Annotated in this window: 108 protein-coding genes, 1 other RNA gene and 1 pseudogene (2 of these 110 only partly in view); 43 read left to right on the top strand and 67 right to left on the bottom strand. The window is 62.5% G+C overall.

The features are described from left to right. Positions 1-594, bottom strand: the 5' portion of a protein-coding gene (gene ribF / locus GV002_RS17190; RefSeq protein ID WP_160019538.1) for a bifunctional riboflavin kinase/FAD synthetase. It extends 357 nt beyond the left edge of the window; 594 of the gene's 951 nt are visible here — the first part of the coding sequence; it begins with the start codon at positions 592-594; its stop codon lies beyond the left edge, outside the window. A 144-nt stretch (positions 595-738) separates the two neighbouring features. Continuing rightward, on the bottom strand, positions 739-2,280 hold the full coding sequence (gene murJ, locus GV002_RS17185; RefSeq protein WP_160019537.1) for a murein biosynthesis integral membrane protein MurJ: 1,542 nt from the start codon (positions 2,278-2,280) through the stop codon (positions 739-741). A 191-nt stretch (positions 2,281-2,471) separates the two neighbouring features. Between murJ and rpsT the strand changes: the two genes are divergently transcribed. Further along, a complete protein-coding gene (gene rpsT / locus GV002_RS17180) occupies positions 2,472-2,750 on the top strand; it encodes a 30S ribosomal protein S20 (protein ID WP_003243036.1) in 279 nt (92 codons plus the stop codon). Between the two features lie 193 nt (positions 2,751-2,943). On the opposite strand, the gene GV002_RS17175 is transcribed toward rpsT, so the two are convergent. Continuing rightward, positions 2,944-3,231, bottom strand: a complete 288-nt coding sequence (locus GV002_RS17175; RefSeq protein ID WP_160019536.1) for a PA4642 family protein — start codon at positions 3,229-3,231, stop codon at positions 2,944-2,946. 172 nt (positions 3,232-3,403) lie between these two features. On the opposite strand from GV002_RS17175, the gene dauA reads away from it, so the two are divergent. Next, positions 3,404-5,143, top strand: coding sequence for a C4-dicarboxylic acid transporter DauA (dauA, locus tag GV002_RS17170; RefSeq protein ID WP_160019535.1), 1,740 nt, complete (start codon positions 3,404-3,406; stop codon positions 5,141-5,143). Between the two features lie 292 nt (positions 5,144-5,435). On the opposite strand, the gene GV002_RS17165 is transcribed toward dauA, so the two are convergent. Then, a complete protein-coding gene (locus GV002_RS17165) occupies positions 5,436-5,993 on the bottom strand; it encodes a hypoxanthine-guanine phosphoribosyltransferase (protein WP_160019534.1) in 558 nt (185 codons plus the stop codon). 239 nt (positions 5,994-6,232) lie between these two features. Here GV002_RS17165 and upp point away from each other — a divergent pair, with 239 nt between their 5' ends. Together upp and GV002_RS17155 are read left to right on the top strand one after the other, a co-directional pair. Beyond that, positions 6,233-6,871, top strand: coding sequence for a uracil phosphoribosyltransferase (upp, locus tag GV002_RS17160; RefSeq protein ID WP_160019533.1), 639 nt, complete (start codon positions 6,233-6,235; stop codon positions 6,869-6,871). A 1-nt stretch (position 6,872) separates the two neighbouring features. Then, positions 6,873-8,135: a uracil-xanthine permease family protein gene (locus tag GV002_RS17155; protein WP_160019532.1), complete on the top strand. Its 1,263-nt coding sequence runs from the start codon at positions 6,873-6,875 to the stop codon at positions 8,133-8,135. Positions 8,136-8,197: 62 nt separating this feature from the next. Here the strand turns inward: GV002_RS17155 and GV002_RS17150 are convergent, their stop codons facing one another. Together GV002_RS17150 and GV002_RS17145 are read right to left on the bottom strand one after the other, a co-directional pair. Further along, a complete protein-coding gene (locus GV002_RS17150) occupies positions 8,198-9,211 on the bottom strand; it encodes a DUF481 domain-containing protein (RefSeq protein ID WP_160019531.1) in 1,014 nt (337 codons plus the stop codon). 144 nt (positions 9,212-9,355) lie between these two features. Further along, a complete protein-coding gene (locus GV002_RS17145) occupies positions 9,356-10,348 on the bottom strand; it encodes a DUF481 domain-containing protein (RefSeq protein WP_160019530.1) in 993 nt (330 codons plus the stop codon). Between the two features lie 16 nt (positions 10,349-10,364). Here GV002_RS17145 and GV002_RS17140 point away from each other — a divergent pair, with 16 nt between their 5' ends. Both GV002_RS17140 and GV002_RS17135 read left to right on the top strand, forming a co-directional pair. After that, the gene (locus GV002_RS17140; RefSeq protein ID WP_160019529.1) at positions 10,365-10,739 is read left to right on the top strand and encodes an MGMT family protein; all 375 of its coding nucleotides are present in this window, start codon (positions 10,365-10,367) and stop codon (positions 10,737-10,739) included. 40 nt (positions 10,740-10,779) lie between these two features. Next, the gene (locus GV002_RS17135) at positions 10,780-12,576 is read left to right on the top strand and encodes an AmpG family muropeptide MFS transporter (RefSeq protein WP_160019528.1); all 1,797 of its coding nucleotides are present in this window, start codon (positions 10,780-10,782) and stop codon (positions 12,574-12,576) included. A gap of 51 nt (positions 12,577-12,627) precedes the next feature. Here the strand turns inward: GV002_RS17135 and GV002_RS17130 are convergent, their stop codons facing one another. Together GV002_RS17130 and GV002_RS17125 are read right to left on the bottom strand one after the other, a co-directional pair. After that, positions 12,628-13,455 (bottom strand): mechanosensitive ion channel family protein, encoded by an 828-nt coding sequence (locus GV002_RS17130; RefSeq protein ID WP_160019527.1) that lies wholly within the window; start codon positions 13,453-13,455, stop codon positions 12,628-12,630. 104 nt (positions 13,456-13,559) lie between these two features. Next, positions 13,560-14,039, bottom strand: a complete 480-nt coding sequence (locus tag GV002_RS17125) for a YajQ family cyclic di-GMP-binding protein (RefSeq protein WP_125836020.1) — start codon at positions 14,037-14,039, stop codon at positions 13,560-13,562. Between the two features lie 135 nt (positions 14,040-14,174). On the opposite strand from GV002_RS17125, the pseudogene GV002_RS17120 reads away from it, so the two are divergent. The 4 genes and pseudogenes from GV002_RS17120 to GV002_RS17105 all read left to right on the top strand — a co-directional run. Next, positions 14,175-15,140, top strand: a pseudogene (locus tag GV002_RS17120) (response regulator); the annotation flags it as partial. Beyond that, positions 15,137-16,048 carry a putative 2-dehydropantoate 2-reductase gene (locus GV002_RS17115; protein ID WP_160019525.1) on the top strand — a complete coding sequence of 304 codons (912 nt, stop codon included), beginning with the start codon at positions 15,137-15,139 and terminating at the stop codon, positions 16,046-16,048. The pseudogene GV002_RS17120 and the gene GV002_RS17115, both read left to right, overlap by 4 nt. 125 nt (positions 16,049-16,173) lie before the next feature. Further along, entirely contained in the window at positions 16,174-18,192 is a 2,019-nt protein-coding gene (locus GV002_RS17110; protein WP_160019524.1) for an ATP-binding protein, read from the top strand. A 3-nt stretch (positions 18,193-18,195) separates the two neighbouring features. Then, a complete protein-coding gene (locus GV002_RS17105; protein ID WP_160019523.1) occupies positions 18,196-18,771 on the top strand; it encodes a cob(I)yrinic acid a,c-diamide adenosyltransferase in 576 nt (191 codons plus the stop codon). A 94-nt stretch (positions 18,772-18,865) separates the two neighbouring features. Here GV002_RS17105 and GV002_RS17100 read toward each other — a convergent pair whose 3' ends face one another. The 5 genes from GV002_RS17100 to GV002_RS17080 form a co-directional block, all read right to left on the bottom strand. Continuing rightward, on the bottom strand, positions 18,866-19,804 hold the full coding sequence (locus GV002_RS17100; protein WP_160019522.1) for a Nudix family hydrolase: 939 nt from the start codon (positions 19,802-19,804) through the stop codon (positions 18,866-18,868). Continuing rightward, on the bottom strand, positions 19,801-20,433 hold the full coding sequence (locus tag GV002_RS17095; protein ID WP_160019521.1) for a glutathione S-transferase family protein: 633 nt from the start codon (positions 20,431-20,433) through the stop codon (positions 19,801-19,803). The genes GV002_RS17100 and GV002_RS17095 overlap by 4 nt, the downstream gene beginning before the upstream one ends. Positions 20,434-20,547: 114 nt before the next feature. Continuing rightward, the gene (gene argJ, locus GV002_RS17090) at positions 20,548-21,765 is read right to left on the bottom strand and encodes a bifunctional glutamate N-acetyltransferase/amino-acid acetyltransferase ArgJ (RefSeq protein ID WP_160019520.1); all 1,218 of its coding nucleotides are present in this window, start codon (positions 21,763-21,765) and stop codon (positions 20,548-20,550) included. A gap of 159 nt (positions 21,766-21,924) precedes the next feature. Next, positions 21,925-24,660, bottom strand: a complete 2,736-nt coding sequence (gene secA, locus GV002_RS17085) for a preprotein translocase subunit SecA (RefSeq protein WP_160019519.1) — start codon at positions 24,658-24,660, stop codon at positions 21,925-21,927. 237 nt (positions 24,661-24,897) lie between these two features. Then, positions 24,898-25,818, bottom strand: coding sequence for a M23 family metallopeptidase (locus GV002_RS17080; RefSeq protein ID WP_160019518.1), 921 nt, complete (start codon positions 25,816-25,818; stop codon positions 24,898-24,900). Between the two features lie 78 nt (positions 25,819-25,896). Here GV002_RS17080 and GV002_RS17075 point away from each other — a divergent pair, with 78 nt between their 5' ends. Further along, the gene (locus GV002_RS17075; protein WP_160019517.1) at positions 25,897-26,352 is read left to right on the top strand and encodes a DUF721 domain-containing protein; all 456 of its coding nucleotides are present in this window, start codon (positions 25,897-25,899) and stop codon (positions 26,350-26,352) included. 155 nt (positions 26,353-26,507) lie between these two features. Here the strand turns inward: GV002_RS17075 and lpxC are convergent, their stop codons facing one another. The 18 genes from lpxC to rsmI all read right to left on the bottom strand — a co-directional run bounded on the left by lpxC (position 26,508) and on the right by rsmI (position 45,835). Next, positions 26,508-27,419: a UDP-3-O-acyl-N-acetylglucosamine deacetylase gene (lpxC, locus tag GV002_RS17070; RefSeq protein ID WP_013714156.1), complete on the bottom strand. Its 912-nt coding sequence runs from the start codon at positions 27,417-27,419 to the stop codon at positions 26,508-26,510. A 111-nt stretch (positions 27,420-27,530) separates the two neighbouring features. Next, a complete protein-coding gene (gene ftsZ / locus GV002_RS17065; protein WP_160019516.1) occupies positions 27,531-28,724 on the bottom strand; it encodes a cell division protein FtsZ in 1,194 nt (397 codons plus the stop codon). Between the two features lie 42 nt (positions 28,725-28,766). Beyond that, positions 28,767-30,014: a cell division protein FtsA gene (gene ftsA / locus GV002_RS17060; protein WP_160019515.1), complete on the bottom strand. Its 1,248-nt coding sequence runs from the start codon at positions 30,012-30,014 to the stop codon at positions 28,767-28,769. Positions 30,015-30,030: 16 nt separating this feature from the next. After that, positions 30,031-30,897 carry a cell division protein FtsQ/DivIB gene (locus GV002_RS17055; RefSeq protein ID WP_160019514.1) on the bottom strand — a complete coding sequence of 289 codons (867 nt, stop codon included), beginning with the start codon at positions 30,895-30,897 and terminating at the stop codon, positions 30,031-30,033. Positions 30,898-30,900: 3 nt separating this feature from the next. Continuing rightward, complete coding sequence (locus tag GV002_RS17050) at positions 30,901-31,842, bottom strand: D-alanine--D-alanine ligase (RefSeq protein WP_160019513.1); 942 nt, start codon at positions 31,840-31,842, stop codon at positions 30,901-30,903. After that, a complete protein-coding gene (murC, locus tag GV002_RS17045; RefSeq protein ID WP_218580348.1) occupies positions 31,839-33,239 on the bottom strand; it encodes a UDP-N-acetylmuramate--L-alanine ligase in 1,401 nt (466 codons plus the stop codon). Before murC ends, GV002_RS17050 begins: the two co-directional genes overlap by 4 nt. Before the next feature lie 34 nt (positions 33,240-33,273). Further along, positions 33,274-34,344, bottom strand: a complete 1,071-nt coding sequence (gene murG, locus GV002_RS17040; RefSeq protein ID WP_160019511.1) for an undecaprenyldiphospho-muramoylpentapeptide beta-N-acetylglucosaminyltransferase — start codon at positions 34,342-34,344, stop codon at positions 33,274-33,276. Beyond that, a complete protein-coding gene (gene ftsW / locus GV002_RS17035; protein WP_160020191.1) occupies positions 34,334-35,542 on the bottom strand; it encodes a putative lipid II flippase FtsW in 1,209 nt (402 codons plus the stop codon). The genes murG and ftsW overlap by 11 nt, the downstream gene beginning before the upstream one ends. Then, positions 35,542-36,888 (bottom strand): UDP-N-acetylmuramoyl-L-alanine--D-glutamate ligase, encoded by a 1,347-nt coding sequence (gene murD, locus GV002_RS17030; protein ID WP_160019510.1) that lies wholly within the window; start codon positions 36,886-36,888, stop codon positions 35,542-35,544. Before murD ends, ftsW begins: the two co-directional genes overlap by 1 nt. A 6-nt stretch (positions 36,889-36,894) precedes the next feature. After that, on the bottom strand, positions 36,895-37,977 hold the full coding sequence (gene mraY, locus GV002_RS17025) for a phospho-N-acetylmuramoyl-pentapeptide-transferase (RefSeq protein ID WP_160019509.1): 1,083 nt from the start codon (positions 37,975-37,977) through the stop codon (positions 36,895-36,897). Beyond that, positions 37,978-39,348, bottom strand: a complete 1,371-nt coding sequence (gene murF / locus GV002_RS17020) for a UDP-N-acetylmuramoyl-tripeptide--D-alanyl-D-alanine ligase (protein WP_160019508.1) — start codon at positions 39,346-39,348, stop codon at positions 37,978-37,980. Next, positions 39,341-40,804, bottom strand: a complete 1,464-nt coding sequence (locus tag GV002_RS17015) for a UDP-N-acetylmuramoyl-L-alanyl-D-glutamate--2,6-diaminopimelate ligase (RefSeq protein ID WP_160019507.1) — start codon at positions 40,802-40,804, stop codon at positions 39,341-39,343. Before GV002_RS17015 ends, murF begins: the two co-directional genes overlap by 8 nt. After that, positions 40,804-42,531 (bottom strand): peptidoglycan D,D-transpeptidase FtsI family protein, encoded by a 1,728-nt coding sequence (locus tag GV002_RS17010; RefSeq protein WP_160019506.1) that lies wholly within the window; start codon positions 42,529-42,531, stop codon positions 40,804-40,806. The genes GV002_RS17015 and GV002_RS17010 overlap by 1 nt, the downstream gene beginning before the upstream one ends. After that, on the bottom strand, positions 42,528-42,821 hold the full coding sequence (gene ftsL / locus GV002_RS17005) for a cell division protein FtsL (protein ID WP_160019505.1): 294 nt from the start codon (positions 42,819-42,821) through the stop codon (positions 42,528-42,530). The genes GV002_RS17010 and ftsL overlap by 4 nt, the downstream gene beginning before the upstream one ends. After that, positions 42,818-43,762: a 16S rRNA (cytosine(1402)-N(4))-methyltransferase RsmH gene (rsmH, locus tag GV002_RS17000; protein ID WP_160019504.1), complete on the bottom strand. Its 945-nt coding sequence runs from the start codon at positions 43,760-43,762 to the stop codon at positions 42,818-42,820. Before rsmH ends, ftsL begins: the two co-directional genes overlap by 4 nt. Positions 43,763-43,764: 2 nt before the next feature. Continuing rightward, on the bottom strand, positions 43,765-44,220 hold the full coding sequence (gene mraZ / locus GV002_RS16995) for a division/cell wall cluster transcriptional repressor MraZ (RefSeq protein WP_003459315.1): 456 nt from the start codon (positions 44,218-44,220) through the stop codon (positions 43,765-43,767). 308 nt (positions 44,221-44,528) lie between these two features. Then, positions 44,529-44,876, bottom strand: an RNA gene (gene rnpB, locus GV002_RS16990) — RNase P RNA component class A. 59 nt (positions 44,877-44,935) lie between these two features. Next, a complete protein-coding gene (rsmI, locus tag GV002_RS16985) occupies positions 44,936-45,835 on the bottom strand; it encodes a 16S rRNA (cytidine(1402)-2'-O)-methyltransferase (RefSeq protein ID WP_160019503.1) in 900 nt (299 codons plus the stop codon). An 89-nt stretch (positions 45,836-45,924) separates the two neighbouring features. Here rsmI and GV002_RS16980 point away from each other — a divergent pair, with 89 nt between their 5' ends. Genes GV002_RS16980 through GV002_RS16965 form a run of 4 tightly spaced genes read left to right on the top strand, consistent with a single transcriptional unit; the run spans position 45,925 to position 49,238 of the window. Next, entirely contained in the window at positions 45,925-47,733 is a 1,809-nt protein-coding gene (locus GV002_RS16980) for a penicillin-binding protein activator (RefSeq protein ID WP_160019502.1), read from the top strand. Further along, positions 47,730-48,089, top strand: coding sequence for a YraN family protein (locus GV002_RS16975; protein WP_160019501.1), 360 nt, complete (start codon positions 47,730-47,732; stop codon positions 48,087-48,089). The genes GV002_RS16980 and GV002_RS16975 overlap by 4 nt, the downstream gene beginning before the upstream one ends. A 25-nt stretch (positions 48,090-48,114) precedes the next feature. Beyond that, positions 48,115-48,708 carry a phosphoheptose isomerase gene (locus GV002_RS16970; protein WP_160019500.1) on the top strand — a complete coding sequence of 198 codons (594 nt, stop codon included), beginning with the start codon at positions 48,115-48,117 and terminating at the stop codon, positions 48,706-48,708. After that, entirely contained in the window at positions 48,705-49,238 is a 534-nt protein-coding gene (locus GV002_RS16965; protein ID WP_160019499.1) for a BON domain-containing protein, read from the top strand. Before GV002_RS16970 ends, GV002_RS16965 begins: the two co-directional genes overlap by 4 nt. Positions 49,239-49,286: 48 nt before the next feature. Here the strand turns inward: GV002_RS16965 and GV002_RS16960 are convergent, their stop codons facing one another. From GV002_RS16960 to rplM, 7 genes are all read right to left on the bottom strand, one after another. Further along, complete coding sequence (locus tag GV002_RS16960; protein WP_017678955.1) at positions 49,287-49,700, bottom strand: ClpXP protease specificity-enhancing factor; 414 nt, start codon at positions 49,698-49,700, stop codon at positions 49,287-49,289. A gap of 13 nt (positions 49,701-49,713) precedes the next feature. Further along, a complete protein-coding gene (locus tag GV002_RS16955; RefSeq protein WP_160019498.1) occupies positions 49,714-50,331 on the bottom strand; it encodes a glutathione S-transferase N-terminal domain-containing protein in 618 nt (205 codons plus the stop codon). Positions 50,332-50,498: 167 nt separating this feature from the next. Beyond that, entirely contained in the window at positions 50,499-51,278 is a 780-nt protein-coding gene (locus tag GV002_RS16950; protein ID WP_160019497.1) for a cytochrome c1, read from the bottom strand. Continuing rightward, complete coding sequence (locus tag GV002_RS16945) at positions 51,278-52,489, bottom strand: cytochrome b (protein WP_160019496.1); 1,212 nt, start codon at positions 52,487-52,489, stop codon at positions 51,278-51,280. The genes GV002_RS16950 and GV002_RS16945 overlap by 1 nt, the downstream gene beginning before the upstream one ends. After that, positions 52,489-53,082, bottom strand: a complete 594-nt coding sequence (petA, locus tag GV002_RS16940) for a ubiquinol-cytochrome c reductase iron-sulfur subunit (RefSeq protein WP_160019495.1) — start codon at positions 53,080-53,082, stop codon at positions 52,489-52,491. Before petA ends, GV002_RS16945 begins: the two co-directional genes overlap by 1 nt. A 254-nt stretch (positions 53,083-53,336) precedes the next feature. After that, positions 53,337-53,729 carry a 30S ribosomal protein S9 gene (gene rpsI, locus GV002_RS16935; protein WP_106738907.1) on the bottom strand — a complete coding sequence of 131 codons (393 nt, stop codon included), beginning with the start codon at positions 53,727-53,729 and terminating at the stop codon, positions 53,337-53,339. Between the two features lie 14 nt (positions 53,730-53,743). Further along, positions 53,744-54,172 (bottom strand): 50S ribosomal protein L13, encoded by a 429-nt coding sequence (rplM, locus tag GV002_RS16930; protein ID WP_017678951.1) that lies wholly within the window; start codon positions 54,170-54,172, stop codon positions 53,744-53,746. A gap of 247 nt (positions 54,173-54,419) precedes the next feature. Here rplM and GV002_RS16925 point away from each other — a divergent pair, with 247 nt between their 5' ends. Next, positions 54,420-55,457: an NADP(H)-dependent aldo-keto reductase gene (locus GV002_RS16925; protein WP_160019494.1), complete on the top strand. Its 1,038-nt coding sequence runs from the start codon at positions 54,420-54,422 to the stop codon at positions 55,455-55,457. 74 nt (positions 55,458-55,531) lie between these two features. Here GV002_RS16925 and GV002_RS16920 read toward each other — a convergent pair whose 3' ends face one another. After that, on the bottom strand, positions 55,532-56,671 hold the full coding sequence (locus GV002_RS16920) for an acyl-CoA dehydrogenase family protein (protein WP_160019493.1): 1,140 nt from the start codon (positions 56,669-56,671) through the stop codon (positions 55,532-55,534). A gap of 247 nt (positions 56,672-56,918) precedes the next feature. Here GV002_RS16920 and GV002_RS16915 point away from each other — a divergent pair, with 247 nt between their 5' ends. The 4 genes from GV002_RS16915 (at position 56,919) to GV002_RS16900 (ending at position 62,349) form a co-directional block, all read left to right on the top strand. After that, on the top strand, positions 56,919-57,818 hold the full coding sequence (locus GV002_RS16915) for a GlxA family transcriptional regulator (protein ID WP_178094761.1): 900 nt from the start codon (positions 56,919-56,921) through the stop codon (positions 57,816-57,818). A 216-nt stretch (positions 57,819-58,034) separates the two neighbouring features. Further along, on the top strand, positions 58,035-59,066 hold the full coding sequence (locus GV002_RS16910; protein WP_160019491.1) for a hypothetical protein: 1,032 nt from the start codon (positions 58,035-58,037) through the stop codon (positions 59,064-59,066). 52 nt (positions 59,067-59,118) lie between these two features. Beyond that, positions 59,119-60,117: a putative solute-binding protein gene (locus GV002_RS16905; RefSeq protein ID WP_160019490.1), complete on the top strand. Its 999-nt coding sequence runs from the start codon at positions 59,119-59,121 to the stop codon at positions 60,115-60,117. 54 nt (positions 60,118-60,171) lie between these two features. Further along, positions 60,172-62,349, top strand: a complete 2,178-nt coding sequence (locus GV002_RS16900) for a TRAP transporter large permease subunit (protein WP_160019489.1) — start codon at positions 60,172-60,174, stop codon at positions 62,347-62,349. A 39-nt stretch (positions 62,350-62,388) separates the two neighbouring features. Here the strand turns inward: GV002_RS16900 and zapE are convergent, their stop codons facing one another. The 3 genes from zapE to GV002_RS16885 all read right to left on the bottom strand — a co-directional run bounded on the left by zapE (position 62,389) and on the right by GV002_RS16885 (position 65,730). After that, complete coding sequence (gene zapE, locus GV002_RS16895) at positions 62,389-63,483, bottom strand: cell division protein ZapE (RefSeq protein WP_160019488.1); 1,095 nt, start codon at positions 63,481-63,483, stop codon at positions 62,389-62,391. A 133-nt stretch (positions 63,484-63,616) separates the two neighbouring features. Then, a complete protein-coding gene (locus tag GV002_RS16890) occupies positions 63,617-64,963 on the bottom strand; it encodes a tryptophan--tRNA ligase (RefSeq protein ID WP_160019487.1) in 1,347 nt (448 codons plus the stop codon). A gap of 137 nt (positions 64,964-65,100) precedes the next feature. Further along, the gene (locus GV002_RS16885; protein ID WP_160019486.1) at positions 65,101-65,730 is read right to left on the bottom strand and encodes an alpha/beta hydrolase; all 630 of its coding nucleotides are present in this window, start codon (positions 65,728-65,730) and stop codon (positions 65,101-65,103) included. Positions 65,731-65,995: 265 nt separating this feature from the next. Here GV002_RS16885 and GV002_RS16880 point away from each other — a divergent pair, with 265 nt between their 5' ends. Further along, entirely contained in the window at positions 65,996-66,427 is a 432-nt protein-coding gene (locus tag GV002_RS16880) for a YhcB family protein (protein WP_160019485.1), read from the top strand. A 198-nt stretch (positions 66,428-66,625) separates the two neighbouring features. Here the strand turns inward: GV002_RS16880 and cysN are convergent, their stop codons facing one another. From cysN to GV002_RS16865, 3 genes are all read right to left on the bottom strand, one after another. Further along, on the bottom strand, positions 66,626-68,521 hold the full coding sequence (gene cysN / locus GV002_RS16875; protein WP_160019484.1) for a sulfate adenylyltransferase subunit CysN: 1,896 nt from the start codon (positions 68,519-68,521) through the stop codon (positions 66,626-66,628). Positions 68,522-68,533: 12 nt separating this feature from the next. Continuing rightward, entirely contained in the window at positions 68,534-69,451 is a 918-nt protein-coding gene (cysD, locus tag GV002_RS16870; RefSeq protein WP_160019483.1) for a sulfate adenylyltransferase subunit CysD, read from the bottom strand. Positions 69,452-69,583: 132 nt separating this feature from the next. After that, positions 69,584-70,342 carry a Nif3-like dinuclear metal center hexameric protein gene (locus tag GV002_RS16865; protein ID WP_160019482.1) on the bottom strand — a complete coding sequence of 253 codons (759 nt, stop codon included), beginning with the start codon at positions 70,340-70,342 and terminating at the stop codon, positions 69,584-69,586. Positions 70,343-70,452: 110 nt separating this feature from the next. On the opposite strand from GV002_RS16865, the gene algW reads away from it, so the two are divergent. The 3 genes from algW to GV002_RS16850 all read left to right on the top strand — a co-directional run bounded on the left by algW (position 70,453) and on the right by GV002_RS16850 (position 74,498). After that, on the top strand, positions 70,453-71,595 hold the full coding sequence (gene algW / locus GV002_RS16860) for a Do family serine endopeptidase AlgW (protein WP_160019481.1): 1,143 nt from the start codon (positions 70,453-70,455) through the stop codon (positions 71,593-71,595). Between the two features lie 88 nt (positions 71,596-71,683). Continuing rightward, positions 71,684-73,765, top strand: a complete 2,082-nt coding sequence (locus tag GV002_RS16855) for a TonB-dependent siderophore receptor (RefSeq protein ID WP_160019480.1) — start codon at positions 71,684-71,686, stop codon at positions 73,763-73,765. Between the two features lie 13 nt (positions 73,766-73,778). Continuing rightward, positions 73,779-74,498, top strand: coding sequence for a DUF4198 domain-containing protein (locus GV002_RS16850; protein WP_160019479.1), 720 nt, complete (start codon positions 73,779-73,781; stop codon positions 74,496-74,498). Positions 74,499-74,567: 69 nt separating this feature from the next. Here the strand turns inward: GV002_RS16850 and hisC are convergent, their stop codons facing one another. The 10 genes from hisC to GV002_RS16800 form a co-directional block, all read right to left on the bottom strand. Continuing rightward, entirely contained in the window at positions 74,568-75,620 is a 1,053-nt protein-coding gene (gene hisC / locus GV002_RS16845; protein WP_160019478.1) for a histidinol-phosphate transaminase, read from the bottom strand. 128 nt (positions 75,621-75,748) lie between these two features. Then, the gene (gene hisD, locus GV002_RS16840) at positions 75,749-77,056 is read right to left on the bottom strand and encodes a histidinol dehydrogenase (RefSeq protein ID WP_160019477.1); all 1,308 of its coding nucleotides are present in this window, start codon (positions 77,054-77,056) and stop codon (positions 75,749-75,751) included. Between the two features lie 125 nt (positions 77,057-77,181). Then, complete coding sequence (gene hisG / locus GV002_RS16835) at positions 77,182-77,817, bottom strand: ATP phosphoribosyltransferase (RefSeq protein WP_160019476.1); 636 nt, start codon at positions 77,815-77,817, stop codon at positions 77,182-77,184. Positions 77,818-77,886: 69 nt separating this feature from the next. After that, the gene (murA, locus tag GV002_RS16830; protein ID WP_160019475.1) at positions 77,887-79,152 is read right to left on the bottom strand and encodes a UDP-N-acetylglucosamine 1-carboxyvinyltransferase; all 1,266 of its coding nucleotides are present in this window, start codon (positions 79,150-79,152) and stop codon (positions 77,887-77,889) included. A gap of 23 nt (positions 79,153-79,175) precedes the next feature. Beyond that, positions 79,176-79,415, bottom strand: coding sequence for a BolA family protein (locus tag GV002_RS16825; protein WP_003459267.1), 240 nt, complete (start codon positions 79,413-79,415; stop codon positions 79,176-79,178). Between the two features lie 117 nt (positions 79,416-79,532). Continuing rightward, positions 79,533-79,841 (bottom strand): STAS domain-containing protein, encoded by a 309-nt coding sequence (locus tag GV002_RS16820; RefSeq protein ID WP_160019474.1) that lies wholly within the window; start codon positions 79,839-79,841, stop codon positions 79,533-79,535. Beyond that, positions 79,838-80,470 carry an MlaC/ttg2D family ABC transporter substrate-binding protein gene (locus tag GV002_RS16815; RefSeq protein WP_160019473.1) on the bottom strand — a complete coding sequence of 211 codons (633 nt, stop codon included), beginning with the start codon at positions 80,468-80,470 and terminating at the stop codon, positions 79,838-79,840. Before GV002_RS16815 ends, GV002_RS16820 begins: the two co-directional genes overlap by 4 nt. A 14-nt stretch (positions 80,471-80,484) precedes the next feature. Then, entirely contained in the window at positions 80,485-80,955 is a 471-nt protein-coding gene (gene mlaD, locus GV002_RS16810) for an outer membrane lipid asymmetry maintenance protein MlaD (RefSeq protein WP_017678927.1), read from the bottom strand. Next, entirely contained in the window at positions 80,955-81,752 is a 798-nt protein-coding gene (mlaE, locus tag GV002_RS16805) for a lipid asymmetry maintenance ABC transporter permease subunit MlaE (protein ID WP_160019472.1), read from the bottom strand. The genes mlaD and mlaE overlap by 1 nt, the downstream gene beginning before the upstream one ends. Beyond that, the gene (locus tag GV002_RS16800; protein ID WP_160019471.1) at positions 81,752-82,561 is read right to left on the bottom strand and encodes an ABC transporter ATP-binding protein; all 810 of its coding nucleotides are present in this window, start codon (positions 82,559-82,561) and stop codon (positions 81,752-81,754) included. The genes mlaE and GV002_RS16800 overlap by 1 nt, the downstream gene beginning before the upstream one ends. A gap of 245 nt (positions 82,562-82,806) precedes the next feature. Between GV002_RS16800 and GV002_RS16795 the strand changes: the two genes are divergently transcribed. The 10 genes from GV002_RS16795 to GV002_RS16750 all read left to right on the top strand — a co-directional run bounded on the left by GV002_RS16795 (position 82,807) and on the right by GV002_RS16750 (position 89,866). Beyond that, on the top strand, positions 82,807-83,781 hold the full coding sequence (locus tag GV002_RS16795) for a KpsF/GutQ family sugar-phosphate isomerase (RefSeq protein WP_160019470.1): 975 nt from the start codon (positions 82,807-82,809) through the stop codon (positions 83,779-83,781). Then, on the top strand, positions 83,781-84,302 hold the full coding sequence (locus tag GV002_RS16790) for a KdsC family phosphatase (RefSeq protein WP_160019469.1): 522 nt from the start codon (positions 83,781-83,783) through the stop codon (positions 84,300-84,302). The genes GV002_RS16795 and GV002_RS16790 overlap by 1 nt, the downstream gene beginning before the upstream one ends. Positions 84,303-84,310: 8 nt before the next feature. After that, positions 84,311-84,877: an LPS export ABC transporter periplasmic protein LptC gene (gene lptC, locus GV002_RS16785; protein ID WP_160019468.1), complete on the top strand. Its 567-nt coding sequence runs from the start codon at positions 84,311-84,313 to the stop codon at positions 84,875-84,877. After that, positions 84,864-85,403: a lipopolysaccharide transport periplasmic protein LptA gene (gene lptA, locus GV002_RS16780; RefSeq protein ID WP_013714101.1), complete on the top strand. Its 540-nt coding sequence runs from the start codon at positions 84,864-84,866 to the stop codon at positions 85,401-85,403. Before lptC ends, lptA begins: the two co-directional genes overlap by 14 nt. After that, positions 85,403-86,128 (top strand): LPS export ABC transporter ATP-binding protein, encoded by a 726-nt coding sequence (gene lptB, locus GV002_RS16775; protein ID WP_003459236.1) that lies wholly within the window; start codon positions 85,403-85,405, stop codon positions 86,126-86,128. The genes lptA and lptB overlap by 1 nt, the downstream gene beginning before the upstream one ends. Positions 86,129-86,340: 212 nt before the next feature. Next, positions 86,341-87,834: an RNA polymerase factor sigma-54 gene (locus GV002_RS16770; RefSeq protein ID WP_160019467.1), complete on the top strand. Its 1,494-nt coding sequence runs from the start codon at positions 86,341-86,343 to the stop codon at positions 87,832-87,834. Positions 87,835-87,933: 99 nt separating this feature from the next. Continuing rightward, on the top strand, positions 87,934-88,242 hold the full coding sequence (gene hpf / locus GV002_RS16765) for a ribosome hibernation-promoting factor, HPF/YfiA family (RefSeq protein WP_003459233.1): 309 nt from the start codon (positions 87,934-87,936) through the stop codon (positions 88,240-88,242). A gap of 12 nt (positions 88,243-88,254) precedes the next feature. Beyond that, entirely contained in the window at positions 88,255-88,719 is a 465-nt protein-coding gene (gene ptsN, locus GV002_RS16760; protein ID WP_160019466.1) for a PTS IIA-like nitrogen regulatory protein PtsN, read from the top strand. Positions 88,720-88,721: 2 nt separating this feature from the next. After that, positions 88,722-89,579 (top strand): RNase adapter RapZ, encoded by an 858-nt coding sequence (gene rapZ, locus GV002_RS16755; RefSeq protein ID WP_160019465.1) that lies wholly within the window; start codon positions 88,722-88,724, stop codon positions 89,577-89,579. Positions 89,580-89,593: 14 nt separating this feature from the next. Continuing rightward, complete coding sequence (locus tag GV002_RS16750; RefSeq protein WP_160019464.1) at positions 89,594-89,866, top strand: HPr family phosphocarrier protein; 273 nt, start codon at positions 89,594-89,596, stop codon at positions 89,864-89,866. A gap of 56 nt (positions 89,867-89,922) precedes the next feature. Here GV002_RS16750 and pmbA read toward each other — a convergent pair whose 3' ends face one another. Continuing rightward, positions 89,923-91,269, bottom strand: a complete 1,347-nt coding sequence (gene pmbA / locus GV002_RS16745; protein WP_160019463.1) for a metalloprotease PmbA — start codon at positions 91,267-91,269, stop codon at positions 89,923-89,925. A 128-nt stretch (positions 91,270-91,397) separates the two neighbouring features. Between pmbA and yjgA the strand changes: the two genes are divergently transcribed. Then, the gene (gene yjgA, locus GV002_RS16740) at positions 91,398-91,916 is read left to right on the top strand and encodes a ribosome biogenesis factor YjgA (RefSeq protein ID WP_256667118.1); all 519 of its coding nucleotides are present in this window, start codon (positions 91,398-91,400) and stop codon (positions 91,914-91,916) included. A 73-nt stretch (positions 91,917-91,989) separates the two neighbouring features. Here yjgA and tldD read toward each other — a convergent pair whose 3' ends face one another. The 8 genes from tldD to mreB all read right to left on the bottom strand — a co-directional run bounded on the left by tldD (position 91,990) and on the right by mreB (position 103,179). Beyond that, a complete protein-coding gene (tldD, locus tag GV002_RS16735) occupies positions 91,990-93,432 on the bottom strand; it encodes a metalloprotease TldD (RefSeq protein ID WP_160019462.1) in 1,443 nt (480 codons plus the stop codon). A 2-nt stretch (positions 93,433-93,434) separates the two neighbouring features. After that, positions 93,435-94,283 (bottom strand): carbon-nitrogen hydrolase family protein, encoded by an 849-nt coding sequence (locus tag GV002_RS16730; RefSeq protein WP_160019461.1) that lies wholly within the window; start codon positions 94,281-94,283, stop codon positions 93,435-93,437. A 206-nt stretch (positions 94,284-94,489) separates the two neighbouring features. Beyond that, positions 94,490-98,311, bottom strand: coding sequence for a YhdP family protein (locus GV002_RS16725; RefSeq protein ID WP_160019460.1), 3,822 nt, complete (start codon positions 98,309-98,311; stop codon positions 94,490-94,492). A gap of 17 nt (positions 98,312-98,328) precedes the next feature. Beyond that, the gene (rng, locus tag GV002_RS16720; RefSeq protein WP_021488057.1) at positions 98,329-99,786 is read right to left on the bottom strand and encodes a ribonuclease G; all 1,458 of its coding nucleotides are present in this window, start codon (positions 99,784-99,786) and stop codon (positions 98,329-98,331) included. Positions 99,787-99,889: 103 nt separating this feature from the next. Further along, entirely contained in the window at positions 99,890-100,492 is a 603-nt protein-coding gene (locus tag GV002_RS16715) for a Maf family protein (protein WP_160019459.1), read from the bottom strand. Between the two features lie 49 nt (positions 100,493-100,541). Next, positions 100,542-101,030: a rod shape-determining protein MreD gene (gene mreD / locus GV002_RS16710; protein ID WP_178094715.1), complete on the bottom strand. Its 489-nt coding sequence runs from the start codon at positions 101,028-101,030 to the stop codon at positions 100,542-100,544. Further along, positions 101,030-101,956 carry a rod shape-determining protein MreC gene (gene mreC, locus GV002_RS16705; protein ID WP_372241845.1) on the bottom strand — a complete coding sequence of 309 codons (927 nt, stop codon included), beginning with the start codon at positions 101,954-101,956 and terminating at the stop codon, positions 101,030-101,032. Before mreC ends, mreD begins: the two co-directional genes overlap by 1 nt. A gap of 185 nt (positions 101,957-102,141) precedes the next feature. Next, positions 102,142-103,179 carry a rod shape-determining protein MreB gene (mreB, locus tag GV002_RS16700; protein WP_013714086.1) on the bottom strand — a complete coding sequence of 346 codons (1,038 nt, stop codon included), beginning with the start codon at positions 103,177-103,179 and terminating at the stop codon, positions 102,142-102,144. A gap of 238 nt (positions 103,180-103,417) precedes the next feature. Here mreB and gatC point away from each other — a divergent pair, with 238 nt between their 5' ends. The 6 genes from gatC to GV002_RS16670 all read left to right on the top strand — a co-directional run bounded on the left by gatC (position 103,418) and on the right by GV002_RS16670 (position 108,833). Then, positions 103,418-103,705 (top strand): Asp-tRNA(Asn)/Glu-tRNA(Gln) amidotransferase subunit GatC, encoded by a 288-nt coding sequence (gatC, locus tag GV002_RS16695; RefSeq protein ID WP_160019457.1) that lies wholly within the window; start codon positions 103,418-103,420, stop codon positions 103,703-103,705. Positions 103,706-103,720: 15 nt separating this feature from the next. Further along, the gene (gene gatA / locus GV002_RS16690; protein ID WP_160019456.1) at positions 103,721-105,172 is read left to right on the top strand and encodes an Asp-tRNA(Asn)/Glu-tRNA(Gln) amidotransferase subunit GatA; all 1,452 of its coding nucleotides are present in this window, start codon (positions 103,721-103,723) and stop codon (positions 105,170-105,172) included. A 142-nt stretch (positions 105,173-105,314) separates the two neighbouring features. Then, positions 105,315-106,763, top strand: coding sequence for an Asp-tRNA(Asn)/Glu-tRNA(Gln) amidotransferase subunit GatB (gatB, locus tag GV002_RS16685; protein ID WP_160019455.1), 1,449 nt, complete (start codon positions 105,315-105,317; stop codon positions 106,761-106,763). A 72-nt stretch (positions 106,764-106,835) separates the two neighbouring features. Beyond that, a complete protein-coding gene (locus GV002_RS16680) occupies positions 106,836-107,258 on the top strand; it encodes a septal ring lytic transglycosylase RlpA family protein (protein WP_160019454.1) in 423 nt (140 codons plus the stop codon). A gap of 91 nt (positions 107,259-107,349) precedes the next feature. After that, positions 107,350-108,444, top strand: a complete 1,095-nt coding sequence (locus GV002_RS16675) for a calcium/sodium antiporter (protein WP_160019453.1) — start codon at positions 107,350-107,352, stop codon at positions 108,442-108,444. A gap of 2 nt (positions 108,445-108,446) precedes the next feature. Next, entirely contained in the window at positions 108,447-108,833 is a 387-nt protein-coding gene (locus GV002_RS16670; RefSeq protein WP_160019452.1) for a carboxymuconolactone decarboxylase family protein, read from the top strand. Positions 108,834-108,898: 65 nt separating this feature from the next. Here the strand turns inward: GV002_RS16670 and GV002_RS16665 are convergent, their stop codons facing one another. The 3 genes from GV002_RS16665 to GV002_RS16655 form a co-directional block, all read right to left on the bottom strand. Beyond that, positions 108,899-109,840 (bottom strand): AEC family transporter, encoded by a 942-nt coding sequence (locus GV002_RS16665; protein WP_160019451.1) that lies wholly within the window; start codon positions 109,838-109,840, stop codon positions 108,899-108,901. A 208-nt stretch (positions 109,841-110,048) separates the two neighbouring features. Beyond that, positions 110,049-110,609 (bottom strand): response regulator transcription factor, encoded by a 561-nt coding sequence (locus GV002_RS16660; protein ID WP_004424835.1) that lies wholly within the window; start codon positions 110,607-110,609, stop codon positions 110,049-110,051. Between the two features lie 15 nt (positions 110,610-110,624). Beyond that, a complete protein-coding gene (locus tag GV002_RS16655) occupies positions 110,625-111,878 on the bottom strand; it encodes an ATP-binding protein (RefSeq protein WP_074675904.1) in 1,254 nt (417 codons plus the stop codon). A 378-nt stretch (positions 111,879-112,256) separates the two neighbouring features. Between GV002_RS16655 and GV002_RS16650 the strand changes: the two genes are divergently transcribed. Together GV002_RS16650 and GV002_RS16645 are read left to right on the top strand one after the other, a co-directional pair. Beyond that, the gene (locus GV002_RS16650; RefSeq protein ID WP_160019450.1) at positions 112,257-112,970 is read left to right on the top strand and encodes an SIMPL domain-containing protein; all 714 of its coding nucleotides are present in this window, start codon (positions 112,257-112,259) and stop codon (positions 112,968-112,970) included. Between the two features lie 225 nt (positions 112,971-113,195). Continuing rightward, on the top strand, positions 113,196-114,646 hold the 5' portion of the coding sequence (locus GV002_RS16645) for an ABC transporter substrate-binding protein (RefSeq protein WP_160019449.1). Its footprint extends 148 nt past the window's final position; the window shows 1,451 of its 1,599 coding nt (coding positions 1-1,451); it begins with the start codon at positions 113,196-113,198; its stop codon lies beyond the right edge, outside the window.

Raw genomic sequence — 114,646 nt, 5'->3', positions numbered from 1 at the left:
CTGCCCGTGCAATACGCGCCCGGCGATGCGAAACGGCCGACCGAGCAGGGCTTCGGCCAACTCGAAATCGCCATCGGCAAGTGCCTGGCGCACACGCGTGCTGCTGACCCGGCCACCCAGCACTTCGACGGTGGTCGAAGCATCGACACTGAAACCGTGGCGCAGGCCTGCGGCCTTGAGAAATTCGAAATCCCCAGCGCGGTCACAGCCGAAACGGAAATCATCGCCGATCTCCAGATCTTTGACCTTGAGCCCGTCGACCAGTACGCGCTGGACGAACTCGGCAGCCGACAGTTCGCGCAGGCGGCGGTTGAAGGCCAGGCACAGCACCATGTCGACGCCTTCGGCAGCCAGCAGGGCGAGCTTGTCACGCAGGCGGGTCAGGCGTGCCGGCGCGGTATCCGGGCCGAAGAATTCGCGCGGCTGCGGCTCGAAGATCACCACGCAGCTGGGCACGGCCAATTCCGCGGCACGCTCGCGCAGACGCGCCAGGATGGCCTGGTGCCCACGATGAACGCCGTCGAAATTACCGATGGTGACCACACAGCCCCGCGCCTGGGGCTGCAGGTTATGAAGACCTCGAACCAGCTGCATAGCACGCTTCTTGTTCACAAAGTGGCCGATTATACGCACAGCAGGCCACGCACAACAGGCATCGCGACGCCTTGAATCGCAGGGTGCGCCATGCGCACCACTCCTGCGCCGACCCGACAGTGCGCACGGCGCACCCTGCAATGGCTACAGCGACCGCCGGGCGAAATCGCGCAGGCGAAAACCCAGTACCAGCAACATGCCGAAGTAGGCGATCAGACCAGCAAACACCAGCGCGCCCAAACGCAACAGGCGCACAAGCATCTCGCCTTCGGCCCAGGCTGGCATGAGCTGCAGCAGCCCCAGCAGCACTGCGACCATCACCGCCACCGCGACCACCAGTTTGAGCAGGAACAGGCCCCAGCCCGGCAGCGGCTGAAAGATATCTGCACGGCGCAGCTGCCAGTACAGCAGGCCGGCGTTCAGGCAGGCCGCCAGGCTGATCGCCAGCGCCAGGCCAACATGCGCCATATCCAGGCCGAACACGAACAGCGCGTTCATCGCCTGAGTCGCCAGCAGACTGACGATGGCAATGCGCACCGGTGTCTTGATGTTCTGCTGGGCGTAGAAGCCAGGCGCGAGGATCTTGATCAGAATCAGCGCAAGCAGGCCGACCGAATAAGCCACCAGCGCCCGCTGGGTCATCAGCGCGTCCTCTGCGCCGAACTTGCCGTACTGGAACAGCGAGACCACCAACGGCTCGGCGAGAATCGCCAGCGCCAGGGTGCAGGGCAGCACCAGCAGAAAACACAGACGCAGCCCCCAATCGAGCAGACGGCGGTATTCGTCGCGGTTCTTGCTCGCATAGGTCTTGGAGAGTGCAGGTAGCAGGATGGTCCCCAGCGCCACGCCCAGCACACCCGAGGGCAGCTCCATCAGGCGGTCGGCGTAGTACATCCAGGACACCGAGCCAGCCACTAGGAAGGAAGCGAAAATGGTGTTGATGATCAGCGAAATCTGGCTCACCGAAACGCCGAAGATCGCCGGCCCCATCTGTTTGAGCACGCGCCAGACACCGAGATCACCGAAACTCAGGCGCGGTAGCACCAGCATGCCGATCTTCTTCAGATGCGGCAGTTGCCAGAGCAGTTGCGCCAGCCCCCCGACCAGTACCGCCCAGCCCAGCGCCATGATCGGCGGGTCGAAATAGGGCGTCAGAAACAGCGAGAAGACGATCATGCTGACGTTGAGCAAGGTCGGCACGAACGCCGGTACCGAAAAACGGTTCCAGGTATTGAGCACGGCCCCGGCCAGCGATGACAGGGAGATCAGCAATATATAAGGAAAAGTCACCCGCAGCAGATCGACAGTCAGCTCGAAACGCTCGGCCTCATCGGCAAAACCCGGTGCCGTGGCCCAGACGATCCAGGGTGCAGCGAGCACGCCGATGGCCGTGACCAGCGCCAGCACCAGGGTCAGCAAACCAGAGACGTAGGCCACGAAGGTGCGCGTGGCCTCCTCGCCCTGCTGCATCTTGTATTCCGCCAGGATCGGCACGAAGGCCTGCGAGAACGCCCCTTCGGCAAAAATACGGCGCAGCAGATTGGGCAGCTTGAAGGCCACCACGAAGGCATCCGACGCCACCCCGGCACCAAAGGTGCGGGCGATGATGGTGTCGCGCACGAACCCCAGCACGCGCGAAACCATGGTCAGTGAACTGACGGCAGCCAGGGACTTGAGCAGATTCATGGGGTATTTCGGCTTCCATAAAGAGGTGCAGTAGCGGACAATCCGCCGCCCAACGAAGGCGTCGAGTGTAGCGAGCCACCACTGGTCAGGCCAGCACAGGAAAGCGTCATCAGACTTGACAGCAGGCAGATGGATCGGCATGATTCGCGGCCTTATTTGTCGTAACCCCCCAGTTTTCGAGGAGCTTGACGGTGGCCAACTCACCTTCTGCCAAAAAACGCGCCAAACAGGCTGAGAAGCGCCGTAGCCATAACGCCAGCCTGCGCTCGATGGTTCGTACCTACATCAAGAACGTAGTCAAGGCTATTGCTGCCAAAGATCTCGAGCTTGCCAAAACCGCTTACACCGCAGCCGTTCCGGTCATCGACCGCATGGCTGACAAAGGCATCATCCACAAGAACAAAGCCGCTCGTCACAAGAGCCGCCTGAACGCGCACATCAAGGCGCTGGGCGAAGCTGCTGCCGCCTAATCGCGACAGGTTCTTGAAAAACCGGCCCCAGGGCCGGTTTTTTATTGCCTGTCATTCCTGGTGGCCGCCCAACGAGCCATGACGCACAACGCTGAAAACGTATCCCGGCAACTTTTAGTTGCCCACAATCGCACTCATAAAACATGCCCGCCTTCTCAATGGAACGCGGGCATTTTTGTCCAGCGGACGAGAATCAGCCGCGAGCAGCCTTGATCACGTCGATATAGGGCTCGGCATTGCGCTGATCCTGAATCAGTGCGATGAAATCATTGCCCTGCGCATCAGTGGCCGAAAGGTCGTAGCCCTCGGCGACGAAGAAACCCACGAAACGCTCGAAGTCATCGATACGCAGGCCGCGATAAGCCTTGACCAGCTTGTGCAGCGAAGGCGGTGTGGCGTCCGCTGGTTCCACCGCAAGGAACAGCTTGATCGAGTCATCGCTGATTTCTTCGCCAATCACCTGCTTCTTGTCTTTACGCATCGCCCGCTCCCGCCAGCATTACAGAGGGCCGGCAGTGTACCGCCGAGCTGCGCGCGGCTCAACGCACAGCCAGGCAGGCTAACACGCGAACAATCGACACGACAGCCGACCTAGGTCATGCCGCGCCCAGCGAACTGGCTCCTATAATGCGCCAAGCCATTAGGAAGCCAGCATGTCACGCTCATCGTTACCGCTGTTCGCCGCCTGGCGCCAGACCCTGCGTGCAGGCTACTCGTGGAAGGCCCTGCGCGGAGACTTGGGCGCCGGCCTGACAGTGGGCATCATCGCCATTCCGCTGGCCATGGCGCTGGCCATCGCCGTGGGGGCGGCGCCGCAGCACGGCCTATACACCGTGTTGATCGCCGCACCACTGATCGCTCTATGCGGCGGCTCTCGCTTCAATATTTCCGGCCCCACCGCCGCCTTCGTGGTGATTTTGTTGCCGATCACCCAGCAGTACGGCCTCGGTGGTTTGCTGCTGTGCACGCTGATGGCTGGCGTGATTCTGATTACTCTGGGCCTGCTGCGCGCCGGACGCCTGATCGAGTTCGTACCCTATCCGGTGACACTGGGCTTTACCGCCGGCATCGGCATCGTCATCGCCGTTCTGCAGATCAAGGACCTGTTTGGCCTGCATCTGGCCGGAGCGCCTCAACATCTGCTGGAACAGATCACTCTGCTGGTCCGCGCCCTTCCCAGCCTGCAGCCCGGCGACAGCCTGGTAGGCGCCGCATGCCTGGCGACACTGCTGATCTGGCCGCGCCTGATGCCGAAAATTCCCGCACACCTGGTCGCCCTGGCGGTCGGCGCGCTGCTCGCACTCGTACTGGAACGCCTGGGGCTGCCGGTGGCGACATTGGGCGAGCGCTTCAGTTATCAACTCGATGGCATCGAATACCCCGGTATCCCGCCCTTCCTGCCGAGCCTGGCGCTTCCCTGGAACCTGCCGGGTGCTGACGGCCAGCCGCTGGCGCTGTCATTCGAACTGATTCGCCAACTGCTGGCACCTGCATTCGCCATCGCCATGCTCGGCGCCATTGAGTCATTGCTGTGTGCCGTGGTCGCCGACGGCATGACCGGCAGCAAGCATGACCCCAACGCCGAACTGATCGGCCAGGGCCTGGGTAATCTGGCCGCGCCGTTCTTTGGTGGCATCACCGCCACTGCCGCCATCGCCCGCACGGCAGCAAACGTGCGGGCAGGCGCCTTTTCGCCGATGGCGGCACTGGTACATGCAGGCGTGGTGCTGGCAGCGATTCTGCTGCTCGCGCCGCTGTTCGGTTATCTGCCCATGGCCGCTCTGGCGGCGCTGCTGCTGATGGTGGCGTGGAACATGAGCGAGCCACAGCATGTCGCCCATACCCTGCGCATCGCACCGCGCAGCGATGTACTGGTACTGCTGACCTGTCTGGTGCTGACGGTGCTGTTCGACATGGTACTGGCCGTTGGCGTCGGCCTGCTGCTGGCGGCAGGGCTGTTCATCAAGCGCATGAGCGAGCTGACCGATACGGCTGCGCTGAGCCGGCAGCAGCGTCAGGCCCTGCAGGATCTGCCCGAGCACGTGCTGGCTTACGCCATTCGCGGCCCGCTGTTTTTCGGCGCGGCGGAAAAAGCGCTGAGCGTGCTGCGCCGCTTTACCCCGGGCGTGCGCGTGGTGATCGTCGATATCAGCGCAGTGCCACTACTGGACATGACCGCCATCGCCGCGCTGGACAACGTGCTGCGCGACTATCGTCAGCAGCACGTGGCGCTGATTCTGAGCGGGCCGACTGCGCAGGTGCGCTTGCAGCTGCGCCGCGCCGGAGTGCATCGCCGTGAAGGCGAGTTGGCGTATGCGCGGGATCTGCCGCAAGCACGGGAAAAGGCGCTGCGCTGGCTGGATGGCACACCGGGGAAGGCGCCACCCGAGTAGGGTGCACCATACGCACCGGGGACAGCGACCGGAAAGGCGGTGCGCACGGCGCACCCTACCTGGCTGCGGCGCGCGAGAGTACATCGCCGTGAAGGCGAGTTGGCGTATGCGCGGGATCTGCCGCAAGCACGGGAAAAGGCACTGCGTTGGCTGGATGGCACACCGGGGAAGGCGCCACCCGAGTAGGGTGCGCCATGCGCACCGGGGACAGCGCCCGGAAAGGCGGTGCGCACGGCGCACCCTACCTGGCTATTGCCCGAGCGGTGCTAACGCTACGTATGGATAAAGGGACTTACAGCCCCTTGACCGCAAAAATGCCGGCAGCGTTGCGCCAGTAACCCTTGTAGTCCATGCCATAACCGAAGATGTAGCGGTCGATGCAATGCAGGCCCACATAGTTGGCCTTCAGGTCCGGGCGCGCCTTGCGCTCGTGTTCCTTGTCGATCAGCACCGCAGTGTGCACGGCGCGCGCACCGGCGTGGCGACAGAAATCGATGATCGCGCCCAGGGTGTGCCCCTCATCGAGAATGTCGTCGATGATCAGTACATCGCGGTCGATGAACGAAACTTCCGGCTTGGCCTTCCAGAACAGCTCGCCACCACTGGTTTCGTTGCGATAGCGCGTGGCATGCAGGTAGGACGCCTCCAGTGGGAAGTTCAGCTTGGTCAGCAGCTTGCCAGAGAAAATCAGCCCGCCGTTCATGACGCAGAACACCACAGGGTTGCGCTCGGCCAGCTCGGCGTTGATCTGACTGGCGACCTTGTCGATAGCCGCTTCTACCTCGGCTTCGGTGAACAGACAGTCGGCTTCCGCCATGACTTGGCGAATGTGCACGAGATCGGCGGACATGATGTGTTCTCTCTTGATCGGGCTGAAGAATGGCGGCGGACAGCCTGAAAGCTGATCGAACCGTCAAATAAAAGCGGGCAAAGGTACAGACCCCGGCAACGCTTGCCAAGTATCGACTGACCAGCGTAGCCGATGCGCGGCACGGGGCATCGTGACTCATCAGTCACCCACCACTTGGCACAAGCAATGCTTTAATCTAACGCGATTTTTCCCCAGAGCCCCGTTGGAGATCCCAGCCCATGCCCACTCGCGAGATCCGCCACCCGCTGATCCGTCACAAGATCGGCCTGATGCGCCGCGCCGATATCAGCACCAAGAATTTCCGTGAGCTGGCCCAGGAAGTGGGCGCCCTGCTGACTTATGAAGCCACCAACGATCTGCCGCTGGAAACCTACGAAATCGAAGGCTGGGCAGGCACCGTGCAAGTCGAGAAAATCGCCGGCAAGAAAATCACCGTAGTGCCCATCCTGCGCGCCGGCATCGGCATGCTCGATGGCGTGCTCAGCCTGATCCCCGGTGCCAAGGTCAGCGCCGTGGGCGTGGCGCGCAATGAGGAAACCCTGGAAGCGCACACCTACCTGGAAAAGCTCGCGCCGGAAATCGACGAGCGCCTGGCGCTGATCATCGACCCGATGCTGGCCACCGGCGGCTCGATGGTCGCCACCATCGACCTGCTGAAGAAGGCCGGCTGCAAGGACATTCGCGCCATGGTCCTGGTCGCTGCTCCCGAGGGCATCAAGGCCGTCGAGCAGGCTCACCCGGACGTGACCATCTTCACCGCCTCCATCGATCAGCGCCTGAACGAGCATGGCTACATCATCCCGGGCCTGGGCGATGCCGGTGACAAGATCTTCGGCACCAAGCAGAAGGACGCCTGACATGTCGCAGTCGGAATTCAACGATCCGCTGTGGCGCCAGGGCATTTCCGGCGCGCAGATGCTGTTCGTGGCCTTCGGCGCCCTGGTGCTGATGCCGCTGATCACCGGCATGGACCCCAACGTCGCGCTGTTCACCGCCGGTATCGGTACCCTGCTGTTCCAATTGGTGACCAAGCGCCAGGTTCCGGTTTTCCTGGCCTCCAGCTTCGCCTTCATCGCACCGATTCTGGCGGCCAAAGGCGAGTTCGGCCTGCCTGCGGTGATGGGCGGCGTGATCGCTGCCGGTGTGGTCTACATCCTGCTCTCGGCGCTGGTGAAACTGCGCGGCCCCAGCTTCATCGACCGCCTGCTGCCGCCGGTGGTGATCGCCCCCGTGATCATCTCCATCGGCCTGGCGCTGTCGCCGGTAGCGGTGAACATGGCCATGGGCAAGGCCGGTGATGGCAGCATCGAACTGGTGCCGTACAGCACGGCGATGATGATTTCGATGCCGGCTCTGATCACCACCCTGCTGGTGGCGGTGCTGGGCCGCGGCATCTTCCGCCTGGTGCCGATCCTCTCAGGTATCGCCGTTGGCTGCGCCATCGCTGCGGTGCTCGGCGTGATCGACACCAGCGCCGTCGATCAGGCAGCCTGGCTCGCCGTACCCAACTTCGTCACCCCGGAACTGCACTGGGGCGCCATTCTGTACATGGTGCCAGTGGCACTGGCGCCAGCCATCGAGCACATCGGCGGTGTGGTGGCGATCGGCAACGTCACCGGCAAGAACTTCGTCAAAAAGCCGGGCCTGCACCGCACCCTGCTCGGTGACGGCCTCGCCACCTCGGCAGCCGGCCTGTTCGGTGGCCCACCCAACACGACTTACGCTGAAGTCACCGGCGCTGTGATGCTGACCAAGAGCTACAACCCGAAGATCATGACCTGGGCTGCGGTCTTCGCCATCGCCCTGGCCTTCATCGGCAAGTTCGGCGTGGCCCTGCAGAGCATTCCGGTTCCGGTGATGGGCGGCATCCTGTGCCTGTTGTTCGGTTCGATCGCCGTGGTCGGCCTCAACACCCTGATTCGCCATCAAGTGGATCTTTCCGAAGCTCGCAACCTGATCATCGTTTCGGTGACCCTGGTGTTCGGCATCGGTGGCATGGTCATCGGTGGCAAGGAGTTCGCCCTGTCAGGGATATCCCTGTGCGCGATCACTGCCCTGCTCCTCAATCTGGTGCTGCCAGGTGGCGCCGGCTGGAAACAACGGGAACAGGAAGAAGCCTGATTCCGTCGCCCAATAAAAAGCCCGCGAGCAGATCGCGGGCTTTTCGTTTGCGATGCAGGAACTTACCAGCCGACACCGAAGCCAAGGGTATAACGGGTTTCGTCCAGATCACCCTCGGCACCACTGACCATATCCTTCTCGGCCTTCATGTTCAGCGACGCCCAGTCGGTGACCTTGTAGCGCAGCCCGACCTCGGCATCCAGGCTGTAATCCGCCGCGCCACTCAGCGGACGACCTAGCTCTCCGACACTGAACAGCTCGACAGTCTTGCCGATCAGATAGCGGTTGTAGTCCCACTTCACGCTCATGGCGTAGAAGCGATCCTGCTCACCGTTGCTGTAGCGGTAATCGCTACGGTTGGCGAGGGTAGCGATGGAGAACGCGCCCAGTTCGTCATCCCAGAACTGATAACCAGGACCTGTACCGAGAGTGCGCTGGCGCTCCACCTCCTCGATACGGTCGCGCTTGTACTCGAAGCGCCCCTGCCAGAACCATTTTTCCGTGAGGAAGCGGTCGAGCGCGTACTCGGCACTCCAGTTGTCGGTGCTGACGACGTCGTCTTTCAGCTCGCGGTTGTAGTCGGCGAGCGCATTGTGCCGCCAGCGACCGTGGCGGGCCTGGGTCTTGATGCCGACATCGTAGTCGTCGGAGTCGCGCTCACCGCGCTTGTAGTCCAGACCGAGGTCGATGTTGCCCTTCCAGGTGAAGTCTTCCACCAGGGGCTTGGGCTTCATGATCTGTTCGATCTGCGTCAGCTCGATGGTCTTCGGCGCCTCGCCATTGGCCAGCGTGACCTTGCCCGGCTCAGCGGCCAGCAGCGACTTGGCACGCTCGCCATCTACTGGCCCGAGCTTGACCAGCAGCTCGTGGTCACTTTCCAGGGTGGCGATTTTCTTCCAGTCCAGCGGGATGGAGCCGCCGTAGTCGGTTTCCAGCAGCAGTTTGCTACCGTCGAAGAAGCGGATGGTGCCGGAGAGACGATCACCGTTCTTCAACCAGACGGTATCGGCGAAGGTGGCGGAACTGCACAGAGCGATGCTCAGGCCAAGCAGGGACAGCGATATAGGGCGCGACATAAGTTGGGTAATGGCGTTGGTGGGCGAAAGCCGGGCATTATCCGCAACCCCGGCGCCAGAGCAACAGCAGACCGGGCCGAATACGCAGAGTTCAGCTTTTTCCGTCGGGCGGCGTTCCGTCGAGCCATACTCCGCCAGACGGCATTACCACCCGACGCCGACACCGATCAGATAATGCCGATCCGAAACCGTCTGCCCTGGGGCACGCAACTGATCCAACTCGTACAAGAGCGATAAGCGCGCCCACTGATTGAGGCGATAGCGCAGGCCGAATTCGCTATCGAGCACGTAGTCGATCTCGTCGATATGAGGGATCTGCAGTTGGGCGTTGGCATAGAATTCCAGGCGCGTGCCCCACAGCAGACGCTTGTAATCCAGTTCCAGTGACGTGGTGTTGAACGCAAGATTGGCAACGTCCGACTCCAGTCGCACGCGATTGAACTGACCAATCAGGTCGAAACGCCCCAGCTCGTCATCCCAGAAGCGATAACCGGGGCCGGTGCCAACGATGCGCTGACGGTCGACGGTTTCGAACTCATCCTCGGCCTGCTCCACACCGACTCGCCAGAACCAGTGTTCGGTGAAAAAGCGATCGAGGTCGTACTCCAGCTCCCAGTTGTCCTCGATCTTTCTGTCGTTCTTGGTTTCACGCTCGAGCTCGCCACTTAGCACATGCCGCCAGCGCCCGTGCTCGAAACGGGTATTGCCCTTGAGCTTCCATTCGTCGACATCGTTCTGGTTGCGCTTCATGTCCAGCTTGGCATCGAGGTTGCCTTCCCAGAGAAGATCCTCCAGCAGCGGCCGCGGCGGCACCAGGCGCTTGATCTGCGCCAGCGGCAGGGTGTATTCGCGTTCGCCTTGCACCCGTACCATGCCGCTACCGGCAGCCGACAACCTTTCGCTGCGTTCGCTGTCGAAGCCACTGCGGTGCACCAGCAGGGGCTTGTCCGAACTGAGGGTATCGATATCCTTCCAGTCGATCAGCACCTGGCCGGCATATTTGGTCTTGAGCGCCAGCTTGCCGCCGTCGAGCAGGATGATCTCACCGCTGAGGCGATCACCGTTGTCCAGCCAAACGGTATCGGCACAGAGCGGGGCTGCCAGGGTAAAAAGGAATAAGGCGATCAGTACGCGCATGATAAGGACGAACCCTATGGCCAAGACGAAACCGCCAGAGTCTGCATGGCAGGCACCACCACCGGCAAGCCTGGAGACGCGTCGCGAAGCGCTGTATCTGGTATTGGCACAGGTGCCGGAAGGCAAGGTCGTCAGCTATGGCGAACTGGCGCAATTAGCCGGTCTTGGCCGCGCCGCGCGCTGGGTCGGGCGTACGCTGAGCCAGTTGCCAGATGGCACCACGCTACCTTGGCACCGCGTCATCGCCGCTGGAGGCCGCCTCAGCCTGACCGCCGGCAGCGCTTCCGGCGCCGAACAGCGGGCGCGCTTGCGTGCAGAAGGCATCAGTATCCTGAATGAACGTGTGGATATGCGTCGTCACGGCTGGCGCCCGATGGAGCACAGCAGTTAGAGTGCGCGCTATTCATTTTTCCACCCCAGATTCGAGCCTGATGCCACGCAAATCCTGGCGAGAAGCCCTCGCGACCTACGCCAACCCCGCCACACTAGCTTTGTTACTTCTGGGCTTCGCCGCCGGCCTGCCCTACATGCTGGTGTTCTCGACCCTTTCGGTATGGCTGCGCGAAGCCGGTGTGGCACGCGAGACCATCGGTTTCGCCAGCCTCATTGGCCTGGCCTATGCCTTCAAATGGGTGTGGGCGCCAATGCTCGACCAGTGGCGCCTGCCATTGCTGGGCAAGCTTGGCCGGCGCCGCTCCTGGCTGGTGCTGTCGCAGGGCCTGGTCGCCATCGGTCTGATCGGCATGGCCAATTACGATCCGCAGACGCACCTGTCCTCGTTGATCGCCCTCGCCGTGCTGGTGGCCTTCGCCTCGGCCACTCAGGACATCGCCGTAGACGCCTACCGCCTGGAAATTCTCGGCGACGAGCATCAGGCCGCGCTGGCTGCTGCCTACATGACCGGCTACCGGGTTGCCGCGCTCCTGGCCACCGCTGGCGCGCTGTATTTCGCCGAAGGCTTCGGCTCGACCGCCAAGGACTACCAGTTCGGCGCCTGGACCGGTACCTACATGCTCTTTGCCCTGCTGATGCTGCCGGGCCTGCTCACCTCCATCTGGATGCGCGAGCCACCGGCACCGCCACACATCAATGTCGCACCACCCAAGCACGGTTTCTTCCACCAGTTGCTGGCGATCAGTGCGGTCATCATGCTGATCATCGCCGTGCCGACCATGTTCATCCAGTTCTACCAGAGCGATCTGGTGCCGATGCTGCTTGGCGACGTCAGCATGCAGGAACTGCTCTACAACGACCGCGCCTTCCTGCGTGCCATGCTCTACAGCACCCTGGCCTGCGTCTGCGCATCCGGGCTGTTCTGGGGCGGGCTGGCACCGGTACTGAAAACGGCTGCGGCGAGGTACGGGTTCTTCCACCAGCTACTTTCCGTGCTGCTGCTGATCATTCTGTTGATCGCAATCCCGGCCATGATCACCCAGTTCTACGAAAGTGACGTGATGCTGCTGTTCCAGGGCCAGATAAGCCTGCAGGAGTTGCTCTACTACGACCGCGCCTTCCTGCGTGCACTGCTCTATACCCTGCTCACCAGCCTGTCGATCTCCAGCCTGTTCTGGGGCGGCATGGCACCGGTGCTCACGCCGATCAACGATTTCATCGTGCGCTACCGCTGGCAGGCCCTGCTGCTGCTGAGCCTGATCGCCACCTATCGCCTGTCGGATACCGTCATGGGCGTGATGGCCAACGTTTTCTACATCGACCAGGGCTTCACAAAAGAACAGATCGCCAATGTCAGCAAGGTCTTCGGTCTGGTGATGACGTTGCTCGGCGCCGGAGTCGGTGGCCTGTTGATCGTGCGTTTCGGCATCATGCCGATTCTGCTGATCGGCGCTACCGCATCGGCGGCCACCAACCTGATGTTCATGCTGCTGGTGGGCATGGGCCCGCACCTGAACATGCTGATTGTCACCATCAGCTGCGACAACTTCAGCGCCGGCCTCGCCACCTCGGCATTCGTGGCCTACCTGTCGAGCCTGACCAACCTGAAATTCTCGGCCACCCAGTACGCCCTGCTCAGCTCCATCATGCTGTTGCTGCCGCGCCTGATCGGCGGCTATTCCGGCGTAATGGTGGAAAGCCTCGGCTACGCTCACTTCTTCCTTGCCACGGCGCTGATGGGTATACCGACACTGCTGCTCATCGTTATCCAGTGGCGTCGCGATAAACGCCAAGCGGTGCCTGAGACGACGCCACCTGCAGTCGAAAATGCCTGATCACAGGCACAAAAAAGCCCCGGATCGACCGGGGCTTTTTTGTGGTGAGTGTCAATCAGCCTTGGCCAGATGCACCACCCGTTGCGGGAACGGAATACCAATACCCGCCTCGGTCAGACGCTCCTTGGCCAGTTCGGTGAACTCGAAGGTCACCGGCCAGAAATCACCGGTCGCCACCCATACGCGCAGCGAGATGTTCACGGCGCTTTCACCCAGCCCGGTCACGAAAACCACGGGTGCAGGGTCAAGCTGTACTCGCGGGTCCTTGGCGATATCAAGCAGCACTTCACGGGCACGCTTGATATCGCTGGAGTAGTCGATGCCGATATTGATATCGGCACGCCGACGCGGCTCACGCGAGTAATTGGTGATATGACCGTTGGACAGCGCGCCATTCGGTACGATCACCACCTTGTTGTCCGCCGTTTTCAGCGTGGTGTGGAAGATCTGGATGCTGTCGACGCTACCGGAAACGCCCTGCCCCTCGATCCAGTCGCCCGCGCGGAACGGGCGAAACAGCATGATCAGCACGCCGCCCGCAAAGTTGGCCAGACTGCCCTGCAGCGCCAGGCCAATGGCCAGCCCCGCTGCACCGATCATGGCGATGAACGAAGTGGTCTCCACACCGATCATCGACGCCACGCTGATCAGCAGCAGAATGCGCAGCACGATGCTGACCAGGCTGCTGATAAAACTGCTCAGCGCCCGATCGACCTTGCGCGCCTCGAGCATGCGCCCGATGCTGGAGGTGAGCCTGCTGATCAGCCACCAACCGATCAGCAGCGTGATCAGTGCCAGGGTCAGCTTGCCGCTGTACTCAAGCACCACAGGCAGCCAGGCCTCGGACAGCTTGACCAGTTCGTCGACGTTCATCTCCATAGGGGTACTCCCGTTTTCCTGTGCATGAAACGAAACCGCCATGGCATGCCATGGCGGTCAAAATGCTATCAACCTAGCCTGCGACGCCTCAGCGCCACAAAGGTTCAATCGCGAAAGTTGTTGTACTGCAGCGGCATGCCGAATTCGTGACCACGCAGCAGCGCGATGGCTTCCTGCAGGTCGTCGCGCTTCTTGCCGGTGACGCGCACCTGCTCACCCTGGATCGCGGCCTGCACCTTGAGCTTGGCATCCTTGATATGGGCGACGATCTTCTTCGCCAGCTCCTTGTCGATCCCTTCACGGAAGGTGACTTCCTGCTTCATCACCTTGCCCGAGGCATAGGGCTCCTTGGTTTCCAGGCATTGGCAGTCGATCTTGCGCTTGACCAGGCTGCTGCGCACGATGTCGAGCATCTGCTCGAGCATGAACTCGGCTTCGGCGGTCAAGGTCAGCGCCTTGTCCTTGCTCTCGATGCTGCATTTACCACGCAGGTCGAAACGGCGGTCGAGCTCCTTGATGGCATTGTCGACCGCATTGGTCAGTTCGTGTTTGTCCAGTTCAGACACGATGTCGAACGAAGGCATGAGCGGGCTCCTGATGGACGGCGCGATCCTCTTCACGGAGTGAACGCGCCTGACTTGACGATAACTATGGCGGGCCCATTATATCCAGACTGATACACGCCGTTTGGCGTCCTTCCTCTCTGTCTGCGAGCCAGCCCCATGCCCAACCCCCATCTCAGCATCCTGGTGGTGGACGACGCCAAGTTCTCCAGTGCCATGATCGGTCGCGCACTGAGCCAGGCCGGCTATCAGGACGTGCGCTTCGCCAGCAGCGCCAGCGAGGCGCTGCAACTGCTCGAACAGCGCCCCGCCAGCGTGCTTCTGGCCGACTGGCTGATGCCCGAGATCGACGGCCTGGAGCTGACCGCACGGGTACGCCAGCTGGACGAGACCGCCGACCACTACACCTACATCATCCTGCTGACCGGCAAGGAAGGCGAAAACGTCCTGGGCGAAGCCTTCGACCGTGGCGTCGATGACTTCATCAGCAAGGCAGCCATGAACGAACAGTTGGTGCCACGCGTGTACGCCGCTGATCGCCTGTGCAACACCCTGCAGCGCCTGCTGCACGAAAACCGCATGCTGACGCAGAACATAGCCAGCCTGGAGCGACGCAATCTGGTCGATCCACTCACCGGCCTGGGTAACCCGCGCTATCTGCGCCAGAAGCTCACCGACAGCCTGCGCCAGATCGAATCTCGAGGCGGCGCCGTGTGCTACCTGCTGATCGGCCTGCAGGACGCCGGTCAGCTGCGCAACCAGTACGGTGACCGCTTCTTCAACGAACTGCTGCATGGCGTCGCACGACGCCTGCAGCAGCTTGTCAGGCCACTGGACGTGCTGACGCGCCTGGATGACAACCACTTCGGCCTTATCACCCTGCTCGAAGATCTGCACGAGTGCTCACCGAGCAGCTTCAAGCGCCTGCACGAAGGCCTCAACTTCAAAGCGTTCAAGACCAGCGAAGGTTTCATTACGCTGAAAGCCGGTATCAGCCTGGTCGGCCTGGACGCCAAGGTGCTGCCCACTGATCCCGAACAACTGATTCAGCATGCGCAAAATCTGCTGCCAGAGTCTTACGCCAGCGGCCGGGTCGCAGCCATGCGCCTACCTCTGCCGTGACCTGGCACATCCTCGGTGCCGGCAGCCTCGGCAGCCTCTGGGCTGCACGCCTGGCCCGTGCCGGCCTGCCAGTCAGGCTGATCCTGCGCAACCCGCAACGCCTCGAAGCCTATCGCCAGGCCGGCGGGGTAACGCTGGTCGAGGCAGGCCAGCCTCAGCAATACGCCATTGCCGCAGAGTTGCCGCAAGCGGATACGCCAATCCATCGCCTGCTGCTCGCCTGCAAGGCCTATGACGCACAAAGCGCGGTGGCGACCATCGCCGAACGCCTGGCCCCGGGTGCCGAGCTGCTGCTGTTGCAGAATGGCCTGGGCAGCCAGGATGAAGTCGCCCAACGCCTCCCCAGGCAGCGCTGCCTTTTCGTCTCCAGTACCGAAGGCGCTTTTCGCCCTAGCGACTTTCAGGTGGTGTTCGCCGGCCACGGTCACAACTGGCTGGGAGACCCGCGCGATCCCCGGCCGCCAGCCTGGCTGGGCGAACTGCAGCGTGCCGGCATCGCTCACCAGTGGAGTCCGGATATCCTCGCGCGCCTGTGGCGCAAGCTGGCGCTGAACTGCGCGATCAACCCGCTCACCGTTCTGCACGACTGTCGTAATGGCGGCCTGACCGAGCACCCTGCCGAAGTCGCCACCCTGTGCACCGAACTCGACGAGCTGCTGCAACGCTGCGGCCAGCCCGCAGCCGCAGAGAATCTGCATGAAGAGGTACAGCGCGTGATCAGCGCCACCGCAGCGAACTATTCGTCCATGCATCAGGACGTCACTCAGGGACGTCGCACCGAGATCAGCTATCTGCTTGGCTACGCCTGCGCCTCGGCGCAACGTCATCAACTGCATGTGCCGCACCTGCAGCATCTGCAGCAGCGCCTGCTGAGCCACCTGCGTGAACGAGGTTTGCCTCTCGATTGAGTACGCAGGCCGGGTGTAACCCATCGCTCGCAGCTTGGCGGGTTGCACCCGCCCCGCACAGGCAGTAGGCAATGGCCTGACAGCCGCGCTAACCTGCCGCCTTCACTCACCACAACGATAACCTCATGAGACTGCGTCAGCGCCTCGAAAATCTGCCAGTGGGCCGCAAACTGCTCGCCGCGCTGCTGGTGTTGCTCGCCGCTGTGATGCTGGTGGCCAATCTGGCTTTCATCAGCGCAGCCTACTGGATCACCCAGGAGAGCATGGCACCGCAGGCCCTGCACACCCTCGGTCGCCTGATCGCCAGCCCGACGCTGAGCAAGGAGGCCTTGCACTCGTCAGCATCGGCCGAGGCCGTACTCAAACGCCTGGATGACTATGCCCCCCTGCGCGCAGCGGTTATCTACGACAGCAATGGCAACAGCCTGGCACAACTGCAGCGAGGGGAAAAACTGCAGCTGCCGCAGCAACTGGGCCAGTTGCAGAACTGGCGCGAAACAGCCTTTCGCACCAACCTGCTGGTCGACCTGCCGCATCCCAGTGGTCGTCCCGGCGCCCTGCTGCTGGTGGCTTCCAGCGAATTGCCTGGCGCGTTCTATACAGGAACCCTGACCGCAAGCCTGGTCATTCTGGCGTTCAGCGTGCTGCTGTGGATGCTGGTGGCCAGGCAGATCAAACGCCTGGTGACCAAACCCATTCGCCGCCTGGAAGAATTGTCACGCCAGGTCACCCGCGAAGAGAACTATGCGCTGCGCGCCAATCGCGGCAATCAGGACGAGATCGGCAGCCTGGCCGATGCGTTCAACACCATGCTGATGCGCATGGAGGCCCGCGAGCAGCAGCTCAAGCGTGCCCGCGACGACGCCCAGCAGGCCTTCGATCAGGCGCAGAGCCTGGCCGAGGAAACCCGCCACTCCAACCGCAAGTTGGAGCTGGAAGTGCAGGTGCGCAGCAAGATCGAGAAGAAACTCACCGGTTTTCAGAACTACCTCAACAGCATCATCGACTCCATGCCTTCGGCGCTGATCGCTCTCGACGAACAGCTCTACGTGACGCAGTGGAATCAGGAAGCCAGCGCCCTGTCCGGTACGCGCCTGGAAGAAGCGCTGAACCAGCCGGTGTTTCTTGCCTTCCCGCCACTCAAACCCTTTCTCGCGCAGCTCAAACGCACCGCCGAGCAACATCGCGTAGAGAAGATCGAGCGCGTTACCTGGCACAAGGATGAAGAGCCCCACCACTACGCCCTGACCTTCTACCCACTTATGGGCAGTGCCGGCCGGGGCGTGGTGATCCGTATCGACGACATCACCCAGCGCCTGGCCCTGGAAGAAATGATGGTGCAGTCGGAGAAGATGCTTTCAGTCGGCGGCCTGGCGGCAGGCATGGCACATGAAATCAATAACCCACTCGGCGCCATCCTGCACAACGTGCAGAACATCCGCCGACGCCTGTCGCCGAGCCTGGAAAAGAACGTCGAACAGGCCGAGCAGGCCGGCGTCAGCCTGCCTGCCATTGAGCATTACATGGAGGCACGCGAGGTACCGCGCCTGCTCGACGGCATCCAGCAGGCCGGCCAGCGCGCCGCCAAGATCGTCAGCCACATGCTCAGTTTCAGCCGGCGTAGCGACCGCCAGCTATCGCCCTGCGATCTGCCGGCGCTGATCGACCAGGCCCTGGAGATCGCCGGCAATGACTTCGACCTGACCGACAGTTTCGACTTCAAGGCCCTGGAGATCGTGCGCCAGTTCGATCCGCTGCTGGGCCCGGTGGCCGGCACCGCCAACGAACTGGAGCAGGTGCTGCTCAACCTGCTGAAGAACGCTGCCCAGGCCATTCACCAACGCGACCAGGACACCGAGCCCGGCCGCATCATCCTGCGCACTCGGCAGGCCGGCAGTTGGGCGGAAGTCCAGGTGGAGGATAACGGCACCGGCATGAGCGAGACGGTGCGCAAACGCATCTTCGAACCCTTCTTCACCACCAAGGAGGTCGGCCAGGGCACCGGACTCGGCCTGGCGGTCTCCTACTTCATCATCACCAACAATCACAAAGGGCAAATGGAGGTCCACTCGATGCCAGGCCAGGGCACCTGTTTCACCCTGCGCCTGCCGCTGGCCTCCCTGCCCGAGCACACAGGACTCTGAGCCATGGGCTTTCGACTCTCCAAGATCTATACCCGTACCGGCGACAAGGGGGAGACCGGCCTGGCCGACGGCCGCCGGGTCGGCAAGGACCATCCACGTATCGAGGCCATCGGCGAGCTGGACACGCTCAACAGCCAGCTCGGCCTGCTACTGGCCGAACTCGACGAGGCCGCCACGACCTGGCCAGACCTGAAGGAAATCAGCGAGGTGCTGAGGCCCTGCCAGCATCGCCTGTTCGACCTGGGTGGCGAACTGGCGATGCCCGAATATCAGGCCCTGCAGCAGGTGGAGGTGGAACGACTCGAAGCCGCCATCGACAGCTGGAACGAAGAGGTAGGGCCGCTGGAAAACTTCATCCTGCCCGGCGGCTCCAGGCTGATTGCCCAGGCCCATGTCTGCCGCAGCTTCGCGCGCAGCAGTGAACGTCGCTGCCAGCACCTCAATGCCGTCGAGCCATTGCGCGGTGAAGGCCTGGCCTACGTCAACCGCCTCTCCGACCTGCTGTTCGTCGCTGCCCGCCTGATCGCCAAGCGCCAGGGCATCGCTGAAGTGCTGTGGAAGGCGGCCAACAAACCTTAGGGCCAGAAGCTTTGCGCATCCGCAATGCTGCGATTACTGCTCGGTGCGCACAGCGCACCCTACCCCGGCCAGCTCGGTGCCCGCGCCGCCCCTACTACGGCCAGAACGCGCGGATACCGGCCACACCTTGGGCGCCAACCTGCCAGGCGCGCTCGATATCCGTCGGGCCTACGCCGCCCAGCAGATAAGCCGGCAGGTTGAAATGGGTCAGCATCTCGCGCGCGGCGTCCCAGCCGAGCGGCTGCGCTTCAGGATGAGTCGCAGTCGCCTGCACTGGGGACAAGGTGGCGAAGTCCACGCCCATCTGCATGGCCAGCGCCAGCTCCTCGGCATTGTGGCAGGACGCAGCCAACCAGCGATCCTCAGGGAACGGGCGGCCACCAGCGGCGTACTTGCGCAGTTGCTCGGCGGTCAGGTGCCAGCCGGCCGCAGGAAAGTCTCCCAGCCACTCCAGCGGCCCTTTGAGCATCAGTTGTGCCTTGCCGGCACACAGGCCCTGCACATCGACAGCCAGGTCGCGGTATTGCGGGTCGAACATGTTCGGCGCACGCAGTTGAATCAGTCGCACGCCCTGCGCCAGGGCGCTGCGGATGCCGGCGAGTAGCTCACTCGGCTGCAGGCCATCCGGGGTGATCAGGTAGCGCTCGGGCAGGCGCGCGGCGGCGACTATGGGTTTGTTCGCGGCGGGAAACTCGTACTCCAGCAACTGTCGCTCGTTGACCCAGGCCAATGGCTGGCCTTCCGCGCCATGCGGCTCGCCACTGAAGGCCGAGACTTCCCAGACGTCCAGCAACACCTGCTTGTCCGGATAATCGTGGCGAATCTGGATCAGCGGGCGCGCAGCCTGCGGACGAATACCCAGTTCCTCCTCCAGCTCGCGATCGAGGGCGACGCGCACGGCCTCGCCCTCCTCCACCTTGCCGCCGGGAAATTCCCACAGACCGCCCTGGTGCTTGTCCTGCGGGCGCCTGGCGATCAGGATGCGTCCATCGGCACCCCGAATCACCGCTGCTGCGACATGAACGCGTTTCACCCCTTTACCTCCTGCAATGCCGCCTGATACCAGCGTTGGAATGCCGGCCAGCGATAGATGGTTTCGACATAGGCCGCTGCCGCTGTCGGCAGCACCACATGATAACTGCGCAGACGCGCGGCGACCGGTGCATAGAAGGCATCGGCGATGCTGGCCTGACCGAACAGATAGTTGCCGGTGCTGGCGAAGCGCTCGCGGCAGCCGGCCCAGATCGCGCAAATGCGGTCGATATCGGCCTGCGCCGCGTCCGGTAGCTCGAGCAACGCCTTGTCACGCGCCAGGTCCATCGGCAGGTGGCTACGCAGAGCGCTGAAGCCGCTGTGCATCTCCGCACAGACGCTACGCGCCAAGGCGCGGGCCTGACGATCCTGCGGCCACAGCTGCGCTTCGGGATAGCACTCGGCCAGATACTCGGCTATCGCCAGGGAATCCCACACCGGCCCTTGCTCAGTCAGCAGAACCGGCACCTTGCCGGTGGGCGAATGAAGCAGCAGTTGCGCACGACTATCGGGCTGATACAGACGCACCAGCACCTCGTCACACTCCACGCCAGCCAGCTCGACTGCCAGAGCGGCGCGCAACGACCAGGAGGAATAGTTCTTGTCGCCAATTACCAGTTTCAGGGCCATCTCGCGCGTCCTCGGGAATGAAGTCGCTCGACGTTAAAAGCCTGCACCCCGAATAGCAAATTCCCGCGCGTCATGGGGGCATGAGGCGCGGGAATACGGACGAGCAGGACTCGATCAGGTGCGATATTCGGCGTTGATCTTGACGTACTCGTGGGACAGGTCAGTGGTCCAGATGGTCTCGCTGCAGCTGCCGCGGCCAAGTTCGATACGGATGGTGATTTCCTCACGGGCCATCACCGCCGCGCCCTGTTCTTCGGTGTAGGTGGCCGCACGGCAGCCCTTGCTGGCGATGCAGACTTCGCCGAGAAACACGTCGATCTTGCTCACGTCCAGCTGCGGCACGCCTGCGTAGCCAACGGCAGCCAGGATACGCCCCCAGTTCGGATCGGAGGCGAACAGCGCGGTCTTGATCAGCGGTGAATGGGCCACGGCGTAGGCCACGTCCAGGCACTCCTGATGCGTGCCACCGCCGTTGACCTGTACGGTAACGAACTTGGTCGCACCCTCGCCGTCACGGACGATGGCCTGAGCCACTTCCATGAATACCTCGAACACAGCCTGCTTGAGCTTGGCGAACAACTCACCGGAGGCCTCGGTGATTTCCGCCAACGCAGCCTGGCCGGTAGCGATCAGCATGCAGCAGTCATTGGTGGAAGTGTCACCATCGATGGTGATGCGGTTGAACGACTTGTTCGCCGCGTCGCGCACCAGATCCTGCAGCACGCCCCGGGCCACCTTGGCGTCAGTGGCGATGTAGCCGAGCATGGTGGCCATGTTCGGGCGGATCATGCCGGCGCCCTTGGAGATACCGGTGACGGTGATGGTCACACCATCGTGCTGGAACTGCCGGCTGGCGCCCTTGGGCAGGGTGTCGGTGGTCATGATGCCGGTGGCCGCTGCTTCCCAGTTGTCGGCCTTGAGATCATCCAGCGCAGCCTGCAGCGCGGACTCGATCTTCTCGACCGGCAGCGGCTCTCCGATCACACCGGTGGAGAACGGCAGCACGGCGTTTTCGGTCACACCGGTCAGCTCGGCCAGCCGCGCACAGGCACGGCGCGCACGGGCCAGGCCATCGGCGCCGGTGCCGGCATTGGCATTGCCGGTGTTGGTCAGCAGGTAGCGCACTTCACCACCCAGACGCTCGCGAGTGACCAGCACAGGGGCCGCGCAGAAGGCGTTGGTGGTGGTCACACCGGCGATGCGCGAACCTTCTGCACAACGCATCACCACCACATCCTTGCGCCCGGGACGCTTGATACCGGCTGAGGCGATGCCCAACTCGAAACCAGGAACCGGGTGCAGGGTAGACAGCGGGCCAAGACCAACAGCCATAAGGTGAGCTCCTTGTGAGACGTTGCCGACCGCCAGGCGGTCTGAAAGATGGTAAAACGCCGCGAGCGGCAGAGCCGTCGCGGCGTCATCGAGGGCGGCGACAGCATAGCCGAAGCCCTCTCTACTGCAAGCGCCTTTAGCGGCGCGTAGCTGCCATGATCAGCCGATCTGACCGTGGCAGTGCTTGTACTTCTTGCCCGAACCGCAAGGGCACGGCTCGTTGCGGCCGACCTTCTGCTCGGCGCGTACCGGTGCTGTGGCCATGGCGACGTCGCCCTCTTCGCCATTGCTCTCTTCAGCTGCCAGGGCCGAAGCATCGGCGTGCTGGAACTGCATGCGCTCGGCCATGGCTTCGGCTTCGCGACGCAGTCGGGCTTCTTCTTCCGCCGGGTCTTCGCGACGCACCTGAACGTGACTGAGCACGCGGATGGCGTCGCGCTTGATCGACTCCAGCAGTTCCTGGAACAGGGCGAAGGACTCGCGCTTGTATTCCTGCTTCGGGTTCTTCTGTGCATAACCACGCAGGTGGATGCCGTGACGCAGGTGGTCCATGGTCGACAGGTGGTCTTTCCACAGGTCGTCCAGCACGCGCAGCAGAATCTGCTTCTCGAAGGTACGCAGGGCCTCGGCGCTGGCCTGGGTTTCCTTCTCGTTGTATGCGCTCAGCAGTTCGGCAAGGATGCGCTCACGCAGGGTTTCTTCGTACAGTTTGTCATCTTCATCCAGCCACTGCTGGATAGGCAGCTTGATGCCGAAGTCGCTTTGCAGCGTCGACTCCAGGCCCGACACGTCCCACTGTTCTGGCATCGACTGCGGCGGAATATGGTTGTTGACCGCTGCGGTCAGCACCTCCTCGCGGAACTCGGCGATGGTGTCGCCAACGCTCTCGGCAGCCAGCAGGCTGTTGCGCATGTGATAGATCACTTTGCGCTGCTCGTTGGCCACGTCGTCGAATTCGAGCAGTTGCTTACGCATGTCGAAGTTACGCCCTTCGACCTTGCGCTGAGCCTTCTCGATGGCGTTGGTGACCATACGGTGCTCGATGGCCTCGCCAGACTGCATGCCGAGGGCCTTCATGAAGTTCTTCACCCGATCCGAGGCGAAGATACGCATCAGGTTGTCTTCCAGCGACAGGTAGAAGCGGCTGGAACCCGGATCGCCCTGACGGCCGGCACGACCACGCAGCTGGTTGTCGATACGACGCGACTCGTGGCGCTCGGAGGCGATCACGTGCAGGCCACCCGCTTCGATCACCTGCTGGTGACGCTTCTGCCACTCGGTCTTGATCTGCGCGATCTGCTCGTCGGTGGGGTTTTCCAGCGCCGCGACTTCCACTTCCCAGTTGCCACCGAGGAGGATGTCGGTACCACGGCCCGCCATGTTGGTGGCGATGGTCAGCGCCCCCGGACGACCGGCCTGGGCGATGATCTCGGCTTCCTTGTCGTGGAACTTGGCGTTGAGCACCTTGTGCTCGATGCCTTCCTTGTCCAGCAACTGGCTGACGTACTCGGACGTTTCGATGGTGGCGGTACCGACCAGAATCGGACGGCCCTGGGCCTGGCAATCCTTGATGTCGGCGATGATCGCTTGGTACTTCTCTTCCTGGGTCAGATAGACCAGGTCGTTGAAGTCCTTGCGCGCGACCGGCTTGTTGGTCGGGATCACCATCACGTCCAGACCATAGATCTGACGGAATTCGAATGCCTCGGTATCGGCGGTACCGGTCATGCCGGACAGCTTGTTGTAGAGGCGGAAGTAGTTCTGGAAGGTAGTCGAGGCCAGAGTCTGGCTCTCGGCCTGGATATTCACTCCCTCCTTCGCCTCGATGGCCTGGTGCAGCCCCTCGGAAAGGCGACGACCCTGCATGGTACGGCCGGTGTGCTCGTCGATCAGGATCACCTGGCCGTTCTGCACGATGTACTCGACATTGCGGTTGAACAGCTTGTGCGCACGCAGGCCAGCATACACGTGGGTCAGCAGGCCGAGGTTGTGCGCGGAGTAGAGGCTTTCACCTTCGGCCAGCAGACCGGCAGTGGTGAGCATCTCCTCGACGTACTGGTGACCGGCCTCGTTGAGTTCGACCTGGCGCGATTTCTCGTCGACCTTGTAGTGACCTTCCTGAGTCACCACGCCTTCCTCTTCCTCGATGTGCTGCTTGAGGCGCGGGATCAGCTTGTTGATCTCGATGTACAGCTTGGAGCTGTCTTCGGCCTGACCGGAGATGATCAGCGGAGTACGGGCTTCGTCGATGAGGATGGAGTCGACTTCGTCGATCACGGCGAAATTCAGCTCACGCTGGAATTTGTCTTCCAGGCTGAAGGCCATGTTGTCACGCAGGTAGTCGAAACCGAATTCGTTGTTGGTGCCGTAGGTGATGTCGGCGGCATAGGCGGCGCGCTTCTCTTCCGGCGGCTGGAAGGGGGTGACGATACCCACGGTAAGGCCGAGGAATTCATACAGCGGACGCATCCAGTTGGCGTCGCGGCGAGCCAGGTATTCGTTGACCGTGACCACGTGCACGCCCTTGCCGGACAGTGCGTTGAGGTAGACCGCCAGGGTACCTACGAGCGTCTTGCCCTCACCAGTACGCATCTCGGCGATCTTGCCTTCGTGCAGAGTCATGCCGCCGATCAACTGCACATCGAAGTGGCGCATGCCCATCACCCGCTTGCCGGCCTCACGGGCCACAGCGAAGGCTTCGGGAAGCAGCTTGTCGAGGGTTTCGCCCTGAGCCAGACGGCCCTTGAACTCTTCGGTCTTGCCACGCAGTTGCTCGTCCGAGAGGGCGATCATCTGCTCTTCGAGGACGTTGACGGACTGCACCGCCTTGAGCAAGCGTTTGACTTCACGCTCATTCTTGCTTCCGAAAAGTTTTTTAAACAGAGGCGCAAACATATCGACAGGATCTTCCGGCGAATGGATGGAGGTCGGCGCAAATCGCGACCTGGCAGCCAGCATGGCTGCGGGCGAAGGGGGCATTCTACCCGGAAAACTCAGGGAGGAAAGTGACGTTGTCAGCCCGTTGCTGCCGTGTGATGGCGCAGGCCGCGCATCCCGGTTAGCCAGGGGCGCGACGTGAAACTTTATATGGGGATGAATGCTGGCAATTCAAGGCCAGCCAGCGCCCCAGAGTTACTCGACGCCGTTGGCGCGCGCGATATAAAGAGCGGGATTGACCTGTCGGCCATCCTTGCTGACTTCGAAATGCACGTGATAACCGGTGGAGCGACCACTGCGACCGACCTTGGCGATGACCTGGCCGCGCTGCACCAGATCACCGATCTGCACGGTGTTGCTCTGATTGTGAGCGTAGAGCGTAACGTAGCCATCCGCGTGACTGATTTCCACGGTATTGCCGTAACCGTTCTTCCTGCCGGAAAAGGTCACTACGCCAGCAGCGACCGAAACTACGTCACTGCCAGGCTTGGCTGCGAAATCGATGCCCTTGTGGACACTGGTGCGACCGGTCAGTGGATGCACGCGACGGCCGAAAGGTGACGACACATAACCGTGCAAAACCGGGCGACCGGACAGGGTTTCGGCTTCGTTCAGGCGGCGCTCGCCAAGCAGTTGCTCCAGCACTTCCAACTGTTGCTCACGACTCTCCACGCGCAGTGCCAGATCATCCAGCGTGTTCATGAAAGGTGGTGGCGCATAGGCCGAAGCACCTAGCGCATCTTCGGCACCGCCCTGACCGACACTGAGGGAGAAGTCGAACTCTCCAGCGTCAAGCTCAGCCAGTTCAGTGAGACGTTCACCGAGCGCATCGAGACGGGTGAGGCGCGCCTGCAAATCCGCCACGTGTACGGCGAATGCGTCGAGCTGACGTTGCGCGTCCTGACGCACTGCGCCGACCTGCTCACGCTGCTGGTCAAGCGCTTCGACCAGCGAGGTGTCGACCACCGGTTCGGCGGTCAACCACTTGGCGCCCATTGCAGCACCGGCTGCAAGGCTCAGGACCAGCAGCAGGACAACCGACAGCAGCAACCAGCGCAGGTCCAGATGGATCGTTCGCGCCGAACCGTGACGGCTATTTAGCAAGATGATATGCATGGCTTCCCCTTTTCGCAGAACACAGGCCGGCAGCACGCTCTGCTACCATGGCGACTCTGCAACTTAAGGCTTCCTGCCATGACGTTTCGTCCCTTGCCGGCCCAGGCACCCGCTAAGCTGTTACGCGAAGCCAAGCCCCTGAAAGCGCTGTTCGGTCAGGCGCAACGCCTGACTCACCTGCAGCGTCTTGTCGATAGCCAGCTGCAACCCGCCGCCCGGGAACACTGTCATGTAGCGTCCTGGCGCGACGGCTGTTTGCTATTGATAGTGACCGATGGCCACTGGGCAACACGCCTGCGTTATCAGCAAAGAAGACTGCAACGACAACTACAGGCACTCGAAGAATTCGCGACCTTAACGAAAATCATGTTCAAGGTGCAACCTCGAGGCGGCCAGAATCGTGGAACCGGTCGCACCTTGCACTTGTCAGATAGCGCCGCGCAAAGCATCCAGGCAACAGCCGAAGGCATCAGCGACCCCAGGCTGCGCGCGGCACTTGAGCGCCTGGCCAGTCATACGCAGAAAGGCGAATAACACCTTCCCCCCGTTCGTCGACGTGCTTCACTTCGCCGCACCCGTCAGACAAATGGCGCCATAAATTCTCCTGAACAGCGCCTTCACGCCAAACACCACAGCACAAAAAAGGCCACCCGAAGGTGGCCTCAATTGAAGCTGGAAAGAGAGTGCGTTTACACCGCCGCAACCGGGCGCATGTAAGAGATCGGTGCGAGCTTGGCGTCCTCGAAGGTCACCATTTCCCAGGCATCGGTCTGCTCGATCAACGTACGCAGCAAACGATTGTTCAGTGCGTGACCAGACTTGAAGCCCTTGAACTCGCCGATCAGGCTGTTACCCAGCAGGTACAGGTCACCGATGGCGTCGAGAATCTTGTGTTTGACGAATTCGTCCTCGTAACGCAGGCCGTCTTCGTTGAGCACGCGATATTCGTCGACCACGATAGCGTTTTCCACACTGCCACCGAGTGCCAGGTTCTGCGAACGCAGGAACTCGATGTCACGCATGAAGCCGAAGGTGCGGGCCCGGCTGACTTCCTTGACGAAAGACGTGCTGGAGAAATCCACACTGGCGCTCTGCGTGCGATTGCGGAACACGGGGTGATCGAAGTCGATCTCGAAGCTCACCTTGAAACCGTCGAAAGGCACGAAGGTGGCGCGCTTGTCGCCCTCCTCCACAGTCACCTCACGCAGGATGCGGATGAACTTCTTCGGCGCTTCCTGCTCCTGCAGGCCAGCGGATTGAATCAGGAATACAAAGGGACCAGCACTGCCATCCATGATCGGCACTTCGGACGCGGAGAGCTCGACGTAGGCGTTATCGATGCCCAGGCCTGCCATGGCCGAAAGCAGGTGCTCTACCGTATCCACCTTGACATCACCATTGATCAACGTAGTCGACATGGTGGTTTCACCGACATTCCCGGCCAGCGCGCGGATTTCCACGACTGGGTCGAGGTCGGTACGACGAAACACGATACCGGTATCCACCGGAGCCGGCTTCAGGGTCAGGTAAACCTTCTCCCCCGAATGCAGGCCAACGCCGGTGGCACGGATGATGTTCTTCAGGGTGCGTTGTCTGATCATGGCTTGGCCGCTATATCGCTAGTTGCGAACTGTTTTCAACAATGGTCGGGAATGATAGCAGAACCGACCTTTGCTGAACACCAATCACCCATATACTCCTGATAAATTCCATCAATCAGCCTGGCGACGCAGGAAAGCCGGAATATCCAGGTAATCGAGGTCATCCTGGGTATTGAGCTTGGCTGCAGTGGCCGCACCGCCATGGCTCTGGCGCTGCACGGTCGGACGCTCGTAGTCCTTGTAGTTGACCGACTGCTCGCTGCGCGGCTGCGCGGCAGGCTGCTGGGCAACAGGCTGGCTGACGGCGACCTGAACGGTGTTGTCGACCACCTTCACCGGCTTCTCCATGCGCGCGCCGAGACCGGTAGCGACCACAGTGACGTGCAGTTCGTCGCGCATGTCGGCGTCGATCACGGTGCCGACCTTGACGGTGGCGTGCTCGGAAGCGAACTGTTCGATGATGTTGCCGACGTCGGAGTACTCACCCAGCGACAGGTCAGGACCGGCAGTGATGTTCACCAGGATGCCGCGCGCGCCCTGCAGATTTACGTCTTCCAGCAGCGGGTTGCGGATCGCCGCCTCGGTCGCTTCACGCGCACGGTTCGGACCGCTGGCGCAGCCGGTGCCCATCATGGCCATGCCCATCTCGCTCATCACGGTCTTCACGTCGGCGAAGTCGACGTTGATCATGCCCGGACGCTTGATGATGTCGGAGATGCCGCGCACCGCACCAGCCAGCACGTCGTCAGCCTTGGCGAAGGCGGACAGCAGGCTGGCGTCCTTACCGAGGATGGTCAGCAGTTTTTCGTTAGGGATGGTGATCAGCGAGTCGACACTCTCGGACAGCGCGCGGATGCCTTCATCGGCGATGACCATGCGCTTCTTGCCCTCGAACGGGAACGGACGGGTCACCACGGCCACGGTGAGAATGCCCAGTTCCTTGGCCACCTCGGCGATCACCGGCGCAGCGCCGGTACCGGTACCACCACCCATGCCGGTAGTGATGAACACCATGTCGGTGCCGGCAAGCACTTCGGCGATGCGCTCGCGATCTTCCAGCGCGGCCTGACGACCGACTTCCGGATTGGCGCCAGCACCCAGGCCCTTGGTCACGCCCGGGCCAAGCTGCAGCACGGTACGTGCGCCGATGTTCTTCAGCGCCTGCGCATCGGTATTGGCGCAGATGAACTCGACACCCTCGATGTTGCTGATCGCCATGTGATTGACTGCGTTGCCGCCGCCACCACCGACACCGATTACTTTGATAACCGCGCTTTGCGGAATGTTATCTACTAGTTCGAACATGATCCCTCTCCTTCCTTTCTAGTTGTAACGCCTACTGCAAATTTAGAAATTGCCTTGTACCCAACGCTTGATGCGTTCGAGTACCGGGGTTTTGCTTTCGTCCTGGTAAGGACTGCCCACCGACATGGAAATGCCGTCGTTCTGCTTTTGCAGCCCGTACAACAGCAAACCCACACCGGTGGAATAAATCGGGTTGCGCACCACGTCGCCCATGCCCTTGACGCTGTGCGGTACGCCCAGTCGAACCGGCATGTGGAAAATTTCCTCGGCCAGCTCGACCGCACCTTCCATCTTCGCCGTGCCGCCGGTCATGACGATGCCGGCCGGGATCAGGTCTTCGTAACCGCTGCGACGCAGCTCGGCCTGAACCAGGGTGAACAGCTCGTCGTAACGCGGCTCGACCACTTCGGCCAGGGACTGACGCGAGAGGTCGCGCGGCGGACGGTCACCAACGCTGGGCACCTTGATGGTTTCGCCAGCACCGGCCAGTTTGGCCAGGGCGCAGGCGTAGCGAATCTTGATTTCCTCGGCGTACTGGGTAGGCGTACGCAGGGCCATAGCGATGTCGTTGGTGACCTGGTCACCGGCAATCGGGATCACCGCGGTGTGGCGAATGGCGCCTTCGGTGAAGATGGCGATATCGGTGGTGCCGCCGCCGATGTCCACCAGGCACACGCCCAGTTCCTTCTCGTCCTCGGTCAGCACCGAGTAAGCCGAAGCCAGCTGCTCGAGGATGATGTCGTCGACTTCCAGGCCGCAGCGGCGCACGCACTTCTCGATGTTCTGCGCAGCGTTCACGGCGCAGGTCACCACGTGCACCTTGGCCTCCAGGCGCACGCCGGACATGCCCAGCGGCTCGCGCACGCCCTCCTGGTTGTCGATCACATAGTCCTGCGCCAGGGTGTGCAGTACACGCTGGTCAGCCGGGATAGCGACAGCCTGCGCGGCATCGAGCACACGCTCGATGTCGGCCGGGCTCACTTCGCGATCACGAATGGCAACGATGCCGTGGCTGTTCAGGCTGCGGATGTGATTGCCGGCCACACCGACGAACGCCGAGTGAATGCGGCAGCCAGCCATCAGTTGCGCTTCTTCCACAGCACGCTGAATCGAGGCCACGGTGGATTCGATATTGACCACCACGCCCTTCTTCAGCCCGCGCGACGGATGAGTGCCGATACCGACGATTTCCAGCTGGCCGTCGGCCGTCACCTCACCCACCAGCGCCACCACCTTGGAGGTGCCGATGTCCAGGCCAACGATCATCTTGCCGCTCTGCGCGCTATTCATTTAGTCCTGCCTCTCCTCAATTCACTTTCTGCTCGGCCGTAGCCGGCTCCACCGGCTCACGCCAGGCCACGGCCAGGCCGTTGGCATAACGCAGGTCGATGCGCGCGATGTTCGCGCTTTGTTCTTTCAACTCCCGCTCATAGATGGCGGCGAAACGACGCATTTTTTCCACCACGTGATCACGTCCCAGCAGGATGTCGATGCGCTGGCCGCTGGCATTCTCGGTGGCAGAGAGGAACCAGCTGCCGCGCTCGCGCAACTGCAGCCCGACCACGGTGAAGCCCATCGGCCGCAGCAGCTGACTGAGCATCTGATACTGCTGCATCACCTTCGGCTGCGCCCGCTTCGGGCCGGACAGCTGCGGCAGATGCTGATAGTTGTCCAGCTCCTGTGGCGCGAACGCCTGCCCCTGGTTGTTGAGCAGTGCCTCGTCGCCCCAACGGGCGATGGGCAGCTGTTCTTCCAGGCGCACGTCGATCTGATCCGGCCAGACGCGACGCACTTCGGCGTGGGCGATCCAAGGCATGCGCTCGAGCTCTTCGCGCATGCCGCGCAGGTCAGCGCTGAAGAAGCTCGCCTCGATGTACGGTGCGATCCGCCGCTGCACCGCCTGCTGACTGACATAAGCCAGATCACCCTGCACGCTGATGCGCGCGATCGGGCGGTCGGCGTAAGGCAGCAGGCGCAGCGCCCCCTCGTACGCGCCAAAACCCAGACCGACCAGCACCAGCGGCCAGAGCAGCCGTCCCACCCAAGAGAAATCCGCCTTGGGCATGCGCAGACGCATCGGCTCCTTGGCCACCAGACGGCTGGCGCCACGCGGCGCGGGCTTGCCGCGTTGCGGAGCCCTCAGCGAGTCCTGATGACGCAGGGCGATGCTCATCGCTTAACCCCTCGCCTCGACGCTGTCAGCCAGGATCGCCAGCACCAGTTGCTGGAAATCCAGACCGGCAGCACGCGCGGCCATCGGTACCAGGCTGTGATCGGTCATGCCCGGTACGGTGTTCACTTCCAACAGCCAGAACTGGCCACTGGCATCCTGCATCACATCGGCACGCGCCCAACCCTGAGTGCCCACGGCCTCGCAGGCACGCGCAGTCAGCTCCTTGAGCTCGGCTTCCTTCTCGGCGGACAGGCCGCTGGGAATGCGGTACTGGGTGTCATCGGCCAGGTACTTGGCGTCGTAGTCGTAGAACGTGTGCGGCGTGCCGAGCCCGATGGGCGGCAGCACCTCGCCACGCAGCACGGCGATGGTGTATTCGGGGCCGGCGATCCACTGCTCGACCAGCACCTGGCTGTCGTAGCGCGCGGCGTCCTGCCAGGCAGCGATCAGCGCCTCGACGCTCTCGACCTTGGCCATGCCGATGCTGGAACCTTCATGCGCCGGTTTGACGATCAGCGGGAAGCCCAGCTCAGTGGCAGCAGCCTCGCAGTCAGCCCGCGAGGTCAGCACGGCATGGCGCGGCGTCGGCAGGCCGAGGCTGTGCCAAACCTGTTTGGTGCGCAGCTTGTCCATCGCCAGCGCAGAGGCCAGGATGCCGCTGCCGGTGTAGGGAATGCCGGCGCACTCGAGCAGGCCCTGCATGGAGCCATCTTCGCCACCACGGCCGTGCAGCACGATAAAGGCGCGGTCGATCTTCTCGCGATTCAGGCGCTGCAGGAAATCATCACCCACGTCGATGCCGAAGGCGTCCACACCACCGGCCTGCAGGGCGCTGAGCACGGCGTTGCCGGATTTCAGCGACACCTCGCGCTCGGCGCTCTTGCCGCCGAACAACACGGCGACGCGACCGAAGGCCTTGGGATCGAGGGTACTGTGCAAACTCATTTCGACTCCCCTACGAACAGCGGGTGTTTGATCAGTTGCGGTGCCACTGCGCCGATATCGCCCGCGCCCTGGCACAGCAGGATGTCGCCGGTACGCAGCAGCGGTTTGAGCAGCGGAGCCAGGTCGGCACCGCGCTCGACATAGATCGGATCGAGCTGGCCACGCTGACGGATGCTGTGGCACAGCTGGCGGCTGTCAGCGCCCGGGATCGGCTCTTCGCCAGCCGGATAGACTTCCACCAGCAGCAGCACGTTGGCTTCGCCGAGCACCTGCACGAAGTCGTCGTACAGATCACGGGTACGGCTGTAGCGGTGCGGCTGGTAGACCATCACCAGGCGACGCTCCGGCCAGCCGCCACGCACGGCCTTGATCACTGCAGCCACTTCACGCGGATGATGGCCGTAGTCGTCGACCAGCATCACGCTGCCACCGTCCACCGGCAGTTCGCCGTAGACCTGAAAGCGCCGGCCGACACCCTGGAAGCCCGACAGGCCGCTGACAATGGCGGCATCGTCGATGCCTTCGTCGGTGGCGATGGCGATGGTCGCCAGGGCGTTGAGTACGTTGTGGTTGCCCGGCATGTTCACCGACACGTCGAGCGGCTCGCAGTCCGGGCGCAGCACGGTGAAGTAGGTGCGCATGCCTTCCTGGCGCACGTTGATCGCACGCACGTCGGCGTCTTCAGCGAAGCCGTAGGTCATGGTCGGGCGGCCAACCTGCGGCAGCAGCTCGCGCACCACCGGGTCGTCCACGCAAAGCACGGCCAGACCATAGAACGGCAGGTTGTGCAGGAACTCGATGAAGGTCTTCTTCAGCCTGTTGAAGTCGCCGCCGTAGGTGCTCATGTGATCGGCGTCGATATTGGTGACCACCGAGACCATGGGCTGTAGATGCAGGAAGCTGGCATCGCTCTCATCGGCTTCGGCGATCAGGAAGCGGCTGGAGCCGAGCTGGGCATTGGTGCCGGCCGCATTCAGCCGCCCACCGATGACGAAGGTCGGGTCAAGACCACCGGCGGCGAACACCGACGCCAGCAGACTGGTGGTGGTGGTCTTGCCATGGGTGCCGGCCACGGCGATGCCGTGACGGTAGCGCATCAACTCGGCGAGCATCTCGGCACGCGGCACCACCGGGATACGCCGCTCCAGCGCGGTGGCGACTTCCGGGTTGCTGGTGTTGACGGCACTGGATACCACCAGTACATCGGCTTGCTCAGCATTCTCGGCAGCATGACCGATGAAGATCTGTGCGCCGAAACTCTTCAGGCGCTCAGTGACGGCCGAGGCCTTTAGGTCGGAGCCGGATACTTCGTATCCCAGGTTCAGCAGCACTTCGGCGATGCCGCACATGCCCACGCCGCCGATACCGACGAAATGGATGCGGCGGATACGGCGCATGCGCCGAACTTCGGCTTTGACCGCAGCGGGAGACTTAGCCACGCATCACCTCCTGGCAAATGTCGACCACCGTGCGGGTGGCATCGGGCTTGGCCAGGCGACGCGCGGTGGCGCCCATGACATTGAGTTTTTCCAGGTGCATCAGAACCTCGGTGAGCTGCGCGGCGAGCGTGTCCGCGTCAGTGGCATGTTGCGCAAGAAGGACAGCGGCGCCCTCCTTCGCCAGATATTCGGCATTGCGGCTCTGGTGGTCGTCGATGGCGTGCGGCAGTGGCACGAGAAACGACGGCAGACCGGCTGCGGCCAGTTCGCTGACAGTCAGCGCGCCGGCGCGGCAAACCACCAGATCGGCCCAGCCATAAGCACGAGCCATGTCCTTGATGAAAGGCGCGACCTCGGCTTCGACCGCGGCATCGCGATAACGCTCCGCAGTGATTTCGGCATGTTGCTTGCCGGCCTGATGGAACACCTGCGGACGCAGGTCAGCGGGGATTTTCCCCAGCGCGGCAGGCAGTAATTTGTTCAGCGGCTCGGCACCCAGGCTGCCGCCCAGCACCAGCAGTTTCGGCTTGCGACCGGCCAGCGGCTCGCGCGGCGTTTCCAGGAACAGCTCCTCACGCACCGGGTTGCCAGTGGTGCGGCGCTTGTCGGAAACCGCGAAAGTGTTCGGGAAAGCCTCGCAGATGCGCGTGGCGATGCGCGACAGCAGACGATTGGCAGTACCGGCCACGGCATTCTGTTCATGAATCACCAGCGGCACACCGGCCATGCGCGCGGCCAGACCGCCGGGACCGGTGACATAACCGCCCATACCGAGCACGCACACTGGCTGCAGTTCACGCACGATGCGACGAGCCTGCAGCAACGAACGCAGCAGCTGGAACGGCGCCTTGAGCAAGGACAGCCTGCCCTTGCCACGCAGGCCGCTGACGTTGATCAGGTGCAGCGGCAGGCCGGCCTGCGGGACCAGTTCGTTCTCGATACCACGCGGCGTGCCCAACCAGTGCACGGCGTAACCGCGCGCATGGAACTCGTGCGCGCAGGCCAGCGCCGGGAATACGTGACCACCGGTGCCGCCGGCCATGATCAGCACATTACCGCGCATGACTGACCTCCTCGGCAAAATCCGCTTCGGTGAAATCCACGTCCTCGTTACCCAGAATGTTGCGCCGCTCCCACTCGATACGCAGTAGCAGCGCCAGACTCACACAGCAGATCACCAGCGACGAGCCGCCGTAGCTGAGGAACGGCAGGGTCAGGCCCTTGGTCGGCAACAGACCGGTGTTCACGCCGATATTGATCAGGAACTGACCGATCCACAGGAACGCCAGACCGTAGGCGACATAGGCGGAGAAGAATTGCTTGGCCTTCTCGGCCCACAGACCGACGTACAGCGCACGCACGCTGACGAAGACGAACAGCCCCAGGGTGGCCAGCGCGCCAACCAGACCGAGCTCCTCGGCCAGCACCGAGAAGACGAAGTCGGTGTGGGCTTCCGGCAGGTAGAATTGCTTCTGAATACTGTTGCCCAGACCAACACCGAACCACTCGCCGCGGCCAAAGGCGATCAGTGCCTGGGTCAGCTGGTAGCCTGCGCCGTACTGGTCGGCCCAGGGGTCGGTGAAAGTGATCAGGCGCTGCAGACGGTATTCCTGGGTCTGCACCAGGACGAACACCGCGCCGACCGCCAGGGCCACCATCAGGCCGAAGCGCAGCAGGCCGACGCCGCCGAGGAACAGCATGGCCATGGCCGAGCCCATCATCACCACGGTGGCACCGAAGTCAGGCTCCAGCAGCAACAGGCCGGCCATTGGCAGCAGCACGACGAAAGGTTTGAAGAAGCCGGCCCAGCTCTCGCGCACCTCTTCCTGGCGGCGCACCAGGTAGCCGGCCAGGTAGACCACCACGAACACCTTGGCGATTTCCGACGGCTGCACGTTGAAGGCGCCGAAGCCGATCCAGCGCCGTGCGCCGTTGACCTCACGGCCGATTCCCGGCACCAGCACCAGCACCAGCAGGGCGAAAGCCGCCAGCAGCATGATCCAGCCGTAACGCTGCCAGATGCTCATCGGCACCATCAGCACCACGCCAGCGGCACCGAGACCGATCACCAGGTAAATCAGATGGCGAATCATGTGATAGAGCGGGCTGCCGGTCTGCGCCGCGGCCACTTCCGAAGACGCCGAAGCGATCATCACCAGGCCGAGGCCGAGCAGGCCCAGGCAACCGGCCAGCAGCGGGAAGTCCAGATCGAGGCCGCGGCCCAGCAGCGGCGAGGGACGAATCTGCAGGAAGGACAGCATCATTCGAGCCCCTCCACAGCCAGGGCGAACAGCCGCCCGCGCTCTTCGAAGTTCTTGAACATGTCCAGGCTGGCGCAGGCCGGCGACAGCAGCACGGCGTCGCCGGCCTCGGCCAGCTCGCTGCAACGCTGCACCGCTTCCTCCAGACTCGCTACCCGCACCTGCGGTACGGCGTCGCCCAGGGTGTCGGCCAGGCGCTGAGCATCACGCCCCAGGAGCACCACCGCACGACAGAAACGTGCGACCGGATTCTTCAGCGCGGTGAAATCTGCGCCCTTGCCATCGCCACCGGCGATCAACACCAGCTTGCCGGCGATATCCGCGCCCAGGCCTTCGATGGCTGCCAATGCCGCTCCGACGTTGGTGGCCTTGGAGTCATCGTAATAATTCACCCCGGCGCGCTCACCGACCCACTGGCAGCGATGCGGCAAACCGGCGAACTGACGCAGGGAGCTCAGCATGGCCTCCATCGGCAGGCCAACGGCATGACCGAGCGCCAGTGCTGCGAGGGCGTTGGACTGGTTGTGCGCGCCACGAATCTTCAGCTCGCTCACCGGCAGCAGCGCGTCGAAGCGAAACGCCAGGCACTTCTCGCCGTTGTCCTCGAGCAGGCCGAAGCGTTTGAAGTCCGGTTTGCCCAGGCCGAATTCCCAGCAGGTCACCTGGTCGGCGATCAGCGGGCGCGACAGCGCGTCGTCGCGATTGATCACCACCTGACGGGCACCACGGAAGATCCGGTGCTTGGCCAGGTGATAGGCCGGCAGACCGCTGTAACGGTCCATGTGGTCTTCGCTGATGTTCAGGCAGGTCGCCACTTCGGCATTGAGCTGATCGGTGGTCTCCAGTTGGAAACTGGACAGCTCCAGCACGTACAGCTCGACATCATCGGACAGCAGATCCAGCGCCGGCGTACCGAGGTTGCCGCCCACGGCGACGCGCTTGCCGGCAGCGGCCGCCATCTCGCCGACCAGGGTGGTGACGGTGCTCTTGGCGTTGGAGCCGGTGATGGCGACGATCGGTGCCTTGGCGTGGCGGGCGAACAGGTCGATATCGCCGGACAGCTTGACCCCGCGCGCAGCGGCCTCGGCCAGCGCTGGAGTCGCCACGGCCAGGCCGGGGCTTACGTACAGTTCCGAGGCGCGGCAGAGGAAGTCCACGTCCAGCTCGCCGCAACGTACTTCCACCTGCGGATAGTCACGCTTGAGCGTCTCCAGTTCCGGCGGGTTCGCGCGCGTGTCGGCCACGGCAAAGCGCACGCCCTGCTGCGCCAGGAAGCGCACCAGGGACATGCCGCTCTTGCCGAGGCCGACAACGATGCGGAACTGGTCGGAAGCGATCAATGACACGCTCTATTACCTCAGTTTCAGGGTGGCCAGGCCGATCAGCACGAGAATCACGGTGATGATCCAGAAACGGACAATCACGCGCGGCTCAGGCCAGCCCTTGAGTTCGAAATGGTGGTGAATCGGCGCCATGCGGAATACGCGCTTGCCGGTCAGCTTGAAGCTGGCGACCTGGATGATCACCGACAGGGTTTCCATGACGAACACCCCGCCCATGATGAACAGCACGACTTCCTGGCGAACGATCACGGCGATGGTGCCCAACGCGGCGCCGAGCGCCAGCGCGCCGACGTCACCCATGAACACCTGAGCCGGGTAGGTGTTGAACCACAGAAAGCCCAGGCCGGCGCCAACCAGCGCGGCGCAGAACACGATCAGCTCACCGGCGCCCGGCACGTAGGGAATCAGCAGGTACTCGGCGAAGTTCACGTTGCCCGACAGGTAGCAGAAAATCGCCAGAGCACCGGCCACCATAACGGTGGGCAGGATGGCCAGGCCGTCGAGGCCATCGGTGAGGTTCACCGCATTGCTGGTACCGACGATGACGAAGTAGGTCAGCACCACGAAGCCGGCGCCCAGGGGAATGGCGACATCCTTCAGCAGCGGCAGGATCAGGGTGGTTTCCACCGGGTTCTGCGCAGTCATATAAAGGAAGACGGCAGCAGCAAGGCCGAACACCGACTGCCAGAAATACTTCCAGCGGCTCGGCAGCCCCCGCGAGTTCTTCTCGATCACCTTGCGGTAGTCATCGACCCAACCGATGGCGCCGAACGCCAGGGTCACGGCCAGCACCACCCAGACGTAGCGGTTGGACAGGTCGGCCCAGAGCAAGGTGCTCACGGTGATGGCGCTGAGGATCAGCGCCCCGCCCATGGTCGGCGTGCCTTTTTTCGACAGGTGCGACTGCGGGCCATCGTGGCGCACCGCCTGGCCGATCTGACGTATCTGCAGGGTACGGATCATCCACGGGCCAAGCCACAGCGACAGCGCCAGGGCGGTGAGCACGCCGAGGATGCCGCGCAGGGTCAGGTACTGAAAGACCGCGAAGCCCTTGTGGAACTGTTGCAGGTACTCCGCCAGCAGCAGCAGCATTTAGTGAATCTCCCCAGATACGCCACACAGTGCCGCCACGACCTTGTCCATGGCAGCGCTGCGTGAACCCTTGATTAGTAGTGTGCTGCCGGCCTGTTCGGCACGCAGTGCTTCGATAAGCTCGGCCTGATCGACGAAGTGACGGCCTTTTGAGCCGAACTCCTCGACCGCATGGCGCATCAGCGGGCCAACGGCATACAGTGCATCGACCTTGCCGGACGCATGGCGGCCGACATCGCGATGACCCTGTTCGGCCCATTCGCCCAGCTCGCCCATGTCTCCCAGCACCAGAACGGTGCGACCGGAGAAGCCGGCGAGTATATCCACCGCCGCACACATGGACACCGGGTTGGCGTTGTAACTGTCATCGATGACTCGCACGCCATTCGGCGCCAGCTGCGCTACGGCGCGGCCCTTGACCGGTTGCAGACTTTCCAGCCCCTCGACCATGGCGACCAACGGCATGCCCAGGGCATGAGCGGCAGCACAGGCCGCCAGCGCATTGGCCACGCTGTGCTCGCCGAGTAGGTTGAGCTGGATGCGCGCGCTACCGACCGGGCTACGCAGGGTGAAACCCTGGCAGCCACGCTCGTCGCGGGCCAGATCGCTGCCGTGGAAGTCGGCGCGGGTGTCGCGCAAGGCAAAGCTCAGCACCTTGCGACCGGCAGCGCGGCGCTGCCAGGTGATGAAAGCCTTGTCATCCAGGTTGAGCACGGCAACGCCATCGTTAGGCAGGCCTTCGAGAATCTCGCCCTTGGCCTCGACGATCTTTTCCGGACCGCCGAACTCGCCGACATGGGCATTGCCGGCATTGGTGATGATCGCCACCTGCGGTCGGGTCAGGCTGACGGTATAGGCGATCTCACCAACATGGTTGGCGCCCAGTTCGATCATCCCGGCGCGATGCTCAGGCGCCAGTTCCAGCAGGGTCAGTGGCGCACCGAGGTCATTATTGAGATTGCCACGAGTGGCCAGGACCGCGCCGCCGAGACCGGCACGCAGAATGGACGCGAGCATTTCCTTGACGCTGGTCTTGCCACTGGAACCGGTCACTGCAGCCAGCGGGCCGGTGAAGGCCTGCCGATTCAGCGCACCCAGTTGACCGAGCGCCATGCGGGTATCGGCCACCAGCAATTGCGGCAACGGTGCATTCGCCACTTCACGCTCGACCAGCGCGGCGACCGCACCCTTGGCGGCAACCTCGGCCAGATAGTCATGGCCGTCGAAGCGCGGCCCAGTCAGCGCCACGAACAGTTGGCCAGCAGCGATGGTACGGCTGTCAGTGCCCACGGACGAGAAGGCGACATCGGCGCCCATCACGCGTGCGTTCAAGTTGGCGGCGATTTCGCTGAGCAGCCAAGGCTTAAGCATGCGCTGCCTCCCAGGCCGTCAGGGCCTTGTTCGCTTCGATCAGATCGGAGAACGGCTGACGCACGCCCATGATTTCCTGGTAATCCTCATGGCCCTTGCCAGCCAGCACCACTACATCGGCGGCTTCGGCCTGGGCGATCAGTCGGGCGATGGCATCGCCACGACCGTGAATGAACTGCACCTGCTCCGGCACCGCAAAACCTGCGCGGATATCGGCAACGATCTGCGCCGGCGCTTCCGTACGCGGGTTGTCATCGGTCACCCACACCGTATCGGCCAGGCGCTCGGCAACTGCTGCCATCAGCGGACGCTTGCCACGGTCACGATCGCCGCCGCAACCAAACAGGCAGACCAGACGCCCTTCGACATGCGGACGCATGGCTTCGAGAACCTTCTCCAACGCATCCGGGGTGTGCGCGTAATCGACCACCACCAGCGGCTTGTCGCCGCCACCGAGGCGTTGCATGCGACCTGCAGGCCCCTGCAGTTGCGGCAGGACCTTGAGAATCTCGTCGAGGGCGTAGTCCAGGCCCAACAGCGCACCGACCACCGCCAGCAGATTGCTGAGGTTGAAACGGCCGAGCAGATTGCTGCGCAGCATACCTTCGCCACGCGGCGTCACCAGACGAGCACGCACACCGTGATCATCGAAGTGCGCTTCGCTGCAATAAAGGAAGGCGCTGGCATCGTTCAGGCTGTAACCGATCAGACGCGACTCGTGCGCCTGCACAGCCAGCTCACGACCAAAGGCGTCATCCAGGTTGATCACCCGGCAACGCAGATTCGGCCAGGAGAACAGCTTGGCCTTGGCAGCACCATAGGCTTGCATGCTGCCGTGGTAATCGAGGTGATCACGCGACAGGTTGGTGAACACCGCCACGTCGAACTCCAGCGCGGAAACACGCCCCTGGTCCAGACCATGGGAAGATACCTCCATGGCCACAGCACGAGCACCGGCCTGCTTGAGCGAAGCCAGGGTGGCCTGCACGCCGACCGGATCGGGCGTGGTGTGCTTGCCCTGCTCCAGCGCGCCATGGAAGCCGGTACCCAGGGTACCGACGCTGCCACAGCGCTGACCAAGTAGATCCAGTGCCTGGGCCAACAACTGGCTGACGCTGGTCTTGCCGTTGGTACCTGTAACACCGATCAGGTGCAACGCGCGGCTCGGCTCACCGTAGAAGCGCCCGGCAATGGCCGAAAGCTGGCCAGCCAGCCCCTTGACCGGCACCAGCACAGCACTTTCAGCATGCATGGGTGCAGCACCTTCAGCCTCGAAGGCCACTGCTGCAGCGCCGCGCGCAATGGCATCGGCGATATGTACGCGGCCATCCTGCTGGGTACCCGGCACCGCCAGGAACAGATCCCCCGGACGCACCTTGCGGCTATCCAGGGTCAGTTCACGAATCAGCACGCTGCTCTCGGCAGCAGGCAACAATTGATTGAGCGACATGGGCATCAGTTGCGCCCCCCCTGACCAACGGCGGCCATCTTCTGCTCGGGCGGCGGCAGATTATCTGGCGCGATGTTCATCAAACGTAGCGAACCTGCCATCACCCGGCTGAACACCGGTGCAGAGATCAGGCCGCCGTAATAAGCGCCCTTGCCAGGTTCGTCGATCACCACGACCAGCGCGATGCGCGGGTCCTGTGCCGGAGCGAAGCCAGCGAACAGGGAACGGTAGGAATTGGTCTGGTAGCCCTTGGCGCCAGAGTTGGTCTTGCGCGCGGTGCCACTCTTGCCCGCGACGTGGTAACCCGGTACCTGGGCGCGGAACACGCCACGCGGTGCTTCGATGACCTGCTGCAGCATGCCTTGCACGGTTTTGGCCACGTCAGTCGGAACCACCTGCATCGCACTGGGTTTCTCATCTACGCGGATCATCGACAGCGGCGTCATCCCACCGCCATTGGCCAGCGCTGCATAAGCATGGGCCAGTTGCACAGCCGTGACTGACAGACCATAGCCGTAGGACAACGTGGCCGTTTCGGCCTCGCGCCACTTGCGATGATTGGGCAGGTTACCCACCCGCTCACCGGGGAAGCCCAGCCCGGTATCACGGCCGAAGCCGAGATTGCTGAATACATGATGCAACTGCTCGCCGCCGACATCGAAGGCAACCTTGCTCATGCCGACGTTACTGGAATTGATCAGAATGCCGGTCAGGTCCAGCGCCGGCCCCTGAGTGCGGGACACGTCACGAATGGTGTAACGACCGATCTGCAGCGTGCCGTTACCGACCTGAACGATGTCACTGGGCTTCCAGCGCCCCGTTTCCAGCGCGGCAGCCATCGACAGCGGCTTGATGGTCGAGCCGGGCTCGAATACGTCGATCATGGCGCGGTTGCGCATGGCGGCCGGGGTCAGGTTGCGGCGATTGTTCGGGTTGTAGGTGGGATGGTTGACCATCGCCAGCACTTCACCGGTCTTCACATCGACCATCACCAGGCTGCCAGCCTTGGCGTCGTTTTCCAGCAGCGCATTGCGCAGCTCGCGATGGGCCAGATACTGCAGGCGCAGATCAATGGACAACGCCAAGGCCTTGCCAGCCTTGGCGTTCTGCGCGACCTGCACGTCCTTGATCAACTTGCCACGCCGATCCTTGAGCACCTGACGCTTGCCCGGCACACCAGCCAGCCAGTCTTCGTAAGCCAGCTCCATGCCTTCACGCCCACGGTCGTCGATGTCGGTGAAGCCGACGACATGGGCAGCCACCTCACCCGCTGGGTAGAAGCGGCGGAACTCTTCGATGGCATAAACGCCCGGCACTTTCAGATCCAGCACACGCTGACCGTTCTCCGGGGTCAGGCCACGCACCAGATACATGAACTCGCGCTCCTTGTTCTGTTCAAGACGCGCGGCGAAGCTGACAGCATCCTGCCCGAGTGCGGCAGCCAGCGCCGGCCACTGTTCACGACCGGCCTGCAATTCCTTGCCATTGGCCCACAGCGTGGTGACAGGGGTACTGACGGCCAGTGGCTCGCCATTACGGTCAGTGATCAAACCACGGTGCGCAGGAATCGGGATGTGTCGCACGCTGCGGGCATCACCATGCGCCTTGAGGAAGTCATGGTCGAGCACCTGCAGGTCGAGCATGCGCCAGGCGATGGCGCAGACCATCAGCGCCAGCAGCACCAGCACCAGGCGGAAGCGCCAGGGATAGAGTGCGCCTTCGAGCCCGATCATGGACGCACCATGCGCACGGCGGCAGGGTCAGGAATGTGCATGTTCAGCTGTTCGCTGGCCAGCGCCTCGATGCGATTGTGCGCGGTCCAGGTACTTTGCTCGAGAATCAGTCGTCCCCACTCGGCCTGCGACTTGTCGCGCACGCTCAATTCGCCATACAGCTCATTGAGCAGCAGACGATTCCAATGCGCGCTGTAAGACACCGCCACAGCGGAAACCAGGACGGCGATGAACAGCAGCAGCATCAGGAAGCTGCCGCTGGGCATGGACTTGATCAGCCGGCGGCTCACCGCAACTTCTCCGCGATGCGCATCACCGCGCTGCGCGAGCGCGGATTGGCCTTGAGTTCGGCCTCAGCGGCGTAGACCGGCTTGCCGATCAGCTTCAGACGCGGCTCGAAGGCCTTGGGAATGATCGGCAGGTCACGCGGCAGCTTGTCCGCTTCGCCCTTGGCCTGACGCTTCATGAACTGTTTGACGATGCGGTCTTCCAGCGAGTGGAAGCTGATCACGACCAGACGGCCACCCACCTCGAGCGTTTCCAGCGCCGCTTCGAGGCCGCGTTCGAGATCACCGAGCTCGTTGTTGACGTGAATGCGAATGCCCTGGAAGGCACGAGTCGCCGGATTCTTGCCCTTTTCCCAGGCCGGATTGGCCACGGTAAGCACCTGCGCCAGATCGGCAGTACGGGTGAACGGCTGCTCGGCGCGGCGCTGCACCACGGCGCGCGCCATACGCTTGGCGAAACGCTCTTCGCCATAATCCTTGAGCACACGGGCGATTTCGTCTTCGGCCGCCGTGGCGATCCAGTCTGCCGCGCTGACGCCGATGTCCGGGTTCATGCGCATGTCCAGCGGGCCGTCATTGAGAAAGCTGAAGCCACGCTCGGGATCGTCCAGCTGCGGCGAAGACACGCCGAGATCGAGCAGGATGCCGGAGACCTGACCGGAAATACCGCGGACAACGGCTTCGTCGCCAAGTTCCGCAAAACTGCGCTGCACAACGACAAAGCGGCCGTCTTCGGCCGCCAATGCTTCCCCGGTGGCTATCGCCAGGGGATCCTTGTCGAACCCCAAGAGCCGCCCATCTGGCCCGAGCTTCTGCAGAATCAGCCGGCTGTGCCCGCCACGCCCGAAAGTGCCGTCCATATAACGACCATCACCGCGCACAGCCAACCCCTCGACGGCTTCGTCGAGCAGCACGGTGATATGGCGGAAGTTGCTATCGGTCATGTTCACAGGATCAGGTCACGCAGGTCATCGGAAAGGGCCCCCGGCTGCTTGATGGCAGCGAGGTCGGCTTCGGCTACGGCATTCCAGGAATCTTCATCCCAGAGTTGAAACTTGTTCAGCTGACCGACGAGCATCGCTCGCTTGTCCAGCTTGGCGTATTCGCGCAAGCGCGGAGGGACCAGGAAGCGGCCACTGGCGTCCAGTTCGAGATCGACGGCATTACCGATCAGCAGACGCTGCAGGCGGCGGTTCTCTTCACGAAAGGAGGCCAGCTCACGCAGCTTGTTCTCGATCAACTCCCACTCGGCCAGTGGATAAACGCAAAGACAGGGATCGACGGCGTCAATGGTCACGATGAGCTGGCCACTGCAACGCGCAACGAGCTCGTCACGATACCGACTCGGCATCGCGAGGCGCCCTTTGGCGTCGAGACTGATGGCGTTAGCTCCGCGAAACACGGCTGCGCTTCCCCTGTAATTAGCTTTCCATGCCCAAAAAAACCCACTTCATGCCACTTCTTACCACTTGCGCACACTATAGGAACGCGCACGCCCCACCGTCAAGGCGCGCCAGAAGGGAAAAATCCTTACAGGACGGAGATTTAGCGAACAAAAGCGAGGGAAAAAGGGATGCCGGAACCGGCTTTTGACAGATAAAACTCAACCATTCCAGCCAGCTGAAATTCGAACTTAAAGTGATTTGTTAAGAGTAAGATTTTTTTGGTATCAGACGAGCGGGGAATAGAAGCGCGAAACGAGAGAGAAAGGAGGAGAGTCGATCTGTAAGCCGGGTTCTGTCGAGGACAGTCATTCCTCTACGACGTACATCACTGCACGCCTTTAGCAACCTACCCGGTTCCAGCGCGGGCCACGCCAATGGAACCCTATTTGGTCTTGCTCCGAGTGGGGTTTACCTAGCCACGGACTGTTGCCAGCCGCGCGGTGCGCTCTTACCGCACCTTTTCACCCTTACCGGCGCCGAAACGCTTAGGCGGTTATTTTCTGTGGCACTTTCCGTAGGCTCACGCCTCCCAGGCGTTACCTGGCACTCCGCCCTATGGAGCCCGGACTTTCCTCCCCCTTCTTGCGAAGGCAGCGACTGCCCGATCGACTCTCCGCCGGCAAGGGTACCGGGCGTGATGGCAAGCTGCAAGCTGGACGGACAGCGCAAGACCTAGTTCTTGCGCTCCAAAGCAACCTGATAAAGCAGATTTTTGCGCACCCCGGTGATCTCCGCTGCCAGCGCTGCCGCCCGCTTGAGCGGCATTTCCGCCATCAGCAGATCGAGTACGCGCAGGGCTTCGGCGCTGACTGCCTCCTCGCCTTCTGGTGCCTGCCAACCCGCCACCAGCACCACGCACTCGCCGCGCTGTTGATTGCTGTCTGCAGCCACCCAGGCGCACAAGTCATCCAGCGGCAAGCCCTTGAGAGTCTCGAAGGTCTTGGTCAGCTCACGCGCCAGCAATGCCGGGCGATCACCACCAAAGACTTCGCGCATGTCCTCCAGGCACTCGAGGATACGGTGCGGCGCCTCATAGAAGATCAGCGTGCGCGGTTCCTCCCGCACCTGCTCCAGGCGCGCACGGCGTCCCGCCGCCTTGGCCGGCAGAAAACCTTCGAAGATGAAACGATCCGAGGGCAACCCGGCAGCCGAAAGCGCGGCAATCAGGGCGCAGGCGCCCGGCACCGGCACCACCGCAATCCTCGCAGCGCGCGCCTGGCGCACCAGGTGGTAACCCGGATCGGAAATCAGCGGCGTCCCCGCATCGGAAATCAGCGCGACGTCCTCGCCAGCCTGCAGGCGCGCCAGAAAACGCCCACCCTGATCGCGCTCGTTGTGTTCGTGACAGGCAGCCAATGGCGTCTCGATACCAAAATGCTGCAGCAGGCGCACCGAATGCCGCGTGTCTTCAGCAGCGATCAGCGTCACCTCGCGCAAGATTCGCAACGCCCGCGCGCTGATGTCATCCAGGTTGCCAATGGGCGTGGCGACCACATACAGGCTGCCTGGCTGGACGCTTGAGACTGCGGGCTGACTCACTGGAAACACCTCGTTAATTGAAAGAGCGCTCATTCTAGCCGGTTCCGCCCCAGCGGCATCGCACGGATGTCGCCCCTTGGGTACAATCGCCGCTCGTTTTGCTCAAGTATCAGGATGACCCGATGATCGCTAGCCTGCGCCCTCTTTCTGCTCTTTTCCTGGCCGGCCTGCTCGCCGCCTGCGCCAGCTCGCCCTCCAATAACCTGGGCCAGTTGCCTCGCACGCCACAAGCCAGCATCGAGCAGATGCTTCAGCAAGCTGCCGAGAGCAAACCAGAGCAGGCCGCCCTGCTGCGTCTGTCCGCTGCCGACCAGAGCTACCAGCAAAACGACGTGGCCCGCGCCACCCGCATTCTCGAGCAGATCGACATAGCCAGCCTGCTGCCTGCCCAGCAGATCTTCGCCAGCACCCTGAAGGCCGAGCTGGCAATGGCCCGCAAGCAACCCAAGAGCTCCCTTGCAGCCTTGCAGCACCCCAGCTTCGAGCGCTTGGGTGAGCTGCCGGTCGAGCAACAGATTCGCACCCAACTGGTCCGCGCGCGCGCTCTGGAAGCCGACGGTCAGACCCTGGCCGCCGCCCGCGAGCGGGTGTTCATCGCGCCGCTACTGAGCGGCCAGGCCGCCAACGACAACCACGAAAACATCTGGAAGCTGGTATCGAGCCTGCCACCAGAAACCTCTGCCGGCACAGATAGCGACCTGGCAGGCTGGCTGGAGTTGGCTCGCTCGACCAAAAGCGGCGCCACGCTCGAACAGCAGCAAGCGGCCATCGACCAGTGGGTCGCACAAAATCCGCAGCACCCGGCGGCCGAACAACTGCCCGAAGCATTGAGCAAACTGCGCGAGCTGGCCAGCCAGCCACTGACCCGCGTCGCGCTGCTGCTGCCACAGGAAGGCCAACTGGCCAATGTTGCCCGCGCCCTGCGTGACGGCTTCCTCGCCGCGCATTACGAAGCCCAGCAAGCCGGACAGAACCCACCGGAAATCAAGCTCTACGACAGCTCCCGCATTGGCTCGCTGGACGCCTTCTACCAACAGGCGCAAGCCGATGGCGTGCAACTGGTGGTCGGTCCACTGGAAAAACCGCTGGTCAAGCAGCTAAGCGACCGCGAACAACTGCCAATCACCACCCTCGCCCTGAACTACAGCGACCCGGGCCAGGAAAGCCCGGCGCAACTCTTCCAGTTCGGCCTGGCCGCCGAGGACGAAGCGCGCGAAGTAGCGCGCCGCGCCTGGAATGATGGCATGCGCCGCGCCGTGGCCCTGGTGCCGCGTGGCGACTGGGGCGACCGCGTACTGGACGCCTTCCGCCAGAGCTGGCAAGCCCAGGGCGGCACCCTGATCGCCGCCGAGCACGTCGACCAGCCCGTGGAGCTGGCTCGCCAGATCGCCGACCTGTTCCAATTGCGCGAAAGCGAAGCCCGCGCGCGCCGCCTGCAAAATACCCTGGGCACCAGCCTGGATGCACAACCGGCGCGCCGTCAGGACATCGACTTCATCTTCCTCGCCGCCACGCCGCAACAGGCGCAGCAGATCAAGCCGACCCTGGCCTTCCAGTACGCTGGCGACGTGCCGGTCTACGCCACCTCGCACCTGTTCACCGGCGCCCACAGCCAAGCCCAGTACCAGGACCTGGAAGGCATTCGCTTCTGCGAAACACCCTGGCTGCTCGATACTCACGCACCGCTGCGTCAGGAAGTCAGCAATCAGTGGCCGCAAGCCGGTGGCAGCCTGGGCCGCCTGTATGCCATGGGTGTCGACGCCTACCGCCTGGCGCCGCGCCTGGGCCAGCTCCAGGCCCTGCCGGACTCGCGCATCGACGGCCTGTCGGGCAGCCTCAGCCTCAACGCCACGCAGCGCATCGAGCGCCAGCTGCCCTGGGCCGAGTTCCGTGGCGGCCAGATCCAGCGCCTTCCCGACAGCATCAATTGAGCGCACACAACGATCTGGGGCGAGCCGCCGAACAGGCGGCTCGCCAGCATCTGGAACGCAGCGGCCTGAAACTGATCGAACAGAACTGGAGCTGTCGCCGTGGCGAGCTCGATCTGGTCATGCTCGACGGCGATACAGTAGTATTCGTCGAGGTCCGCGCCCGCCGCCACAGCGCCTGGGGCGGCGCCCTGGAGAGCATCGATGCGCGCAAGCGTGGCAAGTTGGTCATCGCCGCAGAGCTCTTCCTTCAGCAACACTCACGCTGGGCCCGCTACCCCTGCCGCTTCGACGTGGTCGCCATCAGTACCGACAGCGCCACTCGCCTCGACTGGATCAAAAACGCCTTCGATGCCTGACGGCCGTAAATTCAAGGTTTAACCGATGGACATGCAATCCCGAATCCGCCAGCTCTTCCAAGCCAGCATCGATACCAAACAACAGGCCATGGACGTTCTGACTCCATACATCGAGCACGCCAGCCTGGTGATGGTTCAGGCCCTGCTCAACGAGGGCAAGATTCTTTCCTGCGGCAATGGCGGCTCCGCCGGCGATGCCCAGCATTTTTCCTCCGAGCTGCTCAACCGCTTCGAGCGCGAGCGCCCGAGCCTGCCGGCCATCGCCCTGACCACCGACAGCTCGACCATCACCTCCATCGCCAACGACTACAGCTACAACGAAATCTTCTCCAAACAGATCCGCGCGCTCGGCCAACCGGGCGATGTACTGTTGGCGATTTCCACCAGCGGCAACTCTGCGAATGTCATCCAAGCCATTCAAGCTGCACATGATCGTGAGATGACCGTCGTCGCCCTCACCGGCCGCGACGGCGGCGGCATGGCCTCACTGCTGCTGCCGGAAGACGTCGAAATCCGCGTTCCAGCCAAAGTCACCGCACGCATCCAGGAAGTCCACCTTCTGACTATCCACTGCCTCTGCGACCTGATCGACAGTCAATTGTTTGGGAGTGAAGAATGAAGCGTTCCGCCCTGATTCTGGCCGCCCTGGCCGTTACTCTGACCCTGGCAGGCTGCGGCAGCCGCAGCATCGGCAACAAGATCGATGACCAGTTCCTCGGCCCGGAAGTCGCGTCACGCATCAGCAATGCCCATGCCGACCTGGCCAGCCCGACCTCACGCATCGTGGTTACCAGCTATAACGGCGTGATTCTGCTTGCAGGGCAAACCCCACGCAGCGAGCTCAAGGATCGCGCCGCTCAGACCGCCCGAAGCGTACAGGGCGTGAAGAAGATCTATAACGAGCTGCAGGTGCAGCAACCAGCATCCCTGTTGGCACGTAGCAACGACTCGCTGCTGACCACCAAGATCAAGGCGCAGATGCTGGCCGACAGCAGCGTACCGAGCGCGCGCATCAAGGTCGTGACCGAAAACGGCATCGTCTACATGCTCGGCCTGGTCACGCGCGAGGAAGCCAACGCCGCCACTCGCGTGGTACAGAGTGTATCGGGGGTGCAGCGGGTCGTGCGCCTGTTCGAATACACCAACTGACTCGAACGCAGAAACGACAAGGGCGCCCATGGGCGCCCTTTTCATTGCTCACTTGACCACTTTCAGACTTGGCCGGCCGCTAGGACGCGACGGCTCGCCACCGGAAGGCCCATCATCATCCGGCTCAGGCTCCTCTGGACCGCCAGCAACCGACGGCTCCATATCGAAGACCATGCCTTGACCGTTCTCCCGCGCGTAGATCGCCAGGATCGCCGCTGCCGGAATGTACAAGCTGTGCGCCACACCACCGAAGCGCCCTTCGAAGCTCACCGCCTGATTGTCCATATGCAGATGACGCACAGCGCTGGGCGAAGCATTCAGCACGATCTGGCCATCACTGGCGAAGCCGGGTGGCACCTGCACGCCCGGATACTCGGCACTGACCAGCAGATGCGGCGTGCAATCGTTATCAACGATCCACTCATAGAGGGCGCGAACCAGATAGGGACGACTGGAATTCATGGTTTCCTCCTTCTCAGCGCATCGCGCGCTCGGCAGCAGAAAGACTGGCCTGAAAGGCCTCACGAGCAAACTGACGCTCCATATAGTCAAGCAAGGGCTTGGCCGGACGCGGCAGTTCGATACCCATGACAGGCAGACGCCATAGAATGGGCAGCAGGCAACAATCCACCAGACTCAGCTCGTCACTGAGGAAGAATGCCTTGTCCGCGAACAGCGGCGATACACCGGTCAGACTCTCGCGCAGCTCCTTGCGCGCCAACTGGCGCTCGGCCTCCTTGCTGCGCTTGTCGAGAATACGGTCGACCAGCACACACCAGTCACGCTGGATGCGGTGCATCAGCAGACGGCTGTTGGCGCGAGCAACCGGATAGACAGGCAGCAATGGGGGATGCGGGTAGCGCTCGTCCAGATATTCCATCACCACGGACGATTCGTACAGCGCCAGGTCACGATCGACCAGCGTCGGCACACTGCCATAGGGATTGACCTCGGCAAGCCTGGGCGGACAACGGCCCTGCTCGACATCGATGATCTCGACGCTGACACCTTTCTCGGCGAGCACCAGACGCACGCGATGGGAATAGTGGTCGGCGGGGTCGGAGTAGCAGGTCAACCTATTGGTCACCGCCATGGCGATCCTCCTCGCTTGTTTTGATTTTGCAGAAACACGAAAAATTGCCCAGGGCAATTCTTGAAGTTGCAAGTGACGACACCGCAAGGTGGTCACTCGGAATGGCAGGGTACAAAAACCTGCGCGCCCATAGGGGCGCGCAGGTGTATGCAGAGAACTGCAACGGCTTAATGCACGTCCTTCCAGTACTCACGCTTGAGCAGGTAGGCGAACACGAAGAAGAACGCCAGGTACAGCAGCACATAGGTGCCGATACGCTGGGACTTCAGCTTGACCGGGTTGGCCGAATAGGCCAGGAAGGTCACCAGGTTCTTCACCTTCTCGTCGAACTCGGCCTCGCTCAGCGCGCCGGTCTTCTCCTCGACGGTCAACTGATCACAGGCCTCGCGCGTGATCGGTGCACCGGTCAGCGGGTCGAATTGCTTCTTGCCGTCGGTGACGACCTGAACCTGCTTGCAGCCGATGACCTGGTTACCCTGCAGACCCACCAGCACGTTGGGCATACCCACGTTCGGGAACACCTTGTTGTTGGCGCCCAGCGGACGACTCGGGTCTGCGTAGAAGGTGCGCAGGTAGGTGTACAGCCAGTCATTGCCACGCACACGAGCGACCAGGGTCAGATCAGGTGGCGCTGCACCGAACCAGGCCTTGGCGTCATCCGGCTTCATGCCGATCTTCATGTGGTCACCGATCTTGGCGTCGTTGAACACCAGGTTGTCCAGCATGATTTCGTGCGGGATGCCGAGGTCATCGGCAACACGCTCATAACGCTGATACTGAGCCGAGTGGCAACCCATGCAGTAGTTGGCGAAGGTACGCGCGCCATCCTGCATGGCAGCCTTGTCGGTCAGGTCGATATCGACCTTGTCCAGCGGGTAGTTGCTGGCAGCACCCATGGCCAGGGCCGGCAGCGCAGCGAAAACAAATGCAGCAAAGAGCTTTTTCATCAGCCAGTCACCCTTTCCGGAACCGGTTTGGTCTTCTCCATCCTGGTGTAGAACGGCATCAGGATGAAGTACGCGAAGTACAGGAAGGTGCACACCTGCGACAGCAGGGTACGACCCGGGGTCGGCGCCAGCACACCCAGCACGCCCAGGATGACGAAGGAGATGCAGAACACCACCAGCCAGATCTTGCTCATCCAGCCCTTGTAGCGCATGGATTTGACCGGGCTACGGTCGAGCCAGGGCAGCACGAACAGAACGGCAATGGCTGCGCCCATGGCGATTACGCCGAGCAGCTTGTCCGGCACCGCACGCAGAATCGCGTAGAACGGCGTGAAGTACCAAACCGGGGCGATGTGCTCAGGGGTCTTGAACGGGTTGGCTGCTTCGAAGTTCGGCTTCTCGAGGAAGTAACCGCCCATTTCCGGAAAGAAGAACACCACGAAGCAGAACACGAACAGGAACACCACTACGCCTACGATATCTTTCACGGTGTAGTAAGGGTGGAAGGCGATGCCATCGAGCGGCACACCGTTCTCGTCCTTGAACTTCTTGATATCGACGCCGTCAGGGTTGTTCGAACCTACTTCGTGCAGCGCCAGGATGTGCAGCACGACCAGGCCAAGCAGAACGATCGGCAGTGCGATCACGTGCAGGGCGAAGAAGCGGTTCAGGGTAATACCGGAGATCAGGTAGTCGCCGCGAATCCACTGGGTCAGGTCGTCACCGATGACCGGAATGGCACCGAACAGCGAGATGATCACCTGGGCGCCCCAGTAGGACATCTGGCCCCACGGCAGCAGGTAACCCATGAAGGCCTCGGCCATCAGCACCAGGTAGATCAGCATGCCGAAGATCCACACCAACTCGCGCGGCTTCTGATAGGAGCCGTAAAGCAGACCGCGGAACATGTGCAGATAGACCACCACGAAGAACGCAGAGGCACCGGTGGAGTGCAGGTAACGCAGGATCCAGCCGTACTCGACGTCACGCATGATGTATTCGACGGAGGCGAAAGCACCTTCAGCCGAAGGTTCGAAGCTCATGGTCAGCCAGATACCGGTAACGATCTGATTGACCAGCACCAGCAGAGCCAGCGAGCCGAAGAAATAGAAGAAGTTGAAATTCTTCGGGGCGTAGTACTTGGAGAGATGGTCTTCCCACATCTTGGTGGCAGGGAAGCGCGCATCCACCCATTCCATGAATTTGCTCATCACGCTTTCTCCTGGTCCACACCGATGATGATCACATCATCCGTTTCGTAGGTGTGCGGCGGCACTGGCAAGTTCAGCGGTGCAGGCTGCGACTTGTACACGCGACCGGCGAGGTCGTAACGCGAACCGTGGCAAGGGCAGAAATAGCCACCCACCCAGTCCGGACCCAGGTCAGCCGGGGCTACCTCCGGGCGGAAGGACGGCGCACAACCCAGGTGAGTGCAAAGACCTACCAGAATCAGCAGCTCTGGTTTGATCGAGCGGGTCTTCTTGTCCACGTACTCCGGCTGCACGGAGGCAGCGGACTCGGGATCGGCGACACTGCCTTCGATCTTGGTCAGATTGGCCAGGATCTCCTCGGTACGGCGCACGATGAACACCGGCTGACCGCGCCACTCAGCAACCATCTGCTGACCTGCCTCGATCTTGCTGACGTTCACCTTCACCGGTGCACCGGCCGCCTTGGCCTTGGCACTGGGGAACCATGACCCCACGAACGGAGTCGCAGCACCTACCGCTCCTGCTGCACCCACCACGGAGGTGGCTGCAACCAGGAAGCGACGCCGGCCTGCATTCACGCCGTCATTGCTCATTCAGTCGTCTCCCATCAGCTTTGTGGCCTGTTGTTCAGGCCTCTACTAAGTAAAAATCGGGCCGCGCAAAAAATTCGCCAAATGGTAAAGAAAAGCCCCTTTTCTGACAAGGTAATTACCCCCGAAGAGACTGGCGAAAGCCTTGGAAGACGCGGCTTACGCGTATGCGGCACGTTGTCGCAGCAATTTGCCACGCCCAAAAAAAACGCCCAGCTCCGTAAGGAAACTGGGCGCTTTGGGAAGCGTAGTCGCGATTAACGCTTCGAGTACTGCGGACGCTTACGCGCTTTACGCAGACCGACTTTCTTACGCTCGACTTCACGGGCGTCACGAGTAACGTAACCAGCTTTACGCAGCGGGCTGCGCAGGGTTTCGTCGTACTCGATCAGAGCGCGGGTGATACCGTGACGGATGGCACCAGCTTGACCACTGACACCACCACCTGCAACGGTGACGAAGATGTCGAACTTCTCGACGGTCTCGGTCAGCTCCAGCGGCTGACGCACGACCATGCGAGCGGTTTCGCGACCGAAGAAAGTATCCAGGGCGCGATTGTTGATCGAGATGTTACCAGTGCCCGGACGCAGGAAAACGCGCGCGGTTGCGGTCTTGCGACGGCCAGTGCCGTAATTTTGAGTCGCCGACATAATGAACTATTCCGTTAAATCTTCAGTTCTTGGGGCTGCTGAGCAGTGTGCGGGTGGACTGCACCCTTGTACACCTTCAGCTTACGGTACATGTCGCGACCCAGCGGGTTCTTCGGCAGCATGCCTTTGACCGCAGTCTCGATCACGCGCTCAGGAGCACGAGCGATCAGCTTCTCGAAGTTGATCTCTTTGATGCCGCCCGGGAAACCGGAGTGGGAGTAGTACTTCTTGTCGCTGGCTTTGGCACCAGTTACACGCACCTGCTCGGCATTGATAACGACGATGTAGTCGCCAGTATCAACGTGCGGGGTGTACTCAGGCTTGTGCTTGCCACGCAGACGGCTCGCGATTTCGGTGGCCAGACGACCCAGGGTCTTGCCAGCAGCATCAACGACGAACCAGTCGCGTTTTACTGTTTCCGGTTTAGCAGTAAAAGTTTTCATTCTTTATAGCCTCAGGGGCCGCCCAGCAAAAATAGACGGCGGATCTTACTGGATAGTGCGTACTTTGACAAGTCAAAGGCAGCCGCATACGGACGCTATCGGGGGCTCGGGTCAGCGCGTCCACAATACGGCAAGATTCTTCGGCAGGCGGCGCATCACTTCCACCGCAGAAAGAGGTGCCGAATTATCCTGATTGCGAAAAAAATTTCAACCTGCTTGTATGACTCTTTTGCCGAAGGAGTCAATCATGGAATACCGCAAGCTAGGCCGAACCGATCTCGATGTCAGCGCACTGTGCCTGGGCACCATGACTTGGGGCGAGCAGAACAGCGAGAGCGAAGGCCATGCGCAGATCGAGCGGGCCAAGGCCAGCGGCATCAATTTCATCGATACCGCAGAGATGTACCCTGTGCCACCGCGCGCCGAAACCTACAGCAAGACCGAGCAGATCATCGGCAGCTACTTCAGGCAGCGTGGCGACCGCGCCGACTGGATTCTGGCCAGCAAGATCGCCGGCCCCGGCAACAGCATCTCGCACATCCGTGACGGCCAACTGAAGTTCAACCGCCAACACATCGTCAATGCACTGGACGCCAGCCTCAAGCGCCTGCAGACCGACTGGATCGATCTGTACCAACTGCACTGGCCGGAGCGGCCGACCAATTTCTTCGGCCAGCTCGACTACAAGCACAAGGACGTTGAGTTCACGCCTCTGGAAGAAACCCTGGAAGTGCTCGACGAGCAGGTCAAGGCTGGCAAGATCCGCCATATTGGCCTGTCCAACGAAACCCCGTGGGGCACCATGAAGTTCCTGCAACTGGCCGAAAGCCGTGGTTGGCCGCGCGCCGTGTCGATCCAGAACCCTTACAACCTGCTCAACCGCAGCTTCGAGGTGGGTCTGGCGGAAGTGGCGATTCGCGAGCAGTGCGGCCTGCTGGCCTACTCACCACTGGCTTTCGGCATGCTCAGCGGGAAATACGAAGGCGGCGCTCGCCCGGCCGGCGCACGCATCAGCCTGTTCAGCCGCTTTGCCCGCTACACCAACCCGCAGTCGGAAGCAGCCTGCTCACGCTACGTGGCCCTGGCTCGCGAGCACGGCCTGGATCCGGCGCAGATGGCCCTGGCCTTCGTCACCGCGCAGCCCTTCGTGACTAGCAACATCATTGGCGCCACCAGCCTGGAGCAACTGGACAGCAACCTGGCCAGCGCCGAGCTGAAGCTCTCCGAAGAAGTGCTCGCCGGCATCGAGGCGATCCACAAGTCGCAACCCAACCCCGCGCCCTGACGCACCACGTAGGGTGTGCCGTGCGCACCGACAAGCACCTCAGCGTTGCAGGTGCGCACAGCGCCCCTACGGATTTACACCAGTGAACGAGCGATGATTTCCTTCATGATCTCGTTGGTGCCAGCGTAGATGCGCTGCACCCGCGCGTCGGCCCAGGCACGCGCCACCGGGTATTCCCACATGTAACCGTAACCGCCGTGCAACTGCACGCACTCGTCTAGCACCTTGCACTGCAGATCGGTAGTCCAGTACTTGAGCATCGCTGCCGTCGGCACATCGAGCTTGCCCGCAAGGTGCAGCTCCAGGCAGCGGTCGATGAACACCCGACCGACCTGAATCTCCGTCGCCATTTCGGCGAGCTTGAAGCGAGTGTTCTGAAAGTCCGCCACGGCCTTGCCGAAAGCCTTGCGTTCACGGGTGTAATCCAGCGTCCACTGCAGCGCCGCTTCCGCCGAAGCTAGGGCGCCGATGCCGACGGTCAGGCGCTCCTGCGGCAGCTCCTGCATGAGGTAGGCGAAGCCCATACCCGGCTGGCCCAGCAGATTCTCCTTGGGTACGCGCACGTCCTGGAAGAACAGTTCGGAGGTGTCCTGAGCCTTCATACCCACTTTCTCCAGGCGCTTGCCCTTGGAGAAGCCGGGCGTATTGGCTTCGACCAGAAACAGACTGGTGCCCTTGGCGCCGGCCTTGGGATCGGTCTTGGCCACGACAATCACCAGATCGGCTAGCCAGCCATTGGTGATGAAGGTCTTCGAGCCGTTGATCACGTACTCGTCGCCATCGAGCACGGCAGTGGTCTTCACGCCCTGCAGGTCGGAACCCGCACCCGGCTCGGTCATGGCGATGGCCGTGACCATCTCGCCGCTCACCAGCTTGGACAGGTAGTGCTGCTTCTGCGCCTCGCTGCCGTAATGCAGGATGTAGGGCGCGACGATGTCCGAATGCAGCGAGAAACCGATGCCGGTCAGTCCCAGGCGCCCGATCTCCTCGATCACCACGGTGCTGTAGAGGAAGTCGGCCGCCATGCCGCCGTACTCCTCCGGGATATGCGAACACAGCATCCCCGCCTCGCCCGCCTTGTTCCATAGCGCGCGGTCGACATGCCCGTCCTTCTCCCATTGGTGGTGATAAGGCACGGCTTCCTGCTCGAGAAACTTGCGCACGCTGTCGCGAAACAGTTCATGGTCGGAGCTGAATAGAGTTCTGGGGATCATGGCGCTACCTGTGTCTGAGGCGGGAGAAAAAGCATGGCCTCGACTTTAGCCAAGCAAACGCTTGGTCGCACTGGACACAAGCGCCAAAAAATAAGACGATCCAGCCGCTGCATGACCACTTAGCCTTGAACAAGAATAAATACTTATGGTTATTCCAGAGCCGCGTACGGCGTTACGCCGCGTCAGCATTCTCGCCACCGACGGCGTCTTCGCCTCCACCCTGATGCAAGCCAAGGACTTCTTCCACATGGCTGGCATTCGCTATGCCAAGCAGCAGGGCCTGGGCTTCGAACCGCCGTTCGACATCCATCTGGTCAGCCCGGATGGGTTGCCTGTGAACAGCTTCAGCAAGGTCAAGGTGCCAGTAGACGGCGGCCTGGACAGCTGCGACGTGATCATCCTGCCCGCCTTCTGGGACGATTTCGACGCACTCAGTCGTCGTTATCCACAGGTGCTGGACTGGCTCAAACGCCAGCATGCCAGCGGCACGGCGATCTGCGGTGAGGCCAGCGGGGTGTTCTGGATGGCCGAAGCCGGTCTGCTCGACGGCAAGGAAGCGACCACCTACTGGCGCTTCTTCCGCGAATTTTCCGAGCGTTTCCCCAAGGTACTGCTCAATCAGGACAAGCACCTGTCCGATGCCGACAATCTGTATTGCGCAGGCGGCGTCACGTCGGCCTGCGACCTCTATATCTATCTGATCGAGCGTTATTGCGGCGCCGGCGTGGCTCAGGGCGTGGCGCGCGACATTCTCTACGAGGTACAGCGCAGCTATACGCCAGGACGCATCGGCTTCGGCGGCCAGAAGCTGCACCAGGACGTCACCGTGCTGCAGATCCAGCACTGGCTGGAGGAGCACTATGCCGACAAGTTCCGCTTCGAGGACGTGGCCCGCGAGCACGGCATGAGCATCCGCAACTTCATGCGTCGTTTCCAGGGTGCCACCGGCGACAAGCCTCTGCACTACCTGCAACGCCTGCGCATCGAAACCGCCAAGAGTCTGCTGTCTTCCACCCGCAAGAGCATCAAGACCGTCAGCTACGAGATCGGCTACGACGATGCCAGCTTCTTCGCGCGCCTTTTCCGCCAGCACACGGGGCTGTCCCCCAACCACTATCGCCGCCAGTTTCAGCAGCAGCCCCAGTGAAATCGCGCAGGCGCCATTCGCCGCGCCTGCGGCGATTCGGTAACGCCCTGCACTAGACAACCTGTCTACCGCTCCGCCACACCCACCAGAAGATTGGGTATCAGCCCAACCCGCTGCCAGTAGAGTGCTTACGTGGTCGGCCCGCTTGCGCGTGGCAGACACACAAGAACGTGCGCTGGATGCGCCTCTACAACAACAATAACGATGGAGAACGCCATGGGAGCCTCTCGTGCGCTGTGCCTGTGTGCCATTGCATCGCTGGTGCTACTGACAGCCTGCACCCCGATCAAACGCTTCGGTGCCGACCAATCGCTGCGCTTCATGGAAAACAACCTGGTCGGCCCCATGCTCGAAAGCCATGACGCCGACATGGCCTGTTATTCCGGCGCGTCCGTCGCCCCACTCATCCAGTCCACCAGCGGCATGGGTGCCGACAACCAACAGTTGCTGACCCTGCTCTACCTCACCGCCGCTACCTGTGCCGAGCAGACCGCATTCGAGCAGGAGCTGCGCTATCTGCGCGCCTCACGCAGCAAGCAGGTCGAAGAGGCACAGGACGCACGCATCACCCAGAAGCGCTATGCCGAACTGGCGGCACGACGCCAATACCAGTCGTACCAGAACTTCGCCAACTACTACGAGAATCGCTTCGATATTCGCATCGGCGATAGCTGCCCGGCCTTCGACAAGGACCTCGACGAACTGATCTACCTGCTAGGCCTGATCCAGGGACTGCAAGCCATCCAGAACGACATCAACTCGCAGAACGCCGTCGGCGTACCCAAGGACATCGCGGCCAAGACCGAGCGCGCCATGAGCTGCCTGGACAATGAGAAGTGGTGGGGCGCCCCGATGGCGGCACGTGCCCTGGTCTGGAACATGCTGCCAGGCAGCGGTGAGGGGCAGAACCCCTGGCAGGTGCTCGAGCAGTCACGGCAGATCGGTGAGCGTCACGGCGTACGCCTGGCCCATGCCCTCTACGCGATCTCCGCCACCGCGAAGAACGACGAGCAGCACTTGCGCAGCGCGCTGCGGGCCTTCGGCGCGACCGAAGCGGCGAACAGCAGCTTCAAGCTCAACGAACCCTATGCCCAGGTCGATGCCATCAGCAGCAGCACCGTCATGAACAATGCCGATCGCTACTGGACGACCAATGCCGGTACACGCACTCCAATCGGCGGCCTGCTGCGTTTCTGGGACGAGCAACAGCCGGTCGATACCGGCATCGAGATCGACGACCTGCTCTAGTCAGATCGTCACAAGCCTTCCCGCCTCAGCAGCACGATCCGGAGTATCCGCCATGAAGTGTTCCAACCTAGCCACCCCCGCTCTGCTCTGTCTGGCACTGGGCGCCTCCCCCCAGGCCTTCGCTCAGAGGATCTGCGTGTTCGACATCCTCGGTGCCCAGGGCGACATCTACAGCCTGATGAAGGACTACCAACTGGCTGCCAACCATTTCGGCGCCAGCCTCGAACTCAAGCCCTACACCGACGAGAAAATCGCTGCAGAAGACTTCAAGGCCGGGCAATGCGATGGCGTGATGATCATGGGCTTGCGCGCCCGTCAGTTCAACGGATTCACCGGCAGCCTGGAAGCACTGGGTGCCCTGCCCAGCTACCAGGCACTGGAAACGGTGATCACCACCTTGAGCTCAGCCAAGGCCAGCAAGTTCATGCTCAACGGCCCCTACGAAGTGGCGGGCATCGTACCCATGGGCGCGGCCTACCTGTTCGTCAACGACCGCACCATCGACAACATCAGCAAACTGTCGGGCAAGAAGTTCGCGATCATGGACTACGACAATGCACAGGCGAAGATGGTGCAGCGGATCGGCGCTCAGCCAGTCGCCTCCGATGTCACCAACTTCGCCGGCAAGTTCAATAACGGCTCGGTGGATGTGGTCGGTGCGCCGGCGGCGGCCTACAAACCGCTGGAACTGCAGAAGGGTATGGGTGAACGCGGCGGCGTGGCGCGCTTCCCGGTGCTGCAACTGACCTACCAGCTGGTCATCCGTCCTGACCGTTTCCCCGAAGGCTTCGGGCAGCAATCACGCGAGTTCGCCCTCAGCCAGTACAGCCGCGCCATGGACATCATCACGCAATCGGAAAGCGAGATCGACAATCACTACTGGATCGACATTCCGCCCGAGGACATGGAGAAGTACAGCGTGATGCTGCGTGAGGCGCGTATTTCGCTGACCGAGGAAGGCGTCTATGACAAACGCATGATGGCGGTGATGAAGCGCGTGCGCTGCCAGATCGACTCAGCCGATGCCGAGTGCGCCCAGAACCTCGAATAACAATAACGAAACGGGGGCACGCCCCCGGACTCCGCCTCGACCGTAGAGCCTGCCATGCCCATTGCCTCGACCATGATCAGCCATGACCAGCCTGCGCCAACCCAGACCTTCAAACGTCCTCTGTTTGGCCGATGGCTTTCCACCCTGCCGGTCTTCCTTCTGCTGACCCTCACCCTGGTCATAGGCACCGGGGAGATGCTCCATGGCCAACTTCTGCGCATGGGCGAGCGTCTGTTCGGTGACCCGGCTGCCGGTGTGCAGTACTTCATGCTGCGCGCCGATCCGGTGACCCCGACCTGCGATCCCACCCCCGACCTCGAAGCTCTGCTGGCCAGGCAGCCCGCCCGGGCCAGCAGCGATATCGACGACCTGTTCGACGCTACCGAGGTCGACCCGCAGGCGCAACGCAGCGCTCTGCAACGTGCCGCTCAACTCTGCGCGCAGCAGCATACGCTGCACGCAGCCGTCGTCGCGCACATGACGCCTGAACTGAAGCTGTTCCGCAGCCTGGAAACCTCGTTCTTCGGCATCTTTCGCTTCGGCACCGACAACCGCGCCCTGCTCCTGCTGCTGCTCATCGCCATCGCCGGCATCACCACCACCCTGCGCAACCACCACATCTCGCTGCGTCCCGCCAAGAGCCGACTCGACCACCGTGTCTCGGCTGCCGGCATGGTCATCGCCAATGCCTTGCTGGTGTTTTCCTGCAGCCACTACCTGCATACCCTGCTCAACGCCGACCTGCCACTGAACAGGCCGTATCTCAATGGGCTGTGGATCGCACTGTTCAGTTGCCTATGCCTGATCAGCGTCTACAACTTGCTCAAACCACCGGCGGAAGCCGAACCTGGCGGCAATCTGGGGCTGGCGCTGCTCTGCACGCCGCTGTATGCCATCATGGCGATCAGCTCCTTCACCTCGTTTTCGCTGCAAGGCCACCATGGCGGCATCGCCATCTACCTGGGTCAGCTCGTCGAGCTGTCGGGTATTTTCCTCAACCTGGCCCTGTTCATCTGGGCCGGCATGCTGCTCAAGCAGACCAACGTGGTCGACCGCTTCCTCGATCTGGTTCGCCCCTGGCGTCTGTCGCCGGAGCTGCTGACCTGGATTCTCCTGATCGGTGCCGCCGTGCCGACTGCCTACACGGGCGCCTCGGGCATCTTCGTCATCGCCGCCGGGGCCATCATCTACCGCGAAGTGCTGCTCTCCGGAGGCCGCCGGCAATTCGCCCTGGCCGTCTCGGCGATGTCCGGCTCGCTCGGCGTGGTACTGCGCCCCTGCCTGCTGATCGTGGTGGTCGCAGCACTGAACAAGCAGGTGACCACAGCCGAACTGTACAACTGGGGGATCGCCGTTTTCGTCCTGACCTCGTCGCTGTTCTTCATCGCCTCGCAGGTGTTGCGTCAACAACGAATCAACATTGCCCATCCACGCGACGCCATGCCCGCCATGGCCCGCGCCCTGGTGCCGGTGGCACCCTACATCCTCATCGCCATCGTGGTGGTCTGGGTCTACAGCTACCTGCTCGATACCCGGCTGAACGAGTTCACCGCGCCGGTGATGTTGCCGGTCATCCTGCTGGTGGTGCTGATTTTCGACAAGCTGCGCGGCGAGTCACTGGTGGAAACACCGAGCGCTCGCGCCATCGAGAACGATCAGGGCAACAGCCAGCGCAACTTCACCCAGGCTGTGGGCGCCGCCACTTATGACACTGTCGGCCATATCGGCGCGCTGACCTTGCTGATGGCCTTGTCGGTATCCACTGGCGGGGTGATCGAACGCTCCGGCCTCATGGAGCTGATCCCGCAGGACTTCCAGAGCATCTGGCTGGCACTGACCGCGTTGATGGTGGTGCTGTTCCTGATCGGCATGGTGATGGACGCCTTTGGCGTGGTGATCCTGGTGTCGGCCACCATTGCCCCGATCGCCTATGCCAACGGCATTCACCCGGTGCATTTCTGGATGATCGCCCTGACGGCCATGGAACTGGCCTACCTGTCACCGCCCGTGGCGCTGAACCACCTGCTGGCCAGACAGGTGGTGGGCGAGGCGGAAATCGCCGCCGCCAACGAGGAGGTGCGCGACAAGGGTTTCTACTACCGCTATGAGCGCTGGATCCTGCCGATGACGGTAATGATCGTGGCGCTGCTGATCGTCACCTATGGCGGTGAACTGATCGTCGAGCACGGTGCGCAGACGCTGGAGCTGTGGCGCAGCTGGCTGCCACAGTGACCGGGTAACGCCCGCCCGATGCAGGGCGGACGCCAGTTTTCAGGGCCGGTGTGGGCGCGAAAGGAACTCGTGCGACTGCATTTCCAGCAGACGGCTCAGCGTGCGCTGGAACTCGAAGCTCAGGCGGCCGCCGGTATAGAGATCCTTGAGCTCCACCTCGGCGGAGATGATCAGCTTGACGTTGCGGTCGTAGAACTCGTCCACCAGGTTGATGAAACGGCGCGCCATGTCGTCCTTGGCCACGCTCATCTGCTCGACATTGGCCAGGATCACCGCGTGGAAGATCTTGCCCAGCTCGATGTAGTCGTTCTGGCTGCGCGGGCCGTCGCACAGCTCACGGAATTCGAACCAGGCCACGTCCTCGCACACCCGCACGGCGTGAATCGCGCGGTTCTCGATCATCAGCGCCTCGTTCTCCACCATGTGGGTGCAGTCCGGCAGCAGGCTCTGGAAGCTCTTGCGCAAGCTCTCTTCCGCAGCCGGGCCGAGCGGGAAATGGAACAGCTCGGCCTGCTCCAGCGCACGCAGGCGATAGTCGACACCGCTGTCGACGTTGACGATATCGGTGTGCTCCTTGAGCAAGGCGATGGCCGGCAGGAAGCGCGCGCGCTGCAGGCCGTCCTTGTACAGGCCATCCGGCACGATGTTGGACGTGGCCACCAGGGAAACGCCGTTCTTGAACAGCTCTTCCATCAGCGTAGCGAGAATCATGGCATCGGTGATATCGCTGACGAAGAACTCATCGAAGCAGATCACCCGCGCCTCGTCGGCGAAACGCTTGCCGATGATGGTCAGCGGGTTCTTCTCGCCCTTGAGGGTCTTCATTTCCTCGTGCACGCGCTTCATGAAGCGGTGGAAGTGAGTGCGCATCTTCTGCTCGAACGGCAGCGCATCGAAGAAGGTATCGACCAGGTAGGTCTTGCCGCGCCCGACACCACCCCAGAAATACAGGCCCTTGACCGGCCCCTGCGGCTTCTTGCCGAACAGCTTGCCCATCAGCCCGGACTTGCCCTGGTCGCGCGCGATCAGGTCGTCGTACAGACGCTGCAGATGGCGGACGGCATTTTCCTGGGCCGCATCATGAAAGAAGTCGGGCCGCTTGAGATCGGCCTGATAACGCTCTAAGGGGGTCATGATTCGTTAGCCGGGCAAGTAAAAACGGGGGCGTCACTTTAGCGACGCCCCCGTTGCTTGGCAATCATGGCCGTAGCCCGGATGCAATCCGGGGATACTGGCGAAGCTCGCCCCGGATTGCATCCGGGCTACTTCACTCCTGCGGCGCCAGCGCCTCACGCAGACGGACGATGGCATCTTCCAGCGCCTGACCGTCAGCGAACTCGGGGCTGCTCGCCACGCTTTCACCGTCGATCCAGACCGAGAACGCCTGACCTTCGGCACGTACATCCAGCGGTTCGCCAGATTGCAGACGCTTGTTGATCATGCCGGCCGATTTGCCATCGGCGAAGGATTTCGACAGCAGCAATTGCTCGCCATCGGCATCGAGCAGACGGAAGCGGAAGCTGCCGTCTTCATCGCGGAAGCTGACGAAACGTGCGCTCTTGACGGCTTGCTTCTTCTCACCAGCAGTGACCTGCACCTGTTCGCGGAACGAACGCAGGCCCACCGCCTCGCGCAACTCACCGAGGAACGGCGTGGCGATCTTGCGCGCCTTGGCCGCACCGGCGAGGAGGATGTCCTCGAGGTCGGCTGGCCGAGCGATCAGTGCGTTGTAGCGCTCGCGCGCCTCGCCCAGGGTGTCTTCGAGCAACTGGTACAGGCGGTTCTTCGCCTCGCCCCAGGCCAGGCCGCCTTCCAGTTCGGCACGAAACTCGGCCTGCTGCGCGTGGCTGGCAAAGGCCTGGTACAGGGTGAACAGGTGCGAACCCTCGGCATCCTTAGGCTCGCCCGGTAGTTTGGAATCGGTGACGATGCGCGCCACGGCGTCCTTGAGCTGCTTGGCAGTACCGAACAGCGGGATGGTGTTGTCGTAGCTCTTGCTCATCTTGCGCCCATCGAGGCCGGGCAGCGTGGCAACTTCTTCCTCGATCACCACCTCGGGCAGGACGAACAGGTCCTTGCCCTTGCCGAACAGATGGTTGAAGCGCTGGCCAATGTCGCGGGCCATTTCCACGTGCTGGATCTGGTCACGACCGACCGGCACCTTCTGCGCGTTGAACATCAGGATGTCCGCCGCCATCAGCACCGGATAACTGAACAGGCCCATGGTCACGCCGGCATCCGGGTCTTCGCCCTGTTCGACGTTCTTGTCCACCGAAGCCTTGTAGGCGTGGGCACGGTTGAGCAGGCCCTTGCCGGCGACGCAGGTCAGCAGCCAGCACAGCTCGGGAATCTCGGGAATGTCGGACTGGCGGTAGAAGGTCGCCTTGTCGGTATCCAGGCCCAGCGCCAGCCAGGTGGCTGCGATTTCCAGGCGCGAACGCTGGATGCGCGCCGGATCATCGCACTTGATCAGCGCGTGGTAGTCGGCGAGGAAGTAGAAGGAATCCATCTGCGGATCGCGGCTGGCAACGATGGCCGGACGGATGGCGCCGGCGTAGTTGCCCAGGTGCGGCGTGCCGGTGGTGGTGATACCGGTAAGGATACGGGTGGTCATGATCAGATTCGCTTTGCTTGAACTATTTCGCTGATCGCGCGAGCCGAGGCCGCGGGACGCCTTGAATGCCAGATTGATCGCAGGGTGCGCCGTGCGCACCACAAAGGCCGGTGCGCACGGCGCACCCTACGCCACGTTCACAGACGCGGCAGAAGGAGTTCCTTCAGATCCGTCAGCTTGCCGTGAAAAAAGTGACCGCATTCTGCCACTTTCAGCAGCTCATGGGCACGCCCGAGATGGGTCGACCAGTCGTACACGGACTGCGGCTCGACCACTTCGTCGCTATCGGGCTGGATCACCACCAGCGGGCACTGGCTGGCCGGTGGCGTCTCGGCGGTCAGGCGATGCACCGCCGGCGCAACCATGAACAGCTTGCTCGGCACCTGCCCCTGCGCCTCCAGGCGCGCACCCAGCGCCGCAGCGACGAAGCCACCGAAGGAAAAGCCCAGCAGCGTGACGGGCAGGTTCGGATATTCCTCCTGCAGCCAGGCGGCGACGGCTTCGGCATCGTCCACCTCGCCGGTGCCCATGTCGTGGCTGCCGGCACTGGCGCCAACGCCGCGATAATTGAAACGCAATGTGTGATATCCACAGTCACGTGCGGTGCGCTGCAAGGTGCTCACCACCTTGTTGAGCATGGTGCCGCCCTGCACCGGGTTGGGATGGCAGATCAGCGCCACGCCTCGGGCGTCCGGCACTTCCAGCAGCAGGGCTTCGAGTTGACCCACCGGGCCTTGAATGAAAAGAGGGGTTTCGCGACTGAGCAACACTGAACTCCGTGACCCCGCAACGGGTCGACTCGTCTAGCAAACTGCCTGTGCGGCAAATGAACCTGTTCAGCGTCTCGAGAGCTCGCGCAATGCAAGGCAAAAACAGGAGAGGAAGCGCAGTGTACTGGTGTACATGAGCATTCCGAATCTGTTTTTAACCCAGCAGTGACGACGCGCAGTAGACTCTGAGCAGGTTCTGGTCGTATACAGCACAGGCTCGAGCCGCTAACGTAAAGCAAAGCCGTTTTGAGAGGAAGGACTCGTGGAACAGACCGTTACAGCCTGGTTGATACCCGCCCTGACCCTGGTGGTCGGCATCGCCGTGGGCTTTGTGCTCGCCCGCCTGGCCCCCAATGCTGCACCGGGCCGTACGCAGCGGCAGATGGATGAAATGCAGGCACGCTTCGAGGCCTACCAGAACGAAGTGGTGACCCACTTCAACACCACCGCCAGCCTGGTGAAGAAACTCACCCAGAGCTACCAGGACGTGCAGGAACACCTGTCCGACGGTGCCAACCGCTTGGCCCTGGATGAGCTGACCCGTCAGCGCCTGCTGGCCACCCTGAACAGCACCGAAGCAGGCGAAAAGCGCGAGCGCCTGACCCCGCCGAAGAACCATGAAATGCCCAAGGACTACGCGCCGAAAAGCGACGGCCCGGGCATGCTGGACGAAAGCTACGGGCTGAAGAAGTAACCCGCCAGCCAGAAATACCGAGCCCCGCGATTGCGGGGCTTTTTGTTGGACAAGCATTGTAGAAGCGAGCTCTGCCCGCGCCCCCGAGGGCACAGTGTTTCGCGAGCAGAGCTCGCGCCTGCAACCGGCCGGCGCCTTGCGAGGCGGCAATGAAAAAGCCCCGCATTAGTGCAGGGCTTCTCGTTCAACGCAGGAGGGTCAGATCGCGCCGCGACTGCGCAGCAGATCCAGCACCGCCTTGACACCCTCCTCGACCGACTGCGTCTGAGTGTCGATCACCAGATCGGCATCCAGCGGCACGTCGTAGGGGAAGCCTTCGCCCGGGATATTGTCACCACCGGCGGCGTACAGCCCCTGCGGGTCACGCTCGCGGCAGATCTGCGGCGAGGCCTGGACGTAGACGGTAACCAGGCGTTCGGCACCGATCAGCGCCTTGGCCTGCTCGCGACCTTCGGCATCCGGAGCGACAAAGGCGGCCAGGGCGATCATGCCGGCCTCGTTGAACTGACGCGCTACATGGGCGGCGCGGCGCCAGTTCTCGGCGCGACCGGCGCGATCCTGCGGCAGGCCCTTGTTCAGGTCGTGGCGCAGGTTCTGGCCATCCAGTACGTACACAGCACGGCCCATATCGAACAGCTTGCGCTCGACCGCATAGGCCAGGGTGCTCTTGCCCGCTCCAGACAAACCGCTGAACAGCACGGTGGCTGGCTGCTGACCGAAGCGCGAAGCACGCTCCTCGGTCGACACATGCGCCAGACGACCATGCTGACCGCCGCCATGAGCGACCGGATCGGCGATGATCATGCCAGCACCGACGGTGCCGTTGGTCAGGCGATCGACGATAATGAAAGCGCCGGTGGTGCGGTTGTACTCGTAACCATCCAGGGCGATCGGCGCATCCAGCGCCACCTTGACCCGGCCGATCTCGTTGAGCCTCAGCTCGCTGGCCGCGCCCTGCTCCAGGGTGTTCACGTCAACGCGATGAACGATACTCGGGATAGAGCCCTGCACGTAGCTGGTGGCGCGCTTGATGTCGTACTTCTTGCCCGGCAGCATCGGCTCTTCGCCCATCCAGACCAACATGGCCTCGAAGCTGTCGGTGACCAGCGGACGGTTGTCGGCATGCACCAGCATGTCGCCACGGGAGACGTCGATCTCGTCTTCCAGGGTCAGGGTGATCGCCTGGCCCGGGCCGGCCTGCTCCAGCTCGCCCTCGTACGTGACGATGGACTTGACCTTGCTGGTCTTGCCCGACGGCAGCGCCATGATCTCATCGCCCTTGCGCACGATGCCGCTGGCCAGGGTGCCGGCGAAACCGCGGAAGTTCAGGTTCGGGCGATTGACGTACTGCACCGGGAAGCGCAGGTCGTCGAAGTTGCGGTCGCCAGCGACCTCGACAGTCTCGAGAATCTCCATCAGCGACTGGCCGGTGTACCAGGGCGAGCGCTCGGACCTGTTGACCACGTTGTCGCCCTTGAGCGCCGACATCGGCACGAACTCGAGGGTGGTCGGGCGCAGGTTGATCTTCTCGGCGAAGGCCAGGTAGTCGGCCTTGATCTGCTCGAACACGCCCTGGTCGAAGTCCTTGAGGTCCATCTTGTTGACGGCGACGACGATGTGCTTGATGCCCAGCAGGGACGCGATGAAGCTATGGCGCTTGGTCTGGGTCTGCACGCCGTAGCGGGCGTCGATCAGGATGATCGCCAGGTCGCAGGTCGAAGCGCCGGTAGCCATGTTGCGCGTGTACTGCTCATGGCCGGGGGTGTCGGCGATGATGAACTTGCGCTTGGCGGTGGAGAAGTAGCGATAGGCCACGTCGATGGTGATGCCCTGCTCGCGCTCGGCCTGCAGGCCGTCGACCAGCAGTGCCAGATCGATGTCATCGCCGGTGGTGCCGACTTTCTTCGAATCCTTGGTGATGGCTTCCAGGTGATCCTCGTAGATCATCTTGGAGTCATGCAGCAGACGACCGATCAGCGTGCTCTTGCCGTCGTCGACGTTGCCGCAGGTAAGAAAGCGCAGCAGTTCCTTGCGCTCGTGCTGGGCCAGGTAAGCGAGAATGTCCTGACCGATCAAATCGGATTGGTGACTCATGGTGCGCGATCCTCAGAAATAGCCCTGACGTTTCTTTTCTTCCATCGACCCGGCAGCATCGTGATCGATCACACGACCCTGGCGCTCGGAAGTACGGGTCAGGAGCATCTCCTGGATGATTTCGGGCAAAGTCAGTGCCGTGGACTCCACCGCACCGGTCAGCGGGTAGCAGCCGAGGGTACGGAAACGCACCATCTTCTTGGTGATGCGCGCCTTCTCTTCATCGGACAGGTGCTCGAGGATGCGCTCGTCGTCGATCATGATCAGTGTGCCGTTCTTCTCGATCACTTCACGCTCGGCGGCGAAGTAAAGCGGCACGATTGGAATCTGCTCCAGGTAGATGTACTGCCAGATGTCCAGCTCGGTCCAGTTCGACAGCGGGAAGACACGGATCGACTCGCCCTTCTTGACCTTGCCGTTGTACACGTTCCACAGCTCGGGGCGCTGGTTCTTCGGGTCCCAGCGGTGCTTGCTGTCGCGGAAGGAATACACGCGCTCCTTGGCGCGCGACTTCTCTTCGTCGCGACGCGCGCCACCGAAGGCGGCGTCGAAGCCGTACTTGTCCAGCGCCTGCTTGAGGCCTTCGGTCTTCATCACGTCGGTGTGCTTGGCACTGCCGTAGGTGAAGGGGTTCATGTCCTGCGCCACACCATCAGGGTTGATGTGGGTGATCAGATCCAGGCCCATCTCGCTGACCATCTTGTCGCGGAAGCGGTACATCTCCTGGAATTTCCAGCGGGTATCGACGTGCATCACCGGAAACGGCAGCTTGCCAGGGAAGAACGCCTTGCGGGCCAGGTGCAGCATCACGGCTGAATCCTTGCCGATGGAATAGAGCATCACCGGGTTGTCGAATTCGGCGGCCACTTCACGAATGATGTGGATGCTTTCCGCCTCCAGCTGCTTCAGATGGGTCAATTTGTCGAGCATGGCTACTCACGGTTTGCTGTTGTGGGGCCGGCGGGCCGTGGACGAGCGCGCACTCTATCACAGCGTCTGCTTATACTCAGGACGCCAGTTAGACCGAAACGATCTAGCGTTATGCCTGCCCGTACGGGCGATTCAGATCGGGTTGGGGCAGTCGATGAACAGATGTTCGAGTGCGAAACGCCGCGCCAGATAATCCCCCAGGGCCTTTACGCCGTAGCGTTCGGTGGCGTGATGGCCGGCGGCGATGAAGCTCACGCCATTTTCGCGTGCGCTGTGGAAGGTCTGCTCGGAGGCTTCGCCGGTCAGATAGAGGTCGACTCCTGCAGCAATCGCCTGGTCGATATAGCCCTGGCCGCCGCCCGTGCACCAGCCGACTCGACGAATCAGCCCGTCGCCCTCTACCAGCAGCGGCTCACGCCCCAGCGTTTGCTGCACGAGCCTGGCGAAGTCGGCCGCGCTCATTGGCTCTTGCAGCGAGCCGACGAGGCCAACGGTGCGCGGATTTTCCGGCTCAAGCAGGCCCTCGACGACGATGCCTAACTGCCGCGCGAGCTGCACGTTGTTACCCACCTCGGGATGCACGTCCAGCGGCAGGTGATAGGCCAGCAGGCTGATGTCATTGGCCAGCAGCGCTTTCAGGCGGCGCTGCCTCATGCCGATGACACAGGGGTTCTCGCCCTTCCAGAAATAGCCATGATGCACCAGTAGCACATCGGCCTCGGCCTCGATGGCCGCGTCGATCAGTGCCTGGCTGGCGGTCACGCCGCTGACGATGCGACTGACCTGCGGACGCCCCTCGACCTGCAGGCCATTGGGGCAGTAATCATTGATACGCGACGCGTTAAGAAAAGCGTCAGCTTCTTCCACTAGCGTGGTCAGGGCAATGGCCATGAAGATTCCTCACAAGCTGTTGCGGGCCGCTGCCTAATTGGCGAGCACCTCACTATAATGCGCCACCTTAAGGGCCGGATTTGGCCCCCGCAACCCTCAGGATTGTCTCGATGCCCCAGGCACTGCGTTTTCTCGGTTGGCCCCTGCTGGTCGGTGTGCTGTTCGCACTGCTGCTGATTCAGCGCTACCCGCAGTGGGTCGGTTTGCCAAGCCAGGAAGTGCAGCTGGTGCAAGCACCGCTCTACAGCCGCCTGCAGGAAGGCCCGGTGTCCTACTCCGAGGCAGTCGATACTGCATCGCCAGCAGTGGCCAACCTGTACACCACCAAACTGGTGAGCAAGCCGGCCCATCCGCTGTTCGAAGATCCGACGTTCCGCCGCTTCTTCGGCGACAACCTGCCACGCCAGCAGCGCATGGAGTCGAGCCTCGGCTCGGCCGTGCTGCTGAGCCGTGAAGGCTATCTGCTGACCAACAATCATGTGGTCAGCGGCGCCGACCAGATCGTCGTCGCCCTCAAGGACGGCCGCGAAACCCTGGCGCGGGTGATTGGCAACGACCCGGAAACCGACCTGGCCGTATTGAAGATCGACCTGCCCAATCTCCCGGCAATCACTCTGGGACGCTCCGACAGCATTCGCATCGGCGACGTCACCCTGGCCATCGGCAACCCCTTCGGCGTCGGTCAGACCGTGACCATGGGTATCATCAGCGCCACCGGGCGCAACCAACTGGGCCTCAACACCTACGAAGACTTCATCCAGACCGATGCGGCGATCAACCCCGGCAATTCCGGCGGTGCGCTGATCGATGCACACGGCAACCTGGTGGGCATCAACACGGCGATTTTCTCCAAGTCCGGCGGCTCGCAGGGCATCGGCTTCGCCATTCCTGTGAAACTGGCCATGGAGGTGATGCAGGCAATCATCGAGCATGGCCAGGTGATTCGCGGCTACCTCGGCGTCGAGGTGCAACCACTGACGCCGGAGCTGGCCGAGTCCTTCGGTCTCGATGGCCGTCCAGGCATCGTCGTCGCCGGTGTCTATCGCGACGGCCCGGCACAGAAGGCCGGCCTGCAGCCTGGCGACCTGATTCTCAGCATCGATGGCGAACCGGCCAGTGACGGTCGCCGTTCGATGAATCAGGTCGCACGCACCACGCCTGGCGACAATATCCGCATCGACGTGCTGCGCAACGGCAAGCCGCTGCAGCTGACCGCCGAGGTCGGTATTCGCCCTCCCGTTAACGGCAACTGATCGGCGCTCATTTTCAAGTGGGAACTTTTCTCGATTGAGGTTATTGTAATGTTATTACATAAATCACAATCATCCGGAGACCCTCCCCTTGCGCGTCACTTCCGCCTTGCTTGCCGGCAGCCTGTTAACACCCTGCGCTCTTGCCGCCGAATCTCCAGCCCAACTGGCCGACAGCATCATCAGCGCCCCCAGTGAACAAGCCGATGGGCCAGTGCAGGGCTACCGCGCCAAACGCTCATCCAGTGCCACCCGCACCGACACACCGATCAGCGAAATTCCCCAGGCCATCAGCGTGGTCCCCGCCCAGGTGCTGGACGATCTCGGCAGCAGCCGTATCGACCGCGCCCTGGATTTCGCTGGCGGCGTCTCGCGGCAGAACAATTTCGGCGGCCTGACCTTCCTCAACTACAGCGTGCGTGGTTTCACCACCGGCGAGCTGTACCGCAACGGTTTTGCCATCAACCGCGGCAGCTACAGCTCGCCGGACGCATCGGCCATCGAGCGCCTGGAAGTGCTCAAGGGGCCGGCGGCGGCCCTCTACGGTCGCGGCGACCCCGGCGGTCTGGTCAATATCGTCACCAAGCGCCCGCAACTGGAGCCCTTCACCCAGTTCAAGGCCAGCGCCGGACGCTGGGATCGCTACCGCAGCAGCCTCGACGTCAACACGCCACTGAACGAGGACGGCACTCTGCTTTCGCGGGTCAACCTGGCAGTGGAAGACAACGGCAGCTTCCGTGATCACGCCGGCAACCAGCGGCAGATCATCAACCCGACCTTCACCTGGCAGTTATCGCCAGACACTCTGCTGATGATCGACAGCGAGTTTTCCCGCACCGACTCGGTGTTCGACCGTGGCATTCCCGCCGTCAACGGCAAGATGGGCGCGGTCAAACGCTCGACCTTTCTCGGCGAACCCAATGACGGCAAGATCCGTAACAACGACCAGTTGCTGCAGGTCAGCCTCGAGCACTATCTGAACGATGCCTGGAAGCTACGCCTGGCCAGCCATTACAGCCAAGGCACGCTGGACGGCAACAGCTCCGAACCTTCGCGCCTGATTGGCGATCAGGTCACGCGTTTCTACCGCGAACGCAGCTTCGAATGGAACGACAGCATTACCCAGGCCGAACTGCATGGACAATTCGAGCTGGCCGGCTGGCAACACCAGACGCTGCTGGGGCTGGAGTACGAGAACTATCGCAACAGCCAGAAGTATCCGCAAAGCGTCACCGGCCTGGGCTATGGCCAGGACATCTACAGCCCGATCTATGGGCAGCCGAAACCGCCCATAGTCAATCCCAACGACTTCCACGAGCACACCGAAAGCTACGCCCTCAACCTGCAGGATCAGATCAGTTTCAACGAGCGCTGGAGCGGCCTGCTCGGCGTGCGCCTGGAGCGCTTCGAACAGACTGCACTGAACCGCAGCACCCGCGTCAGCAACGAGCAGAGCAAGGATGTCGCCACACCGCGCGCGGGCGTGCTCTATCAGCTAACGCCAGAGGTCGGTGTGTTTGCCAACGCCTCGATGTCGTTCAAACCCAACGCCATCGGTGCTCAGGGTCAGGTGTTCAAGCCGGAGAAGGGTCTCGGCTACGAAACCGGCCTCAAGCTCGACCTGCTCGACAGTCGCATCGGCGCCACCGTGGCGCTGTTTCATATCGACAAGGAAAACGTGCTGACTGCCGACCCGAATAACCCCGGCGACAGCATCGCCGCCGGCAAGGCGCGCAGCCAGGGTCTGGATCTGCAGATCACCGGCCAACTCAGCGAGGCCGTGAGAGTCATCGGTGCCTATGCCTATATCGACGCCGAAGTGACCAAGGACAACAGCATCCCTGAAGGTAGCGACCTGCTCGGCATCGCCCGCAACAGCGCCAGCCTGATGAGCGTTTACCAGTTCCAGAGCGGCGCACTGCAAGGTTCCGAACTGGGCGCCGCGATCACCTACGTTGGCGACCGTTCCGGGCAGACCGGCAGCGATTTCGAGTTGCCGGCCTACACCACGGTCGACCTGCTCGCACGCTGGCAAGCCAGCAAGGACCTGAGCCTGGGGCTGAACCTCAACAACCTGTTCGACCGCAAGTACTACGAGCGCTCGTTCAACAACGTCTGGGTAATGCCCGGCGACCCTCGCAATCTCAGCGTCAGCCTGACACTCAACCTTTGAATCGGAGATTCACATGCGTATTCCTGCCTACCTGCTGCTCGCCGGCCTGTTCGCCAGCAACAGTGCACTGGCCCACGGCCTCTGGACCGAAGAGCGCCGTGGCAATATCGAAGTCGTCTATGGCCATGGCGCCGAGGACAATGCCTTCAAGGCACAAAAGATCAGCGGCGCCTGGGCCTATGACGCAGCAGGCCGAATGATTCCGGTGACCGTCGAGCGCCTGGCCGATCACGCCCGCCTGCAACCCTTGAAGAAACCCGCCGTGCTCGGCGTGGCCCTGGACAATGGTGCCTGGTCAAAGACCCCGGAAGGCCAATGGATCAACCAGGGCCGCAGCCAGGTGGCGAACTCGACCCAGTCGCTGCGCACCTTCAAGTACAGCCTGGCGATCTACAGCGAAGGCGCCAAGCTTCCCGACCTCGAGCAGTTGAAACTGGTCATCGTTCCAGAAACCGACCCGCTCAAGGTCGGCCCCGGCAAGCCACTGCCCGTGCGCGTGCTGGCTGACGGCAAGCCGCTCGCTGGCGTCGAGCTGGTCGGCGATTACCGTGGCGCGCCGCATCAGGTCAGCGCCAAGACCGATGCCGAAGGCCGCGCTCAGGTGATGGTGCGCAACGAAGGGCTGAACATCATCAGCGCTGCGGTCTACCTGCCGGTAGAGAACGACCCCAACATCGAAAGCCGCGGTCTGTTCACCTCGCTGACCTTCCTCGGCGAGCCGCATCACGAGTAAGCCCCCTCTGTGCCATGAAAAAAAACGGTGACGCTTACGCGCCACCGGCTCTCTTCAGACTCGCCTGGATCAAAGGCCTTGCAGGGCGTCCAGCAGTGCCTGGTTCTGCTCCGGCGTACCGATGGTAATGCGCAGGAACTGGGCGATGCGCTGTTGCTTGAAATGGCGCACGATCACCCCCTGCTCTCGCAGCCCGGCCGCCAGCGTGGCGGCATCCTTGCCCGGATGACGGGCGAAGACGAAGTTCGCCGCCGAAGGCAGCACCTGGAAACCCAGTCCCTGTAGACCGGCGACCACCGCCTCCCGGCTCTCGATCACCTGTTGGCAGGTTCTCTCGAAATAAGCGCGGTCCTCGAACGCCGCCGCAGCACCAGCGATGGCCATGCGATCGAGCGGATAGGAGTTGAAGCTGTTCTTGATCCGCTCCAGCGCCTCGATCAGATCCGGGTGGCCGACCGCGATGCCGACGCGCAGCCCGGCCAGCGAACGCGACTTGGACAGCGTCTGAGTGACCAGCAGGTTCGGGTACTTGTCGACCAGGGCGATGGCCGTCTGACCACCGAAGTCGATATACGCCTCGTCTACCAGCACCACGCTGTCCGGGCTGTTCTGCAGCATGCGCTCGATGGCCTCGAGCGGCAGCAGGCAGCCCGTCGGCGCATTGGGATTGGGGAAGATGATGCCGCCATTGGTCCGGGCATAGTCTTCGACACGGATCTGGAACTGCTCGTCCAGTGCCACCTGCTGGTAATCGATACCGTACAAACCGCAGTACACCGGATAGAAGCTGTAGCTGATATCCGGGAACAGCAGCGGCGCCTCGTGCTGGAACAGACCATGGAAGGCGTGCGCCAGCACCTCGTCGGAACCGTTGCCGACGAACACCTGGCTGGTCTGTACGCCGTAATAGTCGGCTACCGCCTGCTTCAGGCGATCCCCATTGGGATCAGGGTACAGGCGCAGGTCATCGTTCAGCTCAACCTGCATAGCCGCAATGGCCTTGGGCGACGGGCCGTAAGGGTTCTCGTTGGTGTTGAGCTTGACCAGCTTGCTCAGTTTGGGCTGCTCACCAGGTACATAGGGCACCAGGTCCTTGACGAAGGGGCTCCAGAATTTGCTCATCTGCCCTTCTCTCCTCGAATGCGTTGCATGGACGATGGATATCGCTTCGATCAACCGGCGAAGCGCGATCCCGCAGGGTGCGCCGTGCGCACCAAAACATTCACAAGGTGCGCATGGCGCACCCTACTTCATTTGATGCGGTACTCGGCGCTACGCGCATGCGCGGTCAGCGACTCGCCACGGGCCAGCACCGAGGCGCTCTTGCCCAGCTCCGACGCGCCATCCGGCGAGCAGAAGATGATCGACGAGCGCTTCTGGAAGTCGTACACCCCCAGCGGCGAAGAAAAACGCGCGGTACCGGACGTCGGCAGCACGTGGTTGGGGCCAGCGACGTAATCGCCCAAGGCTTCTGCGGTGTAGCGGCCCATGAAGATCGCACCGGCATGGCGGATCTGCGGCAACCAGGCTTCCGGGTCGGCCACCGACAGCTCCAGGTGCTCCGGCGCGATGTGGTTGGCAACGGTGATGGCCTGCGCCATGTCCGCCACCTGGACCAGCGCGCCACGGCCTTCCAGCGAAGTACGAATGATCTCGGCACGCTCCATGGTCGGCAGCAGCTTGGCGATGCTCTCGGCGACGCGGTCGAGGAAGGCAGCATCCGGGCTGACCAGAATCGACTGTGCGTCCTCGTCGTGCTCGGCCTGGGAGAACAGGTCCATGGCGATCCAGTCCGGATCGGTCTGGCCGTCGCAGACCACGAGGATCTCCGACGGGCCTGCGATCATGTCGATGCCAACCTTGCCGAACACGTGGCGTTTGGCGGTGGCCACATAGATGTTGCCGGGGCCGACGATCTTGTCCACCGGCGGCACGCTCTCGGTGCCATAGGCCAGCGCGGCGACAGCCTGGGCACCACCGATGGTGAACACGCGGTCGACACCGGCGATGGCGGCAGCAGCCAGCACGAGTTCGTTGATCTCGCCGCGCGGGGTCGGCACCACCATCACCACCTCGGGCACGCCGGCGACCTTGGCCGGAATAGCGTTCATCAGCACCGAAGAGGGATAGGACGCCTTGCCGCCAGGCACGTAAAGGCCAGCGCGATCCAGCGGGGTGACCTTCTGCCCCAGCACAGTGCCATCGGCCTCGCTGTAGCGCCAGGAATCCTGCTTCTGTTTTTCGTGGTAGCTGCGCACGCGCTCAGCGGCAACTTCCAGCGCCTCGCGCTGAGCCGGGCTGATGCGGGTCAGGGCCAGTTCCAGACGCTCACGCGGCAGGATCAGGTCAGCCATGGAGGCAACCTCCAGGCCGTCGAAACGCTGGGTGTATTCGACCAGGGCGGCATCACCACGCTCACGCACGGCCTGGATGATTTCCAGCACGCGCTGGTTGACGCCATCGTCGGAGACGCTTTCCCAGGACAGCAGATGATCCAGATGACGCGCGAAGTCCGTGTCGGCGGCGTTGAGTCGGCGGATGGCAACGGGTGCGGTCATAGCAAAAGCCTCATTAAATGGCGTTTTCTCGGGCGCCCGTAATGTAGCAAGCCCACCGTGCGGGCACCCAAGAAAAATGGCTATGACACGGATAGGCTACCGCGACCAGACGCCGCGGGAAGGCATCAGCCCTGGTGTCGCGCCTCGACGGCGCTGCGCAGGGTTTCGATCAGCGCCTGGATACGCGCGTGCTGCATCTTCATCGAAGCCTTGTTGACGATCAGCCGCGAGCTGATGGTGGCGATCATTTCCTGCGGCTCCAGGCCATTGGCACGCAGGGTGTTGCCGGTGTCGACCACGTCGATGATCTTGTCAGCCAGACCTACCAGTGGGGCCAACTCCATCGAGCCGTACAGCTTGATGATGTCGACCTGACGGCCCTGCTCGGCGTAGTAACGCTTGGCAACGTTGACGAACTTGGTGGCCACGCGCAGGCGCCCTTTCGGCTCCGGCGCACCGACCTTGCCGGCCGTCATCAGCTTGCACTTGGCGATCTGCAGGTCCAGCGGCTCGTAGATACCCTGGCCGCCGTATTCCATCAGCACGTCCTTGCCCGCCACGCCGAGGTCGGCCGCGCCATGCTCGACGTAGGTCGGCACGTCGGTGGCCCGCACGATCAGCAGGCGCACGTCATCCTGAGTGGTCGGGATGATCAGCTTGCGGCTCTTGTCCGGGTTCTCGGTCGGTTCGATGCCCGCTGCGGCCAGTAACGGCAGGGTGTCATCGAGAATGCGGCCTTTGGACAGGGCGATGGTCAGCATGAAACGGTTTCCTTGAACGGAAGCGGCCGCTCCGACAGGGAGCGACCCTACGACAACGGAGACAGGCGATCAGCCCGGTACGCGACGGATTTTCGCGCCCAGCAGCTGCAGTTTTTCCTCGATGCACTCGTAACCACGGTCGATGTGGTAGATGCGGTCGATCAGCGTGTCACCGTCGGCCACCAGCGCGGCCAACACCAGGCTCGCCGAAGCACGCAGGTCGGTCGCCATCACCGGCGCGCCCTTGAGCCTGTCGACACCCGTAACCACGGCAGTGTTGCCTTCGACCAGGATGTTGGCGCCCATGCGCAGCATCTCGTAGACGTGCATGAAACGGTTTTCGAACACGGTCTCGATGATGGTGCCGGTGCCCTCAGCCACGGCATTCAGGGCAATGAACTGCGCCTGCATGTCGGTGGGGAACGCCGGGTACGGAGCGGTACGCAGATTGACGGCCTTCGGACGCTTGCCCTTCATGTCCAGCTCGATCCAGTCCGGACCGGTGGTGATTTCGGCACCCGCTTCCTGCAGCTTGGCCAGCACGGCCTCCAGGGTCGAAGGATCGGCGTCCTTGACCTTGACCCGACCACCGGTAACGGCGGCAGCGACCAGGTAGGTGCCGGTTTCGATACGGTCGGGCATCACGTTGAAGCGCGCACCATGCAGGCGCTCGACGCCGTCGATGATGATGGTGTCGGTACCGGCACCCTGGATCTTCGCGCCCATGGCGATCAGGCAGTTGGCCAGGTCGACCACCTCAGGCTCGCGCGCGGCGTTTTCCAGCACGCTGCGGCCCTTGGCCAGAGTCGCAGCCATCATGATGTTCTCGGTACCGGTCACGCTGACCACATCGAAGAAGAAGTGGGCACCACGCAGGCCGCCATCCGGCGCCTTGGCCTTGATGTAGCCGCCTTCGACGTCGATGATCGCGCCCATGGCCTCGAGGCCACGGATATGCAGGTCGACCGGACGCGAACCGATGGCGCAACCGCCCGGCAGCGCCACTTCGGCCTCACCGAAGCGAGCGACCATGGGCCCGAGCACCAGGATCGAAGCGCGCATGGTTTTTACCAGCTCGTAAGGCGCGATCAGGGTCTTGATCGCCCGCGCGTCGACTTCCACCGACAGCTTCTCGTCGATCACAGGTTCGATGCCCATGCGACCGAACAGCTCGATCATGGTAGTGATGTCGTGCAGGTGCGGCAGGTTGCAGATGGTGACAGGCTCATCGCCCAACAGGGTCGCTGCTAGAATCGGCAGAGCAGAGTTCTTCGCACCGGAAATGCGGATTTCGCCATCGAGGCGAGCGCCGCCGGTAATGATCAGTTTATCCATTAGGAATCTCGTCGCCCGCAGGCTCAGGAACGCGCGGCCCAATCGGCCTGGCTGAAGAATTTCATGGTCACGGCGTGGATGCTGCCATCAGCGATCCAGGCATTGAGGTGGGCATAGATCTGCTGCTGACGTTTGACCGGGCTGAGGGCGGCCAGTTCGTCGCTGATCAGGTTGAGTTGGAAGTTGCAGCCTTCGCCTTCGACTTCCACCTGGGTGTTCGGGAGTTTTTCCTCTAGGAGGCTTTTTACTTCTGCAGCCTGCATGCTCGACCTCGACTGACGCATTCGGGCACCTGAGCCCGCGGGTCGGCCATCATACAAAAAAGCCTCCCGCCTGCGAACCCCGCCAGCAACGGCGCTGACGGAACGACGGGAAGCGCTTCACGATTGCAGCGGCAGCAACTCCAGCAAGCCGCTGACCTTAGCGATCTCGCGCATGTCGTCGGGCAGCGCACTGATCGTCAGCTCACGCCCGGCCTTGCGTGCATCACGCATGAACGCCAGCAGCAGCGCCAGACCGACGCTGCTGGACTTTTCCACCATGCTGCAGTCGAGCGCCAGACGCGTGGCGCTGCTGGCGGCAATCAGCCGCGCGCCCTGCTCACGCAGCAGCGGTCCGGTGCTGTAATCGAGCACACCAGTAAGCTGCAATTGCCCAGCAGCGCGCTCGCCGATGCTCGCCTGACTCACGATTCGCCTCGAGCCTGACGCGCCCTGGCCACGGTCTCGGCCCAGGTATCGATGACCTTGTCGAGATCGTTACGGTTGTTCTGCATGGACTGGGCGAACTGATCGCGGAACAGTTTGCCGACGTTGATGCCGTTGATCACCACGTTACGCAACTTCCAGCCGCCGTCCATCGACACCATGGTGTAGGACAGCGGATAGACCACGCCCTTGCCATCGCGAATTTCCATGCCGACCGACGTGCGCTCGCCCTCGGCCCTGCCGCTGGCTGGCAGCACGCGAATATCCTGATTGTTGTACTCGAGCAGGGCATTGCCATAGAACTGCATCAGGCTGCGCTTGAAGTTCTCCTCAAAGCGTCTCATCTGCTCAGGCGAAGCCTGGCGCGAATAGCGCACGGTCATCACGCCACGGGCGATACCCTCGACATCCACCACCGGGCCGAGAATCTCGTTGAGCGAGTCGTAGAAGGCATTGGGATTGCTGCGGTACTGTTCCTTGTTGGCTTTCAGGTCTGCCAGCAGGGTTTCGGTGGTCTGCTGCACCACCTCATGGGCGCTTGGCGCAGCGATGGCCAGCAACGGCATGGTAGCCAGCAACGCCAGCAGGGAATTACGCATGGTCTTTAGCATGTCAGGAGCCCTCATCAATTGGCTTCATCTTTATTGACCGAATTGAGCAGGAATTTGCCAATCAGGTCCTCCAGCACGAGCGAGGACTGCGTGTCGTGGATGGTGCTGCCGTCCTTGAGCACCTCCTCGTCACCACCAACGCTGATGCCGATGTATTTCTCGCCGAGCAGCCCAGCGGTCAGGATCGACGCCGTGGAATCCTCAGGCAGGTTATTGACGCCGCCATCGAGTTCCAGGGTCACCCGGCCCATGTAACTGTCACGATCTAGATCGATGGCAGTGACCTTGCCGATGCTCACGCCAGCCATGGTGACCTTGGCGCGCACGGTCAGCCCGGCGATGTTGTCGAAGTAGGCGTAGACCTTGTAGGTATCGCCAGCGCTACCGACGCTCAGGCCGCTGACGCGCAGGGCCAGCAGCAGCAGCGCCAGCACACCGGCCATGAGGAACAGGCCGACACCAATCTCCAGCGTGCGGTTTTGCATCAGAAATCTCCAAACATCAAAGCGGTCAGAATGAAATCCAGGCCAAGTACGGCCAGCGAGGCATACACCACGGTGCGCGTAGTCGCGCGGCTGATGCCTTCGGAAGTGGGCTCGCAGTCGTAACCCTGGAACACGGCGATCCAGGTCACCACAAAGGCAAAGACGATGCTTTTGATCACGCCATTGAGCACGTCGTCATAAAAAGAAACACTGTTCTGCATGTTGGCCCAGAACGAGCCCTCGTAAACGCCCAGCCAATCAACGGCGACCATCGCCGCCCCCCAGATGCCGACCACGCAGAAGATCATCGCCAGCAGCGGCATGGAAATGAAACCGGCCCACAGCCGCGGCGCGACGATGTATTTGAGCGGGTCGACGCCAATCATCTCCAGACTGGAGAGCTGCTCGGTGGACTTCATGTTGCCGATTTCGGCGGTCAACGCGGAACCGGCGCGACCGGCGAACAGGAGCGCGGTGACCACCGGGCCCAATTCACGCAGCAGGGTCAGGGCGACCATCTGCCCCACGGCCTGCTCGGAGCCATAGCTGACCAGGATGTTGTAACCCTGCAGGGCCAGTACCATGCCGATGAAAATGCCGGAGACGACGATGATCGCCAGCGACATCACGCCAACTGCGAACAGCTGCTTGATCAACAGTTGCAACGGCTTGCCGGCACGGCTGCGGCCGCACAGCGCGCTGACCAGAAACAGCACCGAACGCCCCAGCGTCGCGACCACATCGATACCCGCACGACCGAACAGCCGCAGGCGTTCGAGCGGTGAAATTCTGCGCATCAACCTCTCCCCAACAGATCTTCGCGGTAGTCAGGCGCTGGAAAATGAAACGGCACCGGACCATCCGGAATGCCCTTCATGAACTGACGAATACGTGGATTATCCGACTCCATCAGCTCGGCTGGAGTGCCCTGCCCCAAGACCTGTGCATCACCGACGACATAGAGGTAGTCGGCGATACTGGCGGTTTCTGCAAGATCATGAGAGACCACCACACTGGTGATCCCCAACGCGTCGTTGAGCAGGCGAATCAGGCGCACCAGGACCCCCATGGCAATGGGGTCCTGACCGACGAACGGCTCGTCATACAGCAGAATCTGCGGATCGAGCGCAATGGCACGAGCCAGCGCGACACGGCGCTTCATGCCTCCAGACAACTCGTCCGGCATCAGCTCCAGCGCTCCGCGCAGGCCAACGGCCTGCAACTTCATCAGGACGATGTCGCGGATCATTTCTTCCGGCAACTGGGTATGCACGCGCAATGGAAAGGCCACGTTCTCGAACACATCGAGGTCGGTGAATAGCGCACCGCTCTGAAACAGCACGCCCATCTGCTTGCGCATGTCGAACAACTCGTCGCGCGACAGCTTCGGCAGGCTGACGCCTGCTACACGAACATCACCGGCCGAAGGACGCAGCTCAGCGGCGATCAGGCGCAGCAGCGTGGTCTTGCCGCAGCCGGATGGCCCCATGATGCCGGTCACCTTGCCACGCGGTATGCGAATATCGACCTTGTCGAAAATCGACCGCGCGCCACGCTGAAAACTGACGCCCTGCAACTCGATCGCGTACTCGTGCTCGGCGCTCATCTGAACTCCTTGAAAATCAGGCCTTCCTGGCAGACGCCACCTCCAGAAGCAAGGACACGCGCCAGCCAGAGGGGGCCAAAATGGCCGCGAACTATAGCATTTGCCGAACAGGCCGCCCAATAGCCCCCCAAAGCAGCGTTCAGACTTGCGACAGCTTCGACACTGCCTCATTGCAGCAAGGGTGAGCGCGGAAAGCTTTTCCCGCTATAATCCTCGTCTTTTTTCGCCCGACAGCCTTGCCCAGCATGAACCAGACCCGCGACCTGATTGACTCCGCGCAGCGCACCATCCGCCTCGAGCTTGAAGCGGTGCAGGAGCTATTGCCCCGCATCGATGCCGATTTCATCAAGGCCTGCGAGCTGATTCTCAGCTGCAAGGGCCGCGTGGTAGTGGTTGGCATGGGCAAATCCGGGCATATCGGCAACAAGATCGCTGCAACCCTGGCCAGCACCGGCACCACGTCTTTCTTCGTTCACCCGGCAGAAGCCAGCCATGGCGACATGGGCATGATCACCAGGGACGACATCGTCCTGGCGCTCTCCAACTCGGGCTCGACCGCCGAGATCGTCACCCTGCTGCCGCTGATCAAACGTCTCGGTATCCGCCTGATCAGCATGACCGGCAACCCGGACTCTCCATTGGCCAAGGCCGCCGAAGTCAACCTGGATGCCCGCGTCTCGCAGGAAGCCTGCCCGCTGAACCTGGCGCCGACCTCCTCGACCACCGCCAGCCTGGTACTGGGTGACGCACTGGCTATCGCCCTGCTCGAAGCGCGCGGCTTCACCGCCGAAGACTTCGCCTTCTCCCATCCGGGTGGCGCCCTTGGCCGGCGCCTGCTGCTCAAGGTAGAGAACGTCATGCACGCAGGCGATGCCCTGCCACGCGTACGCCGCGGTACCAGCCTGCGCGATGCCCTGCTGGAAATGACCCAGAAAGGCCTGGGCATGACCGTGGTTCTGGAGGAAGACGGCCGCCTCGCCGGCATCTTCACCGACGGCGATCTGCGCCGCGCCCTGGACAAGGGCATCGACGTGCGCCAGGCATTGATCGACGAGGTCATGACGCCGCACGGCAAGACCGCTCGCGCCGAGATGCTCGCGGCCGAAGCCCTGAAGATCATGGAAGATCACAAGATCAACGCACTGGTAGTGGTCGACGACCTGGACAACCCGGTCGGCGCCCTCAACATGCATGACCTGCTGCGCGCGGGAGTAATGTGATGAACGACCTGCAGGAACGCGCCCGCGCCATCAAACTGGCGATCTTCGACGTCGACGGCGTGCTTACCGACGGCCGCCTGTACTTCCTCGAAGACGGCAGCGAGTTCAAGACCTTCAACACACTCGACGGCCACGGCATCAAGATGCTGATCAACTCGGGCGTGCGCACCGCCATCATCAGCGGGCGCAAGACCCCGGTGGTCGAGCGCCGCGCCAACAACCTGGGCATCCAGCACCTGTTCCAGGGGCGCGAGGACAAACTCGTGGTACTCGACGGCCTGCTCGCCGAACTCGGCCTAAGCTATGAACAGGTCGCTTATCTTGGCGACGACCTGCCGGACCTTCCAGTCATTCGCCGTGTCGGATTGGGCATGGCCGTGGCCAGCGCCGACAGCTTCGTCCGCCAGCACGCCCATGGCGTAACCCAGGCACGCGGCGGCGACGGTGCGGCACGGGAATTCTGCGAACTGATCATGCGTGCCCAGGGCACACTGGATGCGGCCCAGGCCGCTTACCTGTAGAGAACAGCATGCCACGTAAAATCCTCAACACCCTGATCTTTGCTCTGATTGCAGTCGTCGTGGCCGCACTTGGTTACTGGAACCTTGCCCCGGACAGCGCACGCCAAGCCGAGCGGGCCAGCGACGACAACGTCGTTGACTTCTATGCAATGGGCGCGCGCACCGTGCAGTTCCAGGATGACGGCAAACTGCACTACCGCATGACTGCGGACAAACTCGAGCACATCAAAAGCACTGACATCACCCTGATCGACACCCCCAAGCTGAAGCTCTATCGCGGTACCGAGCTCCCCTGGGAAGTCACCAGTCAGCGTGCCGAAGTCTCGCCTGGCGGCGTCGAGGTAGAACTGATCGACGACGTGCGCATCGCTCGCACCGACGCCAAGAACCGCCCCACCGTGATCACCAGCAGCCGCATGACCGTTATTCCTGACAAGGAATATGCGCAGACCGAGCAAGCCGTTAGAATCGTTGCGGCCAACGGGGTGACCACGGCACAAGGAATGAAAGCGTACTTGAATGACGGCAGGATGATCCTGCAGTCCAACGTAAGAGGCCAGCATGAGGTTCGTTAACACCCTCCCCCTGATTCTCAGCCTCGGCGCCGCATTGGGAAGCGCGGCTGCCTGGGCACTGCCATCGGATCGCGATCAACCGATCCGCATCCAGGCCGACAGCGCCGAACTGGATGACAAGCAAGGTGTAGCCGTTTATCGCGGCGACGTGATCATCACTCAGGGCACCCTGAAGATCACGGGTGACACCGTAACCATCACCCAAACCGCCAGTGGCGATATCGATGTATTCACCTCGGTCGGCAACCTGGCCTACTACGAGCAGAAGCCGGCCGTGGACAAGGATATCGTCAAGGCCTACGGCAAGACCATCCAGTACTTTGCCAGCAATGAGCGCATCGTACTGATCGACCAGGCCAAGGTGATTCAGGAAGGCAATACCTTCGAAGGCGAGAAAATCGTCTACGATACCCGCCGCCAGATCGTCAACGCCGGCCGCGCCACAGGCGGCAACGTCAGCACGCCGCGCCCGCGTATCGATATGGTCATCCAACCGAAGAACAAACCCGCGGATCAGCAGCAGTAATGGCCATTCTCAAAGCCCAACACCTGGCGAAAAGCTACAAGAGCCGCCAGGTCGTGCGTGACGTCAGCCTGAGCATCGAAAGCGGTCAGATCGTTGGCCTGCTGGGCCCCAACGGCGCAGGCAAGACCACCTGTTTCTACATGATCGTCGGCCTGGTACGCGCCGACCAGGGCCGCGTGCTGATCGATGACCTCGACGTCAGTCATCAGCCCATGCACGGCCGCGCGCGCGCTGGCATCGGCTACCTGCCGCAGGAAGCCTCGATCTTCCGCAAACTGTCGGTAACCGACAACATCATGGCCATTCTCGAAACGCGAAAGGACCTGGACCGCGCCGGACGTCAGGCGGAATTGGAAAGCCTGCTGCAGGAATTCCATATCCACCATATCGCCGACAGCCTCGGCATGAGCCTGTCCGGCGGTGAACGACGCCGCGTGGAGATTGCCCGGGCCCTGGCGACCAACCCCAAGTTCATCCTGCTCGACGAACCCTTTGCCGGGGTAGATCCGATCTCGGTGGGCGACATCAAACAGATCATCCATCACCTCAAGACCAAGGGCATCGGCATCCTGATCACCGATCACAATGTGCGTGAAACCCTGGACATCTGCGAGACCGCCTACATCGTCAATGATGGACAACTGATCGCCGAGGGCGACGCCGAGACCATCCTCGCCAACCAGACGGTGAAAGAGGTATATCTGGGCCACGAATTCCGCCTGTAACAGGCTGTGTTAAAGCTACTGCGCTCGGTGCTGCTGCGTTAAAAACAACCTCGATACGCTTTCACACAGCCTGTAGGTTGCCCACTATTTCGCTACATAAATATTGCAACCCCTAGGCAAAAACGAGAAATTCAGGCATATAATTTGCTTCCTGGCGGCGCTTCGGCGCCCTGATGTGGAAGGCGTAACTCGCCAGTAAATTAAGGTCTGCAATGAAACCATCGCTAGTCCTCAAGATGGGCCAGCAGCTGACGATGACCCCGCAGCTGCAACAGGCTATCCGCCTCCTCCAACTGTCTACCCTGGACCTGCAACAGGAAATCCAGGAGGCGCTGGAATCCAATCCCATGCTCGAGCGCCAGGAAGACGGCGACGACTTCGACAACAGCGATCCAATGGCTGATGGCGCCGAAAGCGCCACCCCGACCCCGAGCAAGGAAGAGAGCTATCAGGAAACCACCCCCACGGTGGATAACCTGGAAGAAGGCGAATGGGGCGAGCGCATTCCCAACGAGTTGCCAGTCGACACGGCCTGGGAAGACATCTACCAGACCAGCGCCAGCAGTCTGCCCAGCAACGATGATGACGAGTGGGACTTCACCACCCGCACTTCCAGCGGCGAGAGCCTGCACAGCCACCTGCTCTGGCAACTGAACCTGGCGCCCATGTCGGACAAGGATCGCCTGATTGCGGCCACCCTGATCGACTGCATCAACAACGACGGTTACCTCGAAGAAACGCTCGAGGAAGTCACCGAATCCTTCGACCCCGAGCTGGATGTCGAACTGGACGAAGTGGAAGTGGTGCTGCACCGCATCCAGCAGTTCGAACCGGCAGGTATCGGCGCCCGCGACCTGCGCGAATGCCTGCTGCTGCAACTACGCCAGCTGCCTGCCGGCACGCCTTGGCTGAGCGAGACCCAACGCGTGGTCGGCGACTACCTGGAACTGCTCGGCAGCCGCGATTACGCCCAACTGATGCGCCGCACCAAGCTCAAGGAAGACGAACTGCGCCAGGTCATCGACCTGATCCAGCGCCTGAATCCGCGTCCGGGTTCGCAAATCGAATCCAGCGAACCGGAATACGTCGTGCCCGACGTCATCGTGCGCAAGCACAACGAACGCTGGCTGGTGGAGCTGAACCAGGAGGCCATGCCGCGCCTGCGGGTCAACCCGCAGTATGCCGGCTTCGTCAAACGCGCCGACTCCAGTGCCGACAACACCTTCATGCGCAACCAGCTGCAGGAAGCACGCTGGTTCATCAAGAGCCTACAGAGCCGTAACGAGACGCTGATGAAGGTGGCCACGCAGATCGTCGAGCACCAGCGCGGTTTCCTCGACTACGGCGACGAGGCGATGAAACCCTTAGTGCTGCACGACATCGCCGAAGCGGTGGGCATGCATGAGTCGACGATTTCACGCGTCACCACGCAGAAATTCATGCACACACCGCGCGGTATTTACGAGCTGAAATATTTCTTCTCCAGCCACGTCAGCACCTCTGAAGGCGGCGAATGCTCGTCCACCGCGATCCGCGCGATCATCAAAAAACTGGTTGCAGCAGAAAACGCGAAAAAGCCGTTGAGCGACAGCAAGATCGCTGGTTTACTGGAGGCACAAGGCATCCAAGTCGCCCGTCGGACGGTCGCCAAGTATCGCGAGTCCCTCGGTATAGCGCCCTCCAGTGAGCGCAAGCGACTGATGTAGGCCAGATCGACTGAAGGCCTCAGGCCTTCAGGCCAAAGTGTTCCGGCGGCGGGTCGAACCAGACCCGTCTCTTACACAAGGCAACAAGGAGAAAGCGGTATGCAAGTCAACATCAGTGGACATCAGCTGGATGTGACCGACGCCCTGCGTGACTATATCGGCGAGAAACTGGGCCGACTGGAACGCCACTTCGACAAGATCACCAACGTACAGGTGACCATGGAGGTCGAAAAACTCAAGCAGAAGATCGAAGCCACCCTGCACATCGCTGGCGGCGAAGTCGTCGCCAACGCCGAGCACCAGGACATGTACGCTGCCATCGACCTGTTGGCCGATAAACTCGACCGTCAACTCATCAAGCACAAGGAAAAGCAGCTAGAACGCCTGCAAGGCGCCACGGCCCGCTGACATTCCCTATCCATGATCCGACTTGAAAATATCCTGACCCCCGGCCGTTCCCTAGTGAACGTGCCGGGCGGCAGCAAGAAACGCGTGCTCGAACAGATCGCCAATGTGGTTGCACGCGATCTGCCCGACCTGGATGCCCAGGACATCTTCGAAAGCCTCATCGCCCGCGAGAAGCTCGGCTCTACCGGCTTCGGCAACGGCATTGCCATTCCCCACTGCCGCCTGGCCGGCTGCAGTGCCCCGATCAGTGCTGTCCTGCACCTGGAGACGGCAGTCGACTTCGACGCCATCGACGGCGTGCCAGTCGATCTGCTGTTCGTGCTTCTGGTGCCGGAGGCGGCAACCGATGCGCATCTCGAACTGCTGCGCCAGATAGCCAGCATGCTCGATCGCCAGGATGTACGTGAACGTCTGCGCCAGGCCAACAGCGGCGAAGATCTCTACCAGGTCGTCGTGGACATTCAGAACGGTCAATAAACATGCGCCTGATCATCGTCAGCGGTCGCTCGGGCTCGGGCAAGAGCACCGCCCTCGATGTACTTGAGGACAACGGTTTCTACTGCATCGACAACCTGCCGGCCGGCCTTCTGCCGGATCTTGCCGAGCGCTTCCTGCCGCATAGCGACATGCTGCTGCCGCAGGTGGCCGTATCCATCGATGCGCGCAACCTGCTGAGCCAGCTCAAGCGCTTCCCGGAACTGCTCGATGAAGTGCGCAAGCGCAGTATCCATTGCGACGTGCTGTATCTCGATGCCGAAGACGAAACGCTGCTCAAGCGTTTTTCCGAAACGCGCAGACGACACCCGCTGACCAACGACAATCGTTCGCTGGCCGAGGCCATTGCCTACGAAAGCCAGCTGCTGGCACCGATCACCGATCGTGCCGATCTGAAGATCGATACCACCCGACTGAATCTCTACCAGCTGCGCGATACGCTCAAGCTACGTCTGCTGGGCCAGACGCAGACTGGCACCGCCTTTCTGGTCGAGTCCTTCGGTTTCAAACGTGGCATGCCAGTGGATGCTGACCTGGTGTTCGATGCGCGCTGCTTGCCCAATCCGTACTGGAAACCGGAACTGCGCGATCATTCCGGGCTGGATCAACCGGTGATCGACTATCTGGCCGCGCAACCGGAGGTCGAAGAGATGTATCAGGACATCCTCGTCTACCTGGAAAAATGGCTGCCACGCTTCGCCGCCAGCAACCGCGCCTATGTCACCATCGCCATTGGCTGCACGGGTGGCCACCACCGCTCGGTGTACCTGGCCAACCGCCTGAGCCAGGCACTCAAAGACTCGCTGAAGAACGTCCAGGTGCGTCACCGCGACCTCAGCTAAGGAATCCTGCCGCGATGCCAGCACGTGAAATCACCATCATCAACAAACTTGGCCTGCATGCCCGTGCTGCAGCGAAGTTCGTCGGCGTAGCGAGCACCTACCCCTGCCTGGTGCGCATCGGCCGCAGCGCCGAAAGCCTGGTAGACGGCAAGAGCATCATGGCGGTGATGATGCTGGCCGCCGGCAAGGGCACCAACGTGCACCTGCTTACCGAAGGCGAACAGGATCACGAAGCTCTCGATGCACTGGTTGCGTTGATCGAGAACTACTTTGACGAAGGCGAGTAGCATCACCCCACGAACGAAAAGGCCACCCGCGGGTGGCCTTTTCGTTTCTAGCAGCCTCAGCTACCAGCGACCGTCATCTTCTCGATCAGCACCGAGCCGGTGCAGATATTGCCGCGCCGTTCCAGATCACGCCCGACCGCGACGATCTGGCGGAACATGTCGCGCAGGTTGCCGGCAATGGTCACCTCCTGCACAGAGAACTGGATTTCACCGTTCTCCACCCAGAAGCCCGCCGCGCCACGGGAATAGTCGCCGGTAACCAGGTTCAAGCCCTGCCCCATCAATTCGGTGACCAGCAGGCCACGGCCCATGCGGCGAATCAGCGCCTGCTGATCCTCATCGCCATGGGTGACGAACAGGTTGTGCACACCACCGGAGTTGGCGGTGCTCGGCAAACCCAGCTTGCGCCCGGAATAGGTGCCGAGCACATAGGACACCAGTTCGCCCTTCTCCACGAACGGCTTGGCGTAGGTGGCCAGGCCATCACCGTCGAAGGTGGCACTGCCGAGTGCGCGCGGCAGGTGCGGACGCTCGTCGAGGCTCAGCCATTCGGGGAACAGCCGCTGACCAAGGGCGCCTTCGAGAAAGGAGGACTGGCGATACAGGTTGCCACCCGAAATCGCCGCCAGCAAATGGCTGAACAACCCACCGGCCAGCTCGGCGGCGAACAGCACCGGCACTTCGCAGGTCGGCACCGGGCGCGCACCAAGACGGCTGACCGCACGCTCGGCGGCGCGCTGGCCGATACCCTTGGCATCGGCCAGCAGTTCACCCTGGCGATTGACGTCGTACCAGTAGTCGCGCTGCATCTGCCCTTCACCCTCGGCGATCATCACGCAGCTCAGGCTGTGGCGGGTGCTGGCGTAACCGCCGACGAACCCGTGACTGTTGCCATACACACGGCAACCCTGATGGGTATTGAGGCTGGTGCCATCGGCGTTCTTGATCCGCGCGTCAGCCGCGAAAGCCGCAGCCTCACAGAGCAGCGCCTGCTCCACCGCCTGCTCCGGGGTGATCGACCAGGGGTGGTAGAGATCCAGCTCAGGCAGCTCACGGGCCATCAGCGCAGCATCGGCCAGGCCGGCGCATTCGTCCTCGCTGGTATGTTTGGCAATCGCCAGGGCTGCCGCCACGGTCTCGCGAATGGCCTCGCTACCGGTGGCCGAGGTGCTGGCCGAGCCCTTGCGTTGGCCAACGTACAGGGTGATACCGAAACCCTGGTCGCGATTGAATTCGACGGTCTCCACTTCGCCCTGGCGCACCGTGGTGGAGAGCCCCTGACCAGCCGAGACCGCGACCTCGCAGGCACTGGCGCCCTGGCGCCTGGCCTCGGCGAGAATTGCCTCCACCTGCTCTTGCAGTGCTGGCAAGGCCTGCGGCCCGATGCGTTCTACTTCACTCATAACCACTCCCGATTCTCTTGGCGCAGGCACTTTCTGTACGAAATCCAAGGCCTGCTCTCGACTGCCCGCTGCGGGCCGGCAGTCACGGTTACTGCTATCATGGCGGCGTTTCCCTCTGGACCCACCCCATGTCTGATTCCTACGACGACTTCTCCCTGGAGAAGAGTAAATCCCAGGTCAAACGCGAACTACATGCTCTGCAGGAGCTTGGCGAGCGACTGACCACGCTCAAGGCGGATCTGCTGGCCAAGATGCCGCTGACCGATGCCTTACGCCGCGCGCTCGCCGAAGCGCCGAAACATACCGCCAATGCCGCGCGTAAACGCCACATCCAGTTCATCGGCAAGCTGATGCGCGAACAGGATGTCGATGCGATCGTCGCCATGCTCGACCAGGTGGACAGCTCTACCCGCGAGTACAACGAACGCTTCCACGCTCTCGAACGCTGGCGCGACCGTCTGGTCGCCGAAGGCGACAGTGCGCTGGAGAGCTTCGTCGAGCTCTACCCCGACGCTGACGTCCAGCACCTGCGCGGCCTGGTTCGTCATGCTCAGCACGAAGCCGCGCGCAACAAGCCGCCGGCTGCGGCGCGCAAGGTGTTCAAGTACATCCGCGAGCTCGACGAAATCCACCGCGGATTGCGCTGACCGTAGGGTGCGCCATGCGCACCGACTCTTCGCCAGCCGCTGGTGAGCACGGCGCACCCTACTACTGTCGGCTCTACGCACCAGTGCCGCCGACGGTGATCGCGTCGATCTTCAGCGTCGGCTGACCGACACCGACCGGCACCGACTGACCATCCTTGCCGCACGTACCGACGCCACTGTCCAGCGCCAGATCATTGCCGACCATGGACACGCGACTCATGGCCTCCGGGCCATTGCCAATCAAGGTGGCGCCTTTGACCGGCGCCGTGATCTTGCCGTCCTCGATCAGGTAGGCCTCACTGGTGGAGAACACGAACTTGCCACTGGTGATGTCCACCTGGCCGCCGCCAAGGTTGGCGCAGTAGATGCCCTTCTTTACCGAACGGATGATTTCCTCAGGATCACTCTCGCCAGCCAGCATGTAGGTGTTGGTCATGCGCGGCATCGGCAGGTGCGCGTAGGACTCGCGACGCCCGTTGCCGGTGGCGGCCACGCCCATCAGGCGGGCATTGAGTTTGTCCTGCATGTAACCCTTGAGCACGCCGTTCTCGATCAACGTGGTGCACTGGGTCGGCGTGCCTTCGTCGTCGACACTCAGCGAACCGCGTCGTCCGGCCAGGGTGCCGTCGTCGACGATGGTGCAGAGGCTGGAAGCGACCTTCTGGCCGACCTGGCCGCTGTAGGCCGAACTGCCCTTGCGGTTGAAGTCACCCTCCAGGCCGTGGCCGACCGCTTCGTGCAGCAGCACGCCAGACCAGCCGGCGCCCATCACCACCGGCATGCTGCCAGCGGGGGCAGCGATGGCCTCCAGATTGACCAGCGCCTGGCGCAGTGCCTCACGGGCGTAGCCCATGGCGCGGTCTTCATCGAGAAAGTAGCGGTAATCGGTACGCCCGCCGCCGCCATGGCCACCGCGCTCGCGGCGGCCGTTCTGCTCGACGATGACGCTGACGTTGAAGCGCACCAGCGGGCGGATATCGGCGCTGAGGCTGCCGTCATGGGCGGCGACCAGGATACGATCCCAGACGCCGGCCAGGCTCACGGTGACCTGTTTGATACGTGGATCGAGCGCGCGCGTGGCGCGGTCGATGCGCTGCAGTAGCTCGACCTTCTCCGCACGGCTCATGACATCCAGCGGGTTGCCCTCGGCATACAGCTGGGTCACCTGCGGGCTGACGAAAGCCTGCACACGGCCCTGCTGGCCAGCACGCGAGATCGAACGCGCGGCCTGTGCGGCCTGCGTAAGCGCATCGAGGCTGATCGCGTTGCTGTAGGCAAAACCGGTCTTCTCGCCCGACTGGGCGCGCACACCAACGCCCTGATCGAGATTGAAGCTGCCCTCCTTGACGATGCCGTCCTCCAGTACCCAGGTTTCCGAAACCTGGCTTTGAAAGTACAGATCGGCGGCATCGATTCCCGGCCCAGCGACTTCGCCCAGCACGCTGCCGAGGCTATCGAGCGTCAGGTTACCGGGGGCAAGCAGATGCTCGCTGACGGATTGCAACATCGTGTTCATGGTCACTCCACAACGATCGGACGGGGTACGTCCGATGAAAAGATTCGGCGGTGCTGCTGCACCGGCATGCGTTGGCGAATGTTCGCCTGCTCGGCGGCATCGCGGGGAGCCAGCAAGGCCCCTTCACCCTGATCCTGCTCGACCAGCACCTGACCCCATGGGTCGATGATCGCCGAGTGGCCGAACGTCAGACGCTGACCGGGGTGCTCACCGCCCTGCCCGGCCGCCAGTACATAGCATTGGGTTTCGATGGCGCGGGCGCGGGTCAAGACCTGCCAATGCGCGGCACCGGTCACCGCAGTGAACGCTGCAGGCACGCTGATCAGCTCGGCGCCAGCTTCGCGCAGCGCACCGAACAGCTCAGGGAAGCGCAGGTCGTAACACACCGTCAGCCCCAGGCGCCCCACGGGTGTATCGGCCACCACGACGCGCTGGCCATGGGCGAAATCGTCGGACTCGCGATAACGGCCACGGTTGTCGGCCACGTCGACATCGAACAGATGCAGCTTGTCATAACGGGCCACACGCTCACCCTGATCATCGATCAGAAGTGAGCAGGCGTGCGGTTTGCCGTCGGCATCATCGTCCGGAGGCAGCGGCAAAGTGCCGGCCACTATCCATAAACTGAGGTCACGAGCAGCGCGTTTCAACCAGGGCAGGATCGGCCCCTCGCCCAATGCTTCGGCGCGACCGATGGCAGCCAGGTCGCGACGGCCCATGGCAGCGAAGTTCTCGGGCAGCACGGCGAGGCGCGCACCGCCCTGCGCGGCACGTTCCAGCATACGGCGAGCCAGACGCAGGTTGGTTTGCACGTCGTCCTGGCTAACCATCTGGATTACAGCGAAATTCATAGTGGCACTCATCGGTTCTCGGTCTTAGAGCCTGTTCAAAGTCTGCTGCGCGTCGGCCCTGCTACGTTAACAACAGGCTCGGACTGCTCATTTACAACTCGTAAAGTCGGACGCGACTCCGACCGGCCCTCGCCTGTCTTTGCCTTGCATGGCTCTAGCTCGCGAAACTTTGAAGAGGCTCTAACAGCGTACGCCAAGAGACTAGGTCATTGCGGTTTTTCGAAGGGCTTGTCGAAGCTGATCTGCGGGTCCTGCATCGGGCCCTTGACGTCGTACTGCACACTGGCGAAGCGGGCGACCTTGTCGCCAAGCAATTTGTCCACGACAAACAGCGCCCCGCCAATCGCCGGGGCGCCGACGATCAGCGCCGCCAGCGGCAGGTTGTTGGTCACCGGCAGGGTCACCAACAACTTGGCGTCGATGCGCTCGTTGTTCATGTCGAGATTGCCATTGAGTTCCAGATTGCTCGACGGTCCGCTCAGGGTGATCGGTTCATGCGTCACGAACAGGCCATTGGTCGCCTGCAGGTTGCCCTTGACCCGGTCGTAACTCAGCCCCTTGCCCAGCAGGTCGGAGAAGTCCAGACGTAGGCGGCGACCAATGGAGTTGAAGTTGAGCAGGCCGAACACGCGCAGCGCCTGGGCCGAGCCCTGCACTTCGACGAACTGACCTTTACGCAGCGAGGCGTCGAGATTGCCGGAGAAGCGCTTGAGCGAGAACCAGGCCGGCGAACCGGGCCAGCTGCCGTCGGCGTCCACACGGAAACTCTCACTGGTGACGCTCGGGGCGAAGTTCCAGGCCAGCAACACCTTGCTCAGCTCTTCGCCCTGCAGGCGCCCCTTGTACCAACTGCTGGTGTTGCCCGGCGTACCACGCCAACCGGCGCTGCCCCCAATCTTCAGCCCCTGCAGGTCGAGGTCGAGCTCCTCGAAGCGAACACCCTGTGCTTCGGGCCTGACCTTGAGCGACCAGGCGCCCAGCACCTTGTCACCGCGCTGCACGCGCTCAATGGCGATATCCAGCGCCGGAATCTGCCGAGGGTCGATATCGGCCAGAGGATCGGGCGCATCGCTGACTTTCGTCGCCTCAGGATCTGGCGCCGGCAACCGCACGTGCTGCAGATCGATACGAATAGGCACACCCTCGGCATCGGCCAGCAGCACACGCCCGGCTGCCAACTCGCTGTCGAGTTGCAAGGCCCAGTACCGCCCCTCTCGTGCCAGACCAAGCGTCAGCTGCTCGATCTCTTGACCAAAACCACGGAACCGCCCGATATCCAGCCGCGCGCTGCGAAACAGGCGCTGGCTGTCAGCATCCACCTTCACCGGATGTTGGGTGCCGAGCTGCTTCCAGGCATCCAGGTCCAGCTCATCCAGATGCCCACGCACACGTAAACCCTGACCGGGAGGCAGGCCGGCCGCACCGCCACCGAGCACCACCTCACCGCGTCCGTCAGCCAGCGCCCCCGGGGGCGCGGCCAGACTCAGGCTGGCCAGCTCGCCATAGTTCGCCCAGTAACGACGCTCGCGCCCGGAAAGGGTCATGCGCCAGTCGGCATCACGCTCCTGCTGCGCCGTCTTGCCGAAGGGCGCAGGCAGATTGATCGCCACACCGCGCAGATTGGAATCAACGCGCAGCTTGCTGTCATCGCCATCCAGGGTCAGGCGCAGTCGATAAGGCAGCAGTCCGCTGGCCGGCAACTTCTGCGGCCCGCCCAGCCACTGGCTGAGGGTATCGACCTGGACCTGTCCACGCAGATCGAACAACGTACGCGCCTGCCCACGCGCGCCCTCGGCGCGGATAGTGCCGCGCACCTGACGCCCGAGGACCTCGGCGCGAACGTCCGGCGCGCTCAACCCGGCTGCGCTATCGAAGCGAAACGCACCCTGCACCTTGCTCAGTTGCAAGGCGGGATTGGCCAGCTTGAGGCTCGCGCCCTCGGTGGCGAAGTCCACCACCACACCGGGCGGCTGCCCCTTCTGCAACGGAATATCCAGCTTCAGACGCCCGGCCAGAGGCCCTTCACCTTGCCAACCGGCAAAGATCCCCGCTGTGCCCAGAGGCGCTTCCTGCAGCAGCTTGATGGCGTCACTCAGGCTGCTCTGCACCTCGCCATCGAGCTCCAGGCGCGGTGGCTTGCCGTCATGCCGCAAGGGGATATTGGCTGTGACGTCATTGACCTGACTCTCCAGCAAACGCCCGCTCTGCAGGCGCACGCGCACTGCATCATCCTCGATCAGCACCTCGCCCACACCCTCACGCAGCGACGGCCAGCCGGGCTGGAACGCCAGCTCGGCATCCTTGACCTTGAAGAACAGGCTGAGGCTGCGCGCGCCCAATGGTGCGCCCTTGTTCAGCGAACCCTGATACTGGAAGTAACCCTCTTCGACGTGCCCCGCGCGGATCGCCGTCTTCAACCAATGATCGAGCTCAGCGCTCATGCCCGGCGCGCGGCTCGGCAGGTACTTCTCGGTGTAGGCCGCATCGCCGTCGCGCATGCCGACACGCAGGTCCATGTAGTCTTCAGCCTCGGGATCGCGCAACAGGCGGATGAGCATGTCACCGGCGACCTGCCCTTCCTCGCCATCCACGCGCATATAGGGGCTATACAGAGTCAGGCCGGTTTCACTCCAGTCCCAGCTCAACCGCGCCTGGGCATGGCGATATCGCCAGGGTTCGGGGAACAGTTGATCCAGATGCAGGGCGAAATTCTCGCTGTTCAGGCGCAGTTCGCCCCGGAACATATTGCCCGAGGCACTGCCACTGACGTTCTCGGCCGCCGGCGCACCGTGATAGGCCTGAATGCCCACCTTGTCCAGGTTCGCGGCGAACTGCAGGCGCTCGGCGCCTTCACGCTGCGGGTAGTAGTCGAGCAACAGGTTGTTGACAGCACCCACCGGAGCCAGCGCTACCAGCACATCGCGCGCTGCATCGGGCATCGGCACCAGCGCGTGAACCAACGGAAACCAGGCAGCGAGATCAAGCCGATCAGCCGTCAGCGCCCAGCGCTCGTCGGCTTCGCCCGTATCCTGCTGTTTCAGGTTCAGGTGCAGCTCGCCGATGCGCTGCTCACCATGGGTCAAGGCCAGGGAGTCGATCTGCGCCCGCACGCCCTGCTTGTCTTGCGTGAAGAAGGCGTTGAAGGCCAGGTCCTTGAGCGTCACCGCCTCATGCTTGGCCTGGCCGCCGGCCAGCTCGGGGGCATGCAGACGCAAGGCGCCTTTGTCCAAGGCCAGGCCACGGCCCTCCAGCCACAGCTCACCGCCGGCCTGCAAGCGCTGCACCTGCCAGTCGCCAAGCAGCGATTTGGGCAACCAGGTGGCCCAGTCGCTCTGCGGCAGGCTCAGATAGAGCTCGGACTGTGCCTCGCGCCAGGTCTTGGGCTGCATGCGCGTGCGCAGCCGCAGCGCCACAGGCTGACCATCAGGCAGCAGCAGGCGGCCGTCGAGGCGCTGACTGTTGCTGCCGTAACGCAGGCTCAGGTTGACGTAGCTGAGCAGCAGCGGCTCCTGATCGAGCGGCTGCAGCACCACACGACTGTCGAGCAGACTGATGCGGTGCACGATCTGCAACTGCTCCAGTAACTGCTCGACATTCAGCTCGGGGCCGCTGCGCTGTGGCAATCCTTGCAACTGCCAGCCACCTTCAGCGTTCTGCTGCACGTTCAATTGCAGGCCGTCGAATTGCAGGTGGGCGATGCGCGGCTGGCGTGCCAGCAGGCTAGCGCCCACATCCGGCACCAGTTGCACACGCTCCAGGCTCAGGCCTTGCTCTTCGTCACCCAGGTGCACGTCATGCGCCACCAGCACCGGGGCAAAACCCTGCCAATGACCTTCGAGGCGACCGATTCGTACCGGTACTCCCAGCTGCGCCGTGGCGCGATCTTCCAGTTCGAGCCGGTATTCGGCCACCAGCGGCACCAGCTCACGGCCCAGGCTGACGTAAAGCGCAGCCAGCACCAGCAAGGCGGCGCAAAGACCCAGGCCCCAGCGCAGCAACGCCGAAAACAGGCGCGCCAGGGCGTTCACCTCGACAGCTGGCGCGCTCAGAGCAGCACCACGTCGTACTGTTCCTGGGAATACATGGTTTCCACCTGGAACTTGATGGTACGTCCGATGAAGGCTTCCAGATCGGCGACGTTGCCTGACTCTTCATCGAGCAGGCGATCGACCACCTTCTGATTGGCCAGCACGCGATAGCTTTCCGCCTGGTAGGCGCGGGCCTCGCGCAGAATCTCGCGGAAGATCTCGTAGCAGATGGTTTCCGGCGTCTTCAACTTGCCGCGCCCCTGACAGGCGCTGCAGGGCTCGCAGAGGATCTGTTCGAGACTTTCGCGGGTACGCTTGCGGGTCATCTGCACCAGGCCGAGCTCAGTGATGCCGATGATGTTGGTCTTGGCATGATCACGCTCGAGCTGCTTCTCCAGGGTACGCAGCACCTGGCGCTGATGCTCCTCGTCCTCCATGTCGATGAAGTCGATGATGATGATGCCGCCCAGGTTGCGCAGACGCAGCTGACGGGCGATGGCCGTGGCCGCCTCGAGATTGGTCTTGAAGATGGTTTCTTCGAGGGTGCGATGGCCAACGAAGGCGCCGGTGTTGACGTCGATGGTGCTCATCGCTTCGGCGGGGTCGACCACCAGGTAGCCGCCGGACTTCAGCGGCACCTTGCGTTCCAGTGCGCGCTGGATTTCGTCCTCGACACCGTACAGGTCGAAGATCGGCCGCTCGCCAGGGTAGTGCTCGAGACGATCGGCAATCTCCGGCATCAATTCGGCGACGAACTGGGTAATTTTCTGGAAGGTTTCCCGCGAATCCACACGGATCTTCTCGGTCCGCGGGCTGACCAGGTCTCGCAGGGTACGCAGCGCCAGGGACAGATCCTCGTAGATCACCGTGGGTGCCTTGCAGTTCTGGATCTGCGCACCGATCTGATCCCAGAGGCGGCGCAGGTAGCGGATGTCGATCAGAATTTCATCAGCCCCGGCCCCTTCGGCAGCGGTACGCAGGATGAAGCCACCGGCTTCCTCGATACCCTCGGCGGCGACGCAATCGGCGACCACCTGCTTGAGGCGCTCGCGCTCTGCTTCGTCTTCGATCTTCAGGGAAATACCGACATGACTGGTGCGTGGCATGTACACCAGATAGCGCGAAGGGATCGACAACTGAGTGGTCAGACGCGCCCCCTTGCTGCCGATGGGGTCCTTGGTGACTTGCACCACCAGGCTCTGCCCTTCGTGGACCAGCGCGCTGATCGGCTCCACCGCAGTCCCCTCGCGGGTGGAAATCTCGGAAGCATGAATGAAGGCCGCACGCTCCAGGCCGATATCGACGAAAGCCGCCTGCATGCCAGGTAGTACGCGCACCACCTTGCCCTTGTAGATGTTGCCGACGATGCCGCGCTTCTGCGTGCGCTCGACGTGCACTTCCTGCAGCACGCCGTTTTCCACCACCGCCACGCGCGACTCCATCGGCGTGATATTGATCAGAATCTCTTCGCTCATGCATCCATCCTGGTGATCATGCCGGCCGGGCTACTGCACCGCCCCGCGGACTCAAGCTTTCGGGCACGCCAAAAAACTACCTATGCTGCCACCGCCAGGGTTCTTAGCGCGGCCCTTTCGCCGGCAACTGCCAGCAGGCGATACCGAACTCGCCAAGCAACTCGGCAGTTTCGCACAGCGGCAGACCGACCACTGCCGAATAGCTGCCCTGCAATTGGCTGACGAACACGGCTGCCAACCCCTGGATACCATAACTGCCCGCCTTGTCGCAGGGTTCGCCGCTGGCCCAGTACGCTTCGATTTCCGCCTCGCCGATGGGACGAAAGCTCACTTCGCTGCTGACCACTCGCGCCGCCTCGCGGCCATCACCGACCAACGCCACAGCCGTCAGCACCTGATGACTGCGCCCCGACAGGGCCTGAAGCATCGCGCGTGACTCGGCGAAGTCCGCCGGTTTGCCAAGAATACGTCCATCGAGCACCACAGCGGTATCGGCGCCCAACACCACGGCATCTTCACGCCCGCCCAAGGCGAGCAGACCGGCGCGCGCTTTTTCACGCGCCAGGCGTTCTACATAGGCTGCCGCCGGTTCGGCTGGCAATGGATTTTCATCTATCGAGGCGATTTGCGTGACGCAAGGCACAGCGATCTGGGCCAGCAATTCACGGCGACGGGGCGAGGCGGAGGCCAGAAACAGCTCGGCCATACGGGTATCTCCCTTGGCGAACCGCGGCCAGCCGTGCGGCAGGCCGCGTTCAGTTGACGTTGAGGCGCAGGTGCAGACCGCGCAGGATGGCGCAGATCCAGGGCCACAGCAGAGCGCTGACCAGTGCCGGCAGGACAAAGGCCAGGGTTGGCGGACGGCTACCGGTCAGGGCGTTGAGCCACAGCTGAACCAGCTGGGCAAGACCGAACACCACCATCAGCACCATGCTCTGTTGCCACATGGGGAACATGCGCAGGCGCTGATGCAGGCTCAGCACCAGAAAGGTGATCAGGGTGAGAATCAAGGCGTTCTGCCCGAGCAGCGTACCGAACAGTACGTCCTGCGCCAGGCCAAGAATCCAGGCGGTGGTCATGCCGACGCGATGCGGCAGGGCCAGCACCCAGTAGGTAAGGATCAATGCGACCCAAAGCGGGCGGCCGATCTGCATGAACTCGGGGAGCGGCGACACGCTGAGCAACAACCCGAGCGCCAGGCTCAGCCAGATCACCCAGCCATTACGGGGCAGTACGCCAGCCATCAGTTTGCCTCCTGTGCTGGGGCGTCTTCGGCCGATGCGTCGCTCTGCGCCGGCACCTGCTCGCCATTGCGTGCCTGCTCGGCTTCGCGGTCGGCAGCTTCCTGGGCCTCGGCGGAATCGTTGGCACGCTGCTCGGGAGTGCGCCGGTCGGAGAACACCAGCAGCAGGTAACGGCTGCGATTGAGTGCGGCAGTGGGTACGGCGCGGACGATGGCGAAGGGTTGGCCAGAGTCGTGAATCACTTCCTTGACCGTGGCCACCGGGTAACCGGCCGGGAAGCGCTGGCCCATGCCGGAGCTGACCAGCAGATCGCCCTCCTTGATATCAGCGGTGTCGGCAACGTGGCGCAACTCCAGGCGCTCCGGGTTGCCAGTGCCAACGGCGATGGCACGCAGACCGTTACGATTGACCTGCACCGGGATGCTGTGGGTGTTGTCGGTAAGCAACAGCACGCGCGAGGTGTAGGGCATGATCTCGACCACCTGGCCCATCAGACCTCGCGCATCAAGCACCGGCTGACCGAGGAACACGCCGTCCTTCTCGCCCTTGTCGATGAGGATGCGGTGGGTATAGGGGTTGGGATCGACGCCGATCAGCTCGCCGACCAGCACCTCCTCGTCCACCAGCGCGGCGGAGTTGAGCAGTTCGCGCAGACGCACGTTCTGCTCGGTCAGCGCTGCCAGCTTTTGCAGGCGACGCTGCAGCAGCAGAGCCTCGGCCTTGAGCTTCTCGTTCTCGGCCATCAGCTCGCTGCGCGAGGAAATCTGCTGAGTCGCCCCATCCCAGACGCGAACGGGCACATCGGCTAGCCAATAGAAGGGCGTGAGCACCAGCCCCATCTGGCTGCGCATCGGCTTCAGGGTCTCGAAGCGGGCATCGACCACCATCAGCACCGCCGACAGTACGGCAAATACCAACAGACGAATGCCCAGCGAGGGACCTTTGGCGAAGAGCGGCTTAATGACCTGCTCCTCGTGCGCCACAGGGGCGGAAAGCGCGCGAATTCATGCGAAAGGCAAACCGGTCAGGCGAAGGTTGGGCCGAGTGTACTGCAATGCTCGAATATGCGCGTGCCGCCCGGAGGCGGCACGGCAGGCACGCGGAGTGAACCTTACTCGGTGGAGAGCAGATCCATGGCGTGGCGGTCCATCATTTCCAGGGCCTTGCCGCCGCCACGGGCGACGCAGGTCAGCGGGTCCTCGGCAACGATCACCGGCAGACCGGTTTCCTGGCTCAGCAGCTTGTCCAGATCACGCAGCAGTGCACCACCACCGGTCAGCACCAGGCCACGCTCGGCGATGTCCGAGGCCAGCTCGGGCGGCGATTGCTCCAGCGCGCTCTTGACCGCCTGGACGATGGTCGCCAGAGATTCCTGCAGCGCTTCGAGCACTTCGTTGGAATTCAGGGTGAAGCTGCGCGGTACGCCCTCGGCCAGGTTACGGCCGCGTACGTCGACTTCACGAATCTCGCCGCCCGGATAGGCGGTGCCGATTTCCTGCTTGATACGTTCAGCGGTGCCTTCACCGATCAGCGAACCGTAGTTGCGGCGCACGTAGGTGATGATGGCTTCGTCGAAACGGTCGCCGCCGACACGGACGGATTCGGCGTAAACCACACCATTCAGGGAAATCAGGGCGATCTCGGTGGTACCGCCGCCGATATCGACGACCATCGAACCGCGCGCCTCTTCGACCGGCAGGCCGGCACCGATGGCAGCGGCCATCGGCTCTTCGATCAGGAACACTTCACGGGCACCGGCGCCCAGAGCGGATTCACGAATAGCGCGACGCTCGACCTGGGTCGATTTGCACGGCACGCAGATCAGCACGCGCGGCGAAGGCTGCAGGAAGCTGTTCTCGTGAACCTTGTTGATGAAGTACTGCAGCATCTTCTCGCAGACGCTGAAGTCGGCGATCACGCCGTCTTTCATCGGGCGAATCGCGGAGATGTTGCCGGGCGTCCGGCCGAGCATGCGCTTGGCCTCGGTGCCGACAGCCACGACGCTCTTCTGGTTGCCATGGGTACGGATGGCGACCACGGACGGCTCATTCAGGACGATACCGCGCTCGCGCACATAAATAAGGGTATTGGCAGTGCCCAGGTCGATCGACAGATCGCTGGAAAACATGCCACGCAGTTTCTTGAACATTAGGAAGGGACCCTAGGCAACGCGTGGGTGAAGGCCAGGCGCGGAAAACGCGCAGGTAAAAAGTGCGGCAAACTCTAACAACGGCAGGGATTTTGAGCAAGGCGGCAATATGGTAGATTGCCTGTTTTTCCGGGCCTTGTAGCTGCACATCGCGGCCTTTGACCGCTGGCTCGCGACATACGTTCCCTGCAGCCGCTCACTGATGCCCCTCTGTCACACTTCCACTGGAGAACCCCCGATGGCGCTTGAACGCTCCGAGGTGGAAAAAATCGCCCACCTGGCCCGCTTGGGTCTGAATGAAGGCGATATTCCGCAAACCACCGAGACCCTGAACAGCATTCTCGGCCTGATCGACCAGATGCAGGCCGTCGACACCCAGGGTATCGAACCCCTGGCCCACCCGCTGGAAGCCACCCAGCGCCTGCGTGCCGACGTGGTCAACGAGAGCAACCAGCGCGACGCCTACCAGGCCATCGCCCCGGCCGTGGAAAACGGCCTGTACCTCGTGCCGAAAGTCATCGAATAAAGGAAAGGGCTCGACATGCATCAATTGACCCTGGCCGAGATCGCCCGTGGCCTCGCCGACAAGCAATTCTCTGCCGAAGAACTGAGCCGTAGCCTGCTGGCGCGTATCGCGCAGCTCGACCCGCAGCTCAACAGCTTCATCACCGTCACCGAAGACCTTGCGCTGGAACAAGCCAAAGCCGCCGACGCCCGTCGCGCTGCCGGCGAAAACAGCCCGCTGCTCGGCGCACCGATCGCCCACAAGGACCTGTTCTGCACCAACGGCGTGCTGACGTCCTGTGGCTCGAAGATCCTCACCGGTTTCAAGGCGCCCTATGACGCCACCGTGGTGGAGAAACTCAAGGCCGCCGGCACCGTCACCCTGGGCAAGCTGAACATGGACGAATTCGCCATGGGCTCGGCCAACGAATCCAGCCACTACGGCCCGGTGAAGAACCCTTGGGACACCAGCCGCGTACCGGGCGGTTCTTCGGGCGGCTCGGCTGCCGCCGTAGCCGCACGCCTGCTGCCGGCTGCCACCGGCACCGATACCGGCGGCTCGATCCGCCAGCCGGCTGCGCTGACCAACCTCACCGGCATCAAACCCACCTACGGCCGCGTCTCGCGCTGGGGCATGATCGCCTACGCCTCCAGCCTCGATCAGGGCGGCCCGCTGGCCCGTACCGCCGAGGACTGCGCCCTGCTGCTCGGCGCCATGGCCGGTTTCGACAGCAAGGATTCCACCAGTGTCGACCAGCCGGTCGATGACTACCTGGCCTCCCTCGCCCAGCCACTGGCAGGCCTGCGTATCGGCCTGCCGAAGGAATACTTCGGTGCAGGTCTGGACGCGCGTATCGGCGAGAAGGTGATGGCCGTGGTCGAAGAGCTGAAAAAGCTCGGCGCCACCGTCAAGGACATCAGCCTGCCGAACATGCAGCACGCGATCCCCGCCTACTACGTGATCGCGCCGGCCGAGGCCAGCTCCAACCTGTCGCGTTTCGACGGCGTACGCTTCGGCTACCGCTGCGAGAACCCGAAAGACCTGCAGGATCTGTACAAGCGCTCGCGCGGTGAAGGCTTCGGTGCCGAGGTCAAACGGCGCATCATGGTCGGCACCTACGCGCTGTCCGCCGGCTACTACGACGCCTACTACATCAAGGCCCAGCAGATTCGCCGACTGATCAAGAACGACTTCGTCGCAGCCTTCAAGGACGTCGACGTGATCCTCGGTCCGACCACGCCGAACCTGGCCTGGAAACTCGGCGAGAAGAACGCAGACCCGGTGTCTGCCTACCTGGAAGACATCTACACCATCACCGCCAACCTGGCCGGCATCCCCGGCCTGTCGATGCCGGCCGGTTTCGTCGATGGTCTGCCGGTGGGCTTGCAGTTGCTCGGCAACTACTTCCAGGAAGGTCGTCTGCTGAATGTCGCGCACCAGTACCAACAGGTCAGCGACTGGCATAAAGCGACGCCCGCAGGATTCTGAGACAGCCCTCCCCTCTTCCCTTCTCGTTCATGACGAGTGGGAGAGGGGCCGGGGGAAAGGGTATGGCCCGCCACCCTCTCCCCAACCCTCTCCCGTAAGCGGGAGAGGGGGCAGACCGCAAAACATTTGAGGGATATTGAACATGCAATGGGAAACCGTGATCGGGCTCGAGATTCATGCTCAGCTCAGCACCCAATCGAAGATTTTCTCGGCCAGCGCCACCACCTTTGGCGCCGAGCCCAACACCCAGGCCAGCCTGGTCGACCTCGGCATGCCCGGCACCCTGCCGGTACTGAACGCCGAAGCTGTGCGCATGGCCTGCCAGTTCGGCCTGGCCATCGACGCCGAGATCGCCGAACGTAACGTCTTCGCGCGCAAGAACTACTTTTACCCGGACTTGCCCAAGGGCTACCAGACCAGCCAGATGGACCAACCCATCGTTGGCAAGGGCTTCCTCGACATCACCCTGGAAGACGGCACCGTCAAGCGCATCGGCATTACCCGCGCGCACCTGGAAGAAGACGCCGGCAAGAGCCTGCACGAAGACTTCCACGGCATGAGCGGCATCGACCTGAACCGCGCCGGCACACCGCTGCTGGAGATCGTCTCCGAACCGGACATTCGTTCGGCCAAGGAAGCCGTGGCCTACGTGAAGGCGATCCATGCGCTGGTGCGTTACCTCGGCATCTGCGACGGCAACATGGCCGAAGGCTCGCTGCGCTGCGACTGCAACGTCTCCGTGCGCCCAGTCGGTCAGGCGGAATTCGGCACCCGCGCCGAGATCAAGAACGTCAACTCCTTCCGCTTCATCGAAAAGGCCATCAATCACGAAGTGCAGCGTCAGATCGAGCTGATCGAGGACGGCGGCAAGGTGGTGCAGGAAACCCGCCTGTACGATCCGAACAAGGATCAGACCCGCTCCATGCGCAGCAAGGAAGAAGCCAACGACTACCGTTACTTCCCCTGCCCGGACCTGCTGCCGGTGGTGATCGAACGCAGCTTCCTCGACGAACTGCGCACTGGCCTGCCCGAACTGCCGCCGCAGAAACGCGAGCGCTTCGAGAGCCAGTTCGGCCTGTCCACCTACGACGCCAGCGTGCTGAGTGCCAGCCGCGAGCTGGCCGACTACTTCGAAGTGGTCGAGAAGACCTGCGGCGATGCCAAGCTGTCGGCCAACTGGGTGATGGGCGAGCTGTCCAGCCTGCTCAACAAGGAAGGCCTGGAGATCGAGCAGTCGCCAGTGTCCGCCGAGCAACTGGGCAGCCTGATCCTGCGCATCAAGGACAACACCATCAGCGGCAAGATCGCCAAGATGGTCTTCGAGGCCCTGGCTGCCGGTGAAGGCGCTAGCGCTGACGAGATCATCGAGAAGAAGGGCCTCAAACAGGTCACCGATTCCGGCGCCATCGAAGCCATGCTCGATGAAGTGCTGGCTGCCAACGCTGAGCAGGTCGAGCAATACCGCGCCAGCGACGAAGCCAAGCGCGGCAAGATGTTCGGCTTCTTCGTCGGCCAGGCCATGAAGGCCTCCAAGGGCAAGGCCAACCCGGGGCAAGTGAACGAACTGCTGAAGAAGAAGCTCGAAGGCTGAGCCAGGCCGGCTCGCTTACGCTAGCTGCAATGACGCCGGGCTCGCCCGGCGTTTTTCATGGAGACCACGAACATGACGATGCATAGCCCGGATGCAATCCGGGAACCTTTGCTACCCCGGATTACATTCGGGCTACAGGCCTGTGCACTGCTCGGAGCGCTCGCCCTGCTCGGCGGCTGCTCCACCTTAGGCGGCGGCTCAGACAGCAGCGAAACCGGCAAGGCCTCCTATTACGGCGACCGCCACCACGGCCAGCGTACCGCCAGCGGCGAACGCTTCGATCAGAACGCGCTGACCGCTGCTCATCGCACCCTGCCCTTCGGCACGCGGGTACGGGTCACCAACCTGAACAACGAGCGCAGCGTGGTGCTGCGCATCAACGACCGCGGCCCCTTCGTGCGCGGTCGCGTCATCGACGTTTCCCGCGCCGCCGCCGTGCGCCTCGACATGCTGCGCGCAGGCGTGGTGCCGGTCAGGGTCGAGACGCTGGACTGAGGAACAATTGGCAACAAAATCTTTCTGCCGCCCCTGGCGGCCAAAAACGCCATCGCTACACTAGCCGCACTTTTTTCGGAGCTACCCTGCAATGACCCTGATGACCTATGTCTACCTGATCGCCGGCCTGGTGCTGCTGGTTGCCGGCGCCGAGGTATTGGTACGCGGCGCCGCCAAGCTGGCCGCACAGTTCGGCATTCCACCACTGGTGATCGGCCTGACCGTGGTGGCCTTCGGCACCAGTGCGCCGGAAACGGCGGTCAGCGTGCAATCGGCCTTCAACGGCAGCGGCGACCTGGCCATCGGTAACGTGATCGGCAGCAACATCGCCAACGTTCTGCTGATTCTGGGCGTGACCGCCCTGGTCGCACCGCTGGTCGTCTCGCGCCAGCTCATTCGCCTCGATGTGCCGATCATGATCGGCGCCAGCCTGGTGGTCTACGCCCTGGCCTGGGACGGCGCGCTGAGCCGTTTCGATGGCGCTTTGCTGTTCGCCAGCGTGCTGGCTTACACCGGCTTCCTGATCTATGGCGCGCGCAAGGACAAGGGCGGCGACGATGACGAATTCGCCAAGGAATTCGGGCTCGACGAGGCGCCCAAGCCTTATGCCTGGGCGATCAACCTCGGCCTGATCATCGCCGGCCTGGTGCTGCTGGTGGTGGGTTCCAACTTCCTGGTCGAAGGCGCCGTGCAACTGGCGCGCGCATTGGGCCTGTCCGAGCTGGTGATCGGCCTGACCGTGATCGCCATCGGCACCTCACTGCCGGAGCTGGCCACCTCGATCATCGCGGCGTTCAAGGGCGAGCGCGACATCGCCGTGGGCAATATCGTCGGCAGCAACATCTTCAACCTGCTCTGCGTACTGGGCCTGGCCTCTCTGGTTTCGCCGGCAGCCATTCCAGTGGCCGCCAATGCGCTGGCTTTCGACTTCCCGGTAATGATCGCGGTGGCCGTGGCCTGCCTGCCGATCTTCTTCAGCGGCTATCGCATCAATCGCTGGGAAGGCCTGCTGTTCCTTGGCTACTACGTGGCCTACACCCTCTATCTGGTGATGTTCAGCACGGGCCGCCCGCTGGCTCAGACCTTTGGTGACGCGATGATCGGCTACGCACTGCCGCTTACCGCCATCACCCTGGTGATCATCGCCGGGCGTGCCTGGCACAGACAGCGTGGCGAGCAGGTGTGAGCATGAGCGACAACCATGATCGTGGCGTGCAGGTGCGCCGTGAGGTGATGGGCGACGCGTTCGTCGATCGCGCCCTGGGCAACGCCACCGAGTTCACCCAGCCACTGCAGGATTTCGTCAACGAGCATGCCTGGGGCGGCGTGTGGACGCGCAGCGGCCTGCCGCGTGCGACCCGCAGCCTGATCACCCTGGCCGCGTTGACCGCGCTGAAATGCCCGCAGGAACTCAAAGGCCATGTGCGCGGCGCACTGAACAACGGCTGCACCGTCGAGGAAATTCGCGAAACCCTGCTGCACTGCGCGGTGTATGCCGGCGTACCGGCCAGCATCGATGCCTTCCGCGCTGCACAGGAAGTGATCGACGAGTACCAGAACAACACCCGTTCGTAGGGTGTGCTGTGCGCACCAACCATCACCGCCATCGGTGCGCACGGCGCACCCTACGGCGCCCTCCCCTAGATCCAGCCCCCCCACTGCAGCAATAGCAGACCGATATTGGTGGTGACCACCGCCGCCAGGGTGGTGATGACAATGATGGCCGCCGCCAGCTCATGGTTGGCGCCCACCGCGCGGGCCATGACGAAACTGGCCGCCGCCGTCGGGCTGGCGAAGTAGAGAAAAAGGATCGCCAGATCCGCTCCGCGAAAGCCCAATAGCCAAGCGCCGGAAGTGCTCAGCAGCGGCAGCCAGACCATCTTCATCATCCCTGAACCGATGGCCGTGCCGCTGCTGCGGCGCAACGACGCCAGACTCAGGGTGCCGCCAATGCAGATCAGCGCCAGCGGCAGGGTCATCTGCGCGAAGTACTCGGCCGAGGTCAGGAACCACTGCGGCAGCGGGATTTTCCAGTAGGCAATCGGCACCGCCAGCAGCACGCCAATGATCATCGGGTTGGTCACGATGCTGCGCGCTATGGCCTTGGCGCCGGGTTTCACGCCTGGGCTGTAGATGGCCAGAACCACCGCCGAAAGCGCGTTGTAGCAAAGGATCACCAGTGCGGCGAGCAGCGAACCGACCGACAGGCCATAGTCGCCGTACATGCTGGTCGCCAGCGCCAGACCGACGATACCGTTGTTGCCACGGAAGGCGCCCTGGGTGTAGATGCCACGATCCTCGAACGGCACCCGCCAGATCGCCCAGGCCCAGGCGACGAAGAACGACGCAGTAGTGGCCAGAAAGAAGTAGCTCAGCAACTGCGGCTGCATGGCCGTATCCAGGTCAGCCTTGACCACACCGAGAAACAGCAGGGTCGGCATGGTGCCGCGAAACACCAGGCTCGAAGCAGTGTCGATGAAGGGCGTATCGATCCAGCGCAGGCGCTTGAGCGCCACGCCGAGAAACAGCATGGCGAACACGGGCGCGGTGATGGCAAGGGTTTGTGCAGCGACGGCGAGCATGACGACACCAGCAGGTTGTCTGACGACCTATGTTAGCTGGCTAAGCATTTATCTGCTATGGGCAAAGTCCGCCAATGCCCGCTCGCGCAGGACGGCTGGGCGGCATTCCGCTTCAGCCGCAATTAGGCCATGAACCAAACGCTTCGCGGCTAAAGCCGCTCCTACGAAAAGCGCGATCCGCGCAGCACACCCGATATGCTGCAGCACATCAGCGGCGAACCGGGCGCTTCTGCAACTTGCGCTGCAGGGTGCGGCGATGCATGCCCAGGGCACGGGCAGTGGCGGAGATGTTGCCTTCATGCTCGGCCAGCACGCGCTGGATGTGTTCCCACTGCAGACGGTCCACCGACATCGGGTTTTCCGGCACCAGACTGTCGAGGTCGGCGTGTTCGGAAAGCAGTGCGGTGAGCACATCGTCGGCATCGGCCGGCTTGCACAGGTAGTTGGCCGCACCACGCTTGATCGCCTCGACGGCGGTGGCGATGCTCGAATAACCGGTGAGGATCACCACACGCATCTCGGCGTCCAGCTCCAGCAACTTGGGCAGCAGCACCAGACCGGAGTCGCCCTCCATCTTCAGGTCGACCACGGCGTAATCCGGCAGGTCGTCCTTGGCCAGGGCCAGGCCTTCTTCGGCGCTGGAGGCGGTAGACACACGCAGACCACGACGACTCATGGCGCGCGCCATCACGCGGGTAAAGGTGGGATCGTCATCGACCAATAGCAGATGGGGCTGCTCTTCGCCTTCGAACAGGGACTCGTCGCTCATGCTGGGTTTTCCTTGTCAGGCCACGCCATAGGCTCGCGGCAACTTCAATTCGGTGAGGGTGCCGCCTTCTTCATGGTTATACAACTTAACCGTGCCACCAGCACGGGTCACGCTGGCCTGGCTGAGAAACAGTCCCAGGCCGAAGCCCTTGCCCTTGGTGGTGAAGAAGGGGCGCCCAAGCTGCTCGGCGATGGCCAGCGGCACACCTGCACCATGGTCGCGGATGCTCAGGCGCAGCCACTGGTGGTCCCAGTCCAGGCGAATGTCGAGTTTGTCCGGGCAGGCATCGGCAGCGTTGTTGAGCAGATTGAGCAGGGCCTGGGTGAGATCGGCCGGCGGCATGATGCGCGGCGGCGTGCCACGGCCCAGACACTGATAGCGGTAGCTGGCCTCAGGACGCATCAGGTGCCAGCGATTGAGGGTCGTTTCCAGCCATTCGACACAGGACTGCTCCACCACCGCCTGGCGCCGATCATTCTCGGCGGCACGCACCAGTTGCTGCAGGGTGTACTTGCACAGCTTGACCTGCTCCTGCAGCAGGGCCAGGTCATCCTGCAGCGCCGGCTTGTCGCGATACTCCTGACGCAGCTCCTTGAGCAGCACGCTCATGGTGCCCAGCGGCGTACCCAGTTCATGGGCGGCGCCCGCAGCCTGAGTGGCCACAGCCAGCAGTTGCTGGTCGCGCAGACTTTCCTCGCGGCGCTCGGCGCGCAGCTCATCCTGGCGGCGCAGCTCCTCGGCCATCTTGGCAACGAAGAACGTGATCAGCGCAGCAGACAGGGCAAAGCTCAGCCACATGCCGTAGACCAGCAGGCTCTCACGCGCCGCGGGCAGCTCGAGCGGATGGGTCCACACCAGCAGCAGGGTGTAACCGGCCAACGCCAGGCCGGCCAGGACGATGGTGAACATCCAGGGTAGCGTTGCCGCTGCAATGGTCAGCGGCACCAGATAATAGGAAACGAAGGGGTTGGTCGAACCACCCGAGTAATACAGCAGCACGCTGTGGATGATCAGGTCGCAGCCCAGCTGCACGGCGTACTCGACCTCGGTCACCGGCCAGGGGCCACGCAGGCGCACGGCCGTACCCAGGCACAACAGCAGAGAAACGCCAAGGGTGACCGATAATTGCAGCCAGGGTAGCGGTAGCATGCCCGACTTGTAGGCGAGACCGACCGAGCCTGCCTGAGCGGCCAGCACCAGAATACGGATAAGGGTCAGCCGCCAGAGGTTCTGGCGACTGGCGGAGAGTAACTGCACGGGTTCGAGCATGGCGACTCCATTGGTTGCGCCGAGTATAACCAAGCTTGGCGCGGCCCTCCGCCGCTGCGGCAACCGGACGCACACTTCGCCGCAGCCCACTCGGTGGGCAGGATGAAAAAAATTGCACGGCATTAACCCGGATCGCGACTCGCCTTCGTCTAACCTCGGGAACGGGCTTGCCACGAGCGGCCCCGAATGATGAAAGCCGGCAGCATGCCCTCCCTCATCCGGCGCTTCGCGCCACCTTGATCCACAGGGATGTGGTGAATGCAGAACTCCCGCCGGGAGCGGGAGCTGCCTCCCGGAGGGAGAAGGGCATCAATGAGGGCGTCGCTACGCGACTTTCACGCTAAACGGCCACAAGGCCATCGAAAAAGGAACCGCACCATGCGCACCATGACCCGTATCGCCACCGCCCTCGCCCTCACCGCCGCCAGCCTGGCCAGCACCGGCCTGCTGGCCGCCGAGGCGCGTTACAACCAGATCGCCCTGCGCGCCGAGGTCAATCAGGAAGTGGCGCACGATCTGATGCACGTCACCCTCTATACCGAAGCGCAGCACAGCGACCCGGCCAAACTGGCCGCCGAGATCACCACTACCCTCAACAAGACGCTGGAGCAGGTCCGCCAGGTCAAGGGCGTGGCAGTCAAACTCGGCAGCCGCAACAGCTACCCGGTGTATGACGACAAGGGCCAGAAGATCACCGCCTGGCGCGAGCGCGCCGAGGTGCGTCTGGAAAGCGCTGACTTCGCCCGCCTGTCCACCCTCACCGGTGAATTGCTGCAATCGATGAAGATGGCCGGCATGGATTTCAGCATCGCCACCGACACCCGCAAGACCCGTGAAGATGCCATGCTCAAAGACGCCGTGAATGCCTTCAAGGCGCGCGCGCAACTGACCACCGAAGCGCTTGGCGGCAAGGGCTACAAGCTGGTCAGCCTGAACCTCAACACCGGTGGTTTCCAGCCGCCAATGGCCATGCGCAACTTCGAAGCCAAGGGCATGGCGATGATGGATTCTGCCCCCACACCGCAAATCGAAGCCGGTACCAGCCAGGTCACGGTCAGTGCCGACGGCGTCATCGAAGTGCAGATGCCCTGAACCTCGCTCCGCAACAAAGCAGCGCCGTTATCGTCAGATAACGGCGTTTCGCCATCTTTTCCCTGCAAAATTTTCATAAATGCGACAGCAAATTACAGCGCTGTAGCGCTAACCATTTTCCGCGCGGCAACCCCCTTGCCTCGGGCACAAGGCCTGCATAGTTTCGGCGGTGGTCTCCACAAGAGGCTCCTCAAGGACCACAACCACAACAACGATGAGGTCAAGATGCGCAAGAACGCCATTCTCCAGGCTTTACTCACCGCTGGGCTGATCGCCAGCGCTCCCCTCGCCAGCGCCGCCAACCTGGTGTTCTGCTCCGAAGGCAGCCCTGCCGGTTTCGACCCAGGCCTTTACACCACCGGCACCGACTTCGACGCCGCTGCAGAAACCATCTTCAACCGCCTGACCCAGTTCGAGCGCGGCGGCACCAAGGTCGAGCCCGGCCTGGCAGAAAGCTGGGAGGTGTCCGACGACGGTCTGACCTACACCTTCAAACTGCGCCCCGGGGTGAAGTTCCACACCACCGAATACTTCAAGCCCAGCCGCGAATTCAGTGCCGACGACGTGCTGTTCACCTTCGGCCGCATGCTCGACAAGGAGCATCCGTTCCGCAAGGCGTACCCTACCGAGTTTCCCTACTTCACCGACATGGGCATGGACAGCAACATCGCCAAGCTGGAAAAGCTCGATGACATGACCGTGCGCTTCACCCTCAACGACGTGGACGCCGCCTTCGTGCAGAACCTGGCGATGAGCTTCGCTTCGATCCAGTCCGCCGAGTACGCCGACCAGTTGCTCAAGGCCGGCAAGGCCGCCGACATCAATCAGAAACCCGTCGGCACCGGCCCCTTCGTATTCAGCCGCTATCAGAAGGACGCGGTGATCCGCTACAAGGGCAACCAGGACTACTGGAAGCCCGATGACGTGCAGATCGACAACCTGATTTTCGCCATCAACACCGACTCGTCCGTACGCATGCAGAAGCTCAAGGCCGGCGAATGCCACGTCACCCTGTTCCCGCGTCCGGCCGACATCGAGGCACTGCAGAAGGACGCCAAGTTGCAGATGCCCGAACAGGCCGGCTTCAACGTCGGCTACATCGCCTACAACGTCACCCACCCGCCGTTCGACAAGCTGGAAGTGCGCCAGGCGCTGGACATGGCGGTGAACAAGCAGGCCATCCTCAACGCGGTCTACCAGAACGCCGGGCAACTGGCGGTCAACGGCATGCCGCCGACCCAATGGTCGTATAACGAGGACATCAAGGACCCGGCCTTCGACCCGGAAAAGGCCAGGGAGCTACTCAAGGCCGCTGGCGTCAAGGAAGGTACCGAGATCACCCTGTGGGCCATGCCGGTGCAGCGCCCGTATAACCCCAATGCCAAGCAGATCGCCGAAATGCTGCAGGCCGACTGGTCCAAGATCGGCATCAAGGCACGCATCGTCAGCTACGAGTGGGGCGAGTACCTCAAGCGCGCCAAGGCCGGCGAACACGACGCCATGCTGATCGGCTGGAGTGGCGACAACGGTGACCCGGACAACTGGCTCGGCACCCTCTACGGCTGCGACGCGGTCGACGGCAACAACTTCTCCAAGTGGTGCTTCGAGGACTACGACAAGCTGGTCAAGGCCGCCAAGCGCACCACCGACGTGGCCGAACGCACCGAGTTGTACAA

Source organism: Pseudomonas sp. 8O, from assembly GCF_902506495.1.
In the GTDB taxonomy this organism is placed as follows: Bacteria; Pseudomonadota; Gammaproteobacteria; order Pseudomonadales; family Pseudomonadaceae; genus Aquipseudomonas; species Aquipseudomonas chaetocerotis.
Note: the sequence above shows the minus strand (reverse complement) of the source record. Positions and strands in the feature narration are given on the sequence as shown.

Coding starts and splice junctions, on each gene's coding strand:
- murJ (WP_160019537.1), bottom strand. CDS start 2,280: ATGAATCTGCTCAAGTCCCTGGCTGCCGTCAGTTCACTGACCATGGTT.
- GV002_RS17175 (WP_160019536.1), bottom strand. CDS start 3,231: ATGCGTAAAGACAAGAAGCAGGTGATTGGCGAAGAAATCAGCGATGAC.
- dauA (WP_160019535.1), top strand. CDS start 3,404: ATGTCACGCTCATCGTTACCGCTGTTCGCCGCCTGGCGCCAGACCCTG.
- GV002_RS17165 (WP_160019534.1), bottom strand. CDS start 5,993: ATGTCCGCCGATCTCGTGCACATTCGCCAAGTCATGGCGGAAGCCGAC.
- upp (WP_160019533.1), top strand. CDS start 6,233: ATGCCCACTCGCGAGATCCGCCACCCGCTGATCCGTCACAAGATCGGC.
- GV002_RS17155 (WP_160019532.1), top strand. CDS start 6,873: ATGTCGCAGTCGGAATTCAACGATCCGCTGTGGCGCCAGGGCATTTCC.
- GV002_RS17150 (WP_160019531.1), bottom strand. CDS start 9,211: ATGTCGCGCCCTATATCGCTGTCCCTGCTTGGCCTGAGCATCGCTCTG.
- GV002_RS17145 (WP_160019530.1), bottom strand. CDS start 10,348: ATGCGCGTACTGATCGCCTTATTCCTTTTTACCCTGGCAGCCCCGCTC.
- GV002_RS17140 (WP_160019529.1), top strand. CDS start 10,365: ATGGCCAAGACGAAACCGCCAGAGTCTGCATGGCAGGCACCACCACCG.
- GV002_RS17135 (WP_160019528.1), top strand. CDS start 10,780: ATGCCACGCAAATCCTGGCGAGAAGCCCTCGCGACCTACGCCAACCCC.
- GV002_RS17130 (WP_160019527.1), bottom strand. CDS start 13,455: ATGGAGATGAACGTCGACGAACTGGTCAAGCTGTCCGAGGCCTGGCTG.
- GV002_RS17125 (WP_125836020.1), bottom strand. CDS start 14,039: ATGCCTTCGTTCGACATCGTGTCTGAACTGGACAAACACGAACTGACC.
- GV002_RS17110 (WP_160019524.1), top strand. CDS start 16,174: ATGAGACTGCGTCAGCGCCTCGAAAATCTGCCAGTGGGCCGCAAACTG.
- GV002_RS17105 (WP_160019523.1), top strand. CDS start 18,196: ATGGGCTTTCGACTCTCCAAGATCTATACCCGTACCGGCGACAAGGGG.
- GV002_RS17095 (WP_160019521.1), bottom strand. CDS start 20,433: ATGGCCCTGAAACTGGTAATTGGCGACAAGAACTATTCCTCCTGGTCG.
- argJ (WP_160019520.1), bottom strand. CDS start 21,765: ATGGCTGTTGGTCTTGGCCCGCTGTCTACCCTGCACCCGGTTCCTGGT.
- secA (WP_160019519.1), bottom strand. CDS start 24,660: ATGTTTGCGCCTCTGTTTAAAAAACTTTTCGGAAGCAAGAATGAGCGT.
- GV002_RS17080 (WP_160019518.1), bottom strand. CDS start 25,818: ATGCATATCATCTTGCTAAATAGCCGTCACGGTTCGGCGCGAACGATC.
- GV002_RS17075 (WP_160019517.1), top strand. CDS start 25,897: ATGACGTTTCGTCCCTTGCCGGCCCAGGCACCCGCTAAGCTGTTACGC.
- lpxC (WP_013714156.1), bottom strand. CDS start 27,419: ATGATCAGACAACGCACCCTGAAGAACATCATCCGTGCCACCGGCGTT.
- ftsZ (WP_160019516.1), bottom strand. CDS start 28,724: ATGTTCGAACTAGTAGATAACATTCCGCAAAGCGCGGTTATCAAAGTA.
- ftsA (WP_160019515.1), bottom strand. CDS start 30,014: ATGAATAGCGCGCAGAGCGGCAAGATGATCGTTGGCCTGGACATCGGC.
- GV002_RS17055 (WP_160019514.1), bottom strand. CDS start 30,897: ATGAGCATCGCCCTGCGTCATCAGGACTCGCTGAGGGCTCCGCAACGC.
- GV002_RS17050 (WP_160019513.1), bottom strand. CDS start 31,842: ATGAGTTTGCACAGTACCCTCGATCCCAAGGCCTTCGGTCGCGTCGCC.
- murC (WP_218580348.1), bottom strand. CDS start 33,239: ATGCGCCGTATCCGCCGCATCCATTTCGTCGGTATCGGCGGCGTGGGC.
- murG (WP_160019511.1), bottom strand. CDS start 34,344: ATGCGCGGTAATGTGCTGATCATGGCCGGCGGCACCGGTGGTCACGTA.
- ftsW (WP_160020191.1), bottom strand. CDS start 35,542: ATGCTGTCCTTCCTGCAGATTCGTCCCTCGCCGCTGCTGGGCCGCGGC.
- mraY (WP_160019509.1), bottom strand. CDS start 37,977: ATGCTGCTGCTGCTGGCGGAGTACCTGCAACAGTTCCACAAGGGCTTC.
- murF (WP_160019508.1), bottom strand. CDS start 39,348: ATGCTTAAGCCTTGGCTGCTCAGCGAAATCGCCGCCAACTTGAACGCA.
- GV002_RS17015 (WP_160019507.1), bottom strand. CDS start 40,804: ATGCCCATGTCGCTCAATCAATTGTTGCCTGCTGCCGAGAGCAGCGTG.
- GV002_RS17010 (WP_160019506.1), bottom strand. CDS start 42,531: ATGATCGGGCTCGAAGGCGCACTCTATCCCTGGCGCTTCCGCCTGGTG.
- rsmH (WP_160019504.1), bottom strand. CDS start 43,762: ATGACCGATAGCAACTTCCGCCATATCACCGTGCTGCTCGACGAAGCC.
- rsmI (WP_160019503.1), bottom strand. CDS start 45,835: ATGAGCGCTCTTTCAATTAACGAGGTGTTTCCAGTGAGTCAGCCCGCA.
- GV002_RS16980 (WP_160019502.1), top strand. CDS start 45,925: ATGATCGCTAGCCTGCGCCCTCTTTCTGCTCTTTTCCTGGCCGGCCTG.
- GV002_RS16970 (WP_160019500.1), top strand. CDS start 48,115: ATGGACATGCAATCCCGAATCCGCCAGCTCTTCCAAGCCAGCATCGAT.
- GV002_RS16965 (WP_160019499.1), top strand. CDS start 48,705: ATGAAGCGTTCCGCCCTGATTCTGGCCGCCCTGGCCGTTACTCTGACC.
- GV002_RS16960 (WP_017678955.1), bottom strand. CDS start 49,700: ATGAATTCCAGTCGTCCCTATCTGGTTCGCGCCCTCTATGAGTGGATC.
- GV002_RS16955 (WP_160019498.1), bottom strand. CDS start 50,331: ATGGCGGTGACCAATAGGTTGACCTGCTACTCCGACCCCGCCGACCAC.
- GV002_RS16950 (WP_160019497.1), bottom strand. CDS start 51,278: ATGAAAAAGCTCTTTGCTGCATTTGTTTTCGCTGCGCTGCCGGCCCTG.
- GV002_RS16945 (WP_160019496.1), bottom strand. CDS start 52,489: ATGAGCAAATTCATGGAATGGGTGGATGCGCGCTTCCCTGCCACCAAG.
- petA (WP_160019495.1), bottom strand. CDS start 53,082: ATGAGCAATGACGGCGTGAATGCAGGCCGGCGTCGCTTCCTGGTTGCA.
- rpsI (WP_106738907.1), bottom strand. CDS start 53,729: ATGTCGGCGACTCAAAATTACGGCACTGGCCGTCGCAAGACCGCAACC.
- rplM (WP_017678951.1), bottom strand. CDS start 54,172: ATGAAAACTTTTACTGCTAAACCGGAAACAGTAAAACGCGACTGGTTC.
- GV002_RS16925 (WP_160019494.1), top strand. CDS start 54,420: ATGGAATACCGCAAGCTAGGCCGAACCGATCTCGATGTCAGCGCACTG.
- GV002_RS16920 (WP_160019493.1), bottom strand. CDS start 56,671: ATGATCCCCAGAACTCTATTCAGCTCCGACCATGAACTGTTTCGCGAC.
- GV002_RS16915 (WP_178094761.1), top strand. CDS start 56,919: ATGGCTGGCATTCGCTATGCCAAGCAGCAGGGCCTGGGCTTCGAACCG.
- GV002_RS16910 (WP_160019491.1), top strand. CDS start 58,035: ATGGGAGCCTCTCGTGCGCTGTGCCTGTGTGCCATTGCATCGCTGGTG.
- GV002_RS16905 (WP_160019490.1), top strand. CDS start 59,119: ATGAAGTGTTCCAACCTAGCCACCCCCGCTCTGCTCTGTCTGGCACTG.
- GV002_RS16900 (WP_160019489.1), top strand. CDS start 60,172: ATGCCCATTGCCTCGACCATGATCAGCCATGACCAGCCTGCGCCAACC.
- zapE (WP_160019488.1), bottom strand. CDS start 63,483: ATGACCCCCTTAGAGCGTTATCAGGCCGATCTCAAGCGGCCCGACTTC.
- GV002_RS16890 (WP_160019487.1), bottom strand. CDS start 64,963: ATGACCACCCGTATCCTTACCGGTATCACCACCACCGGCACGCCGCAC.
- cysN (WP_160019484.1), bottom strand. CDS start 68,521: ATGAGTCACCAATCCGATTTGATCGGTCAGGACATTCTCGCTTACCTG.
- cysD (WP_160019483.1), bottom strand. CDS start 69,451: ATGCTCGACAAATTGACCCATCTGAAGCAGCTGGAGGCGGAAAGCATC.
- GV002_RS16865 (WP_160019482.1), bottom strand. CDS start 70,342: ATGGCCATTGCCCTGACCACGCTAGTGGAAGAAGCTGACGCTTTTCTT.
- algW (WP_160019481.1), top strand. CDS start 70,453: ATGCCCCAGGCACTGCGTTTTCTCGGTTGGCCCCTGCTGGTCGGTGTG.
- GV002_RS16850 (WP_160019479.1), top strand. CDS start 73,779: ATGCGTATTCCTGCCTACCTGCTGCTCGCCGGCCTGTTCGCCAGCAAC.
- hisC (WP_160019478.1), bottom strand. CDS start 75,620: ATGAGCAAATTCTGGAGCCCCTTCGTCAAGGACCTGGTGCCCTATGTA.
- hisD (WP_160019477.1), bottom strand. CDS start 77,056: ATGACCGCACCCGTTGCCATCCGCCGACTCAACGCCGCCGACACGGAC.
- hisG (WP_160019476.1), bottom strand. CDS start 77,817: ATGCTGACCATCGCCCTGTCCAAAGGCCGCATTCTCGATGACACCCTG.
- murA (WP_160019475.1), bottom strand. CDS start 79,152: ATGGATAAACTGATCATTACCGGCGGCGCTCGCCTCGATGGCGAAATC.
- GV002_RS16825 (WP_003459267.1), bottom strand. CDS start 79,415: ATGCAGGCTGCAGAAGTAAAAAGCCTCCTAGAGGAAAAACTCCCGAAC.
- GV002_RS16815 (WP_160019473.1), bottom strand. CDS start 80,470: ATGCTAAAGACCATGCGTAATTCCCTGCTGGCGTTGCTGGCTACCATG.
- mlaD (WP_017678927.1), bottom strand. CDS start 80,955: ATGCAAAACCGCACGCTGGAGATTGGTGTCGGCCTGTTCCTCATGGCC.
- mlaE (WP_160019472.1), bottom strand. CDS start 81,752: ATGCGCAGAATTTCACCGCTCGAACGCCTGCGGCTGTTCGGTCGTGCG.
- GV002_RS16800 (WP_160019471.1), bottom strand. CDS start 82,561: ATGAGCGCCGAGCACGAGTACGCGATCGAGTTGCAGGGCGTCAGTTTT.
- GV002_RS16795 (WP_160019470.1), top strand. CDS start 82,807: ATGAACCAGACCCGCGACCTGATTGACTCCGCGCAGCGCACCATCCGC.
- GV002_RS16790 (WP_160019469.1), top strand. CDS start 83,781: ATGAACGACCTGCAGGAACGCGCCCGCGCCATCAAACTGGCGATCTTC.
- lptC (WP_160019468.1), top strand. CDS start 84,311: ATGCCACGTAAAATCCTCAACACCCTGATCTTTGCTCTGATTGCAGTC.
- lptA (WP_013714101.1), top strand. CDS start 84,864: ATGAGGTTCGTTAACACCCTCCCCCTGATTCTCAGCCTCGGCGCCGCA.
- lptB (WP_003459236.1), top strand. CDS start 85,403: ATGGCCATTCTCAAAGCCCAACACCTGGCGAAAAGCTACAAGAGCCGC.
- GV002_RS16770 (WP_160019467.1), top strand. CDS start 86,341: ATGAAACCATCGCTAGTCCTCAAGATGGGCCAGCAGCTGACGATGACC.
- hpf (WP_003459233.1), top strand. CDS start 87,934: ATGCAAGTCAACATCAGTGGACATCAGCTGGATGTGACCGACGCCCTG.
- ptsN (WP_160019466.1), top strand. CDS start 88,255: ATGATCCGACTTGAAAATATCCTGACCCCCGGCCGTTCCCTAGTGAAC.
- rapZ (WP_160019465.1), top strand. CDS start 88,722: ATGCGCCTGATCATCGTCAGCGGTCGCTCGGGCTCGGGCAAGAGCACC.
- GV002_RS16750 (WP_160019464.1), top strand. CDS start 89,594: ATGCCAGCACGTGAAATCACCATCATCAACAAACTTGGCCTGCATGCC.
- pmbA (WP_160019463.1), bottom strand. CDS start 91,269: ATGAGTGAAGTAGAACGCATCGGGCCGCAGGCCTTGCCAGCACTGCAA.
- yjgA (WP_256667118.1), top strand. CDS start 91,398: ATGTCTGATTCCTACGACGACTTCTCCCTGGAGAAGAGTAAATCCCAG.
- tldD (WP_160019462.1), bottom strand. CDS start 93,432: ATGAACACGATGTTGCAATCCGTCAGCGAGCATCTGCTTGCCCCCGGT.
- GV002_RS16730 (WP_160019461.1), bottom strand. CDS start 94,283: ATGAATTTCGCTGTAATCCAGATGGTTAGCCAGGACGACGTGCAAACC.
- rng (WP_021488057.1), bottom strand. CDS start 99,786: ATGAGCGAAGAGATTCTGATCAATATCACGCCGATGGAGTCGCGCGTG.
- GV002_RS16715 (WP_160019459.1), bottom strand. CDS start 100,492: ATGGCCGAGCTGTTTCTGGCCTCCGCCTCGCCCCGTCGCCGTGAATTG.
- mreD (WP_178094715.1), bottom strand. CDS start 101,030: ATGGCTGGCGTACTGCCCCGTAATGGCTGGGTGATCTGGCTGAGCCTG.
- mreB (WP_013714086.1), bottom strand. CDS start 103,179: ATGTTCAAGAAACTGCGTGGCATGTTTTCCAGCGATCTGTCGATCGAC.
- gatC (WP_160019457.1), top strand. CDS start 103,418: ATGGCGCTTGAACGCTCCGAGGTGGAAAAAATCGCCCACCTGGCCCGC.
- gatA (WP_160019456.1), top strand. CDS start 103,721: ATGCATCAATTGACCCTGGCCGAGATCGCCCGTGGCCTCGCCGACAAG.
- gatB (WP_160019455.1), top strand. CDS start 105,315: ATGCAATGGGAAACCGTGATCGGGCTCGAGATTCATGCTCAGCTCAGC.
- GV002_RS16680 (WP_160019454.1), top strand. CDS start 106,836: ATGACGATGCATAGCCCGGATGCAATCCGGGAACCTTTGCTACCCCGG.
- GV002_RS16675 (WP_160019453.1), top strand. CDS start 107,350: ATGACCCTGATGACCTATGTCTACCTGATCGCCGGCCTGGTGCTGCTG.
- GV002_RS16670 (WP_160019452.1), top strand. CDS start 108,447: ATGAGCGACAACCATGATCGTGGCGTGCAGGTGCGCCGTGAGGTGATG.
- GV002_RS16665 (WP_160019451.1), bottom strand. CDS start 109,840: ATGCTCGCCGTCGCTGCACAAACCCTTGCCATCACCGCGCCCGTGTTC.
- GV002_RS16660 (WP_004424835.1), bottom strand. CDS start 110,609: ATGAGCGACGAGTCCCTGTTCGAAGGCGAAGAGCAGCCCCATCTGCTA.
- GV002_RS16655 (WP_074675904.1), bottom strand. CDS start 111,878: ATGCTCGAACCCGTGCAGTTACTCTCCGCCAGTCGCCAGAACCTCTGG.
- GV002_RS16650 (WP_160019450.1), top strand. CDS start 112,257: ATGCGCACCATGACCCGTATCGCCACCGCCCTCGCCCTCACCGCCGCC.